The 115,343-nt window shown below is 37.7% G+C and carries 113 protein-coding genes, 3 pseudogenes and 1 CRISPR repeat array (1 of these 117 running past the window's edge); of the genes and pseudogenes, 67 read left to right on the top strand and 49 right to left on the bottom strand.

Annotated elements, in window-relative coordinates:
- From CVT14_RS02710 to CVT14_RS02685, 6 genes and pseudogenes are all read left to right on the top strand, one after another.
- Positions 1-723 carry the end of a RecB-like helicase gene (locus tag CVT14_RS02710; protein WP_107849642.1) on the top strand. The gene continues 2,097 nt to the left of window position 1, outside the view, so 723 of the gene's 2,820 nt are visible here — the last part of the coding sequence; its start codon lies off the left edge, out of view; the stop codon is at positions 721-723.
- Positions 724-803: 80 nt separating this feature from the next.
- Positions 804-1,232: a 50S ribosomal protein L13 gene (gene rplM, locus CVT14_RS02705; protein ID WP_002939292.1), complete on the top strand. Its 429-nt coding sequence runs from the start codon at positions 804-806 to the stop codon at positions 1,230-1,232.
- A 2-nt stretch (positions 1,233-1,234) separates the two neighbouring features.
- A complete protein-coding gene (gene rpsI / locus CVT14_RS02700) occupies positions 1,235-1,624 on the top strand; it encodes a 30S ribosomal protein S9 (protein ID WP_002939337.1) in 390 nt (129 codons plus the stop codon).
- Between the two features lie 155 nt (positions 1,625-1,779).
- A complete protein-coding gene (locus tag CVT14_RS02695) occupies positions 1,780-2,796 on the top strand; it encodes an OmpA family protein (RefSeq protein ID WP_009294838.1) in 1,017 nt (338 codons plus the stop codon).
- Positions 2,797-2,868: 72 nt separating this feature from the next.
- Positions 2,869-3,507: an HAD family hydrolase gene (locus CVT14_RS02690; RefSeq protein ID WP_021089415.1), complete on the top strand. Its 639-nt coding sequence runs from the start codon at positions 2,869-2,871 to the stop codon at positions 3,505-3,507.
- A 293-nt stretch (positions 3,508-3,800) separates the two neighbouring features.
- Positions 3,801-4,088 (top strand): annotated as a pseudogene (locus tag CVT14_RS02685) (hypothetical protein); the annotation flags it as partial.
- Positions 4,089-4,140: 52 nt separating this feature from the next.
- Here the strand turns inward: CVT14_RS02685 and CVT14_RS02680 are convergent.
- Complete coding sequence (locus CVT14_RS02680) at positions 4,141-5,280, bottom strand: NAD(P)/FAD-dependent oxidoreductase (RefSeq protein WP_107849641.1); 1,140 nt, start codon at positions 5,278-5,280, stop codon at positions 4,141-4,143.
- Entirely contained in the window at positions 5,277-6,578 is a 1,302-nt protein-coding gene (locus CVT14_RS02675) for an MFS transporter (RefSeq protein ID WP_107849640.1), read from the bottom strand. Before CVT14_RS02675 ends, CVT14_RS02680 begins: the two co-directional genes overlap by 4 nt.
- Positions 6,579-6,690: 112 nt before the next feature.
- Between CVT14_RS02675 and CVT14_RS02670 the strand changes: the two genes are divergently transcribed.
- The gene (locus CVT14_RS02670) at positions 6,691-7,332 is read left to right on the top strand and encodes a non-canonical purine NTP pyrophosphatase (protein WP_107849639.1); all 642 of its coding nucleotides are present in this window, start codon (positions 6,691-6,693) and stop codon (positions 7,330-7,332) included.
- Here the strand turns inward: CVT14_RS02670 and CVT14_RS02665 are convergent.
- The 3 genes from CVT14_RS02665 to CVT14_RS02655 all read right to left on the bottom strand — a co-directional run bounded on the left by CVT14_RS02665 (position 7,325) and on the right by CVT14_RS02655 (position 10,068).
- Entirely contained in the window at positions 7,325-8,047 is a 723-nt protein-coding gene (locus CVT14_RS02665; RefSeq protein ID WP_021089418.1) for a tetratricopeptide repeat protein, read from the bottom strand. The two genes, CVT14_RS02670 and CVT14_RS02665, sit on opposite strands and share 8 nt — an antisense overlap.
- A gap of 70 nt (positions 8,048-8,117) precedes the next feature.
- Positions 8,118-8,681, bottom strand: a complete 564-nt coding sequence (locus CVT14_RS02660; RefSeq protein ID WP_021089388.1) for a hypothetical protein — start codon at positions 8,679-8,681, stop codon at positions 8,118-8,120.
- Positions 8,671-10,068, bottom strand: coding sequence for an AAA family ATPase (locus CVT14_RS02655; RefSeq protein WP_021089423.1), 1,398 nt, complete (start codon positions 10,066-10,068; stop codon positions 8,671-8,673). Before CVT14_RS02655 ends, CVT14_RS02660 begins: the two co-directional genes overlap by 11 nt.
- 93 nt (positions 10,069-10,161) lie before the next feature.
- On the opposite strand from CVT14_RS02655, the gene CVT14_RS02650 reads away from it, so the two are divergent.
- From CVT14_RS02650 to rmuC, 3 genes are all read left to right on the top strand, one after another.
- Positions 10,162-11,373, top strand: a complete 1,212-nt coding sequence (locus CVT14_RS02650; RefSeq protein WP_107849638.1) for a saccharopine dehydrogenase family protein — start codon at positions 10,162-10,164, stop codon at positions 11,371-11,373.
- A gap of 507 nt (positions 11,374-11,880) precedes the next feature.
- Positions 11,881-13,047: a multidrug effflux MFS transporter gene (locus CVT14_RS02645; RefSeq protein WP_159071743.1), complete on the top strand. Its 1,167-nt coding sequence runs from the start codon at positions 11,881-11,883 to the stop codon at positions 13,045-13,047.
- Between the two features lie 80 nt (positions 13,048-13,127).
- On the top strand, positions 13,128-14,666 hold the full coding sequence (gene rmuC / locus CVT14_RS02640) for a DNA recombination protein RmuC (RefSeq protein WP_107849636.1): 1,539 nt from the start codon (positions 13,128-13,130) through the stop codon (positions 14,664-14,666).
- Positions 14,667-14,713: 47 nt separating this feature from the next.
- On the opposite strand, the gene CVT14_RS02635 is transcribed toward rmuC, so the two are convergent.
- The 3 genes from CVT14_RS02635 to CVT14_RS02625 form a co-directional block, all read right to left on the bottom strand.
- On the bottom strand, positions 14,714-15,313 hold the full coding sequence (locus CVT14_RS02635; protein WP_107849635.1) for a DUF6803 family protein: 600 nt from the start codon (positions 15,311-15,313) through the stop codon (positions 14,714-14,716).
- Between the two features lie 81 nt (positions 15,314-15,394).
- A complete protein-coding gene (locus tag CVT14_RS02630; RefSeq protein ID WP_107849634.1) occupies positions 15,395-16,108 on the bottom strand; it encodes a molecular chaperone in 714 nt (237 codons plus the stop codon).
- Positions 16,101-17,774: a 4Fe-4S dicluster domain-containing protein gene (locus CVT14_RS02625; protein WP_107849633.1), complete on the bottom strand. Its 1,674-nt coding sequence runs from the start codon at positions 17,772-17,774 to the stop codon at positions 16,101-16,103. The genes CVT14_RS02630 and CVT14_RS02625 overlap by 8 nt, the downstream gene beginning before the upstream one ends.
- A gap of 154 nt (positions 17,775-17,928) precedes the next feature.
- Here CVT14_RS02625 and selA point away from each other — a divergent pair, with 154 nt between their 5' ends.
- The 15 genes and pseudogenes from selA (at position 17,929) to CVT14_RS02550 (ending at position 34,287) form a co-directional block, all read left to right on the top strand.
- Positions 17,929-19,254 carry an L-seryl-tRNA(Sec) selenium transferase gene (gene selA, locus CVT14_RS02620; protein ID WP_107849632.1) on the top strand — a complete coding sequence of 442 codons (1,326 nt, stop codon included), beginning with the start codon at positions 17,929-17,931 and terminating at the stop codon, positions 19,252-19,254.
- On the top strand, positions 19,251-21,071 hold the full coding sequence (gene selB, locus CVT14_RS02615; protein WP_107849631.1) for a selenocysteine-specific translation elongation factor: 1,821 nt from the start codon (positions 19,251-19,253) through the stop codon (positions 21,069-21,071). The genes selA and selB overlap by 4 nt, the downstream gene beginning before the upstream one ends.
- Before the next feature lie 53 nt (positions 21,072-21,124).
- Positions 21,125-21,832, top strand: a complete 708-nt coding sequence (locus tag CVT14_RS02610) for a thioredoxin domain-containing protein (RefSeq protein WP_107849630.1) — start codon at positions 21,125-21,127, stop codon at positions 21,830-21,832.
- A 278-nt stretch (positions 21,833-22,110) separates the two neighbouring features.
- A complete protein-coding gene (locus tag CVT14_RS02605) occupies positions 22,111-22,317 on the top strand; it encodes a twin-arginine translocation signal domain-containing protein (protein WP_004317725.1) in 207 nt (68 codons plus the stop codon).
- Positions 22,318-22,328: 11 nt separating this feature from the next.
- Positions 22,329-22,589: pseudogene (locus CVT14_RS11010) on the top strand (hypothetical protein); the annotation flags it as partial.
- Between the two features lie 60 nt (positions 22,590-22,649).
- Positions 22,650-25,304: a formate dehydrogenase subunit alpha gene (locus tag CVT14_RS02595; protein ID WP_234403108.1), complete on the top strand. Its 2,655-nt coding sequence runs from the start codon at positions 22,650-22,652 to the stop codon at positions 25,302-25,304.
- A 10-nt stretch (positions 25,305-25,314) separates the two neighbouring features.
- On the top strand, positions 25,315-25,875 hold the full coding sequence (gene fdh3B / locus CVT14_RS02590) for a formate dehydrogenase FDH3 subunit beta (RefSeq protein ID WP_021084543.1): 561 nt from the start codon (positions 25,315-25,317) through the stop codon (positions 25,873-25,875).
- Positions 25,876-26,190: 315 nt separating this feature from the next.
- Complete coding sequence (locus CVT14_RS02585) at positions 26,191-28,134, top strand: FTR1 family iron permease (RefSeq protein WP_107849628.1); 1,944 nt, start codon at positions 26,191-26,193, stop codon at positions 28,132-28,134.
- 20 nt (positions 28,135-28,154) lie between these two features.
- Positions 28,155-28,676, top strand: coding sequence for an iron transporter (locus CVT14_RS02580; protein WP_004317727.1), 522 nt, complete (start codon positions 28,155-28,157; stop codon positions 28,674-28,676).
- 51 nt (positions 28,677-28,727) lie between these two features.
- Entirely contained in the window at positions 28,728-30,107 is a 1,380-nt protein-coding gene (locus CVT14_RS02575) for a Fe-S-containing protein (protein ID WP_107849627.1), read from the top strand.
- Positions 30,104-31,396 (top strand): ABC transporter permease, encoded by a 1,293-nt coding sequence (locus tag CVT14_RS02570; protein WP_107849626.1) that lies wholly within the window; start codon positions 30,104-30,106, stop codon positions 31,394-31,396. Before CVT14_RS02575 ends, CVT14_RS02570 begins: the two co-directional genes overlap by 4 nt.
- Positions 31,383-32,525 carry an ABC transporter permease gene (locus CVT14_RS02565; protein WP_021092741.1) on the top strand — a complete coding sequence of 381 codons (1,143 nt, stop codon included), beginning with the start codon at positions 31,383-31,385 and terminating at the stop codon, positions 32,523-32,525. The genes CVT14_RS02570 and CVT14_RS02565 overlap by 14 nt, the downstream gene beginning before the upstream one ends.
- 1 nt (position 32,526) lies before the next feature.
- A complete protein-coding gene (locus tag CVT14_RS02560; protein WP_021089394.1) occupies positions 32,527-33,216 on the top strand; it encodes an ABC transporter ATP-binding protein in 690 nt (229 codons plus the stop codon).
- Positions 33,206-33,700: a TlpA family protein disulfide reductase gene (locus CVT14_RS02555; RefSeq protein ID WP_009294896.1), complete on the top strand. Its 495-nt coding sequence runs from the start codon at positions 33,206-33,208 to the stop codon at positions 33,698-33,700. Before CVT14_RS02560 ends, CVT14_RS02555 begins: the two co-directional genes overlap by 11 nt.
- Before the next feature lie 8 nt (positions 33,701-33,708).
- Positions 33,709-34,287, top strand: a complete 579-nt coding sequence (locus tag CVT14_RS02550; RefSeq protein WP_021089400.1) for a hypothetical protein — start codon at positions 33,709-33,711, stop codon at positions 34,285-34,287.
- A gap of 46 nt (positions 34,288-34,333) precedes the next feature.
- On the opposite strand, the gene CVT14_RS02545 is transcribed toward CVT14_RS02550, so the two are convergent.
- From CVT14_RS02545 to der, 6 genes are all read right to left on the bottom strand, one after another.
- Entirely contained in the window at positions 34,334-36,700 is a 2,367-nt protein-coding gene (locus CVT14_RS02545) for a tetratricopeptide repeat protein (RefSeq protein ID WP_107849625.1), read from the bottom strand.
- A complete protein-coding gene (serS, locus tag CVT14_RS02540; protein WP_004317677.1) occupies positions 36,700-37,944 on the bottom strand; it encodes a serine--tRNA ligase in 1,245 nt (414 codons plus the stop codon). The genes CVT14_RS02545 and serS overlap by 1 nt, the downstream gene beginning before the upstream one ends.
- 10 nt (positions 37,945-37,954) lie before the next feature.
- Positions 37,955-38,362, bottom strand: a complete 408-nt coding sequence (locus tag CVT14_RS02535) for a copper resistance protein CopD (RefSeq protein WP_107849624.1) — start codon at positions 38,360-38,362, stop codon at positions 37,955-37,957.
- An 8-nt stretch (positions 38,363-38,370) separates the two neighbouring features.
- Positions 38,371-39,336 (bottom strand): tryptophan--tRNA ligase, encoded by a 966-nt coding sequence (gene trpS / locus CVT14_RS02530; RefSeq protein WP_103602789.1) that lies wholly within the window; start codon positions 39,334-39,336, stop codon positions 38,371-38,373.
- A 684-nt stretch (positions 39,337-40,020) separates the two neighbouring features.
- Complete coding sequence (locus CVT14_RS02525) at positions 40,021-40,542, bottom strand: shikimate kinase (protein ID WP_021090653.1); 522 nt, start codon at positions 40,540-40,542, stop codon at positions 40,021-40,023.
- On the bottom strand, positions 40,523-41,911 hold the full coding sequence (der, locus tag CVT14_RS02520) for a ribosome biogenesis GTPase Der (protein ID WP_107849623.1): 1,389 nt from the start codon (positions 41,909-41,911) through the stop codon (positions 40,523-40,525). Before der ends, CVT14_RS02525 begins: the two co-directional genes overlap by 20 nt.
- A gap of 152 nt (positions 41,912-42,063) precedes the next feature.
- Between der and CVT14_RS02515 the strand changes: the two genes are divergently transcribed.
- The 10 genes from CVT14_RS02515 to CVT14_RS02470 all read left to right on the top strand — a co-directional run bounded on the left by CVT14_RS02515 (position 42,064) and on the right by CVT14_RS02470 (position 47,684).
- Complete coding sequence (locus CVT14_RS02515; RefSeq protein WP_103590427.1) at positions 42,064-42,954, top strand: DMT family transporter; 891 nt, start codon at positions 42,064-42,066, stop codon at positions 42,952-42,954.
- Between the two features lie 10 nt (positions 42,955-42,964).
- The gene (gene kdsA / locus CVT14_RS02510; protein ID WP_021089360.1) at positions 42,965-43,765 is read left to right on the top strand and encodes a 3-deoxy-8-phosphooctulonate synthase; all 801 of its coding nucleotides are present in this window, start codon (positions 42,965-42,967) and stop codon (positions 43,763-43,765) included.
- Between the two features lie 163 nt (positions 43,766-43,928).
- Positions 43,929-44,285, top strand: coding sequence for a hypothetical protein (locus CVT14_RS02505; RefSeq protein WP_021089383.1), 357 nt, complete (start codon positions 43,929-43,931; stop codon positions 44,283-44,285).
- Positions 44,286-44,289: 4 nt separating this feature from the next.
- On the top strand, positions 44,290-44,619 hold the full coding sequence (locus tag CVT14_RS02500; RefSeq protein ID WP_021089399.1) for a DMT family transporter: 330 nt from the start codon (positions 44,290-44,292) through the stop codon (positions 44,617-44,619).
- On the top strand, positions 44,616-44,939 hold the full coding sequence (locus tag CVT14_RS02495; RefSeq protein ID WP_004317710.1) for a DMT family transporter: 324 nt from the start codon (positions 44,616-44,618) through the stop codon (positions 44,937-44,939). Before CVT14_RS02500 ends, CVT14_RS02495 begins: the two co-directional genes overlap by 4 nt.
- 60 nt (positions 44,940-44,999) lie before the next feature.
- Entirely contained in the window at positions 45,000-45,470 is a 471-nt protein-coding gene (gene ribH, locus CVT14_RS02490; protein ID WP_004317743.1) for a 6,7-dimethyl-8-ribityllumazine synthase, read from the top strand.
- Between the two features lies 1 nt (position 45,471).
- On the top strand, positions 45,472-45,867 hold the full coding sequence (gene nusB, locus CVT14_RS02485; protein ID WP_021089355.1) for a transcription antitermination factor NusB: 396 nt from the start codon (positions 45,472-45,474) through the stop codon (positions 45,865-45,867).
- Positions 45,864-46,544 (top strand): orotidine-5'-phosphate decarboxylase, encoded by a 681-nt coding sequence (gene pyrF, locus CVT14_RS02480; protein WP_021089379.1) that lies wholly within the window; start codon positions 45,864-45,866, stop codon positions 46,542-46,544. The genes nusB and pyrF overlap by 4 nt, the downstream gene beginning before the upstream one ends.
- Positions 46,545-46,756: 212 nt before the next feature.
- Positions 46,757-46,999: a helix-hairpin-helix domain-containing protein gene (locus tag CVT14_RS02475; protein WP_021089358.1), complete on the top strand. Its 243-nt coding sequence runs from the start codon at positions 46,757-46,759 to the stop codon at positions 46,997-46,999.
- 238 nt (positions 47,000-47,237) lie between these two features.
- Positions 47,238-47,684 (top strand): pyrimidine dimer DNA glycosylase/endonuclease V, encoded by a 447-nt coding sequence (locus CVT14_RS02470; protein ID WP_107849622.1) that lies wholly within the window; start codon positions 47,238-47,240, stop codon positions 47,682-47,684.
- A 3-nt stretch (positions 47,685-47,687) separates the two neighbouring features.
- Here the strand turns inward: CVT14_RS02470 and CVT14_RS02465 are convergent, their stop codons facing one another.
- On the bottom strand, positions 47,688-48,008 hold the full coding sequence (locus tag CVT14_RS02465) for a YolD-like family protein (protein WP_107849621.1): 321 nt from the start codon (positions 48,006-48,008) through the stop codon (positions 47,688-47,690).
- A complete protein-coding gene (locus tag CVT14_RS02460; protein ID WP_107849620.1) occupies positions 48,001-49,269 on the bottom strand; it encodes a DNA repair protein in 1,269 nt (422 codons plus the stop codon). Before CVT14_RS02460 ends, CVT14_RS02465 begins: the two co-directional genes overlap by 8 nt.
- A 139-nt stretch (positions 49,270-49,408) precedes the next feature.
- Here CVT14_RS02460 and CVT14_RS10790 point away from each other — a divergent pair.
- A pseudogene (locus CVT14_RS10790) lies at positions 49,409-49,504 on the top strand (hypothetical protein); the annotation flags it as partial.
- Positions 49,505-49,824: 320 nt separating this feature from the next.
- Here CVT14_RS10790 and aroC read toward each other — a convergent pair.
- From aroC to CVT14_RS02435, 4 genes are read right to left on the bottom strand one after another with little or no spacing between them, the layout of a single operon-like run.
- Positions 49,825-50,898 carry a chorismate synthase gene (aroC, locus tag CVT14_RS02450; protein ID WP_107849619.1) on the bottom strand — a complete coding sequence of 358 codons (1,074 nt, stop codon included), beginning with the start codon at positions 50,896-50,898 and terminating at the stop codon, positions 49,825-49,827.
- Between the two features lie 8 nt (positions 50,899-50,906).
- Positions 50,907-51,578 (bottom strand): ribonuclease III, encoded by a 672-nt coding sequence (rnc, locus tag CVT14_RS02445; RefSeq protein ID WP_107849618.1) that lies wholly within the window; start codon positions 51,576-51,578, stop codon positions 50,907-50,909.
- Positions 51,575-52,009 carry a ribonuclease HI gene (gene rnhA, locus CVT14_RS02440; RefSeq protein ID WP_021089915.1) on the bottom strand — a complete coding sequence of 145 codons (435 nt, stop codon included), beginning with the start codon at positions 52,007-52,009 and terminating at the stop codon, positions 51,575-51,577. Before rnhA ends, rnc begins: the two co-directional genes overlap by 4 nt.
- The gene (locus tag CVT14_RS02435; RefSeq protein WP_021089914.1) at positions 51,987-53,012 is read right to left on the bottom strand and encodes a tetratricopeptide repeat protein; all 1,026 of its coding nucleotides are present in this window, start codon (positions 53,010-53,012) and stop codon (positions 51,987-51,989) included. Before CVT14_RS02435 ends, rnhA begins: the two co-directional genes overlap by 23 nt.
- A 61-nt stretch (positions 53,013-53,073) precedes the next feature.
- On the opposite strand from CVT14_RS02435, the gene dnaG reads away from it, so the two are divergent.
- From dnaG to CVT14_RS02380, 10 genes are all read left to right on the top strand, one after another.
- The gene (dnaG, locus tag CVT14_RS02430; RefSeq protein WP_199907318.1) at positions 53,074-54,786 is read left to right on the top strand and encodes a DNA primase; all 1,713 of its coding nucleotides are present in this window, start codon (positions 53,074-53,076) and stop codon (positions 54,784-54,786) included.
- Between the two features lie 98 nt (positions 54,787-54,884).
- Positions 54,885-56,123 carry a M20 family metallo-hydrolase gene (locus CVT14_RS02425; RefSeq protein WP_107849616.1) on the top strand — a complete coding sequence of 413 codons (1,239 nt, stop codon included), beginning with the start codon at positions 54,885-54,887 and terminating at the stop codon, positions 56,121-56,123.
- Positions 56,124-56,125: 2 nt separating this feature from the next.
- The gene (locus CVT14_RS02420; RefSeq protein ID WP_107849615.1) at positions 56,126-57,445 is read left to right on the top strand and encodes an amidohydrolase; all 1,320 of its coding nucleotides are present in this window, start codon (positions 56,126-56,128) and stop codon (positions 57,443-57,445) included.
- On the top strand, positions 57,442-58,140 hold the full coding sequence (gene pepE / locus CVT14_RS02415) for a dipeptidase PepE (protein ID WP_107849614.1): 699 nt from the start codon (positions 57,442-57,444) through the stop codon (positions 58,138-58,140). The genes CVT14_RS02420 and pepE overlap by 4 nt, the downstream gene beginning before the upstream one ends.
- A gap of 14 nt (positions 58,141-58,154) precedes the next feature.
- On the top strand, positions 58,155-59,465 hold the full coding sequence (dcuC, locus tag CVT14_RS02410) for a C4-dicarboxylate transporter DcuC (protein ID WP_107849613.1): 1,311 nt from the start codon (positions 58,155-58,157) through the stop codon (positions 59,463-59,465).
- A 10-nt stretch (positions 59,466-59,475) separates the two neighbouring features.
- The gene (gene pepT, locus CVT14_RS02405; RefSeq protein ID WP_107849612.1) at positions 59,476-60,699 is read left to right on the top strand and encodes a peptidase T; all 1,224 of its coding nucleotides are present in this window, start codon (positions 59,476-59,478) and stop codon (positions 60,697-60,699) included.
- A 59-nt stretch (positions 60,700-60,758) separates the two neighbouring features.
- Positions 60,759-61,748, top strand: coding sequence for an argininosuccinate synthase domain-containing protein (locus CVT14_RS02400; protein ID WP_107849611.1), 990 nt, complete (start codon positions 60,759-60,761; stop codon positions 61,746-61,748).
- A gap of 191 nt (positions 61,749-61,939) precedes the next feature.
- On the top strand, positions 61,940-63,514 hold the full coding sequence (locus CVT14_RS02395) for an Ig-like domain-containing protein (RefSeq protein WP_021089871.1): 1,575 nt from the start codon (positions 61,940-61,942) through the stop codon (positions 63,512-63,514).
- Between the two features lie 665 nt (positions 63,515-64,179).
- Positions 64,180-64,944, top strand: coding sequence for a DUF996 domain-containing protein (locus CVT14_RS02385; RefSeq protein WP_107849610.1), 765 nt, complete (start codon positions 64,180-64,182; stop codon positions 64,942-64,944).
- A 648-nt stretch (positions 64,945-65,592) separates the two neighbouring features.
- The gene (locus CVT14_RS02380) at positions 65,593-67,734 is read left to right on the top strand and encodes a tyrosine-type recombinase/integrase (protein ID WP_107849609.1); all 2,142 of its coding nucleotides are present in this window, start codon (positions 65,593-65,595) and stop codon (positions 67,732-67,734) included.
- Between the two features lie 297 nt (positions 67,735-68,031).
- On the opposite strand, the gene CVT14_RS02375 is transcribed toward CVT14_RS02380, so the two are convergent.
- The gene (locus CVT14_RS02375; RefSeq protein WP_107849655.1) at positions 68,032-70,050 is read right to left on the bottom strand and encodes an AAA family ATPase; all 2,019 of its coding nucleotides are present in this window, start codon (positions 70,048-70,050) and stop codon (positions 68,032-68,034) included.
- Positions 70,051-70,108: 58 nt separating this feature from the next.
- On the opposite strand from CVT14_RS02375, the gene CVT14_RS10935 reads away from it, so the two are divergent.
- On the top strand, positions 70,109-70,234 hold the full coding sequence (locus CVT14_RS10935) for a hypothetical protein (RefSeq protein ID WP_265094436.1): 126 nt from the start codon (positions 70,109-70,111) through the stop codon (positions 70,232-70,234).
- A gap of 44 nt (positions 70,235-70,278) precedes the next feature.
- Here CVT14_RS10935 and CVT14_RS02370 read toward each other — a convergent pair whose 3' ends face one another.
- The 4 genes from CVT14_RS02370 to CVT14_RS02355 form a co-directional block, all read right to left on the bottom strand.
- The gene (locus CVT14_RS02370; RefSeq protein ID WP_107849608.1) at positions 70,279-70,626 is read right to left on the bottom strand and encodes a hypothetical protein; all 348 of its coding nucleotides are present in this window, start codon (positions 70,624-70,626) and stop codon (positions 70,279-70,281) included.
- 131 nt (positions 70,627-70,757) lie between these two features.
- Positions 70,758-71,654: a hypothetical protein gene (locus tag CVT14_RS02365; RefSeq protein WP_107849607.1), complete on the bottom strand. Its 897-nt coding sequence runs from the start codon at positions 71,652-71,654 to the stop codon at positions 70,758-70,760.
- 9 nt (positions 71,655-71,663) lie between these two features.
- Positions 71,664-72,251, bottom strand: a complete 588-nt coding sequence (locus CVT14_RS02360) for a hypothetical protein (protein WP_107849606.1) — start codon at positions 72,249-72,251, stop codon at positions 71,664-71,666.
- Positions 72,252-72,351: 100 nt separating this feature from the next.
- The gene (locus CVT14_RS02355) at positions 72,352-74,073 is read right to left on the bottom strand and encodes a DUF262 domain-containing protein (protein WP_107849605.1); all 1,722 of its coding nucleotides are present in this window, start codon (positions 74,071-74,073) and stop codon (positions 72,352-72,354) included.
- A gap of 131 nt (positions 74,074-74,204) precedes the next feature.
- On the opposite strand from CVT14_RS02355, the gene CVT14_RS02350 reads away from it, so the two are divergent.
- The 4 genes from CVT14_RS02350 to CVT14_RS02335 are packed head-to-tail and all read left to right on the top strand — an operon-like array spanning position 74,205 to position 77,135.
- Positions 74,205-75,023, top strand: a complete 819-nt coding sequence (locus tag CVT14_RS02350) for an SIR2 family NAD-dependent protein deacylase (RefSeq protein WP_107849604.1) — start codon at positions 74,205-74,207, stop codon at positions 75,021-75,023.
- Positions 75,024-75,076: 53 nt separating this feature from the next.
- The gene (locus tag CVT14_RS02345; RefSeq protein WP_021093415.1) at positions 75,077-75,994 is read left to right on the top strand and encodes a helix-turn-helix transcriptional regulator; all 918 of its coding nucleotides are present in this window, start codon (positions 75,077-75,079) and stop codon (positions 75,992-75,994) included.
- A gap of 12 nt (positions 75,995-76,006) precedes the next feature.
- On the top strand, positions 76,007-76,543 hold the full coding sequence (locus tag CVT14_RS02340; RefSeq protein ID WP_107849603.1) for a type II toxin-antitoxin system death-on-curing family toxin: 537 nt from the start codon (positions 76,007-76,009) through the stop codon (positions 76,541-76,543).
- A 16-nt stretch (positions 76,544-76,559) separates the two neighbouring features.
- Positions 76,560-77,135, top strand: coding sequence for a metallophosphoesterase family protein (locus CVT14_RS02335; protein ID WP_107849602.1), 576 nt, complete (start codon positions 76,560-76,562; stop codon positions 77,133-77,135).
- Here the strand turns inward: CVT14_RS02335 and CVT14_RS02330 are convergent.
- From CVT14_RS02330 to CVT14_RS02305, 6 genes are all read right to left on the bottom strand, one after another.
- Positions 77,117-77,449 (bottom strand): hypothetical protein, encoded by a 333-nt coding sequence (locus CVT14_RS02330; protein WP_107849601.1) that lies wholly within the window; start codon positions 77,447-77,449, stop codon positions 77,117-77,119. The genes CVT14_RS02335 and CVT14_RS02330 overlap by 19 nt on opposite strands.
- 593 nt (positions 77,450-78,042) lie before the next feature.
- On the bottom strand, positions 78,043-79,791 hold the full coding sequence (locus tag CVT14_RS02320; protein WP_107849600.1) for a DUF262 domain-containing protein: 1,749 nt from the start codon (positions 79,789-79,791) through the stop codon (positions 78,043-78,045).
- A 21-nt stretch (positions 79,792-79,812) separates the two neighbouring features.
- Entirely contained in the window at positions 79,813-79,968 is a 156-nt protein-coding gene (locus CVT14_RS10635) for a hypothetical protein (protein ID WP_159071742.1), read from the bottom strand.
- Between the two features lie 61 nt (positions 79,969-80,029).
- Positions 80,030-81,508: a DUF2779 domain-containing protein gene (locus CVT14_RS02315; RefSeq protein ID WP_103616523.1), complete on the bottom strand. Its 1,479-nt coding sequence runs from the start codon at positions 81,506-81,508 to the stop codon at positions 80,030-80,032.
- Positions 81,495-83,171: a DUF262 domain-containing protein gene (locus CVT14_RS02310; RefSeq protein ID WP_103616522.1), complete on the bottom strand. Its 1,677-nt coding sequence runs from the start codon at positions 83,169-83,171 to the stop codon at positions 81,495-81,497. Before CVT14_RS02310 ends, CVT14_RS02315 begins: the two co-directional genes overlap by 14 nt.
- Positions 83,152-84,468, bottom strand: a complete 1,317-nt coding sequence (locus CVT14_RS02305; RefSeq protein WP_103616521.1) for a DUF262 domain-containing protein — start codon at positions 84,466-84,468, stop codon at positions 83,152-83,154. Before CVT14_RS02305 ends, CVT14_RS02310 begins: the two co-directional genes overlap by 20 nt.
- Before the next feature lie 135 nt (positions 84,469-84,603).
- Here CVT14_RS02305 and CVT14_RS02300 point away from each other — a divergent pair, with 135 nt between their 5' ends.
- From CVT14_RS02300 to CVT14_RS02285, 4 genes are all read left to right on the top strand, one after another.
- Complete coding sequence (locus CVT14_RS02300) at positions 84,604-84,900, top strand: hypothetical protein (protein ID WP_103616520.1); 297 nt, start codon at positions 84,604-84,606, stop codon at positions 84,898-84,900.
- Between the two features lie 281 nt (positions 84,901-85,181).
- A complete protein-coding gene (locus tag CVT14_RS02295) occupies positions 85,182-86,381 on the top strand; it encodes an ATP-binding protein (RefSeq protein ID WP_107849599.1) in 1,200 nt (399 codons plus the stop codon).
- A gap of 363 nt (positions 86,382-86,744) precedes the next feature.
- Positions 86,745-87,074, top strand: coding sequence for a type II toxin-antitoxin system RelE/ParE family toxin (locus CVT14_RS02290; RefSeq protein WP_107849598.1), 330 nt, complete (start codon positions 86,745-86,747; stop codon positions 87,072-87,074).
- The gene (locus tag CVT14_RS02285) at positions 87,071-87,355 is read left to right on the top strand and encodes a helix-turn-helix domain-containing protein (RefSeq protein WP_084041731.1); all 285 of its coding nucleotides are present in this window, start codon (positions 87,071-87,073) and stop codon (positions 87,353-87,355) included. Before CVT14_RS02290 ends, CVT14_RS02285 begins: the two co-directional genes overlap by 4 nt.
- 31 nt (positions 87,356-87,386) lie before the next feature.
- Here the strand turns inward: CVT14_RS02285 and CVT14_RS10630 are convergent, their stop codons facing one another.
- Entirely contained in the window at positions 87,387-87,524 is a 138-nt protein-coding gene (locus CVT14_RS10630; protein WP_159071741.1) for a hypothetical protein, read from the bottom strand.
- Positions 87,525-87,690: 166 nt separating this feature from the next.
- Here CVT14_RS10630 and csx20 point away from each other — a divergent pair, with 166 nt between their 5' ends.
- The 4 genes from csx20 (at position 87,691) to CVT14_RS02265 (ending at position 90,867) form a co-directional block, all read left to right on the top strand.
- On the top strand, positions 87,691-88,065 hold the full coding sequence (gene csx20 / locus CVT14_RS02280) for a CRISPR-associated protein Csx20 (protein WP_107849597.1): 375 nt from the start codon (positions 87,691-87,693) through the stop codon (positions 88,063-88,065).
- Positions 88,066-88,158: 93 nt separating this feature from the next.
- Positions 88,159-89,478, top strand: coding sequence for a CRISPR-associated DxTHG motif protein (locus CVT14_RS02275; protein ID WP_107849596.1), 1,320 nt, complete (start codon positions 88,159-88,161; stop codon positions 89,476-89,478).
- Between the two features lie 75 nt (positions 89,479-89,553).
- Positions 89,554-90,174, top strand: a complete 621-nt coding sequence (locus CVT14_RS02270) for a DUF4433 domain-containing protein (protein ID WP_159071740.1) — start codon at positions 89,554-89,556, stop codon at positions 90,172-90,174.
- Positions 90,175-90,183: 9 nt separating this feature from the next.
- On the top strand, positions 90,184-90,867 hold the full coding sequence (locus tag CVT14_RS02265; protein ID WP_107849594.1) for a macro domain-containing protein: 684 nt from the start codon (positions 90,184-90,186) through the stop codon (positions 90,865-90,867).
- Here CVT14_RS02265 and CVT14_RS02260 read toward each other — a convergent pair whose 3' ends face one another.
- The 5 genes from CVT14_RS02260 to cas1 all read right to left on the bottom strand — a co-directional run bounded on the left by CVT14_RS02260 (position 90,868) and on the right by cas1 (position 97,764).
- Positions 90,868-91,827, bottom strand: coding sequence for a helix-turn-helix transcriptional regulator (locus tag CVT14_RS02260; RefSeq protein ID WP_107849593.1), 960 nt, complete (start codon positions 91,825-91,827; stop codon positions 90,868-90,870). It abuts the gene before it with no gap.
- A gap of 1,263 nt (positions 91,828-93,090) precedes the next feature.
- Positions 93,091-93,318 (bottom strand): hypothetical protein, encoded by a 228-nt coding sequence (locus tag CVT14_RS02255; RefSeq protein WP_107849592.1) that lies wholly within the window; start codon positions 93,316-93,318, stop codon positions 93,091-93,093.
- Positions 93,319-93,485: 167 nt separating this feature from the next.
- Positions 93,486-93,722, bottom strand: a complete 237-nt coding sequence (locus CVT14_RS02250) for a hypothetical protein (RefSeq protein WP_107849591.1) — start codon at positions 93,720-93,722, stop codon at positions 93,486-93,488.
- A 155-nt stretch (positions 93,723-93,877) separates the two neighbouring features.
- Positions 93,878-94,809: direct repeats of the CRISPR family, unit length 37 nt; unit sequence GTTTCAATCCCCTTGATCGGGTCAAATTTGTTTAAAT.
- Between the two features lie 445 nt (positions 94,810-95,254).
- Positions 95,255-95,530: a CRISPR-associated endonuclease Cas2 gene (gene cas2 / locus CVT14_RS02245; RefSeq protein ID WP_103572440.1), complete on the bottom strand. Its 276-nt coding sequence runs from the start codon at positions 95,528-95,530 to the stop codon at positions 95,255-95,257.
- The gene (gene cas1 / locus CVT14_RS02240; protein ID WP_107849590.1) at positions 95,530-97,764 is read right to left on the bottom strand and encodes a CRISPR-associated endonuclease Cas1; all 2,235 of its coding nucleotides are present in this window, start codon (positions 97,762-97,764) and stop codon (positions 95,530-95,532) included. Before cas1 ends, cas2 begins: the two co-directional genes overlap by 1 nt.
- Before the next feature lie 661 nt (positions 97,765-98,425).
- On the opposite strand from cas1, the gene CVT14_RS02235 reads away from it, so the two are divergent.
- The 7 genes from CVT14_RS02235 to CVT14_RS02205 are packed head-to-tail and all read left to right on the top strand — an operon-like array spanning position 98,426 to position 103,934.
- Entirely contained in the window at positions 98,426-98,635 is a 210-nt protein-coding gene (locus CVT14_RS02235; RefSeq protein ID WP_141088392.1) for a hypothetical protein, read from the top strand.
- The gene (gene cas6 / locus CVT14_RS02230; RefSeq protein ID WP_103616510.1) at positions 98,616-99,452 is read left to right on the top strand and encodes a CRISPR system precrRNA processing endoribonuclease RAMP protein Cas6; all 837 of its coding nucleotides are present in this window, start codon (positions 98,616-98,618) and stop codon (positions 99,450-99,452) included. Before CVT14_RS02235 ends, cas6 begins: the two co-directional genes overlap by 20 nt.
- A complete protein-coding gene (cas10, locus tag CVT14_RS02225) occupies positions 99,439-100,947 on the top strand; it encodes a type III-A CRISPR-associated protein Cas10/Csm1 (protein ID WP_103616509.1) in 1,509 nt (502 codons plus the stop codon). The genes cas6 and cas10 overlap by 14 nt, the downstream gene beginning before the upstream one ends.
- Complete coding sequence (gene csm2 / locus CVT14_RS02220) at positions 100,944-101,351, top strand: type III-A CRISPR-associated protein Csm2 (RefSeq protein WP_103616508.1); 408 nt, start codon at positions 100,944-100,946, stop codon at positions 101,349-101,351. Before cas10 ends, csm2 begins: the two co-directional genes overlap by 4 nt.
- A gap of 9 nt (positions 101,352-101,360) precedes the next feature.
- Positions 101,361-101,999, top strand: coding sequence for a type III-A CRISPR-associated RAMP protein Csm3 (gene csm3, locus CVT14_RS02215; RefSeq protein ID WP_107849589.1), 639 nt, complete (start codon positions 101,361-101,363; stop codon positions 101,997-101,999).
- Complete coding sequence (csm4, locus tag CVT14_RS02210; RefSeq protein WP_107849588.1) at positions 101,999-102,886, top strand: type III-A CRISPR-associated RAMP protein Csm4; 888 nt, start codon at positions 101,999-102,001, stop codon at positions 102,884-102,886. The genes csm3 and csm4 overlap by 1 nt, the downstream gene beginning before the upstream one ends.
- Positions 102,876-103,934, top strand: coding sequence for an RAMP superfamily CRISPR-associated protein (locus CVT14_RS02205; protein WP_107849587.1), 1,059 nt, complete (start codon positions 102,876-102,878; stop codon positions 103,932-103,934). Before csm4 ends, CVT14_RS02205 begins: the two co-directional genes overlap by 11 nt.
- Positions 103,935-104,371: 437 nt before the next feature.
- Here the strand turns inward: CVT14_RS02205 and CVT14_RS02195 are convergent, their stop codons facing one another.
- From CVT14_RS02195 to CVT14_RS02175, 5 genes are all read right to left on the bottom strand, one after another.
- Positions 104,372-106,822 (bottom strand): aminotransferase, encoded by a 2,451-nt coding sequence (locus CVT14_RS02195; protein ID WP_107849586.1) that lies wholly within the window; start codon positions 106,820-106,822, stop codon positions 104,372-104,374.
- Positions 106,812-107,174, bottom strand: a complete 363-nt coding sequence (gene mobC, locus CVT14_RS02190) for a plasmid mobilization relaxosome protein MobC (protein WP_103616388.1) — start codon at positions 107,172-107,174, stop codon at positions 106,812-106,814. Before mobC ends, CVT14_RS02195 begins: the two co-directional genes overlap by 11 nt.
- A 152-nt stretch (positions 107,175-107,326) precedes the next feature.
- Positions 107,327-107,872 carry a hypothetical protein gene (locus CVT14_RS02185; RefSeq protein ID WP_107849585.1) on the bottom strand — a complete coding sequence of 182 codons (546 nt, stop codon included), beginning with the start codon at positions 107,870-107,872 and terminating at the stop codon, positions 107,327-107,329.
- On the bottom strand, positions 107,850-108,152 hold the full coding sequence (locus CVT14_RS02180; RefSeq protein WP_103616386.1) for a hypothetical protein: 303 nt from the start codon (positions 108,150-108,152) through the stop codon (positions 107,850-107,852). Before CVT14_RS02180 ends, CVT14_RS02185 begins: the two co-directional genes overlap by 23 nt.
- Positions 108,153-108,703: 551 nt before the next feature.
- A complete protein-coding gene (locus CVT14_RS02175; RefSeq protein ID WP_103616385.1) occupies positions 108,704-109,576 on the bottom strand; it encodes a helix-turn-helix transcriptional regulator in 873 nt (290 codons plus the stop codon).
- A 108-nt stretch (positions 109,577-109,684) separates the two neighbouring features.
- On the opposite strand from CVT14_RS02175, the gene CVT14_RS02170 reads away from it, so the two are divergent.
- A complete protein-coding gene (locus tag CVT14_RS02170; RefSeq protein WP_103616384.1) occupies positions 109,685-110,287 on the top strand; it encodes a hypothetical protein in 603 nt (200 codons plus the stop codon).
- Here the strand turns inward: CVT14_RS02170 and CVT14_RS02165 are convergent.
- The 7 genes from CVT14_RS02165 to CVT14_RS02135 all read right to left on the bottom strand — a co-directional run.
- Entirely contained in the window at positions 110,284-111,375 is a 1,092-nt protein-coding gene (locus tag CVT14_RS02165; RefSeq protein WP_103616383.1) for an HP0729 family protein, read from the bottom strand. The genes CVT14_RS02170 and CVT14_RS02165 overlap by 4 nt on opposite strands.
- Before the next feature lie 2 nt (positions 111,376-111,377).
- Complete coding sequence (locus CVT14_RS02160; RefSeq protein ID WP_103616382.1) at positions 111,378-111,773, bottom strand: hypothetical protein; 396 nt, start codon at positions 111,771-111,773, stop codon at positions 111,378-111,380.
- A gap of 36 nt (positions 111,774-111,809) precedes the next feature.
- Complete coding sequence (locus CVT14_RS02155) at positions 111,810-112,040, bottom strand: hypothetical protein (RefSeq protein ID WP_103616381.1); 231 nt, start codon at positions 112,038-112,040, stop codon at positions 111,810-111,812.
- Positions 112,041-112,535: 495 nt separating this feature from the next.
- Positions 112,536-112,922, bottom strand: coding sequence for a hypothetical protein (locus tag CVT14_RS02150; protein WP_107849584.1), 387 nt, complete (start codon positions 112,920-112,922; stop codon positions 112,536-112,538).
- Positions 112,923-113,013: 91 nt separating this feature from the next.
- Complete coding sequence (locus CVT14_RS02145; protein WP_103616379.1) at positions 113,014-113,613, bottom strand: hypothetical protein; 600 nt, start codon at positions 113,611-113,613, stop codon at positions 113,014-113,016.
- Between the two features lie 120 nt (positions 113,614-113,733).
- Positions 113,734-114,633, bottom strand: coding sequence for a hypothetical protein (locus CVT14_RS02140; RefSeq protein WP_103616378.1), 900 nt, complete (start codon positions 114,631-114,633; stop codon positions 113,734-113,736).
- Positions 114,634-114,703: 70 nt separating this feature from the next.
- A partial coding sequence (locus CVT14_RS02135) for a hypothetical protein (RefSeq protein WP_159071739.1) occupies positions 114,704-115,343 on the bottom strand: 640 nt, incomplete at its 5' end.

Genomic DNA, 115,343 nt, shown 5'->3' with positions numbered 1-115,343 from the left:
AATAAAATTTACGTCGCTTTCACAAGGGCAACAAAGTCGCTCATCATCATCAAGCAAGCCGTCCCAAGCGGAAACAGCCCAAGCTTTTTTTCATTTTACACAAGAAGCGACAAGAGCGAAGCAAACGACTATCTTGATCTAAAAGAGTTTAGCTTTGGCAAAATTTTGCCTATTAAAACTGAGCAAAAAGAGCTAAAAAAAGATGAAAAAATGCCTGAAATTTTAAAGATAGAGAGGCAAGAGGTAGAGGCGAAAGAGCAAAAGACGAGTGGTAAAAACTTAAGTGCGATATATTTTGGTCTGGCGTTTCACTATTTGCTTGAGATGAGCGAGAAATTTGATGAAAACTCGCTTTTAGAGGCTAAAAATTTGATGCTAAATAAATTTCATAAATTTTTGCCACTTGAAGCACTTGAAGATGTCTTTTCTAGGGCAAAAATGCTTATAAGTGAGCCAAAATTTATAGAGTGCATAAGAGACAAAGAAATTTATAAAGAGCAGCCATTTAAAGTGAAAAATGAGCTAAAACAGATGGATCTTTTTTGCTTTAATGAGCATGAAATTTGCGTGATTGATTATAAAACTACAGATAAAAATATAGAAGAGAACAAAAAGCAGATAAAAGAGTATAAAGATGCGCTTGCTAAATTTTATGAAAAACATAGTATAATCGCCGTCATTTTCTATGCACTTGAAGGCAAAATTTCATATATTGAAGTTTAAACGCTACTTAATTTAAGCTTTATCAAAGCATTCTTTAAATACAATCACAACTCAAAAATTAACTTGGCAAAGGTAAGAAAATGACAAAAATAACAAAGCCAAACGAAGTTAAGCGAGACTGGATCGTAGTTGATGCAGCTGGTAAGCGCTTTGGTAGATTGCTAACTGAGGTAGCAACTATACTTCGTGGCAAAAACAAACCATGCTTCACGCCAAACGTAGATTGTGGCGACTATGTTATCATCATAAATGCTTCTAAAGTAGAATTTACTGGTAATAACAAAGCTGAAGATAAACTTTATCACAGACACTCAGGATATTTTGGCAGCGTAAAGAGCGAGAAATTTGGCGATTTGATAGCAAATAAGCCAGAAAAACTATTTAAATTAGCTGTTCGTGGCATGCTTCCAAAGACAAAACTTGGAAGAGAGATGATAAAAAAACTAAAAGTTTATGCTGGCAGTGAGCATCCTCATACGGCACAAATAGCTAAAAAAGAAGGAAAATAATTATGGCAAAAGTTTATGCAACTGGTAAAAGAAAAACTGCCGTAGCAAAGGTTTGGATAAAGTCTGGAAGCGGTAAAATCGTAGTAAATGGTATGGATCTTAACACTTGGCTTGGCGGTCACGAGGCTATCAAGCTTAAAGTTATTCAACCACTTTTAGTAACAAAACAAGAGAGCTTAATAGACGTAGTAGCTACAACTTTAGGTGGCGGTTATTCAGCACAAGCTGAGGCTTTAAGACACGGCATTTCACGTGCTTTAGCTGATATGGATGCTGATTTTAGAGCGGCGCTTAAACCAAAAGGCTTACTAACTAGAGATTCTCGTGTTGTTGAACGTAAGAAATTTGGTAGAAGAAAGGCTAGAAGAAGCCCACAATTCTCTAAACGTTAATGGTTTTTTGCAAGTGCTTTTGCATTTGCAAAATTTAGGTTATGTAAATTGTCAGATTTACATTAAGAATTTGGTTATAATTTAAAGTTGATTTATTTTTATTTAGGTAAAATTATAGTCAACATTAAAAATCCCTATTTGAAAGGAATTCTATTATGAAAAAGATTGCTTTAGCTATGGTTGCCGCAACAGCGGTTTTTGCGTCTAACGCAGCATACAACTATGAGATCACTCCAACTATCGGTGGTGTTCATCCAGAAGGAAATCTACGTGTAAAAGACCACAATTTTGTTGGTATTAGAGCGGCTAGAAACCTTGAAGATTTCTTCTTTGATCAAGTTGAACTTGGTGTTGATTACTCTCAAAAACTAAAAGAGAGAACAGGTAACGTTGTAAGAGAGGGTAGAGCTCTTAGATATCATGCTAACCTTGTAAAAAATATCGTTGACTTTGGACCAGTTAGCCTATATGGTTTAATCGGTGCTGGTTATGAAGACGTTCCAGCTATTTTTGTTAAAAACGAAGATGGCGGTTTTGGTCAATATGGTCTTGGTTTAAGATACCAAGTAACTGATAGATTTGCTCTTAAAGCAGAGGCAAGAGACGCTATCAAATTTGAGCATGCTGATCACAACCTATTCTATTCACTAGGCTTTGGCATCGGTCTTGATTCAAAAGCAGCTCCAGTTGTAGCAGCAGCTCCAGCAGCAGCTCCAGCAGCAGCTCCAGCTCCAGTTCTTGATGATGACAATGACGGTGTGCCAAATGATATCGATCAATGCCCTAACACTCCAGCTGGTGTAGTTGTTGATGAAAGAGGATGCGAGAAAGTTATCGTTCTTAGAGACCTAGATGTTAACTTCGCATTTGATAGCTACAAAGTTGGACCAAAATATGCAGCTGAGATCAAAAAAGTAGCTGACTTTATGGGTGAACACCCAGATTATAAAGTTGTACTTGCTGGTCACACTGATAGCGTAGGTGCAGAAGCTTACAACCAAAAACTATCTGAAAAAAGAGCAAAAGCAGTGGCTGAGGTTCTTGCTGGTTACGGCGTAGAAAAAGCTAAAATTTCTACAGTTGGTTACGGCGAACTTAAACCAATCGCTACAAACAAAACTAAAGAAGGTCGCGCTCAAAACAGACGTGTTGAAGCTACTTTCAATAAATAATTTTATTATTTAAAATTACTTCTTTAGGGCTTGGCTTCGGCTGAGCCCTTTTTTATTTCTGCGGAGATTATCATGAAAAATACTATACTTTTTGACTTAGATGGCACACTTATAGACTCTACTTCTGCTATTCTAAAAGGTTTTGATGCGGCGTTTTTAGCTCACGATAAAAAAGTGCCCGATCATGATACACTAAAATCTCTAGTAGGATATCCGCTTGAAATAATGTTTGAAAAACTTGGTGCTAAAAAGAATTTAATAGGCGAATATGTAAAAGAGTATAAAGCTTGCTACGAGAAGATCTATTTAAATGAAACCGTGCTTTTACCGTATGCTTTGGATGCTTTAAAAGAAGCTAGCACGTTTGCTGATGTTGGCGTTGTTACGACAAAGACATCAAAATTTTCTATAATTTTGTTAGAGCATTTAGGCGTTATGAAATTTATAAAAACGGTTGTTGGACGAGATGATGTTGTAAATCCAAAACCAGATCCAGAACCTATAAATTTAGCTTTAAAGAGACTAGAAAAAGAAAAAGACAATGCGTTTATGGTTGGTGATACCATCATGGATCTAAAGGCTGCTAAAGCTGCTCTTATAACGGGCGTTGGCCTTACATGCGGATATGGTAAAGAGTCTGATTTGAGGCAGTTTAGTGAGCATATATTTGCAAATCCGCTTGAGGCTGTCGGTTTTATAAAAGAGGCATGATAGTTAAAATTTATTAAGGCTCTTGAGTCTGATACTATTTTAATTTAATGTTATTAATAAAAATTTTTGATTTTAACTTACTGTAAAATATTTCGCTCAGATACAAAAATTTATAATTTTATATCAAAAACTTTATAATTCTTGTTAATAAATTTGCATTTGTTTTATTATTTAAAGCCTATTATTTTTGATAAATTTACTAACAAAATATGCAATAAATATGCTCGGACTGAATTTGTTAGGTATAGATTTTGTTGGTATCGAAAAGGAGCCAGAATTTATAGACATAGCACTTAATCGAAGCTGGCGTGGAGGCTGAGTTCGTCTATAAGATAAGCGAGGGCAGACCAAATGTCGAAGATAGACTTAAAAATGGCGACATAGCACTTGTTATAAATACAAGCGATACTAAATCAAGCGTGGATGACGGCAAAAAGATCCGCCAAAATGTGCTTAGATTTAAGATCCCATACTTCACAACTATCCGTGCAGCACTTGCAGCTGCTAAGTCGCTAAGCACAGTTCAAACTGGCAAAGCACTTGAAGTAAAAAGCTTGCAAGAGTATCTAAGCGAGAGATAGTAATTTTAGTGGCAGTTTTGGCTGTCACTAGCTAAATTTCACTTCTATCTGATTAACTATTTTTTAAAGCGCTAGCTACCTTTAAAGCACTTGCAAATGCAAAATGCAAGTTATATCCGCCAAGCATACCAGTGATATCTAAAACTTCACCTATAAAGTAAAGTCCTTTTATGCTTTTACTCTCTAAATTTTCATCTAAAAACTCTGTTTTTACGCCACCTTTTGTAACTTCAGCCCTTTCAAAGCCAAATGTCCCAGCTGGAGCAAAATGATATGCAAAAAGCCTTTTTATAATATTTTTTTCATCATCACTAAATTCATAAAACGCTCTATCTTTTAAGCCAAAATTTCTTAAAAACTCCAGCACAAATCTCTTTGGCAAAGGTAAAACCGAGCTAAGCTGCTTTTTGCCATTTACTAAATTTTTCTCACTAAATTTAGGCAAAAAATTTATGCAAATTCGACCCTTTTGCCAAAAGAGTGAGGCATTTAGTATCGCTGGACCGCTTATGCCCCTGTGCGTAAAAAGCACATCGCCACTAAATTTATGGCTCTCGTTTTTGCCATTTATCTCCACGTCCGCACTTAGACTAACACCGCTAAGCTCTTTAAACCAAAACTCATCTTTTTGCACGCTAAAGCCAACAAGAGCAGGAGTGGTAGGTGAGAGCTCAATGCCAAACTCACTTGCTATCTTGTAGCCAATATCGCTTGCGCCAAGGGCTTTGTAGCTTAGTCCGCCACTTGCGATAACTAAATTTCTAGCTCTAAATTTCTCATCTTTTGTCAAAATTTCAAAAATTTTATCTACTTTTTTAGCGCCGATAACCTCTTTGTTATAAAAAATTTCTGCATTTTGCCTTTTTAAAAGGAGGCTCAAAACGCTCTTTGCACCGCTATCACAGAAAAATTGATTTTGCTTTTGCTCGCTAAATTTAAGCTCACTAAAAAATTTCAAAACCTGATCAGGGCCTAGTACTTTTAAAATTTGCTCTATAAATTTTTGCTCGCCAAGGTAGTTTTTAGCGCTTACAAAGCGGTTTGTGATGTTGCACCTGCCGCCACCGCTTGCTAAGATTTTTTTGCCAGCGCTGCTGTTTTTCTCTAAAATGGCAACCTTTTTGCCTTTTAAATTTGCCCCTAAAAAGAGCCCGCTAGCGCCAGCACCAACGATGATGACGTCGTAGATCAAAACTTCAAGCTCTCTTTTAAAGCTACCTCGCTTGTTAGGCGAGAGTCAAATTTGATCACTTGATTTTTCTCGTTTTTGTAATAATCCACCACGCCTTTTTGGCTGTTTAGAAGCTCTAAATTTAAGCTCGCTTCTGGGCTTAGGTAGATATTTTTAAAGATTCTTGGATCGCTTAGGCTAAATAGCAAAACAAGCCAGATCACGCAAAGCACCACGCAGACGATGGCAAGCACTTTGAAGTTAAAGGTGTGCATGATATATCCGCCAACAGCGCCCCCAACAAAGCTTCCAAAGTAGCCAAATGAGTTAAAGATGCCAAGAGCGGTGCCTTTTTGTGAGGATTTTACAAATTTTGTCGCGGTTGATTGCATGATTGGCTCGTGAAGGTTAAAACCTACAAAAAATATCGCGATGCCAACCACAAAGAGAAATTTCGTAAAGCTAAGGGCAAAAATGGCGTAGGTTATGGCAAAAAGTAGCGTGCCAGCTATCAAGATGACCTTGCTAAGCCCCTTGCCATCGCCCAAAAATCCAGCCAGCCCCATAGCCAAAAAGCCAAGCACGGCGCCAAGCGTATAGACCTTGTAAAGCTCGCCACTTTCATAGCCATACTCTTTTACTAATATGATCGGGATCGCCAAGAATGCGATGCTTGTAAGCATTTTTTGCATGAAAGAGGTGAAATTTATGATCATATAGTCTTTTTGTAAAAAGAGCTTGCCAAATGGCACCTTCTGGGCCTTTGCGCTCACTTTTATCTCTTTTGGCACGACGGTGTAGAGTAGCACGACGCAAAGCAGGCTAAGAGCAGCGCTTAGATAAAAGAGGCTTGAAAGTCCGTAGTCTTTGGCAAGTAGCGGTCCAAGCACCATCGAAAGCGTAAAACTAAGCCCTATAAAAGCGCCCATTATCGCCATGGCTTTTGAGCGATTTTCTTCAGCCACAAAGTCGCTTATCATCGCTGTTGCCACGGCTCCTACAGCCCCCACACCTTGTAAAAATCTGCCAAAAAGCATCGTGTAAATTTCACTTGCTAGAGCGCAGACGATAGAGCCAACCACAAAGATCAAAAGCCCGATGGTTAGGGCTTTTTTGCGGCCGATCTTATCTGAAAGAGCGCCAAAAGGCACTTGAAATATCATCTGTGAGATCGCATAGACGCCTACTATTAGCCCAACTAAAAATTCGTTTGCGCCCTCTAAATTTAGGGCATAAAGGCTAAGCACCGGTAGGACTATAAAAAGTCCAAAAAATCTGCTAGCTACGATAAAAGATAGTGGCAAAACGCTTTTTAACATAAATTTTCCCTTATTTTTAAAAGGACTAAGTTTATCATTTTAATACTAATTTAAATTTAAAAATTTAATCTACTTTTTTGTAAAATACGCCCAAAAATCAAGGAGTTTTGCGATGAAAATCGTGCTTGCGACATCAAATTTAGACAAAGTAAAAGAGATAAAAGAGTTTTTAAAAGGCTATGAAATTTACGCACTAAGCGAGGTTGTGAAGCCATTTGAGATCGTTGAAGATGGTAGCACTTTTCAACAAAATGCGCTCATAAAGTCAAGAGCCGTCTTTGCAAAGCTTAAAGAGCAGGGACTTGAGGGCGAATTTGTCTCACTTAGCGATGATAGTGGCATCAGTGTGGATGCGCTTGGTGGCGAGCCAGGGATCTACTCAGCGCGCTACTTTGACCTTGATGAAAATGGCAAAGTGCGCGGCAAAAACGCAAATGACGCAAACAATAGAGCAAAGCTAATTAGCAAGCTAAAGGCGTTAAATTTAAAGAGCTCACCAGCTCACTACACCGCCTGTATCGCTATTAGCTCAAAATTTGGCGACTACACGGCCCATGGCTTTATGTATGGTGAGGCGATAGACGAGGAGCGCGGTACAAACGGCTTTGGCTACGATGCACTCTTTATCCCAGATGGCTTTAATAAGACGCTTGGTGAGCTAGATAACGAGACAAAGCTTAAAATTTCTCACCGCTCAAATGGGCTGGAGCTTGCAAATTTCGTGCTAAAAAGTCTAAAGAAAAACTTTAGTTAAGCTCCTTTAGTCCTTTGCTGGCTCGCTCCAAAAGACCCAGCGCGCGAGGGTTTTGCTCTTTGCCTTTTAAAATTTCAAGCACTTCTTTGTAGTTTTTGGCGGCTTCGTCCTTTTGCTCAAGCTTTGCTAGGTCGTTAGCGACCTCTATTAAAAGCTCTGATCGCACAAGCTCGTTGCCACTTAGCTCTGGCGTGATATCAAGTAAATTTAACGCTAAAATGTGGTTTTCGTAGGCTTTTGCAAAGTCATTTTTCATGTAGTAGGTGCTGCCGATGGACTTTATGCAAAGCAGCTCGTCACGCATCGGCGTATTTGAGTTGGTGTCATAAATTTTTTGAGCTTCTTGAAAATTAGTAAGCGCTTCGTCGTATTTGCCTAGTATCTTTTCTGCTGCGCCTATGTTTTGATAAGAGCGAGCTAGTAGCAGCTTGTCGCTAACGTTTGCCACGAGCTCTAGGGCTCTTTTGGAAAGCTCTAACGCCTTTTGAGGCTCTTTATTTACCATACGCATGCTAGCGCCATTTATGAGCGAAGTGATCGCCTGCTCGGTGTTGCCCTCTTTTAAGCAGACATCAGTCGCTTGCTCGGCTAAATTTATGGCTCTCTCCAAATTTCTATCGCTTTTATAAAACTCATTTACGCTCTCTTGAACTAGCTTGTCACAGCTACTTGCAAAGAGGCAAATAGGCGCTAAAAATGGCAAAATTTTCTTCATCTTTTTACATTTAATCTTAACATTTAGTAGCAAATTTGAACAACAATATTGACTGTAATACCAACTTTAACTATTTAAAAAACGAATAGCCATTAGGAATATCAACTATTCCATCTTTATCAGCACTAACTGCTTCCATTAATATATCAGAACAATAGCGAACTGGTTTTTTACTGGATATATTAATCTTGGGATAAATATAATATTTTTTAGAGATATCATCTAAATTGAATTTAGTAAAACAGTCAATATTGAAGTAGTCTCTATAGCAATTTAGTAAATACTCTAAGAAAAGCTTTGAAGACTTTAACTGTAAAACGGCTTTATCTATGTGTTTAATACTTGATTTAATTTCGCAAAAATATATTCTTAAGCCATCTCTTAAATTTAAAAAAACTATAAAATCACAATGTGAATCAGTTGAAACACTATCCCCTTTAAAAAACTTAATTGTATGAGTTTGTTCTTTTTGTCGTAGTATTACAACATCATCTTTATTTTTAAATGTAAAATTTATTGTTTTAATAAAACTTTCTTTTTTTTCTTCCGTTATTTTAAATGAGTTGCCGCAGGGTTTAATTTTTAATTCATCACAAATATTTTCTACAAAATCTTTTAAATTTTTATTCGTCATTTTTATTACTCTCTATAAGTGCAGCAAAAATTAAGCTTTGATTTTCATTTTGCATATCTATTGGAGAATCGAAAGTATTCATAAAAATTCCGCGTTCATTGATATCAACGCTACTCAAAATGTTTTTACCTTTTTTATTCTCTGCCAAATATGCTTTTACTTTTTGATGGTTAATTTTGTACTCTTTTGTATAACCTTTATTTTTAAATTTATCTATCTGGTTGTCAGTTAAACTTTCAAGCATTATACAATTACTTATTTCGCGAACAATATAATCACTATGAGTTGTTATAAACACTTTTATACCCGCATTTGCAAGTAATACCAAAAGCCTAGCAACTAAAATCTGATTATTTGGATGTAGATTTAATTCAGGCTCATCAATCATAAGGATGTCTTTCTTGCTGGCCGTATTAAGAATATAGAAATTTAACATTAAAAGAGATCTAACGGAGCTAGAAGCTATCTCTATATTGTAACCTTTTCTTGATTTTTTGGGTTGAAATAAAATTCCTATATCTGTAACCTTATATTTACCTCCAACTAAATTGCTTAATACCTTTAGGATTTCTTGATTCTTGCTATTGTCCTCTTTAAAACAACTATCTTTTTTAGATAGTTGTTTTAAGCTCCTTATAAAATTAATATTGTCTCTAACCGGTTTTGGGTATAGTTGTTTTTTTTCATCTAATATTTCAAATACATCAACATCTTCATCTCTTGCCATTCTTTTTAAAGTTTCCAATTTTGCTATTTTTGTAAAGTCAAGTTCTTCTTGAAAAATTGATGCTCCAGTCCTTTCAACGCTCAAAATAAAATTATTTCTTAAAATTATATGTAGTAAAGCGTCAGATAAAAGATTCATGTAGTCAGCAATATATCTTTTGCCTATAATACTATTTATGGGTTTTATTATAAGTCCATCATCATATAGAATATGTTCAAACCTTCTTTTTGCCCTTACCAATAAATTATCTGATATTAAAAATACATTAATGGCGTCTTTTATTTCATCCATTGAAATTGAGATTTCAACATTAAATTCTAAATTCGCAAAGTCATCTTCTTTTCCAGCCATAACTCCAATTAAAAAATATTCTTCGTACATTTTTGACTTGCTTAACATATGTTTTTGTAATCGTTCTTTGATTTTATTATATGTAAGTTTTATTTCTTGTATATCATCATGTTCTACATTATCAGAAATATCCCCTCTAGCTCTATAATAAGGTACCTCTCGTATATTGCGCATATAGTCTAAATAGCCATACAAACTGTAAGTAGCGTAAGTTTTGCCTGTATTATTTTCACCACATATAATAGTCAGATCGCCTACCTCAAAATTTGCCTCATCAAGCATTCCAACATTTTTCAGGCTTACTTTCATCAATAATCCTTTGAAATTTTTAAATTTATAATTATTTAAACGGGATTGTATCTAAAAAAAGATAAAATCGAAGGAAAATTAAAGGAGCCAAAAATGTCAAATATCTTAATCATCGGAGCAGGTGGCGTGAGCCAAGTCGCAACCGTAAAATGTGCGATGAACTCGGACGTTTTTATAAATATCACCCTAGCAAGCCGCACAAAAAGCAAGTGCGACGCGATCGCTAAATTTATAAAAGATCGCCTTGGCGTGCAGATAAACACCGCGAAAATCGACGCTGACGACACAGCGGCCGTGGTGGAGCTCATCAAACAAACAAAGGCTGATTTGCTTCTAAACGTCGCACTGCCATATCAAGACCTAACGCTCATGGACGCTTGCGTAAAGGCTGGCATACCTTACATCGACACCGCAAACTACGAGCACCCAGACACGGCGAAATTTGAGTACAAACTGCAGTGGGCGAAAGATGGTGACTTCAAAAACGCTGGTACCATGGCGCTTCTTGGCTCTGGCTTTGACCCAGGCGTGACAAACGTTTTTTGCGCCTACGCACAGCAAAATTTATTTGACGAGATCCACGAGATCGACATCCTAGACTGCAACGCTGGCGATCACGGATATCCATTTGCGACAAATTTCAACCCAGAGATAAATTTACGTGAAGTTAGCGCAAATGGCCGCTACTGGGAGGCTGGCAAGTGGATCGAGACAAAGCCGATGCAGATCATGTTTAAGTGGGACTACCCAAAAGTAGGCGTCAAAGATAGCTATCTGCTCTATCACGAGGAGCTAGAAAGCTTAGTAAAAAACATCAAAGGACTAAAGAGAATTCGCTTTTTTATGACCTTTGGACAAAGCTACCTAACGCACATGAAGTGCCTAGAAAACGTGGGAATGCTACGCATCGACGAGGTCGAGCATAACGGCGTGAAAATAGTGCCGATCCAGTTTTTAAAGACGCTTCTGCCTGATCCTGCAAGCCTTGGCCCTCGCACAAAAGGCAAAACAAACATCGGCTGCGTGATACGTGGGCTAAAAGATGGCAAAGAGCGCCAAGTCTATATCTACAACGTCTGCGATCACGAGGCTTGCTACGCCGAGACAGGCGCGCAGGCTGTTAGCTACACCACAGGCGTGCCAGCGATGATAGGCTCACTAATGGTCGCAAAAGGCATCTGGAGCGGCAAAGGTGTCTTTAATATGGAAAATTTCGACGCAAAACCTTTCATGGACGAGCTAAATAAGCAGGGATTGCCGTGGGAGGTAATAGAAATGAAACCAGGAGAGAGATACGAAGTTTAAATTTTAGACTCGCTAGGCTTGTCTTTTTCTACTTATACTTCGTTGGTTTTAAATTTTGCTCGGTCATTACCCACTCGGTAACTCCCGTCACAAAATTTAAAACCGCCTCGTCTAAGCTAAAAATCCTGCACCTAAATTTATTAAATTTAACCCTTCGAAAGGCTATATGTCTAACCTTGAGGCAAAATTTACTTCAAACATTTAAATCCATTTCGCAATACTTCGCCTGAGTTCTATTAAATTTTATTTTTGTTTGGTCATTACCAGATTGGTGGCTCTTGCCTCAAAATTTAAAACCATCTCGTCTAGATAAAAGTCACTTCGCCTAATTTTTGCCTTTAAATTTAAACCTTTTCGCCAAACAAAACCTTGATAAATTTACCTCACTCCACCAAAGCAAATTTTCTAAATTTACGCCCAAAGCTAGTTTTGGGCGCTTGTTGCTGCCAATTTATAAATTTATGCTATATTCACGAGATCTTAATCGCAGCTAAAAAAGGGGAAATCTTGCAATCAACAAAAACATCTATCTGGTTTTTAGTCATCCTAAGCGGTCTAATGGCCTGCACCTCGCTATCCACGGACGTCTATCTACCTGCCATGCCTACTATGGAGCGACAGCTTCATGGCGATGCGGAGCTAACGATCACTGGCTTTTTGATCGGTTTTGCTATCGCACAGCTCATTTGGGGACCTATTAGCGACAGGATAGGGCGAAAACTCCCGCTATTTATCGGTATGGCGCTCTTTGTCGTTGGCTCCATCGGATGTGCCATGTCACAAAGCATGAGCGAAGTGATAATCTGGCGTATCTTTCAAGCCACAGGCGCGTGCGTGGGACCTATGCTTAGCCGTGCGATGATCAGCGATGTTTTTGAAAACAGCGAAGCTGCAAAGATGCTTTCAAATTTAGTCATCATCATGGCTGCAGCTCCTATCATAGGACCGCTACTTGGTGGCGCATTACTAGAGATTGGCACTTGGCACTGGATATTTTGGCTAATGGCAGCTGCAAGTGCTTTTTTGTTTATCCTTATCTTCTTCTTGCCAGAGACGTTGCCACAGCAGAAGCGCTCAAAAGAGCCGATGATAAACTCGTTTAAGAGCTATTTTGTGCTTATAAAAGATGCTAAATTTATGAAATACACTCTAAGTGTAACTTTCTTTTACATCGCAGCATACGCCTTTATCACGGGATCGTCATTTGTTTATATAGATTATTTTGGCATACCGAGCAAGTACTATGGCTTTTTGTTTGGCGTAAATATACTTGGTGTGGCGGCGCTTAGTTTTTTAAACAAGAGCTTGGTCAATAAATTTAGCCTAAATTCGCTTCTTATCACCTCAAGCACAGTCGCTTTTGTCGCTGCGGCTTTGCTTTTAGCGCTTACATTTTTTGGCATCGCCGGAGTTTGGGGCGTTATCATACCTATGTTTTTCGTCTTTAGTATGAACGGTATCATCGCCTCTTGCTCAAACGCAGCCGCTCTTAATCAAGTCCCTCAAGAGATGAAAGGCAGAGCAAATGCTCTCATTGGCTCACTGCAATATGGAAGCGGTATCGTCTCATCAGCCATGCTAGCGCTCTTTACGACCACGACGCCACTTATCATGTCAGCCATCATCTTTGTCTTTATATTTTTGTGCTGGCTAGCTGCCTATCTAAACAAATAAACTCTCAAAAGGGCTTAAATGCCCTTTAAATTTAAAGCTATTTCACCTATAATAAAGCCAAAATTTAAAAGGAAATTTCGGTGCTAACGATAGAAAATTTATATATTTTGGTGGCAGCTCTTGCGCTTATTTGCGTGATACTAGTAGCTTTTTTGATAAATGCAAATTTGCAGAAGGCAAAACAAAGAGAAAATTTAGAAAATTTACAAGATGAGCTAAAAGATAGCGAGCGGCTAAATATCGAGCAAAGGGCAAAACTTGAAGCAAATAACGACAAGATAAACGAGCTAGCTAAAAATTTAGACGAGTATAAAATTTCGCTCAGACAAAAAGATGAAAAAGAGGACGAGCTAGAGCGCGAGCTAAGGCGTCTAAACGAGGAGCTTGGCAGCCAGACAAAGATGGCTGAGATGGCAAAGTCGCTATCTTTAAATTTGCAAAACGAGCTTGGTGCAAAAGAGGATGAGTTAAAAAGATCAAACGAGAGTGAAAACGAGCTAAAACGCGCTATCGTCGCACTAAAAAGCGAGATCGAGGCCAAAGAAAACATCCTAAGATCGCAAGAAGAGAATTTAAAAAAGGTAAAAAACGAGCTAAATTTAGAGTTTGCAAACCTTGCTAATAAGATATTTGAAGAAAAAAGTGCAAATTTCTCAAAAAACAGCAAAGAGTCACTTGAGCTCTTACTAATGCCACTTGGTGAGAAGATAACAAGCTTTGAAAAGAGGGTAAATGACGCCCACAGCGACTCGCAAAAGAGCGCAGGCGAGCTTAGTGCGCAGCTAAAAGAGGTGGTCGAGCTTGGCAAAAATATGTCAAAAGAGGCAAACTCGCTAAGCACGGCGCTAAAAGGCAGCAACAAGGTCCTTGGTAACTGGGGCGAGATGCAGCTTGAGCGAACGCTGGAAGCTGCAGGGCTAGAAAAGGGCACGCACTACGCAACACAAGAGAGTTTTGACATAAGCGGCAAAAAGCTCATACCTGACTTTGTCATAAATTTCCCAGACGACAAACAGATGATAATAGACAGCAAAGTCTCACTCCATGCCTACGAAAAGGCGGTTGCGGCGGCTGACCCGGCGCAGAGCAAACTAGCTCTTGGCGAGCACATCGCCTCAATAAAAAAACACATCGACGAGCTAGCTAAAAAAGACTACTCAGCGCTTGTGAAAAGCCCTGATTTTGTGCTGATGTTTGTGCCAGTTGAGCCGGCATTTTTGGAGGCTTTGAAATTTGATCCAAATTTATTTAACTACGGCTATGAGAAAAAAGTTGTGCTAGTCTCGCACACGACGCTCATGCCGCTACTTCGCGTGGTGGCAAATTTATGGCGCATGGAGCATGGCAACAAGGAGGCAAAGGAGATCTTAAAGAGTGCAAATGAAATTTATGAGAAATTTTGCACCGTCGCTGAGAAGCTAAATAGGCTTGGAAACTCGGTGAAATCGGTAAATGATAACTTCAATGAGGTCGTTAAAAGCGTGAGTGGTCAAGGTGGGCTTGATAGCAGGCTGGAGAAATTTAAAAAGATCGCTATAAATTCCAAAGATACGCAGGTAAAAGAGCTTGAAGCAAGACCTAGAGAGATCTTGCTAGCTAGCTCTAAAGAGAAAATTTAGAAATTTAGAGCAAAAGTTTTTTAGCAGGCGCCAAAAAACCTTTAAATTTAGTGATGCATGTGCATATTAGTTGAGTTATCATCACTCATATTTTGCATCATCATCTTGTGGTGATCATGCATCGGCATATCTGCTGGCATGTTCATCGGCATATTCATATGCATATCCATCTCACCATTTTCAGCCTTGTAGCCAGTTATGGTAGGATCAACCATGCCAAATATCATAGCGACGTGTGCGACGATCAAGGCAAATATGAGTAGGAAAAAGTGAAGCTTTAGCTTTGCCTTTTCGCTTGCGTTTTTGTAGATCAAATTTAGCTCTAAAAGCGCGATGCCAAGAAGTGGTATGACGCTGATGAGATATGAGTAGACAGCGATGACATCGGCATATCCACGCCATTTTATACTTGGATAAATTTTTGCCATAAAATAGATCACAAGAGCTGTAAAATAGACCCCAAGCACTATGCCAGCAAATTTGCCAACAGCCTTATAGCCAGCATTCTTACCGCTATCCATGTGATACATAGTGAGAAACTCCATCGCCACTAAAAGCTCCGTAAGCCCCACAGGTATCACCATGAAGAGGATTAGATTGTAAGGTTGATTGAGCGATAAAAGCTCCATGTAGTGTGTCATTACCATTGTAAGTCCTTTGTAAAAAATTTAAAGAAGTTTAACGCCAAATTGCTAATAATCATAAAATATCAAGATAACAAATTTAAGCTAGTCTTTAAACTCGTGTGAGATGACTGGAGAGAATTCCTCCCAGTGAAGCTTAGTTTTAAAGGTCGGCATCTTGCTTTGATAAGGCTCTTTTTTAAGCGCAGCAACCGCGACGCTATCGCCTTGTGGCTTGGCTGGTGCTTCTAGGTTTAAAACGGCTCTTTCAAGCTCGATGAAGTCTTGTAAGATGAGCGCATAGGAGCGGAAGAAATTTGCATTTTTATGAGCCAAAAGTAGCGAGCCAAACTCATCTATAAATAAATTTAAAGTCTCACCAAAGAGCTTGTCGCTGATATTTTTTGCGCCGTTAAATTCGTCATTTAAAAATGTTGCCATCGCCAAAAATATAAAGCCAACATAGTCCTCACTATCCTTGCAAATCTCCTTGTCACGCCTATATGGGCTAAGCTTTAGGCAGTGTATCACCCTAAGTCTAGCCGCGCCGTTATCTCTGCCCTCTTCATAAAATGAGGCGCTTAAAGGGATATTTGTAAAGCCAAAAAGAACGTCATTTTGCTCGCTTGTAAGCTCATCAAAGCTAAATTTATCTAAATTTGCAAACGCCTCTGCGCTTTGCTCGCTCAAAGGATTTTGTGCTAGGTAGCTAAGCTGCTCTTTCCATCTCGCAAACCCCTCATCGCTCGTGTGAAAAAAGAGTGGATACGCTAAAAATTCGTAAAAATATGACCTTGCTTTTATGATGTTTTTATCCATTTAGTAAATCCTCTTTCATCGCATTTAGCTGGGCTTGCACCATGATCTTTGCCTTGCAGTCAGCGCAGCAGTAAAGTGACTTGATCTTGGCTCTGTCGTTGCCAAATCTTGGCTGCATGATCGCTGCGATCTTCTCGACTGCTTTTTTAGTAGCAAACTCTTTTCCGCACTCTACGCAGGCAAATAGCTCGTCGTGTGCAAGCTCGCTATAAACGAAAAACTCAGGCTTAAGAGCGATCTTGCCGACCTCAAGTGAGACGGTGTTTTTCTCAGCGCAGCTTAGCTCGCAGTAGCCGCAGGCGGTGCAAACGCTTGGGTTAAATAAAATCGAATTTGTCTTCTTATCAGCCACCAAAGCGCTTACGTTACAAGCTCCAACACAGCTAAGGCAGAGCGTACAGGTATCAGCATTTATCGTGACTTCGCCATATCTTATCATCTCGCCGCTTTTTACGACGCCAAGATCATCACCACCCACGATAAACTCAAGTCTTTTAGCAAAAATTTCTCTCTTTGGCAGTGCGTATTCGTTGATAGAGTGCTGAGAGCCGTCTATTAGTTTTGCTTTTTTAAGTGCGCTTTCAAGCTCGGCCTTGTCTTTTGCGTGGTATATCGCTTGCTCTTTAAATTTAAGCTCATAAATTTGATTTAATATGCTAATGGCGTCCTTTTCGCCCTTGCTAAGGCTCTTGCTATATAAAATCGCACTTGCGCCGCTTTCTTGAAGAAGCGTCAAAAAGTGCGTTTGGCTTAGCAGATGTGGGGCTAGGATAACAAAAGGTAGGACATTTTCTGGTAGGCTCACGTTAATCTCTTCTAAATTTATCTCTTCAGATACGACGAGAGCGATCTTATCTTTGTAAAGCTTAGCGATAGTGGCAAATGAGCTTTGTGGCATGAGCGTCGAGTCTAGCGAGCCGCTAGGGCAGACGCTGATGCAGTTTCCGCAGTTTGTGCAATCTATCGCTGAAAAGACCAGGTGCTTTGTCTCGTCCTCTTTTAAGATGGCAACCGTTGGGCAAATCTCTGCGCAACGTCCGCAAATTTCAGTCCTGCGCTCGTGATACTGGCAGATTGATGAGTCGTACTGAGTAAAGCTTTTGTATCTAAATTTTGGGCTTTTTGCATTTAAAATTTCAAGCACCTTTTCATCTTTTAGTCCTGAAATTTCGTAGCAGCCGCTTTGCTTTAGCATATAATCCCTTGCGTTTTCAACTAAGAAAAAGTCGCAATCAACCTCAAATTCATCATTTGCCCTAAGCACCAAAACGCTTAGCTCGCCAGCTGCGCCATATATAAATTTAACCTCAAAGTGCGTGAGCTCTATCACTTTGTAGCCATTTTCTTTTAGTAAATTTGCTAGCTCTTCACGGCCTGAGTTGCTTACTATGACGACATTTTTGCCGACCTCTTTTTCGTAATCCACATCCTTTGCCATATCAAAGGCGCTCGCTCTTGCCTCGTAGAGCAAAAGTGTGTTTTTGGCTTTTTCTAAGACGCTTACGGTGGTATTTTTAAGGTAGAAATTTATCTCAGGTGCGGTAATGTTTGCTTTAAGCTTTGGTGAGTTTGAGACTAGATAGTCGCCATTTTCATTGTTGATCTCTATTTGCTCATTTAGCATCAAAGCATCGTCAAAATCGTTATAAAAGCCAAATTCTTTCATTGTTTCTCCTATTATCAAAAACGGGCTTATTCTAATATTAATGGGATTAATAGACTCTGAAATTTATATGCTCTTTTTTTGCTCTAAGTTTTAATTTATAATATTTTTATGTTAAAATCACGCCTTGGTAAAACTAACTTACTAGGAGCGCAAATTGAATGATTTAAGAAATATCCCACAAGTTGATAAGATCATAAAAAACGAAGCATTTTCGGGACTTGACACGAGTTTAGTCACTATGCTTGCAAGGCAAATTTTAGATGAGGTTAGAGCTAAAATTTTAAATGAAAATGCTAGCTTTGAGGGCGAAGAGATAATAAATTTGATCCTAGATGAGTATGATAAATTTAATGAAGCAAGCTTGCAAAGGGTGCTAAATTTAACCGGCGTTGCCATACATACAAACCTCGCTAGAAGCGTCATCGATAAAGAAATTTTAAGCCGTGCGACACCTGTTATCACAGGGTACTCAAACCTTGAATACAACCTAAAAACAGGCAGCCGCGGCAATAGATATGACTATGTTGGCTCGCTAATAGCAAGGGCTTTTGGTTTTGAAGACGCCATCGTTGTAAATAACAACGCAAGCGCTGTATTTTTGGTGCTAAACACCTTTGCAAAGGGCAGAGAAGTGGTCGTTAGCAGGGGCGAGCTAGTCGAGATCGGCGGCAGTTTTAGAGTGCCAGAGGTGATGGCAAACGCAGGCTGCATCCTAAAAGAGGTCGGCACTACAAACAAAACTAGGCTAAAGGACTACGAAGAGGTGATCAGCGAAGAGACGGCGATGCTTGTAAAGGTTCATAGATCAAATTTTGACATCGTGGGCTTTAGTGAAGAGAGCTCGGCAAACGAGCTTAGCGAGCTAGCAAATAGACGAAATTTGATAGATTATTTTGATCTTGGCAGTGGATTTTACGGAAATTTACCCTTTAACTTAGACAAAAACGAGCCAGATCTAAAGAATTTAAAAGATGTTTCGCTAGTTAGTTTTAGCGGCGACAAGCTGCTTGGCGCGGTGCAGTGTGGCATCATTGTCGGCAAAAAAGAGCTCATCGCAAAGCTTAGGAAAAACCAACTCTTAAGAATGCTTCGAGTTGATAAAGTGATCATCTCGCTTTTGGCTGAGAGCATAAAAGCCTATCTAAACAAAGAATTTGAGCTTATCACAACGCAAAAACTGCTTCACAAAAGCGTAAAAGAGCTTGAAAGCTTAGCAAATTTTATAAATAAAAATTTAAAAAATCCACTTGAGATCGTGCGCACACAAACCTTTGTAGGGGGCGGTGCTATGCCAAATAAAAAGATCCCAAGCGTGGCGCTTGCATTTAGCGGCGACGCAAATTTAAACGAGCTTAAATTTAGGCAAAAAAGGGTGATCGGCCGCATAGAAAATGATAAATTTATGCTCGATCTTAGATCGCTTCTTGATGAGGACGTAGAGACGCTAATAAAAATAATAAATGAAACGGAAGAAAAATGAGTTTAATAATAGGAACAGCAGGGCATATCGACCACGGAAAAACCGCGCTTATAAAGGAACTAAACGGCTTTGAGGGGGACAATCTTGAAGAGGAGAAAAAGCGTGGCATAACGATCGATCTAAGCTTCTCAAATTTAAGCAAAAATAGCGAAAATATCGCGTTTATCGACGTGCCAGGGCATGAAAATCTCATAAAAACGATGATAAGTGGCGCGTACGGCTTTGATGCGTGCTTGTTTGTTGTGGCGGCAAATGACGGGCTTATGCCTCAAAGCTTGGAGCACCTTGAAATTTTAAATCTTCTTGGCGTGAAATCTGTGATCGTGGCGCTTACAAAGTGCGATCTAGTGGATGTTGCCACCATAAATTTAAGAAAAAAAGAGATAAGAGATGAAATTTCTAAATTTAAAAACCTGCAAATTTTAGAAATTTTTGCCGTTAGCATAAAGGATAAGGCGAGCATCGATGAGCTTAGAAACTACCTCTTTACGCTAAGAGCCAAAAAGCGCGATGAGGACGGCGTTTTTAGATACTACATCGATAGGGTTTTTAGTCTAAAAGGTATCGGAAATGTCGTAACTGGCACCGTTATAGAGGGAAGCGTTAGTAAAAACGAGAAGCTTTTTAACTACGACGCTGGCAAAGAGGTGCTAGTAAGAAGCGTGCAAAGCCACGATAAATTCGTTGATAGCGCCGGAGTTAGCAGCCGCGTGGCGCTTAATCTAACTGGCATAGAGCTTAGCGAGCTAAAAAAGGGTCAGCTACTTAGCAAAAAGGGCTTTTTTAGGGGATTTAGAGAGGTCGATGCGGTCGTGACTGCTAAGAATTTGATACATTCACAAAGCGTAACCTTTTGCGTGGGCGCTAAAAACGTGCCCGCAAAGGTGCTAATACTTAGCCAAAAAGATGATAGCTACTTTGTAACATTTAAATTTCAAAGCGATATGTTTTTGAAATTTGATGAGGCCTTTGTTCTCATCTCAGATGCGCGCGTGATAGGCGGTGGTAGGGTGCTAAATCCTGTGCTTGAGCCACTAAAAAAGGCTGGCAAAATTCTCTTTTTAGCCTCGCTTTTAAAGCATGATTTTGTTGAAGCTTTTTCTATCTTAAAAGAGGCTCACAAAAATGGCTTTGGCATCATCTCTTCTTATCAAAGATTTGGTCTAAATCACGAAGAAGCCGTAGCCGTGGCTAAAAAAGTCTCAAATGTTTTTGTCGATGAAAAGGCTTTAAATATCTACGATCTAAGCGCGGTTGAGCGGATAAAATCAGCCATTAAATTTATGATAGAAAAGAATGAATTTGCTGTCTTTTCAGCTCAAAGTATCAGCCTAAAACTTGCTTGGGCTAGCCAAAATTTAGCCCAAAAAGCGCTTGATGAGCTTGAAAGTGCAAATTTGATCGCCAAAGATAGCGGTGTCTATACCAAAAAAGGCGTTGATCTTAGCAAGCTAAAAGTTAGGCTTGAAGATAAAATTTATGAAATTTTAGAAAGTGGCAAGCTAGCCCCAACAGCGCCATATAATATATATGATGAGTTAGAGATCGATAGGGTTAGTGGCGACAATGCCCTTAAAAAACTTACTGCAATGGGCAGGGTCATAAGGCTGGAGCATAACCTTTTCATCACTAGAAATTCACTAAAAATGGCACTTGATAAACTAAGAGAGATCATAAAAAATCAAGGCTTTGTAAATGTCACAAACGCCAAGGATGTGCTAAATTTAAGTAGAAAATATATAATCGCCTACCTTGAGCAGCTTGATCTTGAGAGTGACATAATGAAGCAGGGAAATGATAGGGTTTTTCGCGGTTAGTATTCATTTACAAAAAGCAAATATAATCCGCCAAATTTTTAAAAAGGATAAAAATGAAAAAAGTGATCTTAGCCTCAATCATCGCGGCAACTAGCCTAATGGCAGCAAGCGATAAGCAAATAGAGGAGTTCTACTCTCAAATGGTTGATAGCAGCGTAAAAGTAAAGGTAGCTGACCGTCACAAAGTTGCAGGCGACATCGAAGCTGTCGTTGTGAAGTTAAGCAAAGATGGCAACTCACAAGATGAGATAGTATTTACAAAAGGCGACTTCATCTTCCCAGACGTGATCGATCTAAAAGAGCAAAAATCATACCTAGCTGAAGTGAAAAAAGAGGTCATCGCAAAGGGAATTTCTAAAATTTATAAAGATGAGGACAAGGCAAATATCATCGTTCTTGGTAGCGATCCTAAAAAGCCAACTATCATAATGTTTTCAGACCCAGAGTGCCCATACTGCAGAGCTGAGCTAGCAAAGATCGAGACAACACTAAAAGATAGCAATGTTGAGATCGTCCTAACTCCAGTGCATGATGTCTCATCACTTCAAAAAAGCTCGCTAATCTACAAAGATGCAAAAGCTGCTAAGAGTGACAGTGACAAGGTTAAAATTTTAAGAAAATACTACGCTGAAGACTATAACGTAGATGATAAGAGCGTTAGCAAAGATGATGTCGCAAAGATCGATAATCTGCGCAAAAAATACTTTGCAGCTGGCGTTAGATCAGTGCCATTTATCGTAAATAAAAGCGATCTAAAATAACATTTTCTAGGGAGCTCTCCCTAGAATTTCTACTACAAATAAATTTCTTAAATTTAAAGTATATTTAACTATATTTTTAATAAATACTTAACAAATACAATTAACATTATATATTTACTTTGCTTAACTTAGAAATATGCTAAATTTACATAGTTTAACTTTAGGGTGCTAAAATGCCCTAAAATAGGCTATTTGCGATATTTTAGAAATTCTAAATATGCAAATTTTACATATTATTGAACCAAATTTCTCAAAATTTTGAGGCGTAAGGAGAAAAAATGCAAGGATCAAGAAGAGATTTTCTTAAAAAATCTCTAAAAGTCGGTGCTGCCAGCGGAGTACTCGCAGTCTCAGCCGTAGCAAAAGTGACTAGCGATGACTTGGCTCCTGATGACAATGGCGTTGTCGTAGGCAAGTCAAACAAAAAAGAGGTGCTTTATAAAAAAAGCAAGAACTGGGAAACCTACTATAAAATCGCATACTAAGGGAGAAAACCATGAGTGATGCACGTATAGGAAGACGTTCATTTTTAAAGCTAGCCGCACTAGGTGCTGGCACCACAATGGCTTTTGGACAAAATGATACGATCAGACAAGCGAGCGCAGAGGAGATAAAAGACCCTTTTGCTGGCTCAAAAAAGGTTAGAACGATATGTTCTATATGTTCAGCAGGCTGTGGTATCGAGGCTGAGGTACAAGATGGTGTTTGGGTTCGTCAAGATATGGCGATGTTTCACCCGATATCTCAAGGCTCACACTGCTCAAAAGGTATCGATCAGATCGATCTTACGCATAGCAAACAGCGCATCAAATATCCTATGAAAAAGGTTGATGGCAAATGGCAAAGAATTTCATGGGATCAAGCTGTAAATGAGATCGGCGATAAGATGCTTCAGATCCGCAAAGAAGATGGTCCTGATAGCGTTATATTCTTAGGGTCTGCGAAATTTAACAACGAGCAAGCATATTACTTTAGAAAATTTGCTGCGTTTTGGGGCACAAACAGCAACGACCACGTAGCAAGAATTTGACATAGCGCAACAGTCGCCGGTGTGGCGAATACTTGGGGTTATGGCGCGATGACAAACCACTTTGGAGATATGGCTGCAAATTCGAAATGTATATTTATAATAGGTGCAAACCCAGCTGTGGCAAACCCAGTTGGCGGCATGAAGCACACTTTGCAAGCAAAAGATAGAAACAACGCAAAAGTGATCGTAGCTGATCCAAACTTTACAAAATCAGCCGCTCACGCTGATCTATACCTAAGACAAAGATCAGGTACCGATATAGCGCTTGTTTATGGACTTATCCACATCATCTTAAAAAATGGCTGGGAAGATAAAGAATTTATAAAAAATAGAACTTACGGCATCGACGAGATAGCAAAAGAGGCTGAGCACTGGACACCAGAGGTCACATCTGACGTTACAGGCGTACCAGTTGATAAGCTAATGGAGGCTGCAAATATCCTAGCTCACACAAAACCAGGCACGGTGATCTGGGCACTTGGCATCACTCAGCACTCAGTTGGTAGCTCAAATACGAGAATTTTACCTATCCTTCAACTAATCCTAGGCAACATGGGCAAACCAGGTGGCGGCTGTAACATCATCCGTGGTCACGACAACGTTCAAGGCTCAACCGATATGTGTAACCTCTCAGATAGCTTGCCGATGTATTACGGACTAACTGACGCGGCTTGGAAGTACTACTGCCAAGGCTGGGGTGTTGATTATGACGAGTTTGTAAAACGCTTTGCAGTCTCAACCAAAGAGCCAAAACAAGGCGGCACACCAGTTAAAAACACTGTTTTTGAAGAGTATTATTACCACGATCCTAAAAATCCAGAGGATAGAAACTGGAGAAATGAAAAAGGCTGGTCGCTTTCAAAATGGTGGCAAGGCGTCTTAAAAGAGGAAAATACCTTTAGTAGTGGTGCATTAAGAGTTCTTTGGGTTCAAGGGACTGGTCTAACATCTATGGCGCACCTAGCTAAAATCCAAGAAGCAGCTTCAAAACTAGATATGATCGTAGTTGCTGAGCCATTTGTAAATGAAATTTCTATCCTTTCAGATAGAAAAGATGGCGTTTATATCTTGCCAGTAGCAACTGCCTTTGAAAACGAAGGTCACCTAAACGCTACAAACCGCTCAGGTCAGTGGAGAACAAAAGTCGTTGATCCACTTTATGAGAGCAAGGGCGATCACGAAGTAATGTTTGCATTTGCTAAGAAATTTGGCTTTTACGATGAATATGTAAAAGGCATGAAGATGGCCGTCGTAGATAGAGAGCTAAAACAAGTAAAAGATGACTTTGTATGGCCAGATGACGCGACAAATGAGATAGCAAGGGTTGGAAATTCTATCGGTTATGGCGGCAGAACTGCTGAGATGTTTAGACGTCACCAAGCAAACTGGGATAAATTTGACCCAGATACGCTAATAGGTCTTGGTGGCGAAGTAAAAGGCGAATACTACGGCAAGCCATGGCCAGCATGGGATGAAAAACACCCTGGCACACCGATACTTTACGATATGAGCAAGTCTTATGCAGAGGGCGGCTCTGGCTTTAGAAACCGCTTTGGTCTAGAGCATAACGGCGTTAGTCAGCTAGCTAGCGATGAGAGCACACTTGTTGGCTCAGCCATAAAAGGTGGCTACCCACAAATAACTAAAGATAATATAGAAAAAGTCCTAGGCATCACTCTAACAGAAGAAGAAAAAGCTAAGATAGGACCTAGCTGGAGCATGGACTACAGCGGTATCATCTTAGAAAAATGCCGTGAAAAAGGGGTCGTGCCGTATGGTAACGCAAGGGCTAGAGCTATCGTTTGGGAATTTCTTGATCCTATCCCAAAACATAGAGAGCCTATCCACTCACCACGCTGGGATCTTGTCCAAAAGTATCCGACATTTGATGATCAAGCTAGAAATTTCCGTGTTTCTACTAAATTTAAGTCAGAGCAACAAGCAAAAGACTGGTCAAAAGAGTTTCCTATCGTATTTAGCACGCAACGCGTCGTAAATTTAAGTGGTGCGGGAATGATCGAAAGAACAAGTAAATATCTCTCAGCCATCACACCTGAGATGTTTGCTAACGTCCATCCTGAGCTTGCTTTAAAATACGGCATAAAAGATCGCGATATGATGTGGATCCACAGCCCGCAAGGCACGAAGATCAAAGTAAGATGCTACCACAGCTATATGGTAACTCCAGATAGAATTTGTATGCCTTATAACTTCGCTGGCGTCATGCAAGGTGTCGATCTCTCGGCTCGCTACCCAGAGGGTACTAAGCCTTATGTTATCGGCGAGAGCTTTAACACAGTTACAAACTACGGATTTGACCCTGTTACTCAAATTTCAGAATTTAACGCAGGTCTTTGCCGCATAGAAAAAGCTGAAGAGAACACCTTTAAAACATCGTTTTATCACGAGTATGGCGAGAGAGACGCCCTAGGTAAAGAGTAAGGAGAGAAAAATGGCAAGAATGAAATTTTTTGTAGATACTAATAGATGTATCAGCTGCTTTGGATGTCAAGTCGCCTGCTCTTCTGCTCATGAGCTTCCAGTAGGAATTTATAGAAGAAAGGTTATCACGCTTCACGATGGCATAGAGGGTAAAGAGGTCTCAACTACTATCGCATGCCAGCACTGCACCGACGCGCCTTGTGAGCAAGTTTGTCCAGTTGATTGCTTCTACATTAGAGCTGATGGTATCGTGCTTCATGATAAACATAAGTGCATAGGCTGTGGATACTGCTTATATGCTTGTCCATTTGGTGCGCCGCAGTTCCCTAAAGACGGGGCATTTGGCGTAAAAGGCGTAATGGATAAATGCACTATGTGTGCAGGCGGCCCAGAGCCAACTAACTCACACGAGGAGAGAGAGCTTTACGGTCAAAACAGAATGGCTGAGGGCAAAGTGCCTATGTGTGCGGCTATCTGTTCTACAAACGCACTTTTAGTTGGCGACGCTGCTGAGGTTTCAAATGTATATCGCAAACGCGTTATGCTAAGAAATACAGGACTAAACGTATAACACTAAGGAGGGCGCTTGCTCTCCTTTTAAATTTATAAAATTTAAATTATTTTTATGATTTTTATAATCTAAAATTTCATCAATAATTTTTCTTATCTATTGAAATTAGCAAAAATATATAACTTTTTTATCTCGATATGAAATTTTGATCTAACCCTCTAAAGCCCTAAATTTACGTAAAGTTGATTATTAGATTGTAAAAAATATTATTTATACTTTCAAATTACATTCTTTTATGATAATCGTTTTTATTTTAATCAAAGTAAAGCATTGGTAATATTTCACATTAAAATAATCTCACAGGTGGTTTAATTAATGAATAAATTTTTTAAATTTATGCTTATCATGCTACTGCCTATCTGGCTTGTAGCAAAAAATGACGACTACACACAAGTCGCAGCTCAGATAAAAGAGTCATTACAAAAAGTAATAACAGAGTATAGAGCTGGCAACGTCGAGCAAGCAGTTAGCGATACTCAAAATGCTTATTTTGGTCTGTTTGAAGATGTCGAAGCTGGCATCAGAATAAATTTAGGTCAGAAAAAAGCTTACTCTATGGAGAAGCAGTTTGGCGAGATCAGAAAGGCGATAAAAGCTGGCGAAGCACCAGATGATGTGCAAAAAAGAATAGATCAGATAAATAGCGAAATCGCTGAAGTTTTGCCAGTTATTTTAAATGGACATAAGCTTGTTGGTGAGTACTCAGACACCCCAGCACAAGCTGCTACAAGTGGCTATGACACTTCTAAATTTATCCCTGAGTGGAAGGTAGCATTTGAAAATTTATCAGCAACTCTTGATAAAGCCATAGCAAGCTACGAGGGCGATAAACAAGATGATGCTAAAAATTCTATCCAAGATGCTAAATTTAATGATTATAGAAACACTCAACTTGAAATCGCCGTTCGCCAATATATAGAAAATGGCAAAAGCATAGATGCTGACATCCAAAGAAAGATGGGTGAAGCAATAAGTGGCATCACAAATGGCATAACAAAAGATGATTTTAAAACAAAGCTAGAAGAGATCAAAAAGCTAACTTATGATGCCGTTTCAAAACTCCCAGCTGAAACAGTAAAACTAGCAAAAGTTGATATGAGTAGCGCAGCATCTAGCGATAGTAGCGAAGATAGTGGCACAGACTACACTCAAACTGTTAAAAACATAAATGACAAAATTCAAGCAGCCATCGCACTTTACAAAGGCGGCAATAGTGCTAAAGCTATGGGCGATATCCAAGATATCTACTTTGATGAGTTTGAAGGTAGCGGCATGGAGAACAAAGTAGGTGCGATAGATGTCAATTTAAAAACAGCTATCGAAGCTACATTTGGTAACCTTGTAGCCCTTATGAAATCAGGCGCAGACGAAAAAACACTTGAAGAGAGTGCAAGTAAGATGTCATCTCAGCTAGCAGCTGCACTTGAGAAAACTAGCGGTTCAAGCTCACCTTGGACGCTATTTATCTGGGCGCTAACTATCATCTTAAGAGAGGGCTTTGAAGCTCTTATCATCGTTGCAGCTGTTGTTGCATATCTTGTAAAAACTGGCAATGCAAAATCTATGGGCAAGGTAGTATATAGCTCAGTTGGCGTAGCTGTCATCTTAAGCTTTGTCATGGCTTGGATAATGAACGTCATCTTTGGCGAGGCAGCAGGTCAAAAAAGAGAGCTTATGGAAGGCATCACGATGCTTGTTGCAGTGGGACTTCTATTTTATGTTGGCTTCTGGCTTCTTTCAAATGCTGGCGCTAAAAAATGGAACGACTACATCAAATCTCACTTATCTGAGTCTATCTCAAGTGGCTCAAGCACGATGCTTTGGTGGACTGTATTTTTAGCGGTATTTAGAGAGGGCGCTGAGACAGTGCTATTTTATCAAGCGCTTATCTTTGACGCAAAAGACTCAGCTGGCTACTCAATGATCGCAGCTGGCTTTGTTGTAGGTCTTATCGTTCTTTTGATAGTCTATTTCTTATTTAAAATTTTCGCTATTAAAATTCCTATTAAGCCATTTTTTATATTTACATCAGCTATCATCTTTTACATGTCGATCGTCTTTGTTGGCAAGGGCGTTGGCGAGCTAGTTGAGGGCAAAATTTTCATCCCAACTATCATAAAAGGACTAAATTTTCCTGACTGGATGAGAGACTGGCTAGGACTTATGCCATATTACGAGAGTTTAATACCTCAAATCATTATGGTGCTTGCCCTAATTATAGGCATCGTTATCATGAAATCAAAACAAAATAAAAACTAATCTTATTAAAAGGAGAGGAAATGAATAAAATTCTTAGTTCAGCTCTAGCACTTAGCCTAGCAGCTGGTTTTGCACTTGCTGGAGAACACCCAATCGGCGAGCCTGTAGAGGCTAATGGCATGGAGATAGCTGCAGTTTATCTTGAACCAATCGATATGGAGCCAAAAGGCGTTGATCTAGCTCCAAGCTTGGCTGATCTTCACTTAGAAGCTGACATCCACGCTATAAAAGGCAACAAAAACGGCTTTGGCGAAGGCGAGTGGATCCCATATCTAAAGATCAACTATGAGCTAAAAAACCTTGATAATGGTAAAACTAAAAAAGGTACATTTATGCCTATGGTTGCAAGCGATGGCCCACACTACGGTGCTAACGTAAAAATGGATACAGGTGTTGGTAACTATGAGCTTAAATTCCACATCGACAATCCAGAAAAACAAGGCTTTGGTCGCCACGCTGACAAAGAGACTGGTGTTGGTAAATGGTTTGAGCCTTTCACAACAACTTATAAATTTCAATGGACAGGTGGTCCTGTTAAATAATTACTTTGGGGCGTTCTCGCCCCTTTTTAAAAATTCTCATAGGGTTTAGTTATGTCAATTTACTTCTATCAGGTCTTTTTAGCCCTCCTTGGATTTACGCTTTTTGCTGCCTTAAATAACAATGGCAAAAGTTTAAAAACGATCTTTTTACCATCATTTCTTGGTGTTGTTGCTGGTGTGCTTATCTTTAAAGCTGCTCGTCATGCGCTTGTTGATGACCAGTTTAAAATTTTCATAGATTCAGTGACACTGGTTTTTCTACTAATTAGCATTTTATGGATATTTTTCGAGCTTAAGATAGCAAAAATCGTAACATTTTTTATTTTAGGCATCGGCTTTGGCTTTGGTTATAGCTCAAGTAGCGCTTTGTTCCCGTTATTTGGCGGCGAGCTGCTTGACACGCTTTCAGTTATAAGCTTCTTTTTGATGATCTTTGCGATGATCTTGATGCTATTTTTATTTTTCTTCATTTCAAATTTAAAATCTAGCATCCCATCATCAGTAGCTAAAATTTTAGCTTTTATCACATTAGTATTTTTGCTAGTTGATAGAAGCTCGCAAACTGCACTTGAGCTTTTACGTGCAGGCGCTTTAAAGATAAGTAGCGAGCTAAATTCTCAAATTTTATCTATCAGCGCAAAAGGCATCTATGTCACAGAATTTAGTGCCTATTTTTATATAGTTGTGATCCTACTTTTATGCATCATCGCACTTTGCTTCATGCCAAAAAGTATCGATAAGAGCACGTTTGGCTCTATCAAATACCGCTTTACAAAAGCCATTAGAGAAAATGTCTTTGACAATGCAAAATTTGCATTTTGTAGCGTTTTAATAGCGCTTGGCTTCTCTCTTTATTTTGATCTTTACGCATCTCGCCCACCTCAAATTTCAGAGCCAGTCTTGGTTGAGCCAGTGGGAGATAAATTTATATTTGATGTTGATATGTTAAAAGATAATGAACTTCACAGATTTGCCTACATCACAGATGAGGGCAAGCAGATAAGATTTTTCTTGCTAAACCGCTTTAGCGACCGCCCATCTCCTGTCATCGTCTTTGACTCGTGCATGATTTGTGGCGATATGGGCTACATAAAAAGAGGAAATGACCTTATTTGTATCTCTTGTAATGTTAGAATTTTCTTGCCATCAGTTGGCAAAGAGGGCGGTTGTAACCCGATCCCTATGGCATTTACCTTTGATGGTAAAAATATCATAGTTGATTATAAAACGATCGTCGCAGGGGCAAACTACTTTAGTAAGGTCGTCGAAAAGATGGTGCTTGACCCCGTAAGCCGCAAAAAGGTGAGCAATCTTGATTCAAGATCATATTTATACTACGGACGCACATATTTCTTTGAGAGCAACGAAACTCAGGCGAAATTTGAAGCAAATCCAGAAAAATATGTAGAAACAAATGGAACGTTAAAATGAAAAATATGCAACTAAGAATGATAAAAAGCTCGATCACTGGCTCAAAGGTGCAAAAGACGATGGCGTTTATCACTATCTTGCTAGCTGCTCTTTTGATAGCTTGCATGCTAAATATCACGCTAAAAATCGGCGATCAAGTGGCAAGCGAGCTTAGAGGATATGGCTCAAATATCGTCGTTTTACCACGCGGTGAGAGCTTAAGCATCGAGATCGAGGGTAAAAATTTCACCCCACTAAAATCACAAAATTTACTCCCAGAAGCTGATATCTACAAGATAAAAGAGATCTTTTGGAGAAATAATATCGTTGCTTTTGCTCCGTTTTTAGAGACAAAGGTAAAAGACGCTAAGGGCGAAGAGTTTAGCTTTGAGGGGACATATTTTGATAAAAATATCGGACTAAAAGATGAGCCAGAATTTAGCACAGGCGTTAAGAGCTTGTATGGATTTTGGGGTGTTGAGGGCGCTTGGCCAAAAGATGAGAGTATGGATGAAATTTTAGTAGGAGATGAGCTTGCAAAGGCTAAAAATTTAAAAGTTGGCGACAAGCTTAGCCTTGTGGGCAAAAACGGCACAAAAGAGGTTAGCGTGGTTGGCATCTTAAAAGGGGCAAGCGACGAGGCACATAAGCTAATAGGCTCGCTCAAACTTGCTGGCGATCTCTCAGGACATCCTGGCTCATATACAAAAGCTGAGGTCTCAGCCATGACGATCCCAGAAAACGACCTATCGCTAAAAGCAAGAAGAAATTTAGACAACCTTGATAGCGCAGAGTACGACAAATGGTACTGCTCAGCTTATGCAGGCTCGATCGCATTTCAGATAGAAGAAAATTTACCAAACGTTAGCGCAAAAGCTAGCCTTCAAGTAAGCGACGCTGAGAGTAATATCGTAAAGAAAATTCAAAGCCTAATGGGTATCGTTAGTATCATCGCTCTTGTGGTCTCAGCTATCGGCATAACATCGCTAATGACAAGTGAAATTTACCGCCGCAAAAAAGAGATCGGCCTTTTAAAAGCCATAGGCGCAAGTAACTTTGAAATTTACGCTCTTTTTGCTAGCGAGAGCCTTGTGGTTGCCTTTTTTGCTGGCATCACTGGAGCATTTTTAGGATACGCGCTAAGCTACGTGATGTCTTACATCATCTTTTCTCACGGCATAGGCATAGCATGGATCGTGCTGCCAATTAGCGTGGCATTTGCCTTGCTCATCTCAGTCGTTGGCTCGCTAATGCCAATGAGAAACGTCATAAATTTACTACCTGCGGAGGTGCTATATGACCGCAAATAGCAAATTCTTTTACAACCTTATCTACAAAAGCCTAAAAAATGGCTCATCAAGGGTTATGGTCATCGTGATCTCGATCTTGCTTGGAGCGTGCGTGTGTGCGGCATTTGTCAATGTCTATCTGGATATCGACTCAAAGGTCTCACGCGAGCTAAAAACTTATGGTGCAAATATGATCTTTGCTCCAAAAGATATGGCGACAAGTGATGATATGAGCGAAAAAACTTATAATGAAATGATCGCTAAAGTGCCAAAAGACAAGCTTCTTGGCGAGAGCGGTTATCTCTTTGCTCAGGCAAATATCGGTCCGACAAATGCCATCGTCATGGGGACAAAATTTAGCAATCTAAAAAAGGTTAAGCCGTTTTTAGATGTTAGAGATGGAGGGATGATAAATGTCGATTTTGACGATAAAAACGTGCTAATAGGCGTCGATCTTGCTCGTCAAGCTGGCTTTAAAGCAGGCGATGATATAGAAATTCGTGCCATTGGCTCAAATGAGAGCATAAATGTAAAGATAAAAGGTGTAGTGGCAAGTGGCGATAAAGAGGACGCTCTTTTGATCACGTCACTATCTTTGGCTCAAAAAATTTCAAACAAAGCTGGCAAGATAAACTACGCTGAAGCTGTTGTGCTTGGAAATTTTGACGAGATAACATCGCTTGCAAAAACTATAAGCAACGATGAAATAGTCGCAAAACCAGTGGCAAAGGTCTCAAAGTCTGAAGGCTATATCTTAGAAAAGATCAAACTTTTAATGGCGCTTGTCAGCCTTGTCATCTTGCTCATTACTTCAATGTGCGTAAATACAACGCTTAGTGCTATCTTGCTCTCTCGATCACGTGAGATCGCACTTCTTAGAGCCATAGGCGCAAGCAAAAAAGATGTGCTAAGACTATTTGGCTTTGAAACATTTGTGACAGCGCTCATCTCAGCGTTAGTTGGAGCGTTTTTAGGTTATCTACTAGCTCAAATTTTAGGTTATGCGATATTTGATTCTAGTATTGATTTTAGAATTCTAAGCATCCCAGTAGCTGTGGTCATATCGCTTCTCTTTGCAGCGATCGCAGCGTTTTACCCGATTAAGCGGGCACTTAATAACAAAATGGCAGATACACTAAGAGGAGAATGATATGCAAAATGCACTAGAACTTAAAAATATTTGTAAAATTTTTGGCGATGTAAAAGCACTTGATGATATAAGTTTTGAGGTTAAAAAGGGCGAGTGGGTCAGCGTCATGGGACCAAGCGGTAGCGGTAAGAGTACGCTTGTAAATATCCTTTCTCTAATGGATACACCAAGCAGCGGCGTCTATATGCTTGGCGGCGATGATGCTAGCAACCTAAATGCCGATGATACGCTTAAATTTAGACGTGAAAAGATCGGACTTGTCTTTCAGCAGTTTCACCTAGTGCCATATCTTAGTGCGCTTGAAAACGTGATGATAGCGCAGTATTATCATAGCTCAGTCGATGAAGAGGATGCTAAAAAAGCTCTTGAGGCAGTTGGCCTCTCTCACAGGCTCACACACAGACCAAGTCAGCTAAGTGGTGGTGAGCAACAACGCCTTTGTATAGCGCGCTCGCTCATAAACGACCCTGAAATTTTAATAGCAGATGAGCCAACTGGTAACCTTGATGAGGCAAATGAGAGGATCATACTTGATCTATTTTGCAAGCTAAGAAAAGACGGCAAAACGATACTTCTAGTCACTCACAACCCAGATCTAGGCGAGTATGGCGATAAGATCGTCTATCTAAGACACGGCAAGCTAGAGAAGATCCGCACTATCGAAAATCCAAAGGTGCCAAATGCGATATAAAATTTTACTTTTATGTTTAGTCTCAGCCCTAGTTTTGGGCTGCGTCAAACAGTATGAGAAGCACCACATCACGCTAAATGACTCAAGTGGCATCGATACGCAGTTTTTCCCTACCGAAAAGCGCCTAAAGATCGGCGATAAGCCATATATGCTCTTTTTCTTTGGCACGGACTGTGGAGTGTGCAAGGCTGCGATCCCTGATCTAAACGCGCTTGAAAAAGAGTATGGCAAAGAGGTTCAGTTTATCGGCATTTTAGGGCCTAGCAAGGGCTTTGATAAGGATATCGAAATCTTAAAAGAGCACAACATCACCTTTAAAACTACAAGCGACAAGGTATCGGTGGATTACTTCAGCAAAGCAGTTGGTGGCGTTATGGGCGTGCCAGTTATCTATTTTTTTGATAAAGATGGTAAGATGCGATCAAAATTTATCGGTCTTACACCAAAAAGTGTGCTTGAAGGTGCTATAAGATCGCTCTTATAGGAGTGAAGATGAGAAATTTCTTTTTATTTGTTCTAGCGGTGTTTTTTGTCGGATGTGCTAGCAGCACGCCAAATATCTCGGTAAAAACGAGCGATCCGATCTTTTTTACGCTTAGTGAAGCAAACAGAAGCGTCTATGTAAATTTTAAAAATAGCGCGACCGGACAAGACGTAAATGCTGAAATTTTAAGCGAATTTGCAAAGGCTGGCTTTAGAAATGAGCCAAATATCAAAAATGCCGACTTCATCATTCTTGGCGACGTGCAAAGTTTTTCTAGGACAACCAAAAGAGATCCTAGATTTTCAATGGGCATGGGATATGGCTTTGGCAGACCAAGTTTTGGCTTTGGCTACTCGATGTTTTTCCCATTTGACTATGATGACGATGATGACTTTAGCACAAACAGCTATGCTTACTACATGCAAGTAAGTGTGCTAGTGCGCCCAAAAGATGGCGGTGAGAAAGCGACAAATATATCGCTCATGCAAGCTGGTAATGTCTATTCGCCAAGCTATATCTGGCCATTTTTCAAAGAGCGCCTAGCAAAACAGATCGTTGGCTTTTTTTTTAACGTCTCACAAAGGTAGAGAAATTTATCTAAAGCTAGGCTTTTAAAGACCTAGCTTTAAATTTTTAGTTGTCTATCATAAAATCATAAAATTCGTTGTTATATCCTACGTTTCCTACTTTGCTGTATTGTATAAGAGCTGCTTTTATGTTATCGATTTGCTGATACATAAAGCCAAGGGCGGCTCTGTTTTCAACAGCACTTGGATCATTTAGCTTTGTTAGCTCCAAAAGTGCGATAGCATTTGTTATTTTGTTCGCTCCAGTGGCAGCCACACTTGCTAAAAAGAGCGTGCCAGCGTCATTTATCTTAAACTCGTCTATGACCTCATTATAAAGCTTATAGCTCTCATCAAAGTCGTTTGTAAAGATATCCACGTAGGCTAGAGTTTGGATCAAATTTATATTTTTTGGAGCCTCTTTTAGCTCGGCTCTTAGCTTATCGCGCTCCCTTGTTAGCAGGCCTGAGATCTGAAGTAGTTTGATGTATTGCTTTTTAATGATATCGGCGCCGTGATAGAAGGCATTTGAGTCGAGATTTTTATCGATGAAGTAAATTTGTATCGCTTTTGCATACTCTTTGACGTTTTGATCTTTGTTTTTAGAGATGAAATTTAAGATATTTGCGATGATGTCGTTTGGCAAAATTTTCATAAGCTCATCAGCTTTTTTTGACATTAGTTCATCGTTGTTTGAAATTTTAGCGATGATGATATCAAAGGCTAAATTTAGCGTCGTAGGCTCTTTTGGCTCTTCAAGCCACCTTATCATCGCACTTTGGTTGCCACTTATCAGGCTTAAAAGTGAGGCGTATAAATTTACAGGCTTTAGGCTCTTGTCGTTTTCTAAATTTTCTCCGATCTCTTCAACTAGTTTTGGATTTAAATTTCTATTTATATCCATGCAGATAGCCCCAAAGATGCCAGAGAGGTGGTTATTTACATCTTGATGGTAGCTTGCTATAAAGTGCTTTGCAGCAAGGCTAAAATTTCCAAGCTGAGCGTAGCTAAGAGCTAGGTTGTACTGCAAGATCGAGTGGTTTGGATAGGCTTTGGCTAGCTCTTCAAAGTCCTTGTTTGCCTCTTTTAAGCGGTAGTTAAGTGCCTTTGCGATGGCTTCGCTAAGTTTGGCATTGACCTTTGAGGCGGCGGCACTTTGGCTAAGGTAGTCATTTGCCGCTGAGGTATCGTCTAAAAAGACGCTAACACCACCTTTTCTTATCTGCTCGATGCTCTGTTTTGCGTCAAAAACCTTATACGGCGCAAAGTAAAATAGCGTCTCGTAGCGCCTTGTTCTGTCAAAAAACATATCGTCGCTAAAGTGCGCCTGAGCTAGACTGACGTCAAAGAGATCTGGCTTTAGGATGGTCTTTATCTTGTAAATTTTACTTGGCATCGAGGCGTTGTAGTCATAAACATCTTTGATAAATGCCGCTGCATCGCCATAATCAGCCGTTTTTAGATCGATTAATGCCTCAGTCATCTTGATAAGATCGATATTTGGCGTATTTTTAGAAGCCTTTGTTAGATAGTCCCTCGCCTTGTCGTATTTGCCAAGTCTTGCGTAGAGCTGTGCTAGCGTAAAGTCAGCCTTAAAGGCCTTTTGCCCCTCAAGCTTGGCTATGGCTCTCTCATCATCGCCAAGAAGCGATAAAATTTTAGCGCTCAAGTAAGCATACTCGCCCTTGTAGTCATCTGTGCTAGGGTGTGAGAGAGCTTGCAACGCCTCGTAATAATTACCCTTGTAATAATTAACCAGTGCATAGTAGTAGCTGTAAAGTGGAGAGCTGTTTTCATACTGCAAAAAGGAGTCCGCAAGCCCTATGTAGTAGTTGAAATTTTTGGTGTTATTTAGCTCAAGTGAGCAAACAGCGGCGTTTATGGCGCTAACTGCGGTGTTTTCGCGGTCAGTTATCGCTTTGTTAAACGAGATGATCGCCTCGTCGCATTTTTCTTGTTTCATCTGCGAAACGCCGAGGTTGTAGTTTGAAAGTGACTGGTTATAAACGGCTATATTTTCATAAATTTTTAACGCTTCAAATTTATTGCCACGCTCATAGAGCTGGTTAGCCTTGTTTATCATCTCATCGATCTTTGAAGCGCCAAAATTTTGCGTTTGGTAGTTGTTTTCTATATTTTTTACGATAGCTGTAGTATCTATCTCCTCTTTTTTATCTTTTTTTAGCAAGACGATTAACAAAACAACTATCAAGATGACAAGCACCAAAGCAGCTGCGCCGATGATGATAAAGAGCTTTTTCTTGCTCTTTTTTACCGGTATTGGCTCTGGGATACTCTCATCTTGAAGCACGCCATCATTTGCGATGCTCTCAAGCGAGACGATCTCTTCAAGAGCCTCTGTCTTTGCCTCTTCAGGCGCTTGCTCTGCTTGCTCGCCAGGTGGTTTTAGAACTACAACCTCGTCATCAGCCACTACATATACCTTTTAAGAACTTCTGGAATTTCGATAGTGCCATCAGCTTTTTGGTAGTTCTCCATTATCGCTATTAGCGTCCTGCCAACTGCCAGACTTGAGCCATTTAGGGTATTTACAAGCATATTTTTCTTGCCATCTTTAAAGCGAATTTTCGCTCTTCTTGCTTGAAAGTCACGAGTATTAGAGATAGAGCTTATTTCGCGGTATTTGCCCTGACCTGGTAGCCAAACTTCAAGATCCACCGTCTTTGCCGCGCTAAAGCCCAGATCGCCGCTGCAAAGAAGCATGTGGCGGTGAGGCAGCCCAAGGCTAGTTAGCAAGTCGCTAGCGCAAGATATCATCTCAGCAAGCACGCCCTCGCTTTGATCAGGTTTTGTAATGCTTACAAGCTCGACCTTTTCAAACTGGTGCTGGCGGATCATACCCCTTGTGTCACGTCCTGCCGAGCCTGCCTCTTGGCGGAAGCATGCTGAGTAGCAAGTCATCTTTATAGGCAGCTGCTCGGCTTCAATGATGGTGTCATTGTATAAATTTGTCACAGGCACTTCGCTAGTTGGGATGAGGTAGAGGTCCTCGTCGCGCACCTTGTAAAGATCCTCTTCAAATTTAGGCAGCTGACCTGTGCCAAAAAGTGTGTTTGAGCTTACTAGATAAGGGACATTTACAAGCTCAAAGCCGCGTGCGCTGTTAAAGTCGATCATGTAATTAACAAGCGCTCTACTAAGCCTTGCTCCCATGCCACGAAGCACGGTAAAGCGAGATCCTGAGAGCTTTGCGCCTCTTTCAAAGTCAAGCCAGCCAAGGCTCTCACCTAGCTCCCAGTGCTCCTTTGGCGTAAAGTCAAATTTAGTTGGCTCAAGCACCGTTTTTATACAGACATTATCGTCCTCGTCCTTGCCAAATGGCACGTCATCGTCGGTGATATTTGGCACGCTAAATGAAATTTGCTCAAGCTTTTCTTCGTATTGTTTAACGATCTCATCAGCGTCAGCAAGGGCAGCTTTGTTTAAATTTAGCTCACTCTTAAGCTCGCTCACGTCCTCACCAGCTCTTGCTTTTACGCCAAGCTCCTTGCTCTTTGCGTTTTGGATCGCTTGGAAATTTTCAAGCGCTTTGCGCTTTTGCTTTAGCTCGTTAAAAGTGTGCAAAAGCTCGTCTAGCAAGCTAGCTTTAACATTTTTGCCCTCTAGTTTTTTTACGAATTCATCGTAGTTTGTCTCAAGTAGTTTTAAATTTATCATTATCCTCTCCTTAAACCATAAACATAACTTTTGCAAGCAAAACTATCGCCACCGCAAGCGTAAGCGCGATAGGGTGGATGTTGCCAAGTGGACTAGGGCGCTTAAATATAAATTTGCAGCTCAAATTTACTATAACCGCAGCCACGATCACCATCGCTAAGAAAAATTTGATCATAAAAGCTTTATTGCCGATCCAATTGCTTATCATTATGCCACCAGTTAAAACTAAAAGTAGCAGACAAATAGGCATGATCCTAACAGCTACCGAGCCGATGGCTTGCTTTGCCTTTTGCGCAAGCTCTGGTGGCAGCTTTTTGCTCGCTGCTCTTAAGATGATCACATCAAAAAATAGATAACCAACAAATATGATCGCACAAAAAAGGTGGATTATCTGCGCGTATGGGTATAAATTTTGCATATTTTTCCTTATCTGTAAATTCCAACTGCTTCACGCACTTTTTTTATCGTTTCGTGAGCCACATTTTGAGCTTTTTTAGTGCCTAGATCTAAAATTTTAGCCACCTCGTCAGGGTTGTTTTGATAGTATTCAAATTTCTCTCTTGCATCTTTAAAATAGTCCCAAACAAGCTCGTTTAGATAGGCTTTAAAGTGCCCGTGACCTTCTCCTCCACGCTCATATCTAGCCTGCAAGTCGCGCTGGCCGCTCTCGTCTAAGAAAAGCTTTGCGATATTATAGACGTTGCAGTTTTGCCACTGCTTTGGCTCTTCAAGCGGCGTGCCATCAGTCACGATGCTAGAAATTTGCTTTTTAAGCGTCTTGGCGTCCGCGAAGATATCGATCGTATTGCCGTAGCTTTTGCTCATCTTTTCGCCGTTTGTGCCAGGCACGGTAGCGACGTTTTCATCGATCTTTGCCTCAGGCAGAGTGAAAATCTCGCCATGTTCGTTGTTAAATTTGATCGCAATATCACGCGCGATCTCTACGTGCTGGATCTGGTCTTTGCCCACAGGCACGACCTGCGCGTTATAAAGCAAGATATCAGCTGCCATCAAAACCGGATAGCTAAAGAGTCCATGGTGCGAGCTAAGGCCCTTTGCGACCTTATCTTTGTAGCTGTGCGCGCGCTCAAGTAGCCCCATAGGCGTGTACTGACTTAGCACCCAGTAAAGCTCAAGCACGTCTTTAACGTCACTTTGCACCCAGAAAATGCTCTTGTTTGGGTCGATCCCAAGCGCCAAAAAGGCACACGCAGCGTCAAAAGTGTTTTGCTTTAGCGCTTTGCCGTCGCTAAGGCTGGTCATCGCGTGGTAGTTTGCTATAAACATAAACATCTCGTTTTTTTCTTGCATATCAACCATCTGCTTTATCGAGGCAAAATAGTTGCCAAGGTGTAGTTTGCCGGAGGGTTGGAGGCCGGTTAATACTCTCATCTTATCCTTTCAAATTTTGGCTTTTTCTCGCGAGCGCTTTTGATAGAGATTTGAAATTTTAAGCTTTCGGCAGACTATGTGTCTAGCCTCGGCTTAAAATTTCTACACAACTCTCGTCGCTTTAGCGTTGCGAACAAGTGAAGCAAAAAATCATCTCACGATACTTCGCCAAACGTTTTTTTAAATTTTAACATTAGAGTAGATACTTTTATCTACTCTAATGTTAAAATTTAGCTTGCTAGCCCTCACTTAAAAACAAAATTTTGCCTCGCCTAAACAAAAAACTCTTCGCCAAAGCTTTTAAATTTTAACATCACGTTAGACTTTTTAGTCTAGCTTGATCTTAAAATTTAGTTTGGCATTATATATCTAGCCTCGGCTTAAAATTTCTACACAACTCTCGTCGCTTTAGCGTTGCGAACAAGTGAAGCAAAAATTCATCTCAAAACACTTCGTCAAAATGCTTTTTTAAATTTTAACGTTACATTAGATTTTTGTATTTAGTCTAATCTTAAAATTTAACTGGCAGACCATCTATCTAGCCCTCACTTAAAAACAAAATTTCGCCTCGCCTAAACAAAAAACTCTTTGCCAAAACGTTTAAATTCTAACATCACGTTAGACTTTATGCGTCTAGCCTGATCTTGAAATTTATCGTTGCAAGCAGCCCACGCCACTTTGCAACTAAACTTTTAAAAGTATCCTTATCTCTTTTACGATCTGCTTTGGAGTTTTGCCCTCGACTTCAACGATATAATCAGCCTTTTTTTCATAGAGCTTTTCTCGCTCCAGATGAAGCGCCTCGGCCTTTTTTAGGTCGCTTAAAAGTGGGCGTTTAGCGAGTTTTTTCTCGCTATTTTTGCTATTTTTTAGCCTTTGCATGATCGCATCAAAGCTTGCTTTTAGATAGATCACGGTGCCTATTTTGTTTAAATTTTTAACCTTTGCAAAGCCCCCACCTGTCGAGATGATCGCATTTTTGACATTTGTGGCTAGAAATTTGGCTAGATCTTTTTCAAGCTGCCTAAAATGCTCTTCGCCAAATTCATCAAAGATAGCCTTTATCTTCATATTTTGTGAGCTCTCTAGCAGGTCGTCGCAGTCAAGGTTCATCGTCTTTAGCGCCTTGCTTAGCGCCCTCGCAGTCGTGCCCTTGCCAACGCCCATAAACCCTATCAAAACGATATTATTGTTCTTTGTCTTCATCACTCTCTCCACGTTTTTTAGGGATCAGCACGATAGGCACGCCAGCTAAGCTAAAGCTCTCTCTAAGCTTGTTTGTCAGGTAGCGTTTGTAGCTAAAGTGCAGGCATTTTGGGCGGTTCATTATGAGCGCTATCATGATAGGTGCGGTTTTAAACTGCACTGCGTAGTAAATTTTCACGACCCTGCCTTTGTCGCGTGGCAGTGGATGCGCTTTGGTCGCTTCGCTGATCACTTCGTTTAGCTTTGAAGTTTGGATTTTTTGGGTGTAGTTTTTGTAAATTTCAACTATGAGCGGGTAAATTTTATGCACTCTTTTGCCACCAAGTGCCGAAACACTGATGATCGGCGCGTATGAGAGAAATTTAAACCTATCTTTTATCTCCTTGCAAAGCTCGTCAAATTCTTCGCTACTTTTGTCCCATTTGTTTAGCACGATGATGACGCCAAGCTCAAATTTCGAGGCGATGCCAGCGATACGCTCATCAAGCTCGGTTAGTGGCTCAGAGCTATCAAGCACAAGTAGCGCCACGTCTGTCTCTTCTAAAATTTTCTCAGTTCTATTTAGTGCGTATCTCTCGATGCCCTCGATCTTGCCGCGCTTTCTGATACCAGCAGTATCGACAAACTCAAAAACCCTTCCATCTTGCTCGTAAATTTCATTGACCGGGTCGATCGTAGTGCCTGCCACGTCGCTAACAACGGCGCGGCTCTCTTTTACAAGGGCATTTAGAAGTGAGCTTTTGCCGACATTTACGCGGCCTATGATGCCAACTCTGATGTTTTTGCTCTCATAGTCTATCTCGTCGCTTAGCTCGCCCTCGTCGTTATAGTTTTCTAAAAAATCATCAAAATCATCGTTCGTATCGGCCTTTATCTGCATTTTCGCTTCTAAGTGCTTTGCCAGCCAGATGCTAAGCTCATCAACTCCTGTGTTGTGGCTTACTGAAATTCCAAATGAGTTTTTTGCGCCAAAACTTACAAATTCCCACTCTCTTTGCTCGTCTTTTTTGCTGTCGATTTTATTTATGACTAGAGCGATTGGTAAATTTAGCTTGCTAAGCTCGTAAAAAATGGCTCTATCCTCATCATCTGGCATCATTTTGCCATCGACCATGTAGAGGATAACGTCTGAGTTTTTGGCTTCTACCAAGGTCTTTGCTTTTACGTTTTTAAAAAGCTCGCTGCTATCATCAAGCCCGCCACTGTCGATTAATATACACTCTTTGCCCTCAACTTCGATCTTAGCTTTGTTTGTATCTCTTGTAGTGCCGCTAACGTCGCTTGTTATGGCGATGCGTCTTCTTGCTAAGCGGTTAAAAAGTGAGCTTTTGCCGACATTTGGCTTGCCTACTAATATTACTTTTTGCAAATTTTGTCCTTTTTATGATGGCTGATTATACAAATTTTTCTCTTATATAAAGTATAAAATTACGCTTAAAAGCGCCGAAATAAAAGAAAAAATCAACCAAAATTTAAGCCATTTTTTATTAGAATGAGTGCTTCAAATTTAGAGGTTTTGCGATGTTAAAAAGGTTTTATATTTCACATCTTGGCATTTTTTATATGCTCTTTGCTTGCTTTATGTTTGCCGTGACTGGCGCATTTGCAAAGTATCTGAGCAAAGATATGCCTTCTATCGAAGTTGTTTTTTTTAGAAATTTGATCGGACTTTTCATCGTCATCTACGCCATCTATAAATTTCCATTTAAACAAACTGGCGGGCACTTTTTCTTGCTGATGTTTCGCGGTTTTGTGGGCACGGTGGCGCTTTTTGCATTTTTTTATAATGTCGCGCATGTAAATTTAGCCACAGCCTTTACCTTTCAAAAGACAAACCCGATATTTACAGCCATTCTCGCAGCTATCGTGTTTAAGGAGCGGCTAAGCTCGCTTGGCTGGTTTGCTGTCTTTTTGGGATTTGGCGGGATTTTGCTTGTTATCCAGCCAAATTTAGGTATCAATAAAACCGATATCATCGGCGTTTGGAGCGGTCTTGGAGCGGCTATTGCCTACACAAGTGTCAAGGAGCTAAACAAGAGCTACGGCACAAACGTGATCGTGCTAAGCTTCATGCTTTGGGGCTCGTTTTTGCCGCTTATTTGCATGGGGATGGCTGAGTTTTTTACATACGAGCCTCTGGATTTTTTATTTTCTAAATTTGCTATGCCAAGCTGGCACAATGTCGTTTTTATCTTTCTAATGGGGCTTAGTGGCTACTATTTTCAGGCGTTTATGACAAAGGCATTTGCAGTTGGCAAAAAGGCTGGTGTGATCGCCGCGGTTAGCTACGCTGACGTCATTTTTACGCTCATCATTGGCTATTTTATGGGCGATGCGTTGCCAAATCACTTGGCACTTTTAGGCATCTTGCTAGTAGTGGTGAGTGGAATTTTAGTTGTTAAAGAAAAATAAAGGAGAAAATATGATATTAATCGCTGGACCTTGCGTGATAGAGAGCAAAGAGCTTGTTTTTGAAGTGGCAAAAAGGCTAGTTAAATTTAATGAAAATCCAAAGCTTGACTTTTACTTTAAGTCTAGCTTTGACAAGGCAAATCGCACGAGTATTAGCTCATTTCGTGGACCTGGGTTAGAGAAGGGTTGTGAAATTTTAGCTGAGGTGAAAAAAGAATTTGGCTTTAAAATTTTAACCGATATCCACGAGAGCTATCAAGCAGCGCCCGTTGGCGAAGTGGCTGATGTGCTGCAGATCCCTGCATTTTTGTGCCGCCAAACCGACCTTCTAGTAGCAGCTGCAAAGACAAAAGCGGTCGTAAATATCAAAAAAGGGCAGTTTTTAGCAGCTTCAGCTATGAAGCACTCTGTTAAAAAGGTGCTTGAAACAAGAGGTGTGAGCAGCGATGGATACGAGGTCGCAAAGGCAAATGGCGTCTGGCTAACGGAGCGTGGAAGCACATTTGGATATGGAAATTTAGTCGTTGATATGAGAAATTTGGTGATGATGAGAGAATTTGCGCCAGTCATTTTTGACGCGACCCACAGCGTGCAGATGCCAAGCGCACTTGGCGAAAAAAGCGGCGGAGATGCTAGGTTTGTGCCGTATCTTGCAAGAGCAGCAGCTAGCGTTGGGGTAGATGGATTTTTCTATGAGACGCACATAAACCCTTGCGAAGCGCTATGTGACGGACCAAATATGCTAAATTTAGACGAGCTTGAAAAGGTCGTAAGTGACACGCTAAAGATAGAGGAAATTTTAAATTTTTAAACTAAGGAGAGAGATGAAAAGGATTTTAGCGCTACTTTTAGGAGTGTTATTTTTAGTAGGTTGTGGCTCATCTCAGCCAAAGGTGCCACTTGCTGGCAAGTATAAATTTGAGGGCATTAGCTAGCGACATGAGCCGACAAAATTTTTCTATCAAAGCCCAAAGATGATCGAGAAAAAGTATAACAAGCAAATCACTGAGGCGCTTACAAAAGAAAATTTGCTCGATCCTAACTCGAGCGACGAGCTAAAGATAAAGATAACTCACCGCAGGGAATTTATAGGCGAGGCGACCTTTGCTAAAAGCGACAGAATGGGCAATATCTACCTTACTTACGAGGTAGAAGTCGTTAGAAATGGCGAAGTTTTAAGGCATTATAGCTCTAGTGAGCTAAGGTTTAACCCTGGGGTCTTTGGAAATTTAAAGGGGTTAGTTGGACAAAATAACGATGATAGCCTTGAAAATAAGGCGATTAGCGCAAATGTAAAAGAGATCGTTAGCACCATAAAAGAGATGAAGTAAATTTATGTCAAATAGAGGCTTTTTGTGGATATTTCTTGGTGCGGTGGCTGAGTGTGGCTGGGCGTATGGGCTAAAGCACGCGTCAAATTTAAGTGAATTTTTGCTTACTACACTGCTAGTGAGCATAAGTTTTGTCTCGTTTATGAAGGCTTTAAAGTATCTGCCCGTAAGTATCTCTTATGCAGTATTTGTGGGCTTTGGAACGGTTTTTATCGTGATAGTTGAGATCGTTAGTGACTACGTGGCAAGTGGGATCATGCCAAATTTCATTAGGCTATTTTTCATAGCGACGCTCATTTTGGGCGTGCTTGGGCTAAAAGGCATAAAAGAATGATCCATTTTCTAGCGCTTTTACTAGCTGGATGTTGTGAGGTCTCTGGCGTCTTTTTTATCACGAAATTTTCAAAAAGCACAGGCGTAAAAAAGTGGGCAAATTTCATCCTTTTGCTTGGAAATTTCGCCCTTTCTTTAACGCTACTTAGCTATGCGATGCAAACTATCGCTATGTCGGTGGCCTATGCGATCTGGACAGGCATCGGAGCGATCGGAGCAGTCGTGGTTGGCGTAGTTTTTGAAGGTGAGAAGATAAATTTTAAAAAAGCCTTGTTTTTGGCGCTCATCATCTTTAGCGTCATCATGCTAAAGATAGTTTGACGAAGGGTCTATTTTTAAACAAGCTTTTGCTAAACTTGCATAAAAAATAAAGGAGCAAATATGAAAATAATCGAGGGAAATTTAGCCCTAAAAGGCAACGAAAAGATAGCGATCATAAACGCAAGGTTTAACCACATCATCACAGACCGCTTGGTAGAGGGCGCAAAAGATGCATTTTTACGCCACGGCGGCGATGAGAAAAATTTAACTTTAGTGCTAGTCCCTGGCGCATTTGAGATACCTATGGCGCTTGAAAAGGTGCTTGCAAGCGGTAAATTTGACGCGGTTTGCTGCGTGGGAGCGGTGATAAGAGGCTCAACCCCACACTTTGACTACGTAAGTGCAGAGACTACCAAAGGCATCGCAAACGTGACACTAAAATACGCAAAACCAGTCACATTTGGCGTGCTAACGGTAGATAACATCGAGCAAGCGATCGAGCGAGCTGGCAGCAAGGCTGGAAACAAGGGCTTCGAAGCGATGACAGGCGTTATAGAGATGCTAAATTTATACAAAAAGCTAGGAGAGTAAAATGGCCACACGTCATCAGGTCAGACAAGCCATAGTTTCGCTACTTTACTCAAACGAGATAAACCCCGTAACTACGGAGTTTGAAGAGGAATTTTTAGAAGAGAAAAAGATAAGAAATGAGCGCAAAAATGAGGCGCAGCAGACCTTTAAAGAGGTGCTTGCAAACAAAGAAAAACTAGATGAAATTTTAAAGCCACACCTAAAAGATGGCGACTTTAGCAAGGTTGGCGCAACAGAGCTTGCTATCCTTAGACTTGGGCTTTATGAGATGAAATTTAGCCAGACTGATAAAGCTGTCATCATAAACGAGGCGATCGAGCTTGCAAAGGAGCTTGGAAGCGATCAGGCGCCAAAATTTATAAACGGCGTGCTAGATAAGATAAAGGGCGATCTATGAAGCTCTGCGTCGCTCTTGATATGGCGAGCAAGGATGAAAATTTAGCCCTCGTGCGTGAGCTAAAAGGGCTTGATCTTTGGCTAAAAGTGGGGCTTAGAAGTTATCTTAGAGACGGAGCTAAATTTATAGAGGAGCTAAAAGGGGCAGGGGAGTTTAAAATTTTCCTCGATCTAAAGCTCTATGACATCCCAAACACCATGGCAGACGCTGCTGAGGTCATCTCAAAGATAGGCGTGGATATGATAAATTTGCATGCAAGCGCTGGCGTACGTGCGATGAAAACTGTGATGGAGCGTCTTAGTTTGCTGCAAAATCGCCCTTTGGTGCTTGCTGTATCAGCACTTACTAGCTTTAACGAGAGCGAATTTGAAGCGGTTTATAACGATACGCTATCTCGCTCGGTTAGGAAATTTAGCCAGATGAGCTTTGAAGCGGGGCTTGATGGCATGGTCTGCTCGGTCTTTGAAAGCAAACTCATAAAAGATGTAACAGATCAAAATTTCATCACGCTTTGCCCTGGAGTTAGGCCTTTTGGCGAGAGTGCTGGCGATCAAAAGAGGGTTGCAAATTTAGTTAGCGCAAAGCAAGAGGGCAGCGACTTTATTGTCGTTGGCAGGCCGATCTACGAAAACACAAACCCAAGAGAAATTTGCGAACGCATTTTGGAGCAAATTTAGCGCCCTAACTTGCATAAAATTTGATCTAAAATCATTTTAAGCATGGCTTTTCGCGTAATAAATTTTAATTAAATCATTGCGTGATCATGGTTTGGACGACGACTGAAAGCAATAGCAAGATGAAATTTAGCAAGCTTTGTAGCGCGCGGGAATTAAATTTAAAATTTCATTGCGGCGAGTTTGGTGGAATTTAAAAAAATTTGAGGTAAATTTTGAGCGATTTTAAGAAAATCCCCTATGTCGGCAAGGCGACCGAAGCTGATCTACTAGCACTTGGCTACAAGGATATCGCTTCGCTAAAGGGCGCGAACCCTGAGGAGATGTTTGAACGCACAAAGGCGCTTGGTCGCGGCAGTGATAGGTGCATCCTCTATGTTTACCGCATGGTTTGTTATTACGCAAATACTCCGCACCCAGATAAAACCAAGCTAAAATGGTGGCTTTGGAAGGATTAAATTTTTAAAATTTGGTAGCCACTATTTACAAACAATCACAAACTTTTATCAACTTTTGCAAACATTGAGCTACGATTTTAACGTTATTTTAAAGCCTTTATGCATAAAATCACAAACTATTACAATAATAGCAAACTATTATTATCAGAACTTTTTAGTTGACTTTTTGACTTAGTAAAACAAAAACCATAGATAGCAAAGGGTAACTAATATTTTTAATTATATAAATAAGGTAAAAATGAGACTCTGGACGATAAATTTTAAATATCTTGACGTAAAGGGTCTTGTGGCTCTGTGGAGAGAGGCTTTGCTGGCTAAAAATGTTTTAGAAGGGCTGACAAAAGGCTATAAAAACCACCCACAATTAATTAGATTTTACACTCATCAAAACTCTATCGATGCCATAAACGCCTATCTTTTGGAAGTTTATAAAGAGGCTAGCGCTCGTGGATATAAATTTGATGTTGCAAAAGTTGGAAAATTTAACGCAGAAAATTTATCCAAGATCGCCGTTACTAGAGGTCAAATCGAGTATGAATTTAGCTTTTTGCAAGAAAAATTAAAGCAAAGAGATTTAAAAAAATACAAAGAAAATTTAAATGTAAAAAATATAGAAATTTCTACCATTTTTACGAAGATAGACGGCGATATCGAGCCTTGGGAGAAGCCAAAAACGCTCATTTAGTTTTTATACTACAAATTTTTTAACGATCTCTATCCTATTTATATCCTCAAATTTGATCCTAGTTTTTACGACCATGAGGGTTTTATCTTTGAAATTTACATCTGAGACTAGGCCGCTAGTTTTTACGTAAGTAAAGCCGTTGTGGTAGCTCACACGCACTTCGTCAGCTATCTTTATCTCGCTTAATTTTTTTAAAATTTCATCGACCTTGCTCTCATCAAGCTCTAGTTTTTCGCATTTTTCTCGCTCTTTTTGGCGCAAGGCTCTCTCTAATGTTGAGAGAGGATTAAACGAGCTAAAAATTTTCGCCCTATCTTTACTCACCGCTCTTGTGCCCTCCGATCTTTTTGTTTCTATCTTGCCCAGTCGCTTCTGGTAGCAGGTCGATCGCGCGCAGGATCGAGTTTTTACCAAATTTCTCTTTTATCAAATTTAGCGACTTTAGCACCGCCTTTTCTTTAGCGTCATCTTCAAATAGGCTAAACTCAACCAAATTTTCTTTTACCACATCGTTTGCAGATATGCCTATTTGCCTGATTAGCCCGACATTTTTTATCTTGTTTAAAAGTAGCTCCTCAGCCGCACTCATCAGGACGCTTGAGACATTTGTTGGTGTTTTAAATCTCACGCTTGCACGTTGCTGCGGCTCAAGCTTATCGGCAAATCTCACGTTTATCGTTAGCCCACTCGCCCTCACATCTTTGTTTATGAGCCTAAGAGCGAGCCTGTCAGCCATCTCTTTTAGCACGATCACTGCCTCGCAGCGCTCGTAGTCTCTAGGCAAAATTTCCGAGCTAAAGTAGGACTTTGTACTTGGTTTATACGCCTTTATCTCAGCTATCGTCGTTGGCTCTATGCCGTTAGCGTGATCTATCGTGATGTAGGCATCGACGCCAAAAATTTTTTCAAGCAGACTTTTTGGCGCATTTGCGATATCTTTCATGCAAAAGATGCCGCATTTTTCGAGCTTTAGCCTAGTTTGCTTACCGATACGCCAAAAGTCACTTAGCGGCTGATGCGTCCAGAGCTGCTTTTTATAAAGCTCTTCGTCAAGATAGGCGATGCCGTCATCTTGGTGCTTTGCTAGTATATCAAGCGCGATCTTTGCGAGGTATAAATTTGTCCCCATGCCACAAGTCGCCGTCACGCCAGTCGTTTTTAAGATCTCATCCATCATCATCTTTGCCATCTCTTTTGCGCCAAGAGCGTAAAATTTCAAATAAGAAGTGAGGTCGATAAAGCACTCATCGATCGAATAGACGTAGATGTCCTCTTTGGAGACATATTTTAGATAAATTTCATAGATCCTTGCGGCGTAGTCTATGTAAAACTGCATCCTAGGCGGCGCGATGATAAATTTGATATCTCTTGGTATCTCAAAGAGCCTGCAGCGGTTTTTCACCCCTTTTGCACGAAGCGCAGGGCTAACAGCTAAGCAGATGCCGCCACTGCCACGACTAGCGTCAGCCACGACCAGATCAGCCTTAAATGGATCAAGCCCGCGCTCTACGCACTCAACCGAGGCGTAAAAGGACTTTAGGTCGATAACGGCGTAAATTTTGCTCTTTGGATTTTCATTTTTCATGAGAGGATTATAGATGAAATTTGGTAAAAGTTAGTTTGCAAATTTTGTTTGAAATGGCTTAAAAATTTAATAAAAATCTTTTAGAAAAAGGCTAAATTTGAGTGCAAAGACCACGCGCTAAAGATACCAAAATAACTCCGTGATCAGAAACTATGCCAAGCTGAGTGTAAGAGAGCCGATACTAATAAATGTAAATGACGCCAAAGCAAAGGGCGTCTCAACTGGCGACGTGGTGAGAGTATTTAACGACAGGGGTGAAATTTTAGTTGGCACGCTTGCTACTCATCATCCCAAAGCACGTCATTGCCATCTGCGAAGGTGCATGTTACGACCCTGAAGTGCTAAGCAAAAGAGCCTTTGCAAGCATGGCTGCGTCAATGTCCTAACTCACGACAAAGACATATCTGGCACCACTCAAAGCAACTACAGACGCAGGGTCTTAGGAAATTTAGAAAAATATAAAGGTGAGATCAAGCTAGTCGCTGCGTTTTCTAAACCAAAAATTTGCAATCTTTGTAGAATTTATAGAAATTTAGCCCTCGCTTTGTGGCTAAGTCAAATTTGGCTGTAAATTTTCTTTAAATTTTCAAGCTTTGTGCTTGCATTTAGTAGGAGCATATCAGCTAGCACTAGCCTTATCATCGCGGTTGCTACGACGCTGCCACGTATGCCTATGCAAGGATCATGCCTGCCTCTTAGCTCAAAATCCACCGCCTCGCCCTTTAAATTTAGCGTCTTTTGCTCTTTAAATATCGAAGGCGTTGGCTTAAAATGGCTCTTTAGCACGATCTGGGCGCCACTGCTTATACCCCCAAGTATGCCACCAGCGTTGTTGCTTAAAAAGCCAAGCTCGTCCATCTCGTCGTTGTTTGCTGAGCCAAGCATAGAGCTTACATTTACGCCAGCGCCGATCTCTACGGCTTTTACTCCGTTTATGCCCATTAAGGCCGCCGCCAAAGCACTATCAAGCCTATCGTAAAGTGGCTCGCCAAGACCAGCTGGCACGCCTTTAGCCACGCTTAAAACCACAGCTCCGACGCTATCGTGCTCGCTTCTAGCTTTATTTACTGCCTCTTTCATCGCCTCTTCGTTGCCAAGGGCGTAAATTTGCGAATTTTGGGCAAAATCAAAATCAATCTTGTCGCTAATCGCCTTGCCAATGCCAAGCACGCCACTTAAAACCTCGATCTTAAATTCATTTAAAAGTAGCTGTGCAAATGCCCCACCAGCGACCCTAACTGCCGTCTCTCTCGCACTTGCACGCCCGCCACCTCTGTGATCTCTAATGCCATATTTTTTAAAATATGTAAGATCAGCGTGCCCAGGGCGGAAAATTTCACGTAAATTTTCATAGTCATTTGACTTTTGGTTGTTGTTAAAAATGGCAAAACCTATCGGCGCCCCAGTGCTCGTGCCGTCAAAAACGCCGCTAAAAATTTCTATCTTATCAGCCTCATCTCTTGCCGTTGTGAAGCTACTTTGTCCAGGGCGACGCTTGTCAAGCTCGCTTTGGATGAAGTCTGTATCGATCTTTAGCCCAGCAGGTAGGCCATCTATCACGCCACCGATCGCCACTCCATGGCTCTCGCCAAAGCTAGTTAAGGTTAGTTTTTTGCCAAATGTATTCAAAATTTATCCTATTTTTTGATTTTTTCTAGTGCAATTTTTGCTGCGAGCTGTTGGGCTTGCTTTTTCGAGCTTCCAACGGCACGTGAAATTTCTTTGCCATTTAGCAGCAAGGCTATCTCAAATTCTTTCTTATGATCAGGGCCAAAAGAGCCTATGAGCTCGTATGTTGGTATGACGCCAAGGGTTGCTTGAGTGACCTCTTGAAGGGCGGTTTTGTAGTCCTTTTCAAGGTGCGCAAAGTCGATCTGCGGATAGCAAAGCTCAAGCAGGCTAATAGAAATTTCTCGCACTTTATCAAGTCCAGCCTCAAGGTAGATAGCGCCCATCACTGCTTCAAATGCGTCACTTAAAATACTATCTTTCTCTCTACCGCCGTTGTTTTCTTCAGCTTGGCTAAGCCTTAAAAACTCGCCCATATTTAACCGCCTAGACATATTTGCAAAGCTTTTTTCATTGACAAGTGCGGCACGAAGTTTGCTCATGTCGCCCTCTGCGATCTTGCTAAATTTCTTAAAAAGATACTCAGCCACGAGCAGATCCATCACCGCATCGCCCAAAAACTCAAGCCTCTCGTTGTTTATCGCCTGCTTAGTGCTTTTATGCGTTAGCGCCTCTTCTAAAAGCTCAGATTTTTTAAATTTATAGCCAAGATTACGTTCAAATTCTTCTAAATTTTTCATATCTTATTCTCATCTTTTATTTTTAATGCCTCGTCTCTTGCCATCTGGTCGCACTCCTCGTTTTCAGGGTGTCCAGCATGCCCTTTAACCCAGCTAGCCACGACTTTATGGGGCTTTGAAATCTCTAAATACTCCTGCCAAAGCTCGACATTTTTTACATTTTTGAAATTTCTCTTTTGCCAGTTTGTAAGCCACTCATTTATGCTATTTACCACGTATGAACTATCGGTAAAAAGCCTTACTTCGCAGGGCTCTTTTAGCGCTTTTAGCCCCATTATCGCAGCTTTTAGCTCCATTTGGTTATTTGTCGTATATGCCTCGCCGCCACTTGCTTTTTTCTGCGCTTCATTAAATCTCAATATATACGCCCAGCCGCCAGCTCCAGGGTTTCCAAGGCACGAGCCGTCACTAAAAAGTGTTACTATCTTCACTTGCTTTTTCTGTGATGTGGGATAAAATTTTGACACTACCTAGTTCGTGACAGACCGGACAGCGGTAAAAGTGCATAGGAAATGAGTTTTTGCAGTTTTTGCAAACGTAGTTAAAGCTTAGTCCTGCTGCGTCAAATTTAGCGTCTTTTAGCCTTTTTATGACATTTAGCTCAAAGCCGTAAATTTCACATGGACCTTCTATATCGCCCTTTGCGTAAAAAAGGGATTTGTATTTTGCATCGTCTAAATTTATAGGTGTTTTTAGGTTGTAAAGTAGGTCTAGCACATCTTCAAATTTGGCAAAATCTTTTAAATTTTCTAAATTTTCATTGTGTCTTATGAAAAGGGCTAAGATCATGCGTTTTAAAAGCTCAAAATTTTGGCTAAGATGTGAGAGGATTTCTACCTTTTCGCTAAAGCTTAAATTTCTATCATCAAGCGTGCTGATCGCCTTTATATAGGCCTTTTGATCTTTCACATTTGTCCCTAGCTCTTCAAGAGAATTTAGCGCATAAAGGGCTTCTTTGTAGTTTTTAAGCTTCTCATCTATCATCGTTAAAAAGCGAAGTGCGAGGACATTTCTAGGGCTTAGCTCAAGCGCTTTTTCAAAGACTTCGCCAGCTTTTTTTAAAAATCCAGCCTTAAAATAGACCTCTCCAAGCTCGTTTAGGATAAATTCCTTCTCGTTTTTATCTTTTACCTTTTCAAGTGCGATGAGATAGACGCCGATCGATTTTTCAAAGTCGCCATTTTTAGCAAAGGTCTGACCTAGCATGCTAAGGCTTGGTATATCTACTTCTGGGCTTTTTAGCATCTGTTTGTGCTCGTCGCTTATGCCATCTTTGCTGTCAAATTTCTTTATAAATTTTTCGATACGTTTTTTCTCATCTTTACTTGAAAATATACCCCAAGCATAGCTTAAAGCAGCGATCATCAAGATGATACTAAATAAAATAATAAGGCTAAATATCGGATCTCTGTGTCCAATGAAAAAAATATCCACGCTAACACTTTGTAATAAAATTTTACTTTAATTATAACAAAGCAGTTGTATAATTTTGCTTATGATAGATCCAAAATCCATTGAAAAATTAAAAAACCAAATAGACATTGTTAATATCATTGAGCAGTATATCCCAGTTAAAAAGATGGGCTCAAGCTACAAGTGCGTCTGTCCGTTTCATGACGACAAAAACCCGAGCATGAGCATAAATCAAAACAAGCAGATGTATCACTGTTTTGCCTGCAAAGCTGGCGGAGATGCGGTTAAATTTGTGATGGATTATGAAAAGCTAACCTACCCTGAGGCGATAGAAAAGATCGCTCAAATTTCAAATTTTAGCCTTGAATATACAAACGACAAGGTGCCAACGCAAAAAGAAAATAAGCACATTTTAGAAAAGGCAAATGCCTTTTATAGAAGTGAGTTTTACAAAAACGAAGCGGCCGTTAGATATATCAAGTCGCGCGGCATAAATGACGCTATGATAGAGAAATTTGAGCTTGGCTGGGCTGGGGATAGTAAAAGCACCATTAGGCTTTTGCAAAATGAGAATATCGAGCCCAAAGAGGCGCTTGAAGTTGGTATCGTAAAGCAAAATGAAAAGGGAATTTATGCTAGTTTTATTGATCGCATAACATTTCCTATCTACTCGCACACGACAAGGCTAGTTGGTTTTGGCGGTAGAACGATCTCAGATCACCCTGCAAAATATGTAAATTCGCCTCAAAGCTCGGTATTTGATAAGTCAAAGCTGCTCTATGGCTACCACCTAGCTAGGCAAAGTATATTTGAGAAAAAGCAGATCATCATAACAGAGGGCTACCTTGACGTCATCATGCTTCACTACGCTGGCTTTACAAACGCTGTTGCGGTGCTTGGCACAGCACTTACTACAAGCCACTTGCCACTTTTAAAAAGAGGCGAGATAAGCGTGGTGCTTTGCTTTGACGGAGATGGCGCTGGCATAAATGCAGCCATAAAGTCAGCTCACCTGCTAAGTATAAATAAGATAGATACAAAAGTAGTCATCATAAGTAACGGCGCGGATCCTGCTGATATGGTCTTTGCAGGCAAGATAAAGGAGCTTAGTGAGCTCTTTGGCTCAGGCGAGGACGCGGTGAAATTTTATATAGAAAAGATCATGCAAAAGTATGACATCACGCGTTCAATGCAAAGAGATAACTGCCTAAGCGAGATAAAAGCCTATATGGACGAGCTTGGAGAGGAGATAGCAAGCTCGTATGTGACCGAGGTAGCGGCAAGATTTAACCTAACTCCACAAAGCGTAGCAGATAGGTTTGGGCTAAAGCAGAAGCCAAAAAATGAAGCTAAATTTAAAAGAGAATTTAGAAAAAAAGATAAAGATGAATTTAGCAACTCTGTCATGGTAGATGAGGTGCCAGCTGTGATGAACAAAGACCCGCTTGAGTTTGCACTTTTTAAAACCATGCTAAATAACCCAAACTACAGAGATGAGATACTCTCAAAGCTTGGAGCTAGATACTTTATAAAGCATCCTGAGTATCTAAACGCCATCCTTTATAGATACGACGTGAGCGATGAGGAGATGGTTAGAGAAATTTTAATGGACGAAAAGATCCATGAGATCACCGATGCAACCACTTTGCAAAAGGCTATTTTAAATATGCAAATCGCCTTTTATGAGAACGAACAGCAAATTTTAAAAGGCTCAGATAACCCAAATAAGATAGAAATTTTAGAAAAACTGCTATTTATCATCAAAGATCTCAAGACTCAGCTTTATAAAATTTAAAAATTCACACTTTTTCAGCTTCAAATCATAAAACAAAATGTAAAATGCTTAAAGTAATAAATCTTTTTAAGATTGGCTTTATATTTTAAGGATTTATGATGATAGACGCTAAAAGATTTGAGAGAAATTTTAACGCTATAAGCGAGTTTGGAGCGCTAAAAGGTGGCGGGCTAACAAGGCTAGCCTTTAGCAAAGAGGACCTTGAAGCAAGAGAATTTCTTATAAATTTGATAGAGAAAAATGGCTTTAAACTTAAAATTGACAATGTCGGCAACATCTATGCTATCTATGATGAGGGCTGCAAAGCGGACGCTAAGCCAGTTTGCGTGGGCTCTCACATAGATAGCGTGCCAAATGGCGGCTTTTATGACGGCACACTTGGCGTTATGGCTGGACTTGAATCGCTAATGGCGATAAAAGAGGCTGGCATCAAGCTAAAGCGCCCACTTTGGCTTATAAATTTTAGCTGTGAGGAGTCAAGCCGCTTTAAGACAGCGACTATCGGCAGCAAGATAATAAGCGGCAAACTAAGCGAGCAAAGGCTTCATGAGCTAAAAGATGAAGATGGAATTTCACTTTTTGAGGCGATGAGCATGGCTGGACTTCACCCACAAAATTTAGACGAAACCCTACTAAAAGAAAACTCCCTACACGCCTACCTCGAGCTTCACATCGAGCAAGGCCCAGTCTTAGAGCGAAGCGGTATAAGCGTTGGCGTGGTAAGCGGGATTGCAGCTCCAATTAGATTTGAGATCACTATACAGGGCAAGGCTGATCACAGCGGTGCAACTCCTATGAATATGCGTAGTGATGCCCTGCTTGCCGCCTCACACATCATAATCGCAGCCAATAAATTTGCTAAAAACAAAAAAACAGCTGTCGCAACCGTTGGCTACGCGCATGCAAAACCAGGCGTTTTAAACGTCGTGCCAGGTGAGGCAAGGCTTGGCGTTGATCTAAGAGATATCGACAAGGCTAGCTTAGAGGAGCTAAATTTAGAGCTTAGAAATTTTGTGGGTGAGCTAAGCCGTGAGCTTAAATTTAGCTACGAGATAAGAGAGTTAAGTAGCGACGAGCCAGTAAAACTAAGCGAACACGCCATAAATTTACTTGAAGATGAAGCCAAAAAACTTGGTGTAAAAACGCTTACTTTGCCAAGTGGGGCTGGGCATGATGCGATGAATTTAACAAAGCTTGCAAGTAGCGTTGGCATGCTCTTTATCCCTTGCGTGGATGGCATCAGCCACAACACCAAAGAGGCGATAAATTTCAAAGACGCAGTAGCCGCAACTAGAATTTTAACAAACGCACTAATAAGACTTTCAAACGAGGAGTAGTCATGGACAAAATAGCAAATTTAGCACTATCTTTAAAAGAGGATATGATCAAAGATCGCAGATACTTTCACTCGCACCCAGAAACTGGCTGGTTTACCTTTTTTACGACTGCGGTTTTAGCAAAAAGGCTTAGCGAGCTAGGATATGAGGTGAAGCTTGGCGAAGAGGTCGTAAAGAGCGATGCAAGGCTTGGAGTTGGCAGCAAAGAGCAGTGCCAAAAGGCGATCGAGCGGGCAAAAAGTCTTTTAAATCCTGACGAGGCAAAATACCTTGAATGCATGAAAGATGGCCTAACTGGGCTGACAGCCTTCATCGACACAAAAAGACCTGGTAAATTTAGCGCATTTAGATTTGACATTGATAGCGTTGATGTGACAGAGAGCGCAGAGGCTGCTCATAGACCTTGCAAAGAGGGCTTTGGCTCAGATATCGCTGGTATCACGCACGCTTGTGGGCACGATGGACACATGGCGATGGGTCTAGCACTTGCAAAGCTGATCGCTAAAAATTTAGACGAGTTTAACGGTAAATTTAAATTTATATTTCAAACAGCAGAAGAGGGCACAAGAGGCGCTGTGGCTATGGAGGCTGCTGGTGTGCTTGATGGGGTTGAGTACCTACTTGGCGGACACATCGGCTTTCAAGCAGAAACAAATGGGGGCATAGTTTGTGGCACAAACAAACTGCTTGCAACTTCTAAATTTGACGTGCATATCACTGGCCGCTCAGCTCACGCAGCAGGAGCTCCAGAGGATGGAGCAAACGCCCTTTTAGCCGCTGCTCAAATGGCTCTAAATATGCATGGCATCACAAGGCACGCAAAGGGTGTGACTAGGATAAATGTAGGTGTTTTAAGAGCAGGCGAGGGCAGAAACGTCATAGCACCAAACGGCTATCTAGCCTGCGAAACAAGGGGCGAGGATACAAATTTAAATGAGTTTATGTATAAAAAATGCATGGATATCGTAAAAGGCGTGAGTGAAATTTACGGCGTTAAAAGCAAAGTCGTGATGACTGGAGGCACAAGCGGGGCAAATAGCGACAAAGAGGTGACTGAAATTTTCTATGAGGCGGCAAAACAAAGCCCATTTATAGATGATGATAAGATCGTTAAAGAGCTTGACTTTGGCGCTTGCGAGGACTTCGCTCACTTCATGAGAGCTTTGCAAGATAGAGGCGCAAAGAGCGGATATATGATGATCGGTACAAATTTAAAAGCAGGACATCACAACAGCAAATTTGACTTTGACGAGGAGTGCTTGGTCGCTGGGGTTGATATCTATCTAAGGGCTGCTTACAAACTAAATGGAGTTAAAAAATGAAAAATGCTTTACTAATCAGCGCTTCAAGCTACCAAGATACTGGCTACTTGAGACACTGTAAAAACTGGGTTAAGGACTTCTTGGGTGAGAGCGGTAAGGAGGAAATTTTATTTATCCCTTACGCTGGAGTTAGACGAAGTAATGACGAATACGAGCAAAAGGTGATCGACCGCCTAAAAAATAAAAATATAAAGTCGATCCACCACTACGAGGATAAAATTTCAGCTATCAAAAACGCTAACAGTATCGCAGTTGGTGGCGGCAACACCTTTATGCTTCTTTACACGCTTTATAAGCTAAATTTGATTGAGCCTATAAAAGAAGCTGTGGCAAACGGCGCACAATACTTTGGCTGGTCAGCTGGCGCAAATATCGCTGGCAAGACGATGATGACGACAAATGATATGCCTATCATCATGCCAAAGTCATTTGATAGCCTAAATATCTTCCCGTATCAGATCAATCCGCACTTTATAAGTGGCAAACTAGCAGGTCATAACGGCGAGAGCAGGGAGGAGAGGCTAGAGGAGTTTTTGATAGCAAATCCAAAAGAGACTATCTACGCACTGCCTGAGGGCACGGCTTTGCTTATAGAGGATAGCGAGGCTGAGGTCATAGGACACAGCGAAATTTTAAAATTTGAGTATCAAAAAGAGATAGAAAAAATAGAAGTTGGAACTAAATTTAAAATCTAAACAAGGAGAGAGGTATGGAATCATTCAAGCTAATTGCTGCCATTCTTGGCATCGTTGCAGTTGTAGCACTTCTAGTCTTAAAAAAAGAGACAAGAACAGTGCTAATAGGTGTTGGTTTGGTGCTTTGTTTAATCGCGCTAAAACCGATGGGGGCACTAAGTGCTTTTACTGACTATATGACTAAAGCAGGGCTTATAAAGGCTATTTGTGCTAGTATGGGTTTTGCTTTTGTTATGAAATACACAATGTGCGATAAGCACCTTGTTGCGCTTCTTACAAAGCCACTTAAAAACGTGGGATTTATCTTGATCCCTGTAACAACCGTGCTAACTTACTTTATAAATATCGCTATCCCTTCAGCTGCTGGCTGCTCGGCTGCTGTTGGTGCGACGCTTATACCGCTTCTAATGGCTTCAGGCGTTCGCCCTGCGATGGCTGGTGCGGCTGTTTTTGCAGGCACATTTGGCTCAGTACTAAGCCCGGGCTCTGCGCACAACATATATGTGGCCGATCTTGTTAAAAAGACAGTTGAGGGATATACAGTTCAAGACATCATAAAAGTGCAAATTCCTAGCGCATTTACAGCTCTTGTTATCGTAGTTGTCATGCTAACTATCGTCGCAATATTATTTAAAGACTATCAAAAAGGTACAAATTTCACTCTTGAAAATGGCGCTGCAAGCGAAGAGAAGTCAGCGTTTAAAGTAAATTTGATCTACGCTCTTATGCCACTTGTCCCACTTGTCATCTTGGTTATTGGCGGAACAAGCCTAGCAAAAGACTACAGCTTTTTGGCATGGACAAAGATGGGCGTTGCTGAAGCTATGATACTTGGTGCTATCATAGCTATCTTTGCTACGCTTACAAATCCACAAAAGATCACAAAAGAGTTCTTTAACGGCATGGGTCACGCTTACGCTGATGTTATCGGTATCATCATCGCAGCTGGCGTCTTTGTCGCTGGCTTAAAGGCATGCGGAGCTGTTGATGTGGTCATCGCGTGGCTAAAAACAGATCAAAGCTATGTTAAATTTGGCGGAACATTTGTGCCATTTATCATGGGTATAGTCACAGGCTCAGGCGACGCTGCTACATTTGCATTTAACGAAGCTGTCACAACAAATGCTGCTGCTCTTGGCTTTGAGCAAGATAAGCTTGGTATGGCTGCAGCCATCGCTGGCTCACTTGGACGTTCAGCTTCTCCGATCGCTGGTGCAGCTATCGTTTGTGCAGGTATTGCTATGGTTAGCCCAGTCGAGCTTGCAAAAAGGACATTTTTGGGTATGTTTTTCTCTGTTGTGGCGATCGCATTTTTCGTCATCTAAAGGATGAAAAATGGATATCGTAGAGAGATTTATAAACTATACGAAATTTAACACCACGACAAATAAAGAGAATGGATTAAAAGGCGTCATGCCTTCTAATCCAACCGAGTATGAGCTGGCTCTTTTTATAAAAGATGAGCTTAGCTCACTTGGTATAAAAGATATCATCTTGCAAGATAATGCTATCTTGATAGCAAAAATTCCTGCAAACTGCGAAAATGCCCCAAGTATCGCCTTTTTTGCGCACTTAGATACAAGTAGTGAGCAAAAAAATGACACAAAAGCTAAGATCGTAAAATACACAGGCGGCGACATCTGCCTAAATGAAGAGCAGGGAATTTACCTTAAATTTAGCGACAATCCAGAGCTTAAAAAATACGTTGGTGACGACATAGTGGTGACTGACGGCACTAGCTTGCTTGGCGCTGACGATAAGGCGGCGATCGCCAGTATCGTAAATATGGCTAGCTTTTTCATGCAAAATCCTGATGTAAAGCACGGCAAGATCGTGATCTGCTTCGTGCCTGATGAGGAGCAGGGCTTGCTTGGTGCAAAAGCGCTTGATGTAAATTTGCTTGGGGCTGACTTTGGCTACTGCTTAGACTGCTGCGAAATAGGCGAGCTAATATATGAAAACTGGAACGCAGCTGACTGCACGATGGTCTTTAAAGGCGTTTCGGCTCACCCGATGAACGCAAAGGGCAAGCTTGTAAATTCGCTACTTCTAGCGCATAAATTTATCTCGCTCTTGCCAGGCGGCGAAGTGCCAGAGTGCACCGAGGGCAAAGAGGGCTATTTCTGGGTGAAAGAGCTTAGCGGAAACAGCGCAAAAACGACGCTAAAGATCGATATAAGAGAATTTGACGAGATTAAATTTCAAAAAAGGCTTGAGTTTTTAAGCGACATGGCAAATTCTTTTAATAAAATTTATGGTGAGTGCTGTGAGGTCACGCTAACAACACGCTATGAAAATGTCTTTAAGTTCTTAAAAGATGAAAACTCACTGCCTATAAAACTAGCAAAAGATGCCTTTAATGAACTAAATATCACGCCAAACATAAAGCCGATGCGTGGCGGATACGACGGCGCTGCGATCTCTGCAAAGGGTGTGCCAACGCTAAATTTATTCACAGGGGCAAACAACTTTCACTCTATCTACGAGTATTTGCCAGTTAGCAGCCTAAAAGCCGCAAGCGAAGTCATAAAAAAAATCATAATTAACGCTGCTAAATAAACTTCATAAAAGCCTAGATTTAGTAAATTTAGGCTTTAAATTTTACTTTCAGGACAAAAATGAAGGCTTTAGCTTTGTTTAGCGGAGGGCTTGATAGTATGCTCTCTATGAAAATAATAAGCGATCAGGGTATCGAAGTGGTCGCACTTTATATGGATACTGGATTTGGCGTGGATGAGGAGAAGCACGAAGTTTTAAGGCACCGTGCAGCCTTGGCTGGAGCTAGCCTAAAGGTGGTTGATATGAGAAACGAGTATCTTCGTGACGTGCTTTTTAGCCCAAAATACGGCTACGGCAAGCAGTTTAACCCTTGCATCGACTGCCACGGATATATGTTTAAAACAGCTCTAAATATGCTAAAAAGCGAAAATGCAAATTTCATCATCACAGGCGAAGTCGTGGGTCAAAGGCCGATGAGCCAGCGCAGAGACGCACTTTTTCAGGTTAAGCGCCTAGCTGATGATGAGGACGATCTGGTGCTTCGTCCGATGTGCGCTAAGCTCTTGCCACCAACTAAGCCAGAGCGCGAGGGCTGGGTCGATAGAGAGAAGCTACTTGATATAAGCGGACGCGATAGAAAGCCACAGCTTGCTTTGGCAAAGGAATTTGGCTTTGAAGACTTTGCAACGCCAGGAGGTGGCTGTTTGCTAACGATCGAGAGCTTTGCCGTGAAGATAAAAGACTACTTGAAATTTGATAAAGAGATGAGAGATATCGATGTCGTGTGGCTAAAGCTTGGTAGGCATTTGCGCTTGCCGGAGGGTGCAAAAATGATAATAGGCCGTGACGAGAGCGATAATAACGCACTTTTGGCGCATCCAAATGATAAATTTACTAAGATCAAATTTGATGAGCGAGATGATATAGTTGGGGCTGTTAGTTTTATAAGTAAAAACGCTAGCAAGGCCGACAAAGAGCTTGCCGCAAGGCTCGCGCTAGCTTATACAAGAGCTAGTAGAGAAAATGAATTTGAAGTTAGCATCGCTAATGAGAAATTTATCATCAAACCTGAAGATAAAAAGCTAGCACAAGAGTTTTTTGTAAAATAAATCCAAATTTGCAAAGGAATTTGATATAAATTTCTTTGCAATATCTAAAATTTTATAACTATTTCAAACCCCCACAAAATCTAAATTTACAAAATTACCAGTCATAAATATGTCACAACTGTACCAAAGTACAATGGTTTGATTTTAGTAAAACTGCTAAATTTAGGTAAAAAATTTAAAAAGGGAGACACATGTCAAAGGAAATAGGCGTAGTAAAAAATGTAACGCAAGGAAGCGTAAAAGCTGTAAGCCTAACAGGTGAAAGCAGAGAGTTAAAAGTAGGTGACATAGTATATCAAGGTGAAAAGATAGTCACTGAATCAACTGACGCAAAAGTAGTAATAGCAAAAGCGGATGGCAAAGAGATAAGCTTAATAGGCAAAGACTCAATAAATTTAGACCAAAGTGTTGGTGAAAATTCTCAAACAACAGCAGACATAACCTCACTTCAAAAATCAATCTTAAGCGGTGAAGGTCTAGCTGGCTTAGAAGAGACTGCAGCTGGTGGAAACCAAGCTGGTGGAAACGCTGGCGGTGACGGAGTAAGTCTTGGTGCTGCTAGCTTTGCACAAGGTGGTCACTACTCAAATATAAGTGCGAATTTTAATAATCTTTCATCTCAAACAAGCACAAATGCCCCAGTTCAAACAGGTGTAGGTGGTGCAGTTACACTTGACAACCTTGCAGCTGCTATTGACGCGATATATCCAACTAGCAATGTTCCAACTCCAACAATCACAACAATAATAGATGGCAAGTATGGTGGTAAATGGAATGCCGATGTAATAGGTGATCTATCAAACGATAATAGACCATTTATTAAAGGAACAGCAGAGGCTGGAGCTATAGTTGAAATCTATGACAATGGCAACAAGATAGATGAAACAAGAGCCTATGATGATGGCACTTGGGAGTATGTAGTGCAAAATGACCTTCCTGATGGAAAGCACACTATCACAACTGTGGCTGTTGTAGATGGCGAGAGAAGCCTTAGCAGCAAAGGGGCTGAGGTTACTATTGATGCAACTAGGCCAACAGTAGAGTGGACAGATTTACCACATAACATTATAAGAAAAAATGTAATTTCTATGAGCGATAGTGATCCTGAGCCATCAATGAGTGGTAAGACTGAGCCAAATTCTGAAATAAATGTAAAAATAGGCAAAATAGAAGATAGTGGAACGCATACAGTTTTTGAAGGCAAGGTAAAAGCTGATGATAATGGTAATTTCACAGTAGATAAAACTACAATGGGTGATGGTTTTCCAGAACACTTTACGCCTGGCGAATACTCTTTCACAACACAGGTATCTGATCCTGCTGGCAATGAAAGTTTTACAAGCATACCTAAAAACTTCACACCAAAAAATGGTGCATTCTCAATAGAGCGCATATATGATGATGAATTTAGTGATCTAACAGAAGTGCAAGGCGATTATAGTCCTGTTTATAGACCTGTTGATGGGGATAGAAAGCCAACATTTGAGGGCACAGCAGAAGCAAATGCTGAGATAACATTAGTTGTTAAACATCATGGTTATGATTTTAATACAGAAACGAGAACTCCAGTTGAGATACAAGATATTTTAACAACAAGAGCTGATGAGAATGGCAAATGGAGCGTAGAGGCAAAAGTTGATTATAAAGACTCTATGCTTGACTACCACACAGTTGAGGCAAAAGCTACCAACCCATCAGGTGAGACGCTTGACCTTACTCCAACTACATTTTTCATGCCAACAACTGCACCCGAAGATCACCTATAATCAATTATGCGAAGAGTTTTTCTCTTCGCTATTTCTTATTATTTAAAAAATTATTATTTGACACAAATAAAAGTAAGCCTAGATGAGCTATGAGTTAGAGTTCTTGCCAAGTGCTTTAAAAGAGTGGCAAAAGCTTGACAAAAATTTAAAATATTTACTATCCAAATTCACAACTATGTTGCAAATCCAAAAAATTTAAAAACTATTTCCTATTAAATTTTTTATCATAAATCACATGATCGCTTTCTTTGCCTATTCAAGATACTTTATAACCACTTTATCACAATTGCGATCAGTTGGCTCTAGTTCTATATTGCTGTTTTATTTAGATCTATGATGATAGTGTTATAGAGATGGTTGGGGGAGAGGAAAGAATGAGAAAGGGTCAATGCCTAAAAACATAATCCATTTTTTAGCCTGAGATTCTCGCAATTAAATTAATTGCTTTTCAAAAATTTAATTAGAGATTGACCTATTATATAAGTTCTTTTGTCGCCAGTTATACTAAAAAGAGAAGCTAATGCTATAAAGTAGTCTATACATAATCCCCCCCCACATTATTTAGTTTCTATAAAATTATCTTTTATGCCTTATAAACTTAAGCCAACACTTTGTTTAACAAATCTATAATAAGCGTTTTTTATCTTAATCTTAAAGGAATAAACATGAAAGGGACTGTATTAGCTCCTGGCATAATATTAAATGCTGATGATCAGCGTTTTACTTATCTACAAGAAGACGTAGCTTCGGTGGCAAAAGACGGAGCTGCCATAGTTTTAAAACAAGGCGATGAGGTTGATTTTATCGCAGATGGACAAACTGCAAAACAAATCTATCTCACAAAAGCAAAATCTATGAATCTAAATTTAGATAACATAAATTTTGATATTAAAAGCAATGATTTATCTACCATTAGAACGCTGGGATTAGCAGGTTCAGCCTTACCTATTTTGGGCATTATCCCATTCATCGGATTTATCTTTTTTATCGCTGGATTTTTATGTATGTTGTTTGCTATATTTAAGCTATCAGATAAAGTTGGTAGTCCTACACTAAAGAAAAACTATATCTTATATCTAGTTGTCGCGGTAGCATCGACTATCCTGATCTCAATCGGCGCGATAACTGGAGCATTAGGCTTTGCTGGTATGGGCTCTGGCTATGCGAATGCTGGTGGGACAGGTGCTATTTTTGGAGTCATTTTAGGCTTAGCGGGCGTTGTAGGTATGATTTATGCATTTTTCAAAGAATTTCAAGTCTATAACGAGCTTTCAAATATATCTGGCGATAAATTTTTCCTCTACTATTTTATAGGTTCGGTTGTTGGAACTATTACTTTATTTATAATCATTGGTTACATCTTGTTGATTGTGGCATTTGTTTTACAAATCATCGCATGGTATAGACTGCAAGAGATTAAAGCAGCTTAAACTTCAATCATAAATCGGAGGGGGAATTTTCTGCTCCGATTTTCTTTCTTTATACAACATAGAACTTGTATTTAATTGCCTTATGTATATAGTAAGTTTGCAGTATAAAATTTTGCTAAACACTTATGCCAAGCCTATTAATGCAAACCATACAAGTAAATTTTTCAGCTATGAAAAATGGCAGAGATAATAGAAGAGTATCATCTAAGTAAAGCGGTAGATACTGCCCTAGCAAGAGGTGAAAAACCAGTAAAAGTAAGTCTAAATGAGATATGAGTTAGAATTTTGCTAAGCGTAAAAAAGAGGACTTTATAAAAAATTTTAAAATATTTGCTATCCAATCTTTTAATAATAGAAAATTTAACAATAAGTAAAGGGTAAATTTACCGAAAGTATTTTGCAAAAATTTAAAAAACTGTACCATACTTTTAGGAAATTTTAAAGAAAGGGAAACTGCAAAAAGGGCAGTTAAAGTATCGATAAGTAGGACATCTATGGTGTCAAAGGGGAGACTTGAACTCCCGACCTCCGGCTTATGAGGGTTTAAAAATAAGCCTTATGTAAGCACCAAAAAGACGGCACACAGCCAGTTTCACACTAGGTATCTGCTACATTTTGCTACAAAGTTATATTGCATAGGTAACAAAGATGCAATATCTAGTCAAACGAAATGGCATATATTACTTTAGAGTAGCCATTCCACTATATTTGAGGCCTTATTTTGGTAATAAAACCGAATACATAACCTCCTTCCTCACAAAACGCTTTGATACAGCAAAAAATCGTGCTAAGATCTACTCTATAATTTTTAACGCGATCAAAAAGGCATGGAAGATGAATTTGAGCAGCGAACTTATAGAGCACCTGGTGCTTATGCTTTTAAAAGCCAAGGAGGCCAAAAGTATCAAAGAGCATGATATGCTTGGCAGATATATAAATTTAGATGGACTACTATCACTAAATTTGTTTTTAAAACAGAGTTTAAAAGAAGATAGCTTACCCAGCGTCATATCAAAAGAGGTTGATGATATCTGCAAAAAGCTATCTTGCACTGACTCTCACACCAAAAAGCTTCTTGGCAAAAGAGTGCTTGAGGCAACGATAGATAATATAAATCACATATCATATAAGATGTGCAAAAACCAAAAGCTACTAAATGATAAGCAACAGGCATTTGTGCCACTTGGCAAAAAGCATAAGAGCACAAATTTAGATGATGGCACCAAAGACGAGATAGTAAAGGGCATTAAAGAGGCTAACATAGATAGCTATCAAGACGATATAGAGGCTTTAAAAAAGCAGAATTTGGTACTACCTTTTACTAAAAAATCCTTAAAGCACTCTGTTTGTGAGCTAAGAGATGCTATAAATGAGCTAGCAAAACAAAAGGGAGCACTCACACAAAACGATATCCTAAGAATATTTGGTTGTGAGTTATCGCTAGATGGAGACAATGAGCTAAGTGATGATCTAAAATTTGGATATGGAAATTTAAATGATCCTACCTTTGGTGGTCAGGTAAAGCTATATAAGGCAGATGAATACGAAGATAAAGGCATAGTTTTAAGTGACATTGAGGCTAAAGATCTTGTGATAGATGATACAAGTGATGCTAGTGGCATGACTTTTAATGAAGCTATAAATTTCTTTCAAAAGCTCTTTTCAAATAGAGCTAAAAGCTTTATATCACAGCTAGGCTCAACTGCTAAAAACGAAATAAAAGCTGACATGCTCACGCTAAAGAGCGCTTTTGAAAACTATGTATCAAACACAAGCATTTCAAACAACTGGAGTGATAGCACATTTGGCCTTGTTAGACATGTAGGGCGGCTCATGTCCATGAAATTTGGCGATGAGCTAGATATTAAAAAGATAAAAAGAGATGAGTTGCTAAATTTTAGAAATGTCTTACTACAACTACCAACCAAACTCTCTCAAAATAGTCTCTATAAAGATAAAAGCCTAGATGAGATCATAGCTTTGGCAAAAGATAGACCAAAAATTTCTAAATCAACTATCAAGAAATATATTGTTAGAGTTAGTGAGTTTTTTAAATACTGCTACGATAGTGACTATATAGATAAGAACCCGGCTATAGATCTACAAATAAATTTAAACCAAGATGATGTTACAAATAAAAACCCTTATGAAGATAGTGACGTAAATGCACTTTTGGATATTGTTAGTAAGATCAGGTCAAGTGGTGATACTAAAAGTCAAAGGATTAGCAAAGATGAGCTATTTTTCGTTACTCATATAGCAGCTTACTCTGGTATGAGACTAAATGAGATAATCCAGTTAAACACAGATGACATAGTCGAAAAATATAACATAGTATGCTTTAGTTTAAATACAAAAATAGATGTAAAAACGGGCAAGAGCAAGACTTTAAAGACTAGAAACTCTGTAAGGATTGTTCCTATCCACTCTAAGCTAAATAGCATTGGACTGTTTGAATTTATAGAGAGTAAAAAGAAGCTAGCTAAGCAATGCGGCAAAGCAGTTAGGCTATTTAATTGCAACAATAAAGACTTCTCTGAGTATTTTAGAAAGAAGGTAAATACTCAAGTTATAAAAGATGGTGATAAGACAAGGACGTTTCACTCATTTAGGCACACTTTTATAAACAAGCTCATTCAAAGTGGTCAAAGGGTTGAGCATATAGCTGCTCTTGTAGGGCATGAACAACAATACAAGATCACTATGAATACTTATGGAGAGCCAGTAACTCCGAAAATTCTAAAGGATCTAGTTGAAGAGGTAAAATTTGATCAAGGAGGGGAAAGGTGAGTGTAGTAAACTATTTAAAATGATAGTGCTGTAGTATAAAGAATAAAGATTGATTTATAAATTTAAGGCTATTTAAGATTATATAATTATGCTTAATTTTATGGATTTTTAATATTTCGCTATATGTTCTTTAATTTATATTAAACGGATCAATAAACAACGAAAAACACAATCCATAACCGGCTCACTATTCGCATACATATGATATCATCTATCAAAAAGCCATCTTTTATTTCATCTGGGCGAGGATACTTTTTGTCTGACAAGTCAGACAAAAGACCTCGTTAGGGATCATCCCTAAAACCCTATCTTCACACTCTTTTCTTCATTTTTTAGTGCGACTTCTAGCTCAAGCCTTCGGCAAAAGTCGTCGCCATTTTTTATAGGTCTAAATTTAGCTTGTCTTCTCACACTAGCAAAGTCTCCAGGCGCTAGCAAGCCAAGGTTTGAGACCTTTTTACTTGCGTTTTCATCAAATTTGACCTTTAACAACGCACACTCTTTTTTAAACAAATTTCGCGCTTGCTCTGGCAATAAATATCCAAACTCAAGCTTTAGATCAAATCTTCTAAGACAGGCTTTATCAAGATTATCTATCAAATTTGTCGTAGCGATAAAGATGCCATCAAAGCTCTCCATCTGCACTAACATCTCATTCACTTGGGTCACCTCCCAGCTTCTTGCAGCCATGCTTCTATCTTGCAAAAAGCTATCTACTTCGTCAAAGACTAGCACGGCTTTTTTATCTTTGGCTTCTTTGAAAGCTAGTGCTATGTTTTTCTCAGTTTCTCCCAGATACATAGACAAAAGATCGCTTCCTTTTTTGATGATGATCGGCTTTTTTAGGCTTTTAGCGATAAATTTAGCGTAAGCACTTTTGCCAGTTCCAGGCACGCCATAAAGACACATTCTTGCGTTTTTGCTCGCTTTTATGCCTTGCATTAGCTCAGTTAGGTCGCAGCCTGAGTTTACGAAATTTGGATCGTAGCTGCTTGGCAGATCAACGCTTGGCTTCTCATCTTTTTCTATCTCGTCGTAGCCTTGTGCTTTTAGTGTGTTGCTTATCACTCGCTCAAAGGCTTTGTTTTTGTCTTTTGTGTTTAAATTTGAAACGACTAAGCTAGCGTTACTAACGACTGCTGGAGCTACAAATCGATTTTTAGCTAGTTTTTTAACAAGCTTACTATCTATCAAATTTTCACTATATTTTTTTATGATCTTGGCTCTTACATCTTCAGTTGGTATGCCTATCTCTATGGCTAGGTTAAACCTTCTAACTACAGCTTCATCCATATCAAGGATATTATTAGTTATCCAGATAGTTGGCACTTCGTTAGTCTCAAGAGATCTATTTATAAAGGCTTTGCCATACTGCCTTTTCTCATCATTTTTGGTATTAAATATATCTTCTGCTTCGTCATACATGAGCAAATTTGACCCGGCGGACAATACACTTTGCGCAAGGCAATATGATCTTATCCTTTGGTACTCGTTTGCGTAGCCATCTCCATCATCATAAGCTACTTCGTAAAGTTTTAAATTTAGCTCACCAGCTACTGCTTTACTAAACTCAGTTTTACCAGTCCCTGCAGAGCCATAAAGGAGCACATTTACTCCCTTTTGCTTTTTGCGAATAGCGTTTTTTAGAAACGAGAGCAAAATTTTCACATCTTCTTTTATGTGAGGGTAGTTTTTTGTAGTTAAATTTGTCTTGCTGCATGGCTTTATCGCACTTTCAAATATCTCGTCTATGCTTTTGCACTCAACAAACAAATCACCCATGAAACTATTATTTATAACATCGGTTTTTGACCTTAGACTGCGTCCGTAACTATCTATTTTTAGTATCGAAGTCCTAGCAAAAACTCCATCTTTTCTAAAGGCATTTTGCACATCGCTAAATTTTAGTTTTAGTATCTTTGAGATCGCTTTTATGGCTTGTCTGGTGTTTAGCTCTCCTAGCAGATCACAAGCGTTTGAGACTACTTCATAGTTATACATGATCGCGACAAATCTCAAAATCTCTTTTTCGGTCTCATTTAGACCTAAATTTTCTTGAAGTAAATTTAGGTTGTGCTCAAGCTCTTTTAACTCGCATGAAATTTTGCTTTTTTCAAGGAGCTCGAGTTTAGTCTTGAGAACTTCGATGTCTTCTTCTTTGGGCTCACTTGTGCATATATCCAAAAACTCTAAAACATCATCACTTCTGCATCTTAAAAACTCTTTTTCTCCTCCAGCATAAAAAATGGCACGAAGCACCCAAAGTGTTGCAAGCTCATATATCTCATTATCTACGAAAAAATTCTCTTTTTGCATGATAAGCTCCTTTTTTGCTTTTGTTGAAGTTATTTTACTTAGCCAAAAAGACATTTTTATGTCCATAAATATAAAATTTGAGAAATTTGCTGTGAAAGATAAATTTAAAAAGAGCGTCCTAAAACGCTCTTTATTTACTCCAACGTATCACCACTATATGGTAGCTCAATATCTTTTACACTAGACTAGCACGATCTTCTATTGTAGGTTTATTTTTACTATAAAGTGTTATTTATTTAAGAACTTAACTAACTCATCTTTAAAATGGTCATCATCATACTCTTCATATGAATAATCATAATTTAAGCTAAAATGCACATTACCAATGTACGCATCTACTATTGATGTGTTAGAAGTCGGTTTTTTAGTGTGAGCTTCGATACTTAGATTTACCGGTAAAAAAGAGTCTTGGTAAGCAAATTCACTTCTAGTAATAACACATTTTTCATTTAGGTATGAATTGCAAAATTCTAAAAACTTAGCTCCTAATTCATCTGCTAGTTCTCTTTGTGTGCTAGCTAGATCTACAAACTGCTCAATTATGGGAGCGGTTTTAACAACTTTTTTCTTTGACATTTTTTCTCCTTTGTTTTAATTGTTTTTTGTCAAGATATCTTTGTGACATGTGAAATTATAACAAGCAAAATGGACAAAAAATGTCTATATTTAGAAATTTGAATTAAAAATTTAATATTTTTTGTCTTGCTTTAAATTTCATAGTATTCATCCCAGCAAAGCGCCATATCAACAGAGCCTATACGTAGTATGTCTTTGATCTTACAGATATGTGTGTTGTTTATAAAAGCTGCAAATATGTAGCAAAAATATGCCTTCTTATCAAAATAGACAGAGCTACCAAAATATTCATTACAGTTTTGCGTCCAGCGGCTCTTTTTCTTGCTCATTTCGCCAGGGACGATAGGCTCATTTATGATAGCTAAGAAATTATCGTCATTTTCATCATAATCTGGATCGTCTTCGCGCAAGCGAAAGACCAAACGAAATTCCATAGCATAATCCTCGATAAATCCACTCTCAAACCTTGCTTTTAGCCTGTTTTCAAGCATTTTTGCATCTCTTATTAGGATATCTTGATAGCTAGCTAGCGCTTTATTTATCTTTACTATTTGCTCCCACTGATCCTTGCTGGCATCAGAGATATACTCTTCCCTCTCGCTACACTCTAGCTTCTCCAGGCAAAGATCTATAGGCGTATAGTCATACCATGAGCGAAGCTTACCATCCATCCTGTCGATAGTTAAAATTTCATCCCAGCTAAGATCCGTATGGTCATATAGGCAGTGGTAAAACCAGCAGTGCCACTCGCCAGACATCTCATGTGTGGGCCAGTTTCTAAATTCGTTTTGATTTTCCGTATAAAAGTAGTCATTTGCATGATCCATGAACTCCTCATATCGCATAAGAAGTTTATCTTTTGAGTAAAAAGAGAGTAGTAGCTCACAAAAATGATCATACGCCTCTTTTATATCTTTTGCGCAGAGGTCTATCTGCTTTGCACGTGGCACGACACGGCGCTCAAGGTCATAGAGCCTTTCGTTTATGCTATTTAGCTTTCGCCTTTGCTCCTTTGTAAATTGTCCCATTTTTGTCCTTTAAAATTTAATCGTCGCGACTTGTTCGTAAATTTCTTTATCAATAAATTTGCCATCCGTATCAATCGAGTAGTTTTTGCCTAAAAAATAGAGCTTAAAGCCAGTTATAGCTCCAAAAATAGGCAGAGTTTGCGTTTTTTGATAGTAGTTTTTGGTAATCTTTGAGATGACTTCTAGCTGCTCGTGCAATGCTTTAAAACAAAGCTCATCTGAAAACGGCGTTAGGCTGATATATCTTAAGTGCTGCGCCATAGCAAGGGCAAATATAGGCTCACTTTTGCGCCTAAAATCCGTATCTATATAGATATATGAGCCTCTAAATTTCACTCGCTCGTTGTAGAATTTTCGCACCTCGCTAAGCTCAGCGTCTATGTTAAGAGCAAAGTGCTTGCTAAGTGCTAGGACGAGCGTTTCTGAGCTGTGTGCCCAGTCAAAGTGCCCCTTTGTGATGAACTCATCTAGGCTCTTTGCTGCCTCTAAATTTGCAAGTGCTCTTGTGAAATTTTGCTCTCTTACGTAGCCAAGTGCTTTTGAGAGCGCCTTTTTATCGCTGTTTTGTGTGAGAATTTTAAGTTGTTCGTAGATCATTGATTATCCTTTTTTGATTTTTATCGCCGATACATTTTTTGCGATCTGTGAAATTATAGCGACTATAATGGACAAAAAATGTCCATTATAGTTTAGAGAGTTAATTTATAGTTGGATTTTGCCAAATTTTAAGAAAATCATTAAATATTTTTTCTGAGCGTTCTTCTATTTTACTTTTATTCCAAACTCTATTTTTTATAACTTCTTGCGTTATTTTAAGCATTGCATGTTTTTGTATCTCTTCTCTTTTTTTATCCCAGTTATTGTTTTGTATAGCAGTATTTAACTTGCTTTTTAGAAGTGCCATATTTCCTATTTGATATATTAATTCATTCGCCGTTTCCTCATTTTTACCAACATTTGACCAGTTTTCTTGCCAAGTTTGCGGCATAAGATGCTCTAGTGTATAGGTATATTGCAACTCACTAATATCATTTTTTTCGCTTCTACAATTATATAACTCTATCCAAAATAGCACTAAGCCGGCTCTATCATTACTTATTTTTTTTAATAGAGCTTCTTTTATTTCGTCATCACTTGTTATATTAAGTTTTGGCTTTCCTTCTGAGTCTGGTATAAAAAGCTTTTGTTTCATAGTTTCTTTACCATCAATATCTTTAATATTATTGCCAACAATTTTACTAATACTATTTGTCGCTTTTTTGCATAGCCAATGTCTAATTATGAAATTTTCAAGCATAGCATAACACCCATCTAACTCGTTTTTATCAAGCTCTAAACTACGTAGCTTTAACACGAGAGGTATAAAAACATTGTATTCTGATATGCTCATTATATGAAGCAATCTTTTTTCGTTATCGCTAAATTTAAAGGTTTCGCCCTTATCCGCCCAAGGAAGTTCATAAAAAAGATTTGCATACCAATTTATCTCTTTTATAATATCTAAAACCTCGTCTTGGCTTTTATCTTTTATATACTCTTTATACAGCATACTAAGTCCATCTTGCGTATGCTTTTCTATATTAAAAAAGCCTTTTATGAGAGCATAAGCATAAAGTAAAATCTCGCTTCTATATCTTCTTGAAGCTTTTTCTTCCCAAAATTTTAAACGTTCATTTGAACCTTCAAATATACTTTTCCAATACTCATCGTATATTTCCTTTGCCTTTTCTTCGCTCATATTACCTGATTTTATCAGTCTATCAAATATTGCATTTTTAATAATGTCCATTGATGATAAAACTAAACCTGCAGAGTTTATAGAGTCAAATATCTTTTGTTCGTCTTCATTACCTTCCAAATCTATCACAACCCACAGTTTCGTTGTTAGTATATAATTTAGAAAATTTATTATTTCGTTTCTTTCTAAAACACTATCTTTTAGTCTTTCTGAAAAATACTTATAACAAGCAAGTAATTTATCGTCATTTTTTAAATCACATACTTCAGAATAATCTTTGGCTTTTATAATAGCATCAAAAGAAGCTCTATTGATTTGAGAGTGTTTTATTTTGGGAGCATCTTCTTCTGTTGGCATTATTTTATATAAAAAATGCCTGTAACCGCCAATAGTATTTTTTTCCAATATGTCAAAAATAGATTTAATTAAAATAGAAAATGTAGTAAGTCTTTGCTGCCCATCTATTAAACTTTTACGAGTCCACTCTCCAGTTCTAGTTGGTAGTTGTTTTAGTATGATTGATCCTAGAAAATGCGATCTACTTTCTTTAAAACTATAAAGTAGATCATCAAAAAGTTGCTCCCATTGAATTTTGCTCCATACGTAAGGACGTTGAAAAAATGGTATTTCTATATTATTTTCTGTTGCCATAAATGAAAAATCTTTTTCATTTGCCTTCATTATCTCTCCCTTTTTTAAAAATTAATTAATCGATTATATCACTTTTATAAAGTAAATATATTAAAAACAACGGACACAAAAATGTCTGATCAGTTCATTACAATTACCCAAATTTCTTTGAAAGGATCAAAATGCAAGAGAAGATAGACAGGATCAAAAAGATCATATTAGAGGCTGATGCGGTTATCATCACAGCAGGTGCTGGCATGGGTGTAGATAGTGGATTACCTGATTTTAGGGGAGATGTGGGATTTTGGAGGGCGTATCCACTTTTAAGGGATAAAAATTTAAGCTTTGAAGATATGGCAAATCCGCAGTGGTTTTTAGATGATCCAAAGCTAGCATGGGCATTTTACGGGCACAGACTAAATTTATACAAAAACACAGAGCCTCACGAGGGATTTGGACTGCTTTTAAATCTTGTAAAAAGTAAAAAAGAAAACTACTTTGTCTATACCTCAAACGTCGATGGACACTTTGCTAAGGCTGGCTTTAGCGAGGAGAAAATTTACGAGTGCCACGGCTCGATCCACTACTCTCAGTGCATCCACAAGCGTGATGGCGCTATATGGCAAACTTGTAGCGACATCAAAATAGATGAAGAAAATTTTATCGCTTTAGATATGCCAGTTTGCCCAGAGTGTGGCTGTGTAAGCCGCCCAAATATCGTGATGTTTTACGACTGGATGGTAAATACAAGGCGCATAAACGAGCAGTATAAAAGATATGAAGCGTGGCTAGAGCAAAACAAAGATAGCCGCTTTGTGATCATAGAGCTAGGCGCTGGGCTTGCGGTGCCAACAATTAGAAATTTTGGTGAGAAATTTGTTAAACGCTCAAAAAAAGCAACTCTTATCCGTATAAACCCACGAGATAACTACATCTCAGAGTATATCGGCATAAGTCTAAAATGTGGCGCGTTAGATGGTCTTAGGCAGATATTATGCTAAAAAAGACACCCTCTAGTCCTAATTTGGATATAATCCCCAAACCAGGAGGCCTAATGAAACCCATCATAACCAAACAAGAAAACAGCAAATTTGAACGTATAAATACGATAGCCCTAAAGCTAAGAGAGAGACCGCACACGATAAAAGAGCTAACAGCCATGCTTGGAGTGACCTCAAAGACCATCCAGCGCGACCTTTACGACACGCTAAGAGAGTATGGTGCCGTCAAAAAGGGGCACTACTGGAGCTTAAACGACGAGGACGCGAGCGACGGACTAGACGGCGATGATAGAGTGGTGCTAAATATCCTTGATAATGTGGCAAAAAATATGGGATCAAATTTTTACAGCAAGGCTCACGTGCTTCTAGAGCAAATTTCTCAGCAGCTAAACCACCCGATACTTACAAACATAAACAACGAAAAGCTAAGCGAGGATGATCTTGTAAATTTTCAAACGCTTGAGGATGCTATAAGAGAAAAAGCGGAGATAACATGCACGTATAACGGCTTTGAGTTTCTTGTAAAGCCTCTAAAGCTGGCACTTTTTGAGGGTTTTTGGTATCTGCTCTTACTTGATAGCAAAAAGGGCAATAAATTTAAGAAATTTCACCTAAAGAGCATAAAAGATATAAAGCATAGCGGGGAGAAATTTGAACTAAGTAGCGAGCTAGATGAGCGTGTAAAGGCGATGAACTCGGCATGGGCAAACCTAGAAGCTCCAAAAACAGCAAGGCTACTGCTAGCGCCAGAAGTGGCAAAATACTTCGAGCGAAAACCGCACGCAAAGCAGCGCATAACTGGTCAAGATAGCGACGGCTCGGTCGAGATCGAGATAGAATTTACGCACATAATGGAGATAAAACCGCTCATATATTATTATCTGCCATTTATCAAGGTACTTGAGCCAAAAGAGCTAGCTGACGAGGTCAAAAAAGATGTCAGCGAGTATCTAAAAGAGATAAATTTCTGACAAAGAGGCGCTATGAGCAGCAACGATAAAGAAGCGCTAGAGCTTATCAGATACTATAAAAAGAGCTGGTCGCTACTGCAAAAATTTGATGATGGCTCGCTCGGACCCTGCAAAAGCGATGTGGGCGAAAATTTTATCCTTGGATATGACGAGGCGCTAATGGCAGTGGGTGAGCTAAAAAGAGAGCTTATAAAAAAGGGTGAGGCGTCAAATATCTTTGGCGTCCAAAAGGCAGATGAATTTGAAGGGATAATAAAAAATATCTATCAGACATTTGGCGGACTTGATCTTTTGGCGAGCTCACAAGAAAAAGCGGCAAATTTAATCTACTACATCATCAAAGACCACCCATTTAGCGACGGCAACAAGCGCATCGGATCATTTATATTTGTATTGTTTTTATCAAAATGCAAACTGCTTTTTAAAAGTAACGGCGAGCACAGGATGAGCGACAACGCCCTTGTTGCACTTGCACTGTTCATCGCTCAAAGCGAGCCAAAGCAAAAAGATATGGTGGTAAATTTGATCGCAAATTTGCTTGGGGATTAAAGGCTGATAGATACAAATGAGCGGCATAAAACTTTTCCACGCTAGCGATCTGCACTTTGGCGCTGGCTATTTTGACTATATTTTAGCCCTTCAAAATAAATTTGACATCTTTTGTTTTAGCGGTGATTTTCTATATAAAGAGAGTGCACAAGAAAAAGAGCAAACTGCTTTGTGGCTAAAAAGCTTTAAAAAGCCCGTGTTTGTATGCTCTGGTAACCACGATATGCCGCCATCTTGGCTAAATTCCATAAATAGCATATACTCTGATGGCGCTATAAAAACTATAAAAGGCGTTAAATTTGGCTGCGTGCCTTACTTGTGCGATGATCTGCTTGAATTTGCAGAGTGTGATATCTTACTGACACACGTTCCCCCAGCAAAGACAAGCACGAGCATTAGTAAAAATGAAAAGGACCACGGAGATATAGAGCTTGCAAGGCTTATAAAAAATAATCTTTTAAAGGTAAAGATCATCCTTTGTGGGCATATCCATGAGCCAAAATCTCGCACGGACGTTTTAAACGGAGTTAAAATTTATAACTCTGCAAGTAGCGGCGCAAAAGAGCCATTTTATCAAGCAATAGAGCTATAGCTCTCTATCATTTTAGCCACCTCTTGATGCTCGTATGGCGTCATGTTTGTATCTAAAATTTGCAAGCATATCTCTTTTATAAATTCGCTCTCACAGCCAAAGTCATTTTTTAGATTTTGCAGTATAAATTTAGCCTCAGTAACGACATCATACGCATTATTTAGTGCCTTAACAGCTTGCCTGTAGAAATCTTTTGACATCTCAGTGTTGCTATATTTCATAAAATTTGCATTATTTACGTAGTCATAGCTTGACTTAGCCTGCGCCAAAAAAGAAAACTCATCATACTCTTGCCAAATTTCTTGATCGCTCATTTTTACTCCTATGTTTTTAGTATAAATAAAAATATGGACAAAATTTGTCTATAAAATATCCCAAAAGAAGACATTTTTCTGTCTTTAACTCTTGCTAATATCCTCTTAAATTTTTTAGGAGGTAAAAATGGTTTGTTCCAAAGAAGAACTCGATCATACCCACTCAGATGTCTAGCGCCTCAATAACTATAGAAGAAATTTTGTCTATTGATGAGATATATTGGCATTTTGAGCCAAGGCTATACTACAAAAAGGAAAAAATAAGCGCCTCTCTCAATGAGAAGCTCATTTGGATGCCTATTATAAGCTCTAATGACTATAACATAATCTGCCAAAGGGCGTTAGGGAGGCAAGCACCTTTAAAGACTTTGATAATATGTATATTCGTAACAGTTTTTTGACCTTTTGGTTTGATTTTGAATATAAAATTTTGCCAAAAAGTTATAAAAATTTTATCATCCGTTTTAGACAAACACCCACTCAAAAATTTTATAAACATTTTTAACTTATCGAATGTGAGATGTAAAATATTTAAACCCAGAGATCTGGGCTTAAATTTATTAATGGACTAACATACAACTATAAAGTGTACCCTATAGTAACTCTCGTAATTTGCTTATCATTAGTTTTTCGCGTTTTTCATAAAAATCATCAAAATTGTCTAAAGACAAATTAACATCAGGTATTAAATGATCCTTTAAAAATTTATTCTTGTCTTTGTTTCTGCATTCGCTTTCAACCCACTCTTCAAGACTCTTGTCGTTTTTAGCCATATTTTCGTTTGCATCTAGCAACTGTAAATTAGGGAGGGCATCGTACATGGAAAAGTCATAGTATTCTTTTTTATTTTTCTCCATCAATTTTTTATACTCTTTGTACTTACTTTCTGGGTGCAAATGATCCTTGTGAAAGTTATTCTTTGTGTCTAAATTTGGGTACAAGATAGATAAGACGGCAAAGGCCTCTGGACTATTTTTTCTATACAGCATTAAATCTTGCAAAAAGTCATCATCGATAGTATTGCTATATTTATAGGACTTTTCAATACCTTCTAATGGAAATTCATCAATGTTTTCGTCAAAAAATACTTTATCGTTAAAATCCTTTTTAAATACTTTTCTCGTTGTGGTTAAAACGCTATCTGCGCTTCCTCCAAACGGCTTAAATAGCGTAGCTCTTAGTAAGTATTTTTTTATAACTTCTCTAGTTTGTTTTTGTCCAGTACCGTGAACTATGGAGCTGGCTAAATTTTTATGATATACATAATAAAGTACTGGCAAAATTGCATTATTTGAACTCATTGTTTGCGCATTAAACCCAAAATTTCCGAGCAAATCAAAAACGCTATGAAAAGCCATTTTTATATTATCCCATTGCTGTTCGATATTTTCTATAAAACCGTTATTAAAACTACCTATGTCAAATTTTATATTTTCGTGATATAAATACAAAAATGCTTTCAGTGCTAAATCTTTCGAGATATTAAAGCCTTTAGAGTTATTTATAAAATCGACAAGTTCATTGATCTCTTTTCTTGCATCTTTTTTTTTCCAGTTTGCGATAGCATAACTAAATAAGATATCAGAATAGCTAAGGTGTGTCCCGCCCGAGTTAATACGAATAAATATATTCACTGCTTTTTCTGGATTTTGATCATCTTCTTGATAGAAGCTGATAATATCTTCTGAAAATACTCTTTTTTCAAAAAGTGCTAAATTTTTAGTTTCTTTGCTGGATAAACCAAAATTTTCTTGTATTTCCATAGCCTTTACATCGTTATTGCTATGAGGATATATATCTTTGCATCTAAACCATTTTTGATCAAATTTATCCGTATAAATGGTTTTGTTGCCAGTTTCAGTTTTTTCCAACCATAAAAATTCATATTCTACGTTATCATTTTTAGATTCTTGACTTGCGGTTAGGTTAAAATAAAATTCGCAAATTTTAAATTTATCGTCTGTATTTTCCCATTTTTTATACGGCCTATGCGTATGGTATTCGCCGCAAAGCGCCAAATATAGCGAAGTTAATCTTTGTTGTCCATCTAGTATAGCCGAAAATTCACTAATGCTTTTGGTAGGTTTGTATTCGTTATGGGTATGATACCATTCTCTAAAGTATCTCAAAAAACTGTAAAACTTCCATTGCTCTGCACTTTCGCTTCTAACTTTCCAAAAAAGCATAGAGCTAATAGGATAGCCTCGCATAATAGAATCAAATAGTCTTTCCACTTGCTCTCCAGACCAAACATACTCCCTTTGAAATGCTGGAATAAGATATTTGTCCATCCCTATTTCTAGTATTGCCTCTGCTATTTTTATTTGTTGAAATCCGGCCATATCCTACTTCTTGTAAAAATTTTATATTATCATTATAACTAAATTTATATTTTTATAAAGATTAATGTCCAAATAATGCCCAGCACCTACTGTGATGACTATGGCGTCTGCGTTTTTGATGATCTCTTTTGCTTGAAGTATCGCCTCTTGCAATGACATAAGTTTATCTGCGTCCATGTTGCCTCCTATGGCTTAAATGCTTTTGGCATTATAGCCGGCAAACCAGACACTTTTTTGTCTATTTTATAACTTCGCGTAGTTTTTCTAAAACTTTAACCATCGCCAGAGTATCTAGCTTGCAGTATGCTAAAAGTGCCTTTTTATAGGCCTCGCGCTCCTTGGCTGGCATATACGCCATAGCTTCATAAGCCTGCATCGCCTCGCCACCATGGTGGATCAAATTTAGATCCTTATATGCTGACTCAAACTCGGGCACAAGCGCTGGCAAGACATATTTTATAGAGTAGCTGCCTTGCATTTTTGGGTGGTAGTAGCTTTTGCTAGCAAATGGCGCCATCAGGTCTTTTATGTTGTCGTGGATAGCCATAAGCTCATTTGAGATTTGCGGATAAATTTCAGCAAGACGTCTTATAACTCTTTTTTCAAAGCTCATATTATAGGCTAGCACGCAAGCATCTTGCGGGATAAATTTGATCAAATTTAGTGCCAGCTCATATCTAGGATCGACTCCGACCTCAGCCAAGAACTCAAAATGCTCCAAATTTCCCTTGCCATCATCCTTGTGGATAGAAAGCTGAAAAGGTATCTGCTCATACGGACTAAGACCTATAAACTCGGGCACTGCTTGCTGAAATGTCTCAAAGTCAAGGTGGTAGAGTGGATAGCTAAGTGTCTCTAGAAATTCTTTGATAGCCTCTTTGTCTATGATCTGCTCCTTTGAGAGCTCAGAGCGGATTTGTATCTGCTGAGAGGCGTTAAATTTATCTAGCTCTTTGATATCTTCAAATTTAACTATGCCGCTTTTATAAAGCTCAAATTTCTTTTTACTTCTTAAGCCGCTAATATCAAAAATACTATACTCTGGTATGCCTCGCTGCTTGCGCCAGCAGTACTCCCAAGCATCGCAAGGATATGGGTTTGAGCACTGAACTCCGATATCAATCTCTGGTTCAACATCTTTGCTAAGAATTTCATCAAATTTACTTAAAATTTGAGGGATATCTGCTTGTTTTTGCTTTACTTGCTCGGTCACGTCTTCGGTATGAAAAAACTTATCAAGCTCGAGCTTCTCGCCTCTTACGTAGCTGCTATCTATGTGGATGACATTTACGGCACTCACCTTGTAGCCAAGCGAGCTAATGACGTAGTACTGGATGCTTGCATCATCGATATAGACCTCTTTTACTGAGGTGCTACTTTTTACCTCATTAATAATAAGCCCGTCCTTGCCGATGCGAAGGATATCAACCATAACAAGGATGCCATCAAAGCAAAAAGTGGCCTCGTAGATCACCTTTGTGCTGTGCCCCATAAGCTCTTTTGTCCTTGCTATCTGCGAGCCAAAGTCGCCAGTATACTCTATTCTCTCGCCGCCGCTAAATAGCTCACAGGCTAGCTCGCCTACTGATGTGCCAGTGTCAAACACAGCCTGTGCGCCATCATCTGGAGCTTGCAAAACCTCTGGCCTTTTCTTTTTAAGCCACAAGCTCTTTTCGCATTGAAGACCGCGGATGTATAGGGATTTAGAAAGTGCCATTGGTTATGCCTTGAAAAAGAATTTGTTTCATTTTTACGCCAAGGTCTTTTATTCTTTCAATGCTATAGCCTTGTTGAAGTGTGTAAAGTATCAACATTTTTATACTTGAGTTTGGATTTTCTTTTATCCTTTTTAGCTTCTCTCCAAAATTATAATCGCTTAAACTAGAATTAAAATCTTTTCTTATTAAGGCCAAATTTCCAAAATCATCTAGTGCTTTGTTATTTTCTTGCAAATTTGTTGCCCACATATGCTCTACCGTGTCTTGGGATTTAATTAGGTATTCATCTCTATTAAATTTAGGAAATACTGTTTTTATATTGTCTGCACAAATACCACAAACATTTAAATCTTCAAAATCTCGCCAAAGTAGGTATTCCAGCCTATAGAACCAATAGTGTGGTACCGCTGTCCCATTATCCAAAAAACTTGAGTCTATTTTTTTAAGCATTTGTGTTTCTATGTTTTCGTTTTTATAAATTTTTTCTATAACGTTATTTATTGTTTCTACTATTTTACGAGATCCGTTATTTCTTAGAGCACTTTTTACCAGTTCGTTGTCTAATTGCTCAAGAAATTTAGTAACTTTTTTTGCATTTTCCTCATTATACTCTCCTAGCGAGCTTTTATCTAAAAAGGCTAGTAATGCAGCAATAAATTCTGGCTTATCATATTCACTGGTATAGTAAAACATCCTTTGTAAATTTAGTAGCTTTTTGTCTTTAATATCGTCATCTCTATAGACAAATTCATCGAATTTATTACGCATATCTTCTAGGAACTTAATAAATTCAGAGTATATATTGGCTTCTTCCTTAAAAACCTTATCAAATTCACCTAAAAGTTTATCTTTGTTTACGATAATGTCTATTTTGAGTTCTTTTTTAGCAACAAAGACCCTTAAAGCTAGAAGTAAAAATACCGGAAATTTTACCAAGCTTTTTGCAACGGAATTTGTTTTAGTTTGTGCTTTTTGCTCTTCTTTGTAGGTTTTGTTTAAAAGCACATTTATAGTTTCTAGCTCTCCGCATTGTATATATTTATTGTTGTTTTTTACTTGATCCTTATACTTTTCATCCATATTTGAGATCATATCCCATTTTCTTGCTATGCCTGTATAGTTGTCTTTGATATTACTTAAAAATCTAGCCTTTAAAACTTGATGATTTTCAAGCTGGATGCTTTTTGTATTAACTAGTTCAAAATACTCAGTAGCTTTGATATTTTCTGGGATAATAGTCATTGTAAAAATAGCTGAATTTAGTTTTTCTTTAAAAGAAATTTCACATAAAGTCTTATTATTTTTTACAAAATTAATAGCCTCTAAAATTTGCTGGTTGATATATCTATGTTCATTGATATCAAAGTTTTTTAGTTTTTCGCCGTCACCACTATCTATTTCATAATCTAACTCAAATGGTTTTTCTCTTAGAGCCATAAAAATAATATAAATGGTAGTTAGCCTCTGCTGTCCGTCTATAACGATAAATTTATCGTTATTCTTTTTAACTACGATATTGCCAAGATAGTGCCCTTCTTTGCAGTTTATATCGCTTATTAGTTTTTCAATATCTTGTTTTTTCCAAGAATACGCTCTTTGGTAAAAAGGTATTTCAAATTTAAGCTTTTTTAAACTGTTGATATTATTTTTTCTTGCTTCCATCTTCTTTTCCTTTCAATTTTATAATACCAAACGAGCAACTTTTTATATAATTTTCTGTATATTTATCCTTATTTTTTAATTTTTTTAGTTTTTCAGGCGAGATATATACTGTATCAACATTAGATTTTAACTCTTTTTCTATCTTTATTTTTAAAGTTTCTAATACACTTGATGTGTCTATGAGCTGCAGGAGTCGGTTGGTAAAATTTGATAGCATATAGTTATTCGGATCAATCCTATCATGTTTACAAACTACTATTAAGACATTGAAAAGTACTAAATCTGAAATTTCATCCAATGCTTCAATACCGAATTTGTCGGCTACACATAGTAAAACCACGTGGCAAGCATGATTTAGGTAACTACATCCTGTAAAATCTCCATTAAAAAATATAAAATTACTTTCAATGTATTTTAAGATATCGCAATACTTAAAAACGTATTCAAAAAAATTTGCGCCACCAAGCACATCATCTGCTATCGATATATTGCTTTTGTAAATTTTTATTTTTTCATCGAAATGGTTTTTAAATTCTTGAAAAATAGAGTAATTTATCCTGTACCACTCATCATCTGCTCCATAATAACCAAAGATTATATGTAGATAATATGCATTAGTTTTTATATTCCTTATGGTTAGTGCAGTTCGTAGTGTGCGAAATATCAAATTCTCCCTCAAAAACCAAGAGATATTAACCCCGTATAAAGAGTACTCGTTCCATTTTTTAGTGTAATGAAGCATTAGTTGCTTTGATTTTGTCTCGTCCATAAACATTAGGTGGTGATTTTTGAGCAGATCTGTTTCACTAAGGGCTCTGCCGCTAGTATTGTGCGTATCAAAATACAAAAATGCTTCGTCTAAGTCTTCAGTTTTTACGAACGTAAATTTAACCTTTTCTTTTATATATTTTACGAGTCTTTCTTTATCTTTTGTATCAGCCCATTCTAATTTTAAAAGCTCAAAATTTCTTTTCAAAGCCTTGTGCGATAAGATATTTAGTTTATTATTTAAAAAAAGCACATCATTATCGCCTAAAGCTTTTAAAATAAGGGCCAGCGTAGTTATGCGCTGTTGTCCATCAACTATATTTATAGCGCCTGCTTCTACATGCAATATAATATGTCCTAATAAAATTTCATCAGAGATTCCATTCTCAAACGACCTTTTAATGCTTGAAAATAGCCCCAAGGCTAGATCCTCACTCCATACATATGGGCGCTGATAGTCTGGAATTTTATATTTTTGACAACTTAGTATATCGCCAGCACTTAAAATATAGTTTGTTTCATTTTCCATTATATTCCTCCTTTATCTACTCTATATCGTCAAAAAGGTCTTTATTTTAATGTCCTTTTGTGAGATCATAGCAGCATAATAGGAATAAATTTTGTCCATTTTTTATTTTAAAATTCATTCAAAAAAGGAGTGGTGATGAAAAAGATCAAACGTATAAAAGAGCTATTTGAGGCAGGTAAAGAGAAACAAGCAAAGGATATGCTAGGTCACTTGCTAAATGACTCGACAAATCAATGCTTTGTCTGTACAAGATGGATATACCGCACGATGTGTGGTAGGCCTGAAAACGGCATAGCCGGTGCAGCTGCTATATTTAAGCTCATGCAAAAGAACAAAAGCGCTGAGTTATTTGGGCAAGTATATGAACTAGAGGATGATCTTTTTTCGCATATAGGCTTTCACAAATGGGCTCGTAAAGGTTTTAAAACCTAAAAAAACTGGTAACTCCCTAAATTCTAAAGGATCTAATTAAAGAGATAAATTTTTATCAATGAGAAAAAGGTGGGGTGTTAAAAGTAATGCTTTAATATTAAGGAAATTAAATTTCAAAAAGAACCCAACAGCACTATTAGTAAGGTTGCTTTCTTCCATAAAAATGTATATAGTCATTTGCAATAAAATGTGCTTTTACTTAAAAAATAATCTTATCTGTATTGTATTACACATATTTTTATGATATAATTGTATTGTATTACATAATTTAGGAATAAGTCATGTTAGATCAACTTTTTTTAAAGAGCAACGACCTTATAAGGTTAAACAATCATAAATTTAAAAGATATTTTATAGACTCCAAGGATTTATCTCATAGACTTATCGTTATCCTAGGGCAAAGAGGAATAGGTAAAACAACTACACTAGCTCAGCTAGCTAGTAAAAACAAAGATAGTCTTTACCTAGGCTTAGATGATATAGAGATATCAAATGATATAACCTCGATCATAAGAGAGTTTGTATTAAATGGCGGAAAGCATCTATATCTGGATGAAATTCATAAGAGTAAAGATATATCTGCAGTATTAAAATTTGCCTATGATAACTTTAAAGAGTTAAATATAGTAGCTACTGGCTCATCTGCTCTTGAAGTGTTAAAAAGCTCTCATGATCTAAGCAGAAGAGCAATCGTATATAAGATGAGTGGAATGAGTTTTAGGGAGTATCTAGGGCTAAGGTATGGTATAAATTTAAAAGCTATTGAGCTTACAAATTTACTTACAAATCATCAGGGGATAGCTGTTGATACCAATAACGCCTTAAAGCAAAAAGAGCTAGCCGTCATTAAGCTTTTTAGAGAGTATCTAAAGGCGGGTTACTACCCGTACTATAACGATATGCCAAATGATACTGCCTTTTATCAGACCCTAAGGCAAAGCATAGAAGCTACGATAGATAGCGATCTTTTAAGTATATATCCAAATTTAAACGGCAACACAGCAAGAAAGCTAAAAATCTTAACTCATGCTATAAGCACAAACGTCCCATACCAGCCAAACTACTCAAACCTAAAATCGCTTGTTGATATAAGGGATGATAGGACGCTAAAAGAGTATCTTGCTATGCTTGATAGTGCCGGGCTTATAAGGCTTTTAATGAAAAGCAAGCTTGCAATAAAAAATATGGACAAGGCGGATAAAATTTACCTTGAAAATACAAATTTAATGTATATAAACAGCCCAGATATAGGAAATGTAAGAGAAACATTCTTTGCTAATCAGCTTGGAAATGTCACTGAAATTTACTCTGGTAAAGGTGGTGACTTTATGATTGGTAATAAATTTATCTTTGAAATAGGCGGAGCCAAAAAGAGCTTTGAGCAGATAAAGGATATGCCAAATTCTTTTATAGCAGCAGATGATATTGAAGTTGGTGTCGGCAATAAGATACCATTGTGGCTATTTGGGTTTTTGTATTAGGGTTTATATACGTGTAAGATAAGCCAAATAGAACATTGCCTAAAGTGTGGGGATTATATTTTTTAGAATATACAACACAAAATCGGAAATAGCGTCTAAAATTTCAAAAGATTTGAAAAAATGCTTTAATGAGGAAAAAGCCGGTATTAGTGTTTTTAAAATAAAAATTATTATAGCTTGTAATTATGATATTAAATCTAACAAGACTACTATGAGCACTTACGATGAGCCGTAACTTCAAAAATTCTAAAGGATCTGGTTGAAGAGGTAAAATTTGATCAAGCAGGGGGAGGGGAAGGGTGAGTGTTCTTAAAAAGTTATCATATTTGACAATAAGTTATCAAAAATGATAATATAGCCGACATGAAAGAGCAATTATGGAAAATCACGTTTTATGATAAGAGCGTTGAAGACGAGACACTATCTTTACCAGATACTATTTTGGCTAATTTACTTCGCATACTTGAAATGGCTAGGGAGGTTGGACCAAATTTGGGCAGACCTCATAGCGCACCTCTTGGCGATGGACTATTTGAGTTTAGGGCAAAAGGTAAAGAAGGTATCGCAAGAAGTGTCTTTGTAAATGTCATAAATAGAGAAATAGTGATTTTACATACGCTCATTAAAAAATCAGATACCATTCCTAAAAAAGATATGAAGATCATTATGCAAAGAGCAAAGGAGATAAAATGAGACCAACATTTGAGGATTTTAAAGAAAAAGCTCTAAAAAGAAGCGAGGTAAAAAAAGAATACGATAGGCTAGAGATTGAGTTTGAGTTAAAACTAAAACTTATAAAGATCAGAAAAGCTGCAAATCTGACTCAAGAAGAGATGGCAAGCAGAATGAATACTAGTAAAAGCAATATATCAAGACTTGAGAGCTTAAATTCTAAAATTTCCCCAACAATCTCTACTTTAAATGCCTATGCTAATGCTGCTGGATATAGGCTAGATGTGAATTTTGTGCAATAGCCTTGGAGCGATTTGCATTTATATAAATCTACTATGTTGATCTTCTATTATCCTTTGGGTGCTTTTGCTTTCTTGTGTAGGTCTTTTTAGATCTCACGACTCTTACATGCAGGCTGATGCTTCCTTTGATAGACGCTACTATAACTGAATCTCTTGTTTTTGTTTTCATTTTTATCCTTGTCTTATAGAAGTACAATAATTATAGGGCACAAAAACGACAGTATATGTCATAAAAATTAAAGACCAAGCATTTTTCTATTTTGCTTCTTTTTTGCCACAATGTGTCCAACTTGCTAGATACTATCTCATCTTATTTATTTAAAAAAGGGATAACAATGAAAAAAATGTTTGTTCTAATAAACCATGATTTGACACAAGAGCAAAAAGATCAAGCCATAAAATCATTTAATATCGACTATATAATAAATATTACCGACGACATGTGGTCAAACATCAACCCAGCAGATGAAAATATATTATATGCTTTAAATACATACAAAAAAGAGTTGATGCTTGAAGCTAAAGCCGGTGATATTTTGCTGGTACAAGGTGACTTTGGCGCTACTTTTAACATGATAAATTTTGCAAAAAATATCGGGATAAAAACCATCTATGCTACTACTAAACGCATTGTTAAAGAGCTTGCCATAGATGGCAAATTGGTAACTAGGCGTGAATTTAAGCATGAAAAATTTAGGGAGTATTTATAAAACCTATCTTTTTTATTAAGTAAAACACAAGTTGTAAAACGAGATAATCTCCTACACTTCAAAAATATAAGCTGTTAAATTTAAAGGAAGCAAATGCCGCTAACTATAGTCAAAAAAGCAAATCCACCCCAGAGTGAAGAGATCAACAACAAAACAGCAGTTATCACCATCCTTGGCATACAAGGCCAAAAAGATAACATTAAAACCAAAGGCTGTGCTAAGTACTATTTTGCTGGTGAGAGCCCTGATAACTCGCAAGAATTTTTTAACACCTTACCTCTTCTAGCAGATAAATTTGGTGCTGAAAATATAGTGCCTATATATACTGCCGATGCTAGAGAGTTTAACGAAGAGGTAATAGCGCACTATGTAAATTTTAGGATAAATTTTAACGATAGCTACAAGATCACAGATGAGAAAAATTTTGAAGCTATCTTTGAGATATTTGAAAGAGCTGTAGATGACCTAGTTAAATGTGGTGTTGGCAAGATCGTCTTTGACGTGACGCATGGCTTTAGGCATCTGCCTTTGCTAGCACTAGTTGATCTACTCATACAAAATTTCTCAAATGTCTCTCAAATAGATCAAATTTTGTTTGCAAAAGAGATAGAAAAATCCAAGTTATACGAGATAATAGATCTAAGACAATACCTAGATATCGCCAACATCGCTTTTGTGATCACAGCTTTTTCGCAAAACTATACTCTAGCGCAGCACATAAAGACAAAGAAATTTGAGCCGCTAGTAAATGCTTTAAATGATTTTTCAAATAATATACTAAGCTTAAATATCGCAAAGCTGAAAAGCTCGCATGGTGAGCTGATCAAGGAGCTCGATAGGATAGATGATATCGCGCTTATATCAAGAGCTAAGAATTTAAAAGACGGGCTAAGTAAAATATGCGATTGGAGTGATAGTGCCTATGTTTTTAGGTATAAACTAGCTAAAGATATGTTTGAAAAGGGCTATTTGCTGCAGTCGTTGGTACTCTTGTTTGAGAGTGTAAATAGCTATATAGTTGGAGTTTTTGAAAGAAATATCCCTGTCGTTTTTAAGAAAATTTTAGATGAATGTTCTAAAAAGAAAGAACGTAGGAATTACAAAATTAGCAATTTTTTTGTTCAGGCACTAAAAGTTCGTGCCGATGCATCCAATGATGATTTTGCCTATAGTACTAAGAGAAATTTAAAGTATCTTGACCTTACAAATTCTGATATAGATAACATAAGGTCAGTAATCAAGACAGAATTTGGTTCAGGCGGTGAGTTGTTAGAATATCATGAAGAATTATATAAATTGCGTAATGACTTCGCACATGGTAATATCAGCGAAGAGGAATTTAGCCATATCAAACAAGAGATAAAAAAGCTATTTGATAAATATCAAGACTTTATAAAAATACAAGATAGTTAGCTATTTAATATTTTTTATAGACACTATATGTCTATAATGCCTCTTATAATCTCCGAAAAAATAACGGAGGTTATAATGAGCAACCAAAATTTCTTAGACGGCATGAGCGAAATTTTTCATATGACAGACTCTAACAACTTGAAAAATATCTTACTACATGGCTTGCAAAATCATTACAACACCTACAGACAAGTAGATATTAGCAACCAAGAGGTTAATGCAAGACGCGAAAAGGTTGAGCAGATATATGGACATAAAATTCACGACTATGTCCCATTTTATTTTAATCCTCGCAATGCTATGCTCTATAAAAATAGAAACAATACTCGTGTTATCATTTTAGGATTTGATGTTAGGGTTATTAAAGATCACCAAGATGATTTTTTGATATCAAATCGCAACGCGTCTGCAGATGAGGCCAAATTTAGTAAATACTTGCCAGACTTGCAAGATCCAAATTTTATAAATTTTGACGATGTCTTTTCTTTGAGATGGTGTAATAATGGTGTTAGACATGATGATATCAAGCAAAAAATGATGGCAGAAATTTTGATCAATGATGTAGTTTATAGCCGCTACATACGCTCTATATATGTTAAAGATCAAATTAGCAAAAAAGCTATCGAAGAGCAACTAGCTGATGATCTTAAAATGTATAATATCAACGTCATAGTTGATCCAGCTAAATTTTTCTAAGGATAAAAAATGGTAACTCTAAAAAATGGAAATATATTTAACACCAAAGCAGGCACTATCGTAAATACAATTAACTGCGTAGGTGTCATGGGTGCTGGTATAGCCTATGAGTTTAGGCTGCGCTATCCTGAGATGTTTGCGAGATATGTCGAGCTTTGTAGCGAGGATAACCCAAATAAAATAGATATAGGCAAGCTATGGCTATATAAAGCAAATGATGGACGACAAGTGCTAAATTTCCCTACCAAAAAACACTGGAGAGATCCATCAAAAATGAGCTACATAAAAGCTGGCCTTGAAAAATTTGCAAATACCTATGCGAGCAAAAATATCGATAGTGTCGCGTTTCCTCTTCTTGGTGCTGCAAATGGCGGACTTGATAAAGACGAAGTTATAAATTTGATGATGAAATTTCTAGAGCCTTTAAATATAGAGTGCGAAATTTGGGAATTTGATGAAAATGCAAGCGATGATTTGTATGATGACTTTGCGCTCAATTTTGATATCAACGAGCTAAAAAGGCAAACCAAAGCCCTAGGCGTAAAAAATATAAGATTTCAAGCCATTAAAGATGCGATAGATAGCGGACTATATCATTCTCTAAGCTCTTTACTAAAAGCTCCGGGCATAGGCGACAAGTCACTTGAAGCATGTTTTAGACTAGTTAAAAGCATGCCTCAAGGATTATTTTAGCTAGAGTAGATTTTTACCTTCTTCTATCTTTTTTATGATCTTTTGTTTTAGCTCCATCGGGGCTAAAATTTTAACGTATCCTAAAAATTCCATGATAAAAAACTCTATCTCCTTAAGATCCGTAAGATGATAGCTAACTACGATCGCCCCGTCTGGCCTTCGCTCTATTATATTTTGCGACTGAAAAAAGTTTTTTCTTTCAAACAAAAAGGCCTTTTGTGGGCTGATCTCGAGCCGTACCTCTATGAGCGAGTTTCTCCACTCATGAGAAAAGACCGCAAATGGCGTCTGGATATTTTTTATAAAATCATCGATGTTATAGTCGTGATTAAACGTCTCGCCCTTGATAACATCTAAATTTACTATCCCAGCTATCCTAAAAATTGAAAAATCATACTCGTTGTTGCTATTTGCCAGATATAAATTTTCGTTGATTAGCAAAATTTTATATGGCTTTACCTCTTTAAATTTTTTACTATCAGACCTATTTGTCGGGGTATACTCGATCGCGAGTTTTTTGCGGTAGCGTATCGCATCTTCTAGCGTTTTGATGACGGATTTATCTAGCTCTGTCTCGATCGGACTTGTGATAAAGTCATAAACGCCCAAAGACTCGTTTATAGCTTGAGATACGGCCGTTTTTTTGCTGTTTTCATGAAATTTTTGCGAGTTTTTGGCAAGCATTGTGTAGATTATCTTTAAGACATTTCTCTTTCTCTCATCAAGTAGATCATCAAGTAAATTTGTATTGATAGCTTGATAGCAGCCAGACTCTGTGCGCTTTATCTCTATCTCACCAAAAACACTTTTTATCGCGTCAAAGTCTCGTCTTATGGTTTTATAATCTAGCCTTGGCGCCTTATCTTTTTCACTTATCCATAGCTCATCTTGTGCAGTGTTGATTATCTCGCCGCGGTTTAGCTTTTTAAGTAACCATAGTATCCTGGTCTGGGCGTTCATTGCTTTATCCTTTTTAAAACTTTTTGCAAATTATACCTCAGTTTGTCCATACACTGTTTTATAATTCTCTCAATAAAACAAAATAACTTAAAAAAGGAGCAATCTATGCTTTGCGATTTTATCGATATAACCATTGATGGTGACGGCATCCACATTCATATTGAGTGGTAGCAAGTCACTTGCCAATATGTAAAAATCAAAAAATGGGAGGGTTAAATATGCCATTTGTTTTAATTTTAGAGGCTCTCGCTAAAGCGGCTATTGAGTTTTATGTTGCCAAAAAGGCTATCGACGTTTTAACAAACAAAAAAGGTAGATAACATGCCAATTTTAATAATACCAACCATAGAGGCTATAACTAAAATTGCTATATCAGCATATACACTATATAAGATAGGCTCAAAAATTTATAAGGAGATATGTGATGAGTAATAAAGACTTATTGTAGATTGTAGAGATAATGTCTCCATATATAGCGACATTATAAAACTTGTTTCTATTTTAACTGCCGTTACTATCATTGTGTTTTTGATTTTGCTTTCATTATCATCCTTTTTTATATTTTGCTTACTATGAGATTATTTTTTCACCTTCATTGCTTCCTATGTGTTTTAATGTTACTTCTATAATCTCTTACCTTTATATCCATTGTTCTCAATATTTTGCAATTATAAAGTAAAATATGAACAATCTACATCAACAAAAATGAAAGTATAAAAAAATGGTAGTGATATTTATAGATGAAGTAGTTTTAATTTTACATATAAATGTAAACTCTAATCCCATTGATCGGGTCAAATTTGTTTAAATATCTTTTTGATTTATTTTAGTACGACCTACTCCAAAAAATTTCAGTGCAATCGTTTTCAAGTAAGTTGTCACCAAATTTATATAAGACTATGCCTTCTAGTACGGTTAGACCTACGGCTAAAACCATAGAAGTAGTGCCAGATGCTTTGACTTTAGCTTTTTTATTAAGAAAATCTAATTCAGTGTAGAGACTATTTTTTCTTATTATTAAAAGTATTATTTAAAAAGTTATTATTGTATCCCATTGCCTTTTCTTCAAATAATCTAATCTTTTTGTTGTTTTTTGATAATTGCTTTGGTTAATCTAATAGTCTCTTCTAATAAAACCGACTTCTTACTAAAACTTGTCTCGTTTTAAATAGCTTCTTCTAATATACTTATAGCACTTTCGTAAGCTTCTTCAGTCATATCATAGGTAGTTATCAGATCATTCATATTTTTCCTTTCAAGTAATCAAGTTTCTATTAACTTATCACCAAATTTCTCAATAACCAAGTAACTAAGCCCAAGCACCCCTGCTATAAGAAGTATGCTAGTCATCCCTTTGGTATTAACCTGAGTATTGGCTTGGCCGTAAGAAAAATTAAGATTTGACTCCGTATTATTAATAATATTCTCAAAAAATTCTTTAATAATCTCCACTGATATTGGTGATGTAGTTTCTGGATTTAAAATTTTCATAGTTTTCTCCTTATTGTTCTTTCTTTATTTTGTTATTTATCTTATCGGCTGCTACTAGTGCTTCGACAGTCTCTAGCGTTGAAACAGTTAGCTAGTAGGTTATCATGCCTATTTGTATAATATCTATTATCGCTCTACTTGTAAAAATTGCTATTATTGGTAACATCTTATCCTCTTGTAAAGTAGTTTTTCTTTTGTTTTAATATCTTTTTAAATTTCATCTTTGCTATGTCAATAAAGTCTAAATCATGCTTCTCTAAAACTCTTGAACCACATTTAGAGCACTCTGTTACTATTTGGTCAAAGTAGTCCTTGTCTAACACATCTGATCCTTCATAGTCAACGTAGTATATCTCTTGGCAGCCTTTGCAGATGAGTTTATATTTTTCAACTCTATATTTCATTAATTTTTTTCCTTTCCATATATTTTGTTGTTTTCTCTTCTTGTAAATATGTGGCAATTATAAAGTGAAATATGGACAACATGTGCCCATAAAAATAAAAATATAAAAAATGATAGTGATATTTTACATGAAGTAGTTTTTACATATAAATGTAAACTCTGATCCCATTGATCGGGTCAAATTTGTTTAAATTCGGTGTCATCATGCTTAGTTAGAATATCAAAAATTAACTAGTTTTAATCCCCTTGATCGGGTCAAATTTGTTTAAATTTTAGGTGGTTTGAAGATGCAAACGACTATTACGAGTTTCAATCCCCTAAATCGGGTCAAATTTGTTTAAATGACAGATTGCACCTACTATAAGTTCAATCTGATATTGTTTCAATCCCCTTGATCGGGTCAAATTTGTTTAAATTGCTGAAAAAGTTTTAGCCGAAAGCGACAAAAGCGAGTTTCAATCCCCTTGATCGGGTCAAATTTGTAAAAATATTTCTCTAAAGCTTATGCAGAGTCAGCTGTACAATCGTTTTAATCCCCTTGATCGGGTCAAATTTGTTTAAATGCTAGTCTAAAAACAGATCCTAATGATGCATCTGTAGAGTTTCAATCCCCTTGATCGGGTCAAATTTGTTTAAATGAGATAAAGTTGAAAAGAGTTTGAACTACTTACCACAAGGGTTTCAATCCCCTTGATCGGGTCAAATTTGTTTAAATCCTATGACTAAAGATATGGTAAACGAGATGACATGTTTCAATCCCCTTGATCGGGTCAAATTTGTTTAAATGAGTGTGCCTACATCAAGATCCCTAGCCAGTTTAATGCTGTTTCAATCCCCTTGATCGGGTCAAATTTGTTTAAATTTAACACTATACGTTAGAGATATTAACGGTAACAACAGTTTCAATCCCCTTGATCGGGTCAAATTTGTTTAAATAGTCTAGAATACGGAGATATAGAGCTGGTTAAGTATATAGTTTCAATCCCCTTGATCGGGTCAAATTTGTTTAAATAAATCAGTTAGCTACAGCTAATGTACTTAATAAAGTACAGTTTCAATCCCCTTGATCGGGTCAAATTTGTTTAAATAGCCTAAAAGACTATTTTTACAAAAGAAAAATTAGCAAAATTATTTAAGAAACCGGCTTTAAAGATATCCAAAATTCGCGAAAAGCTCAAAAAAGTTCGCAAATGTATGGGTATGAAAAAATACTAACTCCATAAAATTAACAATAATAAGTGAAAGAACCCCTAAATTTAGGCATTTGTCATCTTAAAAAAGTTCGCAAATCTCCTTTAAAAATTTCAAATTCTATAGGTTTGCGAACTTTAAGCGGTATATAAGTTTCGCAAGGTCCTAAAATAGGCTATCCTAAACTTAAGCATAACTAAAAGTTCGCAAATGTATGAGTGATATTTTGAAAAAAACTAGATTTGCGAACCTATTTCGCGAGATTTTAGCCAAAAAGGGTCAAATTTCAGCTAAAAAAGTTCGCAAATCAAAAATCCAAAAGAAATTTAAGAACGACATAAGCTAGACAAAGAGCTCTTGCGCCTCAAAGATACCTTTTTTATCACATAGCTCAAAGCTTTTCCCCATGCAGTTTTCGCATAGCCTGTAAAATCTCAAGCTATCTGTTTTGACGTTTAGCAAAGATCTGGCGGACTTTATCAGTTTTTTGAGCTTGGTTTCATTTATCTCGCACTCGAAGACGCTAAAATTTACGCGGTAGCCGATGCCTTCAAGGATGTCTGAGAGCTTTTTGCGATTTTTATCGCTTTGTATGTCGTAGGCTATTACGAATTTCATTAGAATTTCCCTACAAAAGGTCTATAGCTTTTGCTCTCGCCGTTTATGAAGCGAGCTAGGTCGTAGCACTCTTGCATGATTATGTTTTCGCATTTGCATGACTGCTTTTTCCACATAGTGTAGCTGCCGAGTTTTTCTTTCATATTTTGTGCTATGAGCTTTTTAGAAGCGTCGGTGAGAAGCCCCTCTTTGTTTAGTGAGATAGGCTCATCTTTGTTTAGCATAGAGACTATGACTCTATCTACCATAAATGTCCTAAACTGCTCTATCATGTCAAAGACTAGGGTCGGCTTTGTGCTATCAAGCGCATGTAAAAATGAGATATGTAGGCTAAGCCCTGCTAGATATAGGCACTCTTGAACCTTGGAGTAGAGTATGGCGTAGGCGTAGTTTAGTGAGGAATTTACGATGTCTTTGGCGCCAAATGTTATGCGCTTTTCAAATTCTAGCGGCAATATGCTCTTTATGCCATCCCAGTAAATGGCGGCTGCCGAGCCCTCAAAGCCCATGAGCTCGTTTGTGTTTTTGACGTATTTTAGCTTTCTTTCTAGGATGTTTTCTAGTTTTAGGATGTGTGGATTGAGAAATTTATGGTATTTGTTTAGGTATTTTAGATAGTTAGTTTGGTTTCTTATCTTTGTCTCGACAAAAGAGGTGGCGAGATATAGCTGGGCTGGTGTGTTTAGGAGCATGGCTTGTTTGTGTGCTGTCTGTGTAGAGGTGCTGTTGTAAGCTAGCAAGGTAGCGTATGGGACGTAGTGCTTGTCTATAAAGTCAATATGGATCTTTTCTCTTGCGCAGCGCCATATCACCGCAGAAGATAGTGAGATATACTCGCTATCAACGATGATGCGTGAAATTTTAGAGATGGGGAATTCTTTATAAATTTTGCCGTATTGCTTTATAGTAAATTTATTTTTGCTAAGGCCCAGAAAGACGCCTATTTGATTGATATGGAGTGTTGAGTCGGAGGCGATCTTGGTGGCGTAGAAATTTCTCTTTTGGTTTATCTTGCGGGGCTCGTTTTCGTAGCTTTTTTGAGATAGATATTTGTCATAGCCTTTTGTTATGGCTAGGGTTATCTTGTCTTTTATCTCGTTTTGACCAAACAATACTCCAAAGTCGATCTTTTCAAGATAGAGGGTGAACTCTTTTTTTGAATTTATGGTTTTATTTTGCTTGTATAGGGCGATCTTTTGAGCTAAAGAGTCTATGAGGTGCTCTTTTATCTGCGTTATCTGCGGTGAGTTTGGTGGTATGATCTTTAGATAGTAGTTTTTAAGCGTAAGCAAGATGGCGTTTATCTCGTCTATATAGTCTATGAAATTTGACTTTTCTTTGCTTGCGGAGTGTAAATTTGAGATGATCTTTTGAATTTTATCGTTATCCACGCAGCGGTTTTTACCAAAGAAGCGAACGCCCAAGAAGACAAAACCGTCGTTTACGTTTACGACTTTGGTTTTTTCTTTGTTGAGAGATAAATTTAGTAGTTTTAAAAAGTCATCTAGCTTTTGCTCAAATTCGGTCGCTTTGTCTTTTTCTGCAAAGCATACTATAAAGTCATCTGCGTATCTTATAAATTTATCTGTGGTCTTGATTATAAACCTATCCATTAGATCAAGATAGATGTTTGATAGCATCGGAGATAGTATATCACCTTGATTTACGCCGACTTTGTGCTCTTTAAAGTCGTGCTTTAAAAATCCACCTGTTTTTAAAAAGAGCGAGATAAGGTTTATGATCTTTGTGTCTTTTATATGTTTTTGCAAAATTTGTAGTAGCTTGGAGTGGTTTACCGACTCGAAAAAGTCTTTTACATCGGCCTTTAGTATCCAGCAGTCATTTTCGTTTATGAAACTGCTGGCTCTGTTTATGGCTTTGTAGGTGGATTTGTGTGGGCGGTAGGCGTAGGAATTTGATAAAAATGTCTCGTCGAAGTATGGACTAAGCTCTGAGTATAGGACTTTTTGAACTAGTTTGTCTTTTATAGAGGATATGCCTATGGGTCTTACGCCATTGCGATTTTCTTTTGGGATGTTGATCTTTCTTAGCGGTTCTGGCGTGTAGGTGCCATTTAATAATGAGCTTATGAGATTGTCTGCGTTTTCGTCAAAGTTCTTCTTAAAATCAGCATACGAGATCTCGTCTAAACCTAAAGAATTTGCAGAAATTTCGTCAAATGCAGAGCTTAAAGCAGCTTTTGTAAATATGTGTTCTAGATTTTTAGTAAACATTTTGAATTTACCTTTTTAAATGTGGTATGGGTCGCTATATCCCCTAGAGCGGGTCAAATTTGTTTAAATTCCGCGCTTTTTGAAGTGATCGGATACACATACGGAAAAAGTGGGTTTCAATCCCCTTGATCGGGTCAAATTTGTTTAAATTATGCAGACATAGAAGTTTTGACTAACTACGAAAAGTTTCAATCCCCTTGATCGGGTCAAATTTGTTTAAATAAGAGTGATAGTATCGATATTATCACAACCTTTATATGCATGTTTCAATCCCCTTGATCGGGTCAAATTTGTTTAAATACAGAATAGTCATCGGTGAAAAGCAATATGCCGTAAGCTGGTTTTAATCCCCTTGATCGGGTCAAATTTGTTTAAATACAAAAGCAGGCATCATAAAACTAAAAAACACAATAACGTTTCAATCCCCTTGATCGGGTCAAATTTAACAATGATAAGTAAAAGAACTTATTTTAAATATCTTTAAAATCACAAATTTTTGAAATTTTAGCCAAAAAGATGGAAATTTAAGCTAAAAATCAAAAGTGGTGAAGGTACGCACAAAATATACAAAAAATAATAATTTTTAAACAAAAATTTAAAAATCATAAACATTTACCTTTAAATCATATATAATAAGACAATTTTAAAATCGAGCGTTGAAGTGAATAACGAAACTAATATGATCTTGACCTTTTCTAGCGATATAAGGGCGACAAGAGATAGTCTTGGCATGCTGATAAAACTACTAGAGCTTAATAAATTTATCCCCAAACTTAAAATAAATAGAAAAAATGCTCTAAAAAAGAGCATGGTGGGCGTGGTTTTAGACTATGTGAAGATAAGGAGTTTAGATGAGGTATGCCGAGCTTAGAGTGAAATTTGAGCCGTCACAAAAGCCGCCATTTTTTATTGGCTCGCAGGTGCGAGGAGCCTTTGGGTATGCACTAAAAAGCGTAAGCTGTATAAATCACGTCCATAAGTGCGACGAATGCTTTGCAAATGAGAGCTGTTTATACTACGACTTTTATGAGAAGAAAAATAGCTACCATAGATATAGGCTGGACTTTGAGCTAGGGGCTAAAGTGTATGACTTTGGCATAGTTTTGCTAGAAAGCGCGTGCGAAAAACTACCATATATCGCCTCTGCGGCATATATGATGCTAAAGAGATATGGGCTTGGTAAAGATAGGCTTAGGTATGAGAAATTTGATATGTTTGTAAATGGTGAGGCGTGTATGGCGGAGGATAAAATAAGCCTGCCTAAAGAGTACGTGAGAGAATTTAGCTTTGATGGTGATGAGGGCGATGTCAGGGTTAAATTTATAACTCCGCTTAGGATAAAAAAAGATAATGTTTTTTTAAAAAATGACAATATAAGTCTAAAAGAGATACTAAACTCCATCTATCAAAGAAGGCTTGGTCTCTTTGGACAAGCTCACGAGGCGCTAGAGTGCGAGATAAAGGGCGAGATAACCAAAAAAGACCTAAAATACGTGGAGCTAACTAGACGTAGCAATAGACAAAATACTACTATGAATTTTGGTGGCTTGGTGGGGTCTTTAGAGATGAGGGGTATTAGCAAAGAGTGTATGGATCTACTAAAGCTAGGTGAGATAATAGGCGTAGGCAAGCAGACTGTTTTTGGACTAGGGAAAATAGAAACGGAGGATATGAATGAGCAAATTTAGCAGTTATTTTAATGATGAGTTTGTCTCTTTGGAGCAAGGATCTAAGAGTATAGATGAGATATTGCAAGATAGGATGTTTTTAATAGGTGGAGACTTTTACGGGATACAAAAATTTATATTTGATAACCTAGGCTCAAAAAATGCGGCCAAGGTACTAAGGGCAAAGTCTGCATTCTGCGAGCTTTTCATGATGGTCTTGGCTAAATTTATCTGCCAAAAACTGGGCATAGATGAAAAATGTATCTTATCATGCACGGCTGGTAAATTTGAGATACTATCCCCTAAATTTAATGAAGCTGCTTTTAAAGAGATAAAAGGCGTTATAAATGCTTATTTTATAAAAAATTTCTTTGGCGTTAGCGGTGTTAGCCTATCTTGCGTGGAGTGTGAAAGGGCTGACTTTACGGAGCCTAAGCGATATAAAGAGCTAAGGGATAAGATCAGCAAGGCTGTGGAGCTAGAGAAATTTAAAAAGTTAAATTTAAAAGAGCAAGAACCGGTGCTTTCATACGACAAGGGCATAACAAATCAAACTCTTTGCAGGATCTGCAATATAAGAAAGATAGCTCACGACAAAGATAAATGCGAAATTTGTGCCGCCTTTGTACGTCTTGGCGAAAAGCTAGCTGGCGATAGTAAGAAGATAAATAGCAAAGATATAGGCATAGACTTTATGGATGTGGATCTTGAGATAAGTGAAAATATAAGATCATACGTCGCTAAAAATGCGGGCAGCATAGTGGATTTTGAAGATCTGGCTAAAAAATCGCGCGGAGATAATGCGATCGCCGTGATAAAAGCTGACGTGGATAATATGGGAAATTTCATAAAACATAGCGATGTTACGCAAAACTTTGCAAATTTTGACACCTTTTCAAAGGGGATAAATAACTTTTTCTCTTTATATGTGCCAAGAAAGATGAAAGAGAAATTTGAAAATAGCTACACGGTCTTTGCGGGAGGAGATGATCTTTTGATAGTTGGTAGCTATGACCAGATGATAGAGCTTGCCGTTTTTGTAAGGCAAGAGTTTATGAAATTTATAAAAACAAAGGATCTAAGCATCTCTTTTGGTATCGTTTTAGCAAAACCATCTACGCCTATAAGCTTTCTAGCGCAAACTAGCGAAAAGTGGCTGGAGAGCTCAAAAGAGATGAGTGGAAAAGATGCGATTAGTATCTTTGGCGAGACTGCTAAATGGGATAGTTATCTAAATGTCAGAAGTCAAATTTTAGATGAATTTACTAAATTTAATATAGACAATACGACGTTTTTATATAGACTGCTTGAGCTTTGCGAGATGAGTAAAAAAGTATGCGAGGATGTGAAAAATACGATGTGGAAGTCAAAGCTAAGCTATAGCTTTACTAGAAATATGCAAGGTGGTGGTGAGATGAATGAGCTACTTCTTATGCTAAATAATGCGATAGAAAACAATCCAAAGGAGAGTAAGATGGCTATTTGTGAATACATATATAAAAGGAGAGAACGATGAGTGGATACAATAGAAGTGGCGGTGGCAACTATAATGCTGGCAATAAACCGCAAGCTGACTTTTTACCGCCGATAGTTTTGGACTACAAGAAAGATCCAAATTTATTTGATAAAACGGCCCATGATGTGGCAAAAGCAATTGAACAAACCAAACCTGCACAAATAAGAGCTTTTTATGATTATGTCATAAAACTAGAGCGAGACGCACAGACACAGAATTTTAGCGAAGTTTTGCCATTTGTAAAGATGCTAAATTCAAAAGCGGCTTACTCTAAGTCAAGAAAATGCTCAAGCGATGAATTTGTCGAGATGATAAATAAATGTGTGGCTCAGGTAAAGACAAAAGATGATTTAAGGGTATTTAAACTCTTTTTTGAGGCCGTTATAGGCTTTGCTAAAAAATAAGGAGAGAATATGAAAATTTTAACTTTAAAGGGACAAATAGAGCTTTTAAGCGGACTTCATATAGGTGGTGGCGATGATACTATGAAGATAGGTGGCATAGACTCACAGGTGATAAAAGATATAAATACAAATAAGCCTTACATCCCTGGAAGCTCACTAAAAGGTAAAATGAGAAGCTTGCTAGAGTGGAATAATAGGCTGGTTGGATATGGTGAAGGAGAGGTCTTTAACTCTAAAATTTTAGAAAAAGTACCAGAGCCAGATAAAAAAGCGGCGCAAAATTTACTAAAAATTTTTGGCGATAAAGAGAATAAATTTGGCATTACTAGGATAAGCATTGGGGATTGTTTGTTATCTAAAGAGTGCGAAGGGCTAAAACTAAGCGAAGCAAAATATGAAAACGTGATCAATAGAGAAAGTGGAACTGCCGAACATCCTCGCCAGATCGAGCGTGTGCCAGCTGGAGTGAAATTTGACCTTGTTATTAGACTAAAAGTTTTTGATGAAAAAGAGCCTTATAACGACAACGAAAACGAACTAAAAGAGATGGTTGAGAGCGGACTTAAGCTAATACAAAACGACTATCTAGGCGGTAGCGGCTCAAGAGGTTACGGAAGGGTTGAATTTACAAATTTAAGGTGGGAATAATGACACTTTATAAAACTACCATAACGCCCAAGTCAAATTTTACAACGCCACTAAAGGGCGATACTTTGTTTGGACAAATTTGCTGGGCGATCAGATATAGGTTCGGAGAAAATAGGCTAAATGAGCTACTAAGTGACTATGGCAAAAAGCCATTTTTGATAGTGTCTGATGGCTTTGCTAGCGGGTATCTGCCAAAGCCTAGCATGCCAAGTCATCTTTTGGGCGAAAATTTGGAGCTAAAAAAAGAAAATAGAAAGAAAATTTGGCTTAGCATGGAGGATCTGCAAAGCGGAAATTTCAAAAACGCTAAAACAAGTGCTGAAGCTGGCTATGAGCTAACAAAAAACGCAACGATAAAAAACTCCATAAACTACCATACATTTATGACCGATGAGAGCGGTAAATTTGCGCCTTATGCTTTAATGGAGATGAAATTTAGCAAGCAAGATATCTACTTTTTGCTGGATGATAAATTTAAAATTGATGAACTAGAAAAAGCGCTTGAAGTTGTATCTAAAAGCGGCTATGGTAAGAGAGCTAGCATAGGCAAAGGAGCGTTTGAGTATAGTGCATTTGAAAAAGTATCCGTAAAAAATAACTCAAATGCCTTTATGACGCTTAGTCCAGTTGTGATAGATGATGAAAATTTAAAAGAATTTTACTATGAGCCATTTACTAGATTTGGCAAACATGGTGGAGGGCTTGCAAGCACAAATCCTTTTAAAAGCCCACTCCTAATGGCAGATAGCGGTAGCGTGGTGGTATATGATGAAATTTGCGAGAAAGAGTATATAGGAAAGGCTATAAGCGGACACTCTACAAACGCAAACACAGTGCACCAAGGATATAGCATACTAATAGCTACGGAGATAAAAAATGCACAATGAAACTAAAAACTATAAGATCAAACTAAACCCTATAAGCCCTATACATATAGGTACTGGAGAGGCCTATGAGCCCATGAACTACGTCATAGATAGAGGCGCGGATGATAAATACTATATGTATGTGTTTGATGAATTTGAGTTTTTTAAAAAACTTGACGAGAAGTCTAAAGATGAATTTATGAAGATAATGGATCACTCATCAAATATTTCTTTATTAAAATTACAAAGTTTTATTAAAAATAGAATGGCTCTAGCCAAGAATTTACATTATCGTAAAATTTTAGTATCTAAAGACTTTGGAAAAGAATATATAGAAAAAGCGGGGAAAATAGTCCAGATCGAAAAAGATGCTAAAGAAAATATAAATAAACTAGTAGTAGAAAAAACATTTATATCACCTAATTTAAATAAGGCAATAATCCCAGGAAGTTCATTAAAAGGTGCGATAGCTACGGCTTTTTGGGAGATGAAAGTTATAGATGATGAGCAACAATATAATGATGTTAAAAAAATCATGAGTGCAACCAATAAGAAAAATCCTTTTTTTAATCTATTAATTTCTGATAGTAAAATAATAAAATCAAGCATTTTTATTGATATTGCAAAAAATATAAAAAGAAATAAGATATCAAAAGATGGACTATCTGTAGTGTATGAGGCTATTTCAACAGAAAGCGAGTTTGAGGTAGGTTTGGTCATAAAAAATAACGCAATAAAAATAGAAGATATTAAAAATGCCTGCAATGATCATTATTTGCCTATTTTTGAATCTCAATTTGATGACAAAACGGATAAATTTATCAAAAAAGAGCTTGAAAATGAGTTTATTAAAAAATATATGAATTTTAAACTTGCTGGTAATCAATTTTTATTACGAGTTGGCAAACATAGCGGTGCAAGGGCTGTTACGGTAGATGGCGAACGAAAAATCTTAATCATGCAAGGCAAAGGGAAAAAGCCCAAAATATCAGAGGAGGAGACTACAGCTTGGCTTATCAATAAACAGCCGTTTGGGTGGCTACTTTGTGAAATTTTAGAAGAGGATTGATCTTTTAAAAACAATGCAACCTAGTTTTTAACGCAGTTGTAACTAAAAAATTTTGAGTAGAGCTATATTCACTTTCTCAAAAAGAGTTAAACCATAGCGATGAAAATTTGATAGATATTTTAAGTGATGATATAGACCATCGATAAGCTCAGAGAAACAAAATATCTCTGATTTGGTCTATATTTTAACAACGCTCTAAAAAAGGCTCATAAAGATACCTAAAAATTTTTGCCACTGGCACAGACGTGCTGGCACATCTGCTGCAAATTTCATCAGCGCAAGAGTTTGAAAAGTCTTCATGCAAAGGTGCTATTATGCTGGATACAGAGCCGTAAAACTAGATGATGATATGTTTGCTTTGCCATGGTTTTATGGATTAGAGACAGCTAAGAAGATGCAATGCTAATAATTTGGCTTCTATAACAGCTCATAATAGTCTATCTCTCAAAACTATCATATCCTGATTTTATATTCTGTTCTTTGGCTTCTACTCTATCTGATGGTTGTTTTGTTTGCTCTGCTCCAAAGTTACTATCAAGTCCTTGACTATATAACTCTTGCTTTGTTATTTTTAGTGAGCCAAATGATATATGATCATTTGCTAGAGAGATCTTATCTGTTTTATAACGCTCCTTTAGCTTATTAAAGCCTTGCATATCTTGCCAATCTTTCATATAGGTTTTTATATTATGAATTAAGCCTTTATAGTTAATCTTAGCTATATCTGACAGGTATTTTTTAAAGTTTTCGGTTCTATTTATAAAAGCTAAATAGTGTCTATTTATATCTAGATGGTTATCGATATCTTTTACGAAGCCTTCATATTCATTTTTTGTAATACTTAGCTTTTGAATGAGATCATCATCATAAAATCCAGTTTTTATCTTTCTGGTTGCTTCATAAAATTTATCTCTAATATAGATATACGGAGTATAGTGTCTACTTTGGCTAAAAGAGTAGGCTGTGTTTTCTTCTGGCAAGTATAGGTATCTGTCGCTATTACCAGAAAGTATTTGATGATTTTTATATTTTTTAACCATACTACTCTCGTCAAAGTATTCTATTAGCTCTTTTATAGAAATCTTTGATGATATAGCTTGGTAGCTTGCTCTTTTAATATGTGAGTTGGTATCTTTTGGCTCACAGCTAAGCTCATATCTTCTTAGTTTTTGTAAATCTTCATATATAGCTTTAATCTCCATATTATTAATATCTGTTTTTAAGCCAGCATCTTCAATGGCTCTTGTATTATCAAAAGTTTTTCCTCTAATGCTTACAACCTCAGATCCTGGCACTGGAGTGTAGTGAAATTTACTATGATGCAAGCTGGAGTTATTTACTATGTTATATAACCCAAGCTCTCTTGTTATCTCTTTTATGTATTCATCATATTCATTTAAGCTTGGAGCCTTTGTTGTGGGTATGATGAGTTTAAATTCCTCTACTTTTGTATCTGGTGCTTGATAAGTGGTTGGATATATGAAGCCTTTTATCCCTTTGCTTTGCAGTAAATTTTGAGCATCACTTATAGTAAATTTGGGGCTATTTATATCATATATAAGCGTAGGAGTTATGCCATCAATACCGCTAGCTTCTTCACTTTTATCTTTGAAACTTGCCACTGATATAGCTGAATAGTTTTTAAGTATTGATTTTAGGTTGTATGGCTCTATTCGTATCGTTTCCCAGTTATTTAGCACTTGAGTTTTTGGGTCCTTATTTAGCGCGCCAAAGTCACTGCTCACACTCAATGTTATCTTTGGCTCATTTTTATTGGCTTGAAGCTCTATAAGCATTTGCTCTAGTTCATTAACCACGTGAAATAACGCTCCTTTTCTACCATTATAGACTATCTTGCACATTAGATCAGTTAGATTATAAGTTCCCTTAAACCCATCCACTCTTGCTTTATATTTATCATTTACCATTTCAGCTTTTGCGGTGATGTTAAATTTTGCATTGATCATAGGTAAAAATTCTCTTATATCCACTGCATTAAGCCTCTTTGCTCTATCATAAGAGCTTTTTTTGAGACTCTCATCTTCTTCTATCATTCTTAATAGATAATCAGCTGTAGAATTTCTAGCATCAGCTAGCAGCTCTTCAACACTTATGTTTTGCTCCTTTGTATTAGCTTTTGGCTCGATAACTACATCTGTTTCTATCTTCATTTGCGTATCTTTTTCTTTGCCTTTCTTAACCTTTTGTGCTGCACTTTTAAAGCTTTCATATTGTTTTTCTAGTTGGTCTTCATCCATACCTAAAGGCTCTATATTATTTAGACCATACTTGTTAGATAAGATGTCATTAACCACTCTTTTAAATTTCTCTGCTGATTTAGCCATAACAGCTTTTACTTGTTGCTTGGCTGCACCTTTTGTATATATAGCTCCACCAGTTTTTACACTATGGGTAAATTTCATATTTTCAAAAGAGACTATTAGATGGATGTGAGGCTCTCTTTTTAGTGGTTCACCATTTTTATGTTTCTTGTTTAATACTTTGTTTTCTAGTGTCCCTTCTGGACGAGGAATGTATGGCTCTTCTTTGATTATAGGCAGATGAGCTTCAACGTAGAAAAGTAGCTCCTCTATGTCGTGATTTGGGAAAGTTAGTTTCAAAAAATCCATTATAAGCTCATATATATTGCCACTTTCATATAGCCTGCTCCACTCCTCTGAAGTAAATGACAAGGATATATGATAGTAGTTATATTTCTTGTTCTTTTTCTTTATCTGGTGCTTTTCAGACATCTCTATAAGATCTAAATTTCCAGCCAGTGGCAATCTATCATCTTTTTCATCTCTAGTTAGCTTTGAATCTCTTTTCTTGCCAGTTTTTAAATAATCAGCTACGCCTTTTTCTCCCTTTGAGATCTTAACTATCATAGCTACTCCTTATTATGCTTAAAATTTCAGTTAGGACTGATTGAATTTTGTACAAATCTTCTTGTGCTCGCAGTATCACTTCTAAAGCTATATTACCACTAGTCTTATAAGCTATATTTAGTCTCTTTGCTATTTGATTAATGTTATTAAAAGGTCTAGAAAAATATGTAATTATTGATGCATCTAGCCCTTTCTTTTTTATGGATTCAGAATTTACAGTGCCATTATCTATAAGATAGGAAATGATTTCTGATCTTGACATATCTAACTCTAGAGCTATTTTAGATAGCTTATCGTATTGTTGATAAGTGATCCTTGCGGAGAGCACCTTATCCTTGACATTTTTTGACATATGATATCCTTTCATAAAATGTGCTAGCGAGATGAAGCGTTTTAACGCTTCTTATATCTCGCATTGTAGCCCTCGGCAGAGCAAGATTATACAAGGTATGAAAACGAAGTGTCATACATTGTATGTGTCTTGCTATTAGAAAAATTTGCTTACTACTGAACATTGCTGTCGCCATTTTTGTTTAGCCATTTAGTAAAATCTTTGCTAGCTTTTTGACTATCTTGGTTGTAGATATGGATGATAAAGCCTTTAAGATTAGACACATCATAAAGTGCTTTATCTAGCTTGCTTTGTAGTGCGGATTGGGCTTCGTTTGTCTTATGGCTATCATAAAACAGGTAGCCAAAAAAGAAGATCGCTTCTATAAATACAAAGGCAATTAATGCAGATACTATCTTCTTAATCAAAGAGCTAAAAGATGAGTTGATCTTCGATATGGTTTTGTCTGCACCTTTTAGAGTATTTTTAAAGTTGTTTTGAATATCTTCTGTTGCATTTATAAGTTCAGCACTTCCTTGCTCTATAAGCTCTATTTTTTCTTTAAAGCTTTTATCAAAGCTATCTGCGGTTTGATTAAAAAGTTCAATATTATTTCTAATATTTTCAATAGCCTTATTGCCCATTTCGATATGTTCTTGTAGAGCAATTACGGCATTTGCCGCAACTGCTGTATCGCTACTCTTGATTGTTAGTGCCATTGCTTAGCTCCTCATATTCTTTATTATCTTCGTTGGGTACGAGAATATGACATGCATCAGAGGGTTGATTGGCATTTGTTGCCTCATACTCTTTCCTCCATTTGGAAAACTCCTTATTTGATAGCTTTACGCTAAAACTTTTTTCGATTAGTAACTTGCACTCTTTGAGTGTTGCTTGTTGTGGAAACAATACTTCAATACATGCTTGTCTAATCTCCTCTTTTTTCTTATTCTTTCTAATGGTTTTTAAATCATTTAAAAGTGTATTTTTGCTTGCCATATTTTCCTCCTATGGCTTTTAAAATTTTACAAAGACAGCAATAGCCATCTCACCAAATTGGCATACCTATAGTGTGCCCATTGCTTTCATATAGTAATTGTTGATAAGGTTTTTATTTAAGTATTTTGAAAGTAGATAACGATTACAATAGGAGTCCCAACAACCTATCGTAAGGGTTATCTTTTTCAAACATTTAAAAGAAATCCTTACTCTTAATTGATTTTAGCCATCTTAACCTCCTTGAGTAAAATATTTTTGTTTTTAAATTTGCGTGTATTATAGGATATTTTGTTGGCTAGATTATTTAAAGTGGTAAATAATTATTGACTTTTATTTCAGAAGTACGATGTATCAAGGGTTTTTGCTTATGATCTATTTCATATCATAAAAATACTTATAAATTACTTAATGCTAGTATCTATATTAGGAATCGAAACAAATATCTTAAAATTATAGACAATGAATGACCTTATTTTCAAGTAAAAAATAAAAATGTTTTATTAATAACATGTATTTCTTTAAAAAGATAAACGAAAAATATTACATAATTATCAACTGCATTCTAGATAGTCCCTAAGCAATTTCTCAAATTTTACCCTTAGATACTCAGGCTCTTTTATCTTGATAAATGGCAGCCAGTATTTGACCACGCGCAAGATCTCATCGTCATAGGCTACCTCAGTGCTTAGGATAATCTTATCTTTATCTTCGCTTATTATTTTAAAATTTGGCAAGAATTTCTTTCTTTTAAAGTAGCTCATCGCCTCGCTTTTTATCTCTAGTATCACTTCAAATTTTATGTCCGAAAACCAGTTTGTATCGTTTTGCTTGATGCGGTTTGTAAATTCTTCATTTGGCTTAAATGTGCTATCTTTTATCTTTATACTTTCAAGCTTTGAAAGGGTGAAATTTTTAAGCCTATCACTATCATCTGCTAGCAGGTACCAGACGCCATTGTTGTTTATCAGTTTATATGGTTTTAGTGACCTAAATTTAGCGTTATAAGAGCACTCAACTATCTTATTTTTAATGATAGCAGCGCTTATCTCTTCAAACTCGGCTCTTGAAATTTGCAGATCCTCAAAGCCTTGATTTTTGATGAGATAGGCCTTGTTTAGCTTCTCGTTTAAGATGTCGCTTATAAATTTATCGTCTAGGTCCGGAAACAAAGACTTCACCCCACTAAGTATGGCAAATGCCTGGATATCTTTATAGCTAAGCTTACCAAGTGCATAATCAGCCAAAAAGTATTTGCCATTTGCTTTTTCTATGGGCAGTATATTTAGGCGCTCAAAGTCCCTTAAAATGGTTCTTTTATTGACACTAAATTCCTCTGTGAGCTCATCTATGCTAAGTCTTGCTCCGTCATTTAGCTTTATTAAAATTTGAGCGAGCCTAAAGGCTATCTTGTCGTGAGAGTGCATCTTAAATCCTTTTAAAATTTTCGTTATTTTATCCTAAAAACAGATCAAGACACAACCTGTCAATGCTCTGGTGTAAATTTCATTAAATTTTTTAAAAAAGGAGAAGATATGAGCTTAGCCGAGATCATAGATCAAGCAACAAGTAATGTAAAAATAAATGAGGCAGATAGAAATAAAGTGCGCTACTACAAAGAGAGGTTTAGTGCATTTGAAAAGATAATAAATGATGAAAATTATCAGATAAATGGGCTAAAGCTTTCAAATTTTCACGATTTTACTTCGTATGAGCAAAATTTAAAAGATATAGACAAAGACCTAGTTGATATGGCTAGCAGCGCTATGTTTATAAATGAGTTTAATGGCCACTCTGCAAGCATAGGGCTAGATATATCCGACATTAAAGGTACTATGGCTCATAATGGCATGCCAGCGATAGTTAGGGGTATTTCTAGTGGGCAAGATGCTATCCAAAATGCTACCAAGCAAGCCATGCAAAAACTTCTCTCATCAGAAGCAGCGGTTAGGTCTGTGACGGCTTGGTTTGAGATAGAGGAGAGTATGGAATTTTCAGACTTAACGGAGGCTATAAGTATCATAGAACAGCATCTTGAGCCAGATAGTGACATAGTCTTTGGAACTACAAGTGATGTTAAAAACACAGGCACTGCCACAATAACCGTACTTGCTATGGCCTCAAGAGATGTATGCTAAATTTTATTTGCCTCCACTCTAGCTTTTATGAGTTTAGCTAGCACGCTGCCTTCTCCTACTCCTACTATCTTTGCTCTTAGTTTTGTTACATCGGCATGGCTAGGGGCTTTGGCATGGACTGTTTCATTGCGTAAGTCTTGGAGTGATGTTATTACTTTTGGCAGGGTTTTAGCTACATAATTTTGCAACACATTTCCTTCTAGCGCACCTTGGACAAGATAGTTTTTAAAAAGAAATTTATAGGTTCCTAAATTTGGTTTATTGTTAAATATATCAGCAACCGTAAATTTTGAGCCCTGAACTTCATAGGCTATCTTTAGGATGGCTGGATTTTTATCTGTGAGTTTTTTAAAAAGCACTTTGACAAAGGCATAAATTTCTTGCTCCATAGTCTTTGAGTATTTGACTACGACCGAGCTAAAGTCATAGAGTGGGTTAGATATGTTATCAAGATACTCTATCTCGGCTGAGATGATGTTTTCTATGCTGTCTGGGTGCATGAGGTTTATCAAATTTTGCCCAAAGCAGTAACGTGTCAAATTTTTCTTGATCTCTAAAAACTCATCACTCTTATAAACGTCAGGATAGAATTTACTCTCGTCATCAAAGTAGCTCATACCTTGTTTTGTATCTATAATGAGTGGATAGACGTAGGCGTTGCCATAGACTGCGTATGTGTGCCCATTTACCGTGAAATTCGCTAGATAGTTATCTCTAACACACTCAAAGTCGTTTCTAGCTAGCTCCCTTATGTCGCTTATCACAAACCACTTCTCTACATCAAGTCCTTTTTCTTTGTAATAGCTCGGTGCGATCTCGCTCATATCATCGCTTGTGATAGAGGCGACCTTTGCTACAAATAAATTTGAATAGTCGGTTAAAAAGAGCTGCAAAAATTTGGCATCGACGCTTGAGCTTAACTCTTGAGCAAACTGCTCTATCTGCTCCTCAAAAGGATTTATCATATCTCGGCGCTTACTCTTTATCTTGCCAAAGGCTACCTTACCTTTGTCATTTAAAATTTTAAGATGCTGCTCGATGACATCACTTTGGTAGTATGGGTTGTAGAGAATGAGGATGTTGTGCATTTTTATTCACTTCGCTTTTTTTCTAATGTTATTTCTCCTTCGACATTGTCAATTTTTCCGTTAGCTCCTATTTTTATGTCGTATCCATTTGTTACTAACATAACCAAAGTAATACCAAGAAAAAATACAGACATTATCGCTACAATAGAAAGACCAGTTGTGGCTGCTATTGGAGCTGCTAAGGCCATAGACAAACCACCTGTAGCTGGTGCAAGAGCAAATGCAGTAGTAAGTATAGTTATTGTAATACCCATTGCTATCTTGCCTTTTTTCTGTAATTCTTTTGTAGCTTTTACTTTTTTTGCCAATTCACCTTTGACTACTATTGTATCGACTTTATTTTTTACGGCTTCTTCTAGCTCTTCTTTTGTGCTTACCACAATTTCTTTCATATTCATTGACTCCTAAAATATTTGTATAATTTATTGACTGAACTATTTAAACATATTCTTAAAATACGCACTAATAAAGTTAAAATATGTTTTACTCATAATCTTTTCTGCTGATATACTTTTTCTATCAAATTTATCATTACCACATTTTGGACACACTTTTGGTATCTGGGCCATATCATCAGCGTCTAAACAATCACTGCTAAAATGAACCACCTTTTCGTAACCGCAGTTTGTACAGCACATTTTAAATGGATTTGGACGTCTTGGCATTGTTTTCTCCTTAACAATATAATAAACAAAGTTTGTCACATCCTATATGATTTTGAATTTTTACTACAAATGATATGACAAACTAAACATAAAATTAAATACTCAATTTTAATTTCATACAAATTTGCTTTATAAGCTCCTGTAATGCTGGCAAATATAAATTTAGTGCCAAAAATTTAATGATCTTATACATAATATAACCAAATGATAGATCTAGAAAAAGTCTCCACATTTTTGTTCCTTATCTTTAAAAATAGACGTGTAGACGGACTTTAACTCTGGTAAAATTTTCTATGCTAGAGAGCTTTTTTTGCAAACTTTGTAAAGAAAGAAAAAGGTGACCGATCCTCTTATTATTCTATCTAGCTCGTTTTCTTCTAATATATCGTTGTCAGCGACCAAATTACTCATATTTATATCGTCAAACCACTATAAAAGTTTAATAAAAATTAAATAGTAATAAATTCATAAACAACCGAACTTTCTATTTTTCCACTATGCACTCTTTCCGCCATAGTAGTTTTTATAAAACCTAGCTACATCTTTAAAAGTGTAGGCTAGCTCCTGTATAGAGCTGGCACCCTTTAGCAAAATGCTAGCTGTAAAAAACAAATCTTTAAGCTCCTCTTTATCTTTGGCCTGCTCGCCAGCCATATTTGCGAGCATATATCTAAGCATAAACGAAAGATCGCTTAAAATTTGTAAATCATCATCAGTTTTTACAAACCTATAAATATCCAATCTTTGAGCGCTAAATTCAATGATACTTCTTGTGGTAAACTCATCTTTAAAAAGCACAATAGAAAGTTTATTCATAATTTGATCTAGCTCATAAGACTTACCAAAAGCTTTTGCTCTTAGAAATTTATCAGTAGTACTCATCTTGTCCGTCCCAGCCTCTTTTTGATTGATATTTTTAAAAGCATTTGAGCCATTTCTTGCAAAATGCGAAAAAGCTTGATATTAAACCTCCTCACGCAAAGGCCTTTTTAAAGTAGTCATTCTCATAAATTTCTATCCACTCATGCAAAATGTCTAAAACCACATCGATATCTTTCATCTCATTTATCTGACGAAGCATGGTTACAAATTTATTGTTTGCTTCAACTAACGCGTATATGAGTCCCGCTTGATGTGCATCTACTTTTAAAAAGCTATCCTCCTCTTTTGTATCATCTCTTTTTTGCGTGATCTTTAGCAAGATATTGCTTAAGACGTTGCTTAGTCTATCTAAAAAGCTAGTATCTCTTTTGCTGTTATTTACTAAGCAGATTAAGGCAAATTTATACTTTTCGTCATCTTTACTAAATTCTATGACTTTGGCATTTTCAGCACCTATAAATTTTCTAAGGCCACTTTCTTCAAGTATAGCAGGCAGTGCTCTTTGTAAATTTTCTACACCTGCATAAATTTCTAAAAATTTATCTTGCATGGTGCTTTTATCTATCTCTTCATTTGGGTTTTGGTTAGATTGATTTAAATAATCGCAATAATGCTCACTCTCACTAAAATATTTACCAAGCCCAAAACCTATAGCTCCAAGCGCCACGCCACCTATGATATATCTTAGCATTTATGCTCCTTTGATTTGATTTATGGTGAAAATTTAACCTAGTGGTGTGACAGGTTGTGTCGTAGCATGTGAAGAGGCTAAAAAAAGATACAATAATTAAACATTTGTCTATCAAAAAGCCTAATCATACTTATTGTTCGTATTTATTGTAAAAGTATAATAGTCTTTTAGTATCACTATATGTAATTCAGCATTATATTCTGGCGGTGTTGTAGGAAAATTCTTTAGACTTATATTTTTTATATCGTAACGTAGAAAATAATCTAAATATTTTGACCTATATTCACTTACTGCTTTATAATTATCCATCATATTGCTATATTCTTTTTTGAAATCTTTATAATTAGTAGTGTTTAAATAGGCTATAACTGCAATAGGATTGTTTGAAATTATATTCTTTAGCTTATTTTGCGCTACTAGCAAAAGTGCAAAGCCTAATATATCTTTTTCGTTTATTCTGATATCATTTTTTGGAACCATGTGTTCAATTTCTGTAGATTGATCATGCGTATATGTTAACAGCCCCTTCTGATCTTTAATCTTTAAAAGCTTTATTGTTTTTTTCATTGCCTCTTCATCAAATAAAATTTTTAATTCTATCTGATCTACTATCGTATTTATTTTACTTAGAGCATCTCTTATTTGTTCAGGTGTATAAACGTATGGATTGGCTTGCTCGAAGTGCTTTTTGTATATAGTTTGCATGGCATCATACGCATTTATTAGTTTTTCTTCTTTTAACTCTTTCCAGTCTGGCTTCTTGCACTTTTGTATATCAGTTATAGCGGTTTTCATGCTATCGCCTGTTATTTTAGTAACATATTCTATGATTAAATCAATCTCGACCTCTTTATTGGAGAGAGCATTATACATATGCATTAGATATTCTGGTGAGATCTGATGGGTTCCTAATATTCTTTCTGCCCAAGCATGTGCAAGACCAAAATTCTTACTAGATGTCGTTAAAAAGTCCAAAGCAAGAACTGCTGCCAATACATTATCTTTTATTCTATCTAACATTTTCAAAACTCCTTTTAAAATATAAGCAACATTTTAACAACAAAATGTGACAGGTTGTGTCAATAAATTTTTATTTGATCCACCTTAATGTATTTTTTATATCAAGGCACTCATTTAAACTAATTTTTTCACCATTTTTAATTTTTTCCATCACTTTTATTGTTTTCTCAAAATGCTCATTTATTATCCTGGAAGATCTAGATAAAAGACGTTTTGCTATTTTATTACTTCTTATCTCTTTATCGTTACAACTATTTATATATTTATAAATTTTTTTGGTTGTAATAAAAAGTTCTCTAAAATCCTTTTTTGTATAAGCCTGATCCATATTGTCAAATAACTTACATAAATATCTATTTTCAGGAAATAATAATTCATCTTCACTAGAAAAAAATATACTAATTAAAGACTCCATAAAACCAACATCTTCATCGCAGATATATTTTTCAAATTGTATGTTTTCTATATCCAAGAAAATTTCTTTATAATCTTTCATGGCTTCATGTTTATATATTTCATTCGTATCTACTTTAACTTTACTGTTATTTACAATATATTTTCTAAGAATAATACGTTTTATGAAAAAATCCACTATTGATACAATAAATTTTATTAGATTTTCGTAGATAACTTCCATATTTAATTTAAACAATACCGAAAACAAAAAAACAATCAAAACCGGAATAGATAATATCAAGCAAAAAGAAATC

The sequence above is a fragment of the Campylobacter concisus genome (genome assembly GCF_003048445.1).
Lineage (GTDB): Bacteria > Campylobacterota > Campylobacteria > Campylobacterales > Campylobacteraceae > Campylobacter_A > Campylobacter_A concisus_BF.
This window is presented reverse-complemented; position numbering and strand designations above follow the sequence as displayed.

Excerpts from the sequence above, each read along its gene's own strand:
- CVT14_RS02395 (WP_021089871.1), top strand. The coding sequence starts at position 61,940 with ATGTCAAAGGAAATAGGCGTAGTAAAAAATGTAACGCAAGGAAGCGTA.
- CVT14_RS02505 (WP_021089383.1), top strand. The coding sequence starts at position 43,929 with ATGATCGAGAAAAAGTATAACAAGCAAATCACTGAGGCGCTTACAAAA.
- CVT14_RS02625 (WP_107849633.1), bottom strand. The coding sequence starts at position 17,774 with ATGAAAGAATTTGGCTTTTATAACGATTTTGACGATGCTTTGATGCTA.
- CVT14_RS02195 (WP_107849586.1), bottom strand. The coding sequence starts at position 106,822 with ATGATAGTTAAGATCTCAAAGGGAGAAAAAGGCGTAGCTGATTATTTA.
- pyrF (WP_021089379.1), top strand. The coding sequence starts at position 45,864 with ATGAAGCTCTGCGTCGCTCTTGATATGGCGAGCAAGGATGAAAATTTA.
- CVT14_RS10635 (WP_159071742.1), bottom strand. The coding sequence starts at position 79,968 with ATGGACGCAGATAAACTTATGTCATTGCAAGAGGCGATACTTCAAGCA.
- CVT14_RS02310 (WP_103616522.1), bottom strand. The coding sequence starts at position 83,171 with ATGGAAGCAAGAAAAAATAATATCAACAGTTTAAAAAAGCTTAAATTT.
- CVT14_RS02165 (WP_103616383.1), bottom strand. The coding sequence starts at position 111,375 with ATGCACAACATCCTCATTCTCTACAACCCATACTACCAAAGTGATGTC.
- CVT14_RS02250 (WP_107849591.1), bottom strand. The coding sequence starts at position 93,722 with ATGAAATATAGAGTTGAAAAATATAAACTCATCTGCAAAGGCTGCCAA.
- trpS (WP_103602789.1), bottom strand. The coding sequence starts at position 39,336 with ATGAGAGTATTAACCGGCCTCCAACCCTCCGGCAAACTACACCTTGGC.
- CVT14_RS02675 (WP_107849640.1), bottom strand. The coding sequence starts at position 6,578 with ATGTTAAAAAGCGTTTTGCCACTATCTTTTATCGTAGCTAGCAGATTT.
- CVT14_RS02315 (WP_103616523.1), bottom strand. The coding sequence starts at position 81,508 with ATGGCACTTTCTAAATCCCTATACATCCGCGGTCTTCAATGCGAAAAG.
- CVT14_RS02345 (WP_021093415.1), top strand. The coding sequence starts at position 75,077 with ATGAAACCCATCATAACCAAACAAGAAAACAGCAAATTTGAACGTATA.
- CVT14_RS02460 (WP_107849620.1), bottom strand. The coding sequence starts at position 49,269 with ATGAAAAATGAAAATCCAAAGAGCAAAATTTACGCCGTTATCGACCTA.
- CVT14_RS02495 (WP_004317710.1), top strand. The coding sequence starts at position 44,616 with ATGATCCATTTTCTAGCGCTTTTACTAGCTGGATGTTGTGAGGTCTCT.
- CVT14_RS02330 (WP_107849601.1), bottom strand. The coding sequence starts at position 77,449 with ATGAGCGATCAAGAAATTTGGCAAGAGTATGATGAGTTTTCTTTTTTG.
- csm2 (WP_103616508.1), top strand. The coding sequence starts at position 100,944 with ATGAGTGGATACAATAGAAGTGGCGGTGGCAACTATAATGCTGGCAAT.
- CVT14_RS02385 (WP_107849610.1), top strand. The coding sequence starts at position 64,180 with ATGAAAGGGACTGTATTAGCTCCTGGCATAATATTAAATGCTGATGAT.
- CVT14_RS02515 (WP_103590427.1), top strand. The coding sequence starts at position 42,064 with ATGTTAAAAAGGTTTTATATTTCACATCTTGGCATTTTTTATATGCTC.
- CVT14_RS02650 (WP_107849638.1), top strand. The coding sequence starts at position 10,162 with ATGTCAAATATCTTAATCATCGGAGCAGGTGGCGTGAGCCAAGTCGCA.
- cas2 (WP_103572440.1), bottom strand. The coding sequence starts at position 95,530 with ATGAAATTCGTAATAGCCTACGACATACAAAGCGATAAAAATCGCAAA.
- CVT14_RS02350 (WP_107849604.1), top strand. The coding sequence starts at position 74,205 with ATGCAAGAGAAGATAGACAGGATCAAAAAGATCATATTAGAGGCTGAT.
- CVT14_RS02575 (WP_107849627.1), top strand. The coding sequence starts at position 28,728 with ATGTCAATTTACTTCTATCAGGTCTTTTTAGCCCTCCTTGGATTTACG.
- CVT14_RS02175 (WP_103616385.1), bottom strand. The coding sequence starts at position 109,576 with ATGCACTCTCACGACAAGATAGCCTTTAGGCTCGCTCAAATTTTAATA.
- CVT14_RS02285 (WP_084041731.1), top strand. The coding sequence starts at position 87,071 with ATGAGACCAACATTTGAGGATTTTAAAGAAAAAGCTCTAAAAAGAAGC.
- csm4 (WP_107849588.1), top strand. The coding sequence starts at position 101,999 with ATGACACTTTATAAAACTACCATAACGCCCAAGTCAAATTTTACAACG.
- CVT14_RS02610 (WP_107849630.1), top strand. The coding sequence starts at position 21,125 with ATGAAAAAAGTGATCTTAGCCTCAATCATCGCGGCAACTAGCCTAATG.
- CVT14_RS02205 (WP_107849587.1), top strand. The coding sequence starts at position 102,876 with ATGCACAATGAAACTAAAAACTATAAGATCAAACTAAACCCTATAAGC.
- CVT14_RS02535 (WP_107849624.1), bottom strand. The coding sequence starts at position 38,362 with ATGCAAAATTTATACCCATACGCGCAGATAATCCACCTTTTTTGTGCG.
- CVT14_RS02570 (WP_107849626.1), top strand. The coding sequence starts at position 30,104 with ATGAAAAATATGCAACTAAGAATGATAAAAAGCTCGATCACTGGCTCA.
- CVT14_RS02290 (WP_107849598.1), top strand. The coding sequence starts at position 86,745 with ATGAAAGAGCAATTATGGAAAATCACGTTTTATGATAAGAGCGTTGAA.
- CVT14_RS02420 (WP_107849615.1), top strand. The coding sequence starts at position 56,126 with ATGGACAAAATAGCAAATTTAGCACTATCTTTAAAAGAGGATATGATC.
- CVT14_RS02375 (WP_107849655.1), bottom strand. The coding sequence starts at position 70,050 with ATGCAAAAAGAGAATTTTTTCGTAGATAATGAGATATATGAGCTTGCA.
- CVT14_RS02550 (WP_021089400.1), top strand. The coding sequence starts at position 33,709 with ATGAGAAATTTCTTTTTATTTGTTCTAGCGGTGTTTTTTGTCGGATGT.
- selB (WP_107849631.1), top strand. The coding sequence starts at position 19,251 with ATGAGTTTAATAATAGGAACAGCAGGGCATATCGACCACGGAAAAACC.
- csm3 (WP_107849589.1), top strand. The coding sequence starts at position 101,361 with ATGAAAATTTTAACTTTAAAGGGACAAATAGAGCTTTTAAGCGGACTT.
- CVT14_RS02400 (WP_107849611.1), top strand. The coding sequence starts at position 60,759 with ATGAAGGCTTTAGCTTTGTTTAGCGGAGGGCTTGATAGTATGCTCTCT.
- CVT14_RS02355 (WP_107849605.1), bottom strand. The coding sequence starts at position 74,073 with ATGAAGGCAAATGAAAAAGATTTTTCATTTATGGCAACAGAAAATAAT.
- CVT14_RS02660 (WP_021089388.1), bottom strand. The coding sequence starts at position 8,681 with ATGACGAATAAAAATTTAAAAGATTTTGTAGAAAATATTTGTGATGAA.
- rnc (WP_107849618.1), bottom strand. The coding sequence starts at position 51,578 with ATGAAAAATTTAGAAGAATTTGAACGTAATCTTGGCTATAAATTTAAA.
- CVT14_RS02145 (WP_103616379.1), bottom strand. The coding sequence starts at position 113,613 with ATGCTAAGATATATCATAGGTGGCGTGGCGCTTGGAGCTATAGGTTTT.
- fdh3B (WP_021084543.1), top strand. The coding sequence starts at position 25,315 with ATGGCAAGAATGAAATTTTTTGTAGATACTAATAGATGTATCAGCTGC.
- CVT14_RS02265 (WP_107849594.1), top strand. The coding sequence starts at position 90,184 with ATGGTAACTCTAAAAAATGGAAATATATTTAACACCAAAGCAGGCACT.
- CVT14_RS02690 (WP_021089415.1), top strand. The coding sequence starts at position 2,869 with ATGAAAAATACTATACTTTTTGACTTAGATGGCACACTTATAGACTCT.
- CVT14_RS02360 (WP_107849606.1), bottom strand. The coding sequence starts at position 72,251 with ATGATCTACGAACAACTTAAAATTCTCACACAAAACAGCGATAAAAAG.
- pepT (WP_107849612.1), top strand. The coding sequence starts at position 59,476 with ATGGATATCGTAGAGAGATTTATAAACTATACGAAATTTAACACCACG.
- CVT14_RS02140 (WP_103616378.1), bottom strand. The coding sequence starts at position 114,633 with ATGTTAGATAGAATAAAAGATAATGTATTGGCAGCAGTTCTTGCTTTG.
- rplM (WP_002939292.1), top strand. The coding sequence starts at position 804 with ATGACAAAAATAACAAAGCCAAACGAAGTTAAGCGAGACTGGATCGTA.
- CVT14_RS02185 (WP_107849585.1), bottom strand. The coding sequence starts at position 107,872 with ATGGCACTAACAATCAAGAGTAGCGATACAGCAGTTGCGGCAAATGCC.
- CVT14_RS02275 (WP_107849596.1), top strand. The coding sequence starts at position 88,159 with ATGCCGCTAACTATAGTCAAAAAAGCAAATCCACCCCAGAGTGAAGAG.
- CVT14_RS02635 (WP_107849635.1), bottom strand. The coding sequence starts at position 15,313 with ATGGTAATGACACACTACATGGAGCTTTTATCGCTCAATCAACCTTAC.
- kdsA (WP_021089360.1), top strand. The coding sequence starts at position 42,965 with ATGATATTAATCGCTGGACCTTGCGTGATAGAGAGCAAAGAGCTTGTT.
- CVT14_RS02180 (WP_103616386.1), bottom strand. The coding sequence starts at position 108,152 with ATGGCAAGCAAAAATACACTTTTAAATGATTTAAAAACCATTAGAAAG.
- rpsI (WP_002939337.1), top strand. The coding sequence starts at position 1,235 with ATGGCAAAAGTTTATGCAACTGGTAAAAGAAAAACTGCCGTAGCAAAG.
- dcuC (WP_107849613.1), top strand. The coding sequence starts at position 58,155 with ATGGAATCATTCAAGCTAATTGCTGCCATTCTTGGCATCGTTGCAGTT.
- CVT14_RS02150 (WP_107849584.1), bottom strand. The coding sequence starts at position 112,922 with ATGAGTACTACTGATAAATTTCTAAGAGCAAAAGCTTTTGGTAAGTCT.
- CVT14_RS02655 (WP_021089423.1), bottom strand. The coding sequence starts at position 10,068 with ATGAAAGTAAGCCTGAAAAATGTTGGAATGCTTGATGAGGCAAATTTT.
- CVT14_RS10935 (WP_265094436.1), top strand. The coding sequence starts at position 70,109 with ATGTCCATAAATATAAAATTTGAGAAATTTGCTGTGAAAGATAAATTT.
- CVT14_RS02525 (WP_021090653.1), bottom strand. The coding sequence starts at position 40,542 with ATGAAGACAAAGAACAATAATATCGTTTTGATAGGGTTTATGGGCGTT.
- CVT14_RS02260 (WP_107849593.1), bottom strand. The coding sequence starts at position 91,827 with ATGAACGCCCAGACCAGGATACTATGGTTACTTAAAAAGCTAAACCGC.
- CVT14_RS02340 (WP_107849603.1), top strand. The coding sequence starts at position 76,007 with ATGAGCAGCAACGATAAAGAAGCGCTAGAGCTTATCAGATACTATAAA.
- CVT14_RS02155 (WP_103616381.1), bottom strand. The coding sequence starts at position 112,040 with ATGCCAAGACGTCCAAATCCATTTAAAATGTGCTGTACAAACTGCGGT.
- CVT14_RS02425 (WP_107849616.1), top strand. The coding sequence starts at position 54,885 with ATGATAGACGCTAAAAGATTTGAGAGAAATTTTAACGCTATAAGCGAG.
- ribH (WP_004317743.1), top strand. The coding sequence starts at position 45,000 with ATGAAAATAATCGAGGGAAATTTAGCCCTAAAAGGCAACGAAAAGATA.
- cas10 (WP_103616509.1), top strand. The coding sequence starts at position 99,439 with ATGAGCAAATTTAGCAGTTATTTTAATGATGAGTTTGTCTCTTTGGAG.
- CVT14_RS10630 (WP_159071741.1), bottom strand. The coding sequence starts at position 87,524 with ATGAAAACAAAAACAAGAGATTCAGTTATAGTAGCGTCTATCAAAGGA.
- CVT14_RS02160 (WP_103616382.1), bottom strand. The coding sequence starts at position 111,773 with ATGAATATGAAAGAAATTGTGGTAAGCACAAAAGAAGAGCTAGAAGAA.
- CVT14_RS02255 (WP_107849592.1), bottom strand. The coding sequence starts at position 93,318 with ATGAAAATTTTAAATCCAGAAACTACATCACCAATATCAGTGGAGATT.
- CVT14_RS02370 (WP_107849608.1), bottom strand. The coding sequence starts at position 70,626 with ATGTCAAAGAAAAAAGTTGTTAAAACCGCTCCCATAATTGAGCAGTTT.
- mobC (WP_103616388.1), bottom strand. The coding sequence starts at position 107,174 with ATGTCAAAAAATGTCAAGGATAAGGTGCTCTCCGCAAGGATCACTTAT.
- CVT14_RS02270 (WP_159071740.1), top strand. The coding sequence starts at position 89,554 with ATGAGCAACCAAAATTTCTTAGACGGCATGAGCGAAATTTTTCATATG.
- CVT14_RS02380 (WP_107849609.1), top strand. The coding sequence starts at position 65,593 with ATGCAATATCTAGTCAAACGAAATGGCATATATTACTTTAGAGTAGCC.
- CVT14_RS02695 (WP_009294838.1), top strand. The coding sequence starts at position 1,780 with ATGAAAAAGATTGCTTTAGCTATGGTTGCCGCAACAGCGGTTTTTGCG.
- CVT14_RS02300 (WP_103616520.1), top strand. The coding sequence starts at position 84,604 with ATGAAAAAGATCAAACGTATAAAAGAGCTATTTGAGGCAGGTAAAGAG.
- CVT14_RS02305 (WP_103616521.1), bottom strand. The coding sequence starts at position 84,468 with ATGGAAAATGAAACAAACTATATTTTAAGTGCTGGCGATATACTAAGT.
- CVT14_RS02670 (WP_107849639.1), top strand. The coding sequence starts at position 6,691 with ATGAAAATCGTGCTTGCGACATCAAATTTAGACAAAGTAAAAGAGATA.
- CVT14_RS02335 (WP_107849602.1), top strand. The coding sequence starts at position 76,560 with ATGAGCGGCATAAAACTTTTCCACGCTAGCGATCTGCACTTTGGCGCT.
- CVT14_RS02555 (WP_009294896.1), top strand. The coding sequence starts at position 33,206 with ATGCGATATAAAATTTTACTTTTATGTTTAGTCTCAGCCCTAGTTTTG.
- CVT14_RS02630 (WP_107849634.1), bottom strand. The coding sequence starts at position 16,108 with ATGGATAAAAACATCATAAAAGCAAGGTCATATTTTTACGAATTTTTA.
- nusB (WP_021089355.1), top strand. The coding sequence starts at position 45,472 with ATGGCCACACGTCATCAGGTCAGACAAGCCATAGTTTCGCTACTTTAC.
- serS (WP_004317677.1), bottom strand. The coding sequence starts at position 37,944 with ATGATAAATTTAAAACTACTTGAGACAAACTACGATGAATTCGTAAAA.
- CVT14_RS02565 (WP_021092741.1), top strand. The coding sequence starts at position 31,383 with ATGACCGCAAATAGCAAATTCTTTTACAACCTTATCTACAAAAGCCTA.
- CVT14_RS02605 (WP_004317725.1), top strand. The coding sequence starts at position 22,111 with ATGCAAGGATCAAGAAGAGATTTTCTTAAAAAATCTCTAAAAGTCGGT.
- CVT14_RS02295 (WP_107849599.1), top strand. The coding sequence starts at position 85,182 with ATGTTAGATCAACTTTTTTTAAAGAGCAACGACCTTATAAGGTTAAAC.
- CVT14_RS02170 (WP_103616384.1), top strand. The coding sequence starts at position 109,685 with ATGAGCTTAGCCGAGATCATAGATCAAGCAACAAGTAATGTAAAAATA.
- CVT14_RS02560 (WP_021089394.1), top strand. The coding sequence starts at position 32,527 with ATGCAAAATGCACTAGAACTTAAAAATATTTGTAAAATTTTTGGCGAT.
- CVT14_RS02365 (WP_107849607.1), bottom strand. The coding sequence starts at position 71,654 with ATGGGACAATTTACAAAGGAGCAAAGGCGAAAGCTAAATAGCATAAAC.
- CVT14_RS02585 (WP_107849628.1), top strand. The coding sequence starts at position 26,191 with ATGAATAAATTTTTTAAATTTATGCTTATCATGCTACTGCCTATCTGG.
- cas6 (WP_103616510.1), top strand. The coding sequence starts at position 98,616 with ATGAGGTATGCCGAGCTTAGAGTGAAATTTGAGCCGTCACAAAAGCCG.
- CVT14_RS02500 (WP_021089399.1), top strand. The coding sequence starts at position 44,290 with ATGTCAAATAGAGGCTTTTTGTGGATATTTCTTGGTGCGGTGGCTGAG.
- pepE (WP_107849614.1), top strand. The coding sequence starts at position 57,442 with ATGAAAAATGCTTTACTAATCAGCGCTTCAAGCTACCAAGATACTGGC.
- CVT14_RS02320 (WP_107849600.1), bottom strand. The coding sequence starts at position 79,791 with ATGGCCGGATTTCAACAAATAAAAATAGCAGAGGCAATACTAGAAATA.
- csx20 (WP_107849597.1), top strand. The coding sequence starts at position 87,691 with ATGAAAAAAATGTTTGTTCTAATAAACCATGATTTGACACAAGAGCAA.
- dnaG (WP_199907318.1), top strand. The coding sequence starts at position 53,074 with ATGATAGATCCAAAATCCATTGAAAAATTAAAAAACCAAATAGACATT.
- cas1 (WP_107849590.1), bottom strand. The coding sequence starts at position 97,764 with ATGTTTACTAAAAATCTAGAACACATATTTACAAAAGCTGCTTTAAGC.
- CVT14_RS02665 (WP_021089418.1), bottom strand. The coding sequence starts at position 8,047 with ATGAAGAAAATTTTGCCATTTTTAGCGCCTATTTGCCTCTTTGCAAGT.
- CVT14_RS02470 (WP_107849622.1), top strand. The coding sequence starts at position 47,238 with ATGAGACTCTGGACGATAAATTTTAAATATCTTGACGTAAAGGGTCTT.
- CVT14_RS02580 (WP_004317727.1), top strand. The coding sequence starts at position 28,155 with ATGAATAAAATTCTTAGTTCAGCTCTAGCACTTAGCCTAGCAGCTGGT.